This window comes from Pseudomonas sp. CFBP 13710 (assembly GCF_014842235.1).
GTDB classification, from domain to species: domain Bacteria; phylum Pseudomonadota; class Gammaproteobacteria; order Pseudomonadales; family Pseudomonadaceae; genus Aquipseudomonas; species Aquipseudomonas baltica.
The window spans coordinates 915,859-1,028,800 of sequence record NZ_JACYVJ010000001.1; the positions used below are offsets into that span (position 1 = coordinate 915,859).

At 62.1% G+C, this 112,942-nt stretch carries 103 protein-coding genes, 3 tRNA genes and 1 pseudogene (2 of these 107 running past the window's edge); 59 read left to right on the top strand and 48 right to left on the bottom strand.

The window, feature by feature from the left end:
- From IFT44_RS03930 to IFT44_RS03940, 3 genes are all read left to right on the top strand, one after another.
- On the top strand, positions 1-246 hold the final stretch of the coding sequence (locus IFT44_RS03930; protein ID WP_192175441.1) for a pirin family protein. 621 nt of this gene lie to the left of the window's left edge; 246 of the gene's 867 nt are visible here — the last part of the coding sequence; its start codon lies beyond the left edge, outside the window; its stop codon occupies positions 244-246.
- 111 nt (positions 247-357) lie between these two features.
- The gene (locus tag IFT44_RS03935) at positions 358-825 is read left to right on the top strand and encodes an Lrp/AsnC family transcriptional regulator (RefSeq protein ID WP_122477453.1); all 468 of its coding nucleotides are present in this window, start codon (positions 358-360) and stop codon (positions 823-825) included.
- Positions 826-1,191: 366 nt separating this feature from the next.
- Entirely contained in the window at positions 1,192-1,710 is a 519-nt protein-coding gene (locus IFT44_RS03940) for a sigma factor-like helix-turn-helix DNA-binding protein (protein ID WP_192137399.1), read from the top strand.
- A gap of 2 nt (positions 1,711-1,712) precedes the next feature.
- Here the strand turns inward: IFT44_RS03940 and IFT44_RS03945 are convergent, their stop codons facing one another.
- The gene (locus tag IFT44_RS03945; RefSeq protein WP_192175442.1) at positions 1,713-4,079 is read right to left on the bottom strand and encodes a DNA polymerase II; all 2,367 of its coding nucleotides are present in this window, start codon (positions 4,077-4,079) and stop codon (positions 1,713-1,715) included.
- A gap of 156 nt (positions 4,080-4,235) precedes the next feature.
- Between IFT44_RS03945 and IFT44_RS03950 the strand changes: the two genes are divergently transcribed.
- Positions 4,236-6,137 carry a DNA topoisomerase III gene (locus IFT44_RS03950; RefSeq protein ID WP_192175443.1) on the top strand — a complete coding sequence of 634 codons (1,902 nt, stop codon included), beginning with the start codon at positions 4,236-4,238 and terminating at the stop codon, positions 6,135-6,137.
- Positions 6,138-6,247: 110 nt separating this feature from the next.
- A complete protein-coding gene (locus tag IFT44_RS03955; RefSeq protein ID WP_185794146.1) occupies positions 6,248-6,538 on the top strand; it encodes a YkgJ family cysteine cluster protein in 291 nt (96 codons plus the stop codon).
- A gap of 16 nt (positions 6,539-6,554) precedes the next feature.
- Here IFT44_RS03955 and IFT44_RS03960 read toward each other — a convergent pair whose 3' ends face one another.
- The 3 genes from IFT44_RS03960 to IFT44_RS03970 all read right to left on the bottom strand — a co-directional run bounded on the left by IFT44_RS03960 (position 6,555) and on the right by IFT44_RS03970 (position 8,428).
- Positions 6,555-7,232: an anti-sigma factor gene (locus tag IFT44_RS03960; protein WP_192175444.1), complete on the bottom strand. Its 678-nt coding sequence runs from the start codon at positions 7,230-7,232 to the stop codon at positions 6,555-6,557.
- A 26-nt stretch (positions 7,233-7,258) separates the two neighbouring features.
- A complete protein-coding gene (locus IFT44_RS03965; protein WP_192103313.1) occupies positions 7,259-7,795 on the bottom strand; it encodes a sigma-70 family RNA polymerase sigma factor in 537 nt (178 codons plus the stop codon).
- A 96-nt stretch (positions 7,796-7,891) separates the two neighbouring features.
- A complete protein-coding gene (locus tag IFT44_RS03970) occupies positions 7,892-8,428 on the bottom strand; it encodes a DUF3455 domain-containing protein (protein ID WP_192175445.1) in 537 nt (178 codons plus the stop codon).
- Positions 8,429-8,616: 188 nt separating this feature from the next.
- Here IFT44_RS03970 and IFT44_RS03975 point away from each other — a divergent pair, with 188 nt between their 5' ends.
- Positions 8,617-9,534 carry a ZIP family metal transporter gene (locus tag IFT44_RS03975; protein ID WP_185793125.1) on the top strand — a complete coding sequence of 306 codons (918 nt, stop codon included), beginning with the start codon at positions 8,617-8,619 and terminating at the stop codon, positions 9,532-9,534.
- Here the strand turns inward: IFT44_RS03975 and IFT44_RS03980 are convergent.
- Together IFT44_RS03980 and IFT44_RS03985 are read right to left on the bottom strand one after the other, a co-directional pair.
- On the bottom strand, positions 9,526-10,371 hold the full coding sequence (locus IFT44_RS03980) for an NAD-dependent protein deacetylase (RefSeq protein ID WP_192175446.1): 846 nt from the start codon (positions 10,369-10,371) through the stop codon (positions 9,526-9,528). The two genes, IFT44_RS03975 and IFT44_RS03980, sit on opposite strands and share 9 nt — an antisense overlap.
- A gap of 55 nt (positions 10,372-10,426) precedes the next feature.
- Positions 10,427-10,648 (bottom strand): hypothetical protein, encoded by a 222-nt coding sequence (locus tag IFT44_RS03985; RefSeq protein WP_122477437.1) that lies wholly within the window; start codon positions 10,646-10,648, stop codon positions 10,427-10,429.
- A 196-nt stretch (positions 10,649-10,844) separates the two neighbouring features.
- Between IFT44_RS03985 and IFT44_RS03990 the strand changes: the two genes are divergently transcribed.
- Positions 10,845-11,705 carry a DHH family phosphoesterase gene (locus IFT44_RS03990; protein WP_122477435.1) on the top strand — a complete coding sequence of 287 codons (861 nt, stop codon included), beginning with the start codon at positions 10,845-10,847 and terminating at the stop codon, positions 11,703-11,705.
- A gap of 50 nt (positions 11,706-11,755) precedes the next feature.
- Positions 11,756-11,998, top strand: coding sequence for a hypothetical protein (locus tag IFT44_RS03995; protein ID WP_192175447.1), 243 nt, complete (start codon positions 11,756-11,758; stop codon positions 11,996-11,998).
- A 16-nt stretch (positions 11,999-12,014) separates the two neighbouring features.
- Here IFT44_RS03995 and IFT44_RS04000 read toward each other — a convergent pair whose 3' ends face one another.
- Entirely contained in the window at positions 12,015-13,235 is a 1,221-nt protein-coding gene (locus IFT44_RS04000) for a GGDEF domain-containing protein (RefSeq protein ID WP_122477432.1), read from the bottom strand.
- A gap of 282 nt (positions 13,236-13,517) precedes the next feature.
- Here IFT44_RS04000 and IFT44_RS04005 point away from each other — a divergent pair, with 282 nt between their 5' ends.
- The 3 genes from IFT44_RS04005 (at position 13,518) to IFT44_RS04015 (ending at position 17,501) form a co-directional block, all read left to right on the top strand.
- Positions 13,518-14,033 carry a sigma-70 family RNA polymerase sigma factor gene (locus IFT44_RS04005; protein ID WP_185793121.1) on the top strand — a complete coding sequence of 172 codons (516 nt, stop codon included), beginning with the start codon at positions 13,518-13,520 and terminating at the stop codon, positions 14,031-14,033.
- Complete coding sequence (locus tag IFT44_RS04010) at positions 14,030-14,986, top strand: FecR domain-containing protein (protein ID WP_192175448.1); 957 nt, start codon at positions 14,030-14,032, stop codon at positions 14,984-14,986. Before IFT44_RS04005 ends, IFT44_RS04010 begins: the two co-directional genes overlap by 4 nt.
- Positions 14,987-15,071: 85 nt before the next feature.
- The gene (locus IFT44_RS04015; RefSeq protein WP_446730939.1) at positions 15,072-17,501 is read left to right on the top strand and encodes a TonB-dependent siderophore receptor; all 2,430 of its coding nucleotides are present in this window, start codon (positions 15,072-15,074) and stop codon (positions 17,499-17,501) included.
- 45 nt (positions 17,502-17,546) lie between these two features.
- Here IFT44_RS04015 and IFT44_RS04020 read toward each other — a convergent pair whose 3' ends face one another.
- From IFT44_RS04020 to IFT44_RS04055, 8 genes are all read right to left on the bottom strand, one after another.
- A complete protein-coding gene (locus tag IFT44_RS04020; protein ID WP_122477426.1) occupies positions 17,547-17,729 on the bottom strand; it encodes a hypothetical protein in 183 nt (60 codons plus the stop codon).
- An 83-nt stretch (positions 17,730-17,812) separates the two neighbouring features.
- Positions 17,813-18,652 carry an undecaprenyl-diphosphate phosphatase gene (locus IFT44_RS04025; RefSeq protein ID WP_342214254.1) on the bottom strand — a complete coding sequence of 280 codons (840 nt, stop codon included), beginning with the start codon at positions 18,650-18,652 and terminating at the stop codon, positions 17,813-17,815.
- 307 nt (positions 18,653-18,959) lie between these two features.
- Positions 18,960-19,033: transfer RNA gene (locus IFT44_RS04030), tRNA-Cys, on the bottom strand.
- Positions 19,034-19,071: 38 nt separating this feature from the next.
- Positions 19,072-19,147, bottom strand: a tRNA-Gly gene (locus IFT44_RS04035).
- A 67-nt stretch (positions 19,148-19,214) separates the two neighbouring features.
- Positions 19,215-19,775: a CDP-diacylglycerol--glycerol-3-phosphate 3-phosphatidyltransferase gene (gene pgsA / locus IFT44_RS04040; protein ID WP_122477422.1), complete on the bottom strand. Its 561-nt coding sequence runs from the start codon at positions 19,773-19,775 to the stop codon at positions 19,215-19,217.
- 32 nt (positions 19,776-19,807) lie between these two features.
- A complete protein-coding gene (gene uvrC / locus IFT44_RS04045) occupies positions 19,808-21,631 on the bottom strand; it encodes an excinuclease ABC subunit UvrC (protein WP_122477420.1) in 1,824 nt (607 codons plus the stop codon).
- A gap of 2 nt (positions 21,632-21,633) precedes the next feature.
- Positions 21,634-22,278 (bottom strand): response regulator transcription factor GacA, encoded by a 645-nt coding sequence (gacA, locus tag IFT44_RS04050; RefSeq protein ID WP_122477418.1) that lies wholly within the window; start codon positions 22,276-22,278, stop codon positions 21,634-21,636.
- Positions 22,279-22,390: 112 nt separating this feature from the next.
- On the bottom strand, positions 22,391-22,774 hold the full coding sequence (locus tag IFT44_RS04055; RefSeq protein ID WP_192055541.1) for a helix-turn-helix domain-containing protein: 384 nt from the start codon (positions 22,772-22,774) through the stop codon (positions 22,391-22,393).
- Between the two features lie 81 nt (positions 22,775-22,855).
- Here IFT44_RS04055 and IFT44_RS04060 point away from each other — a divergent pair, with 81 nt between their 5' ends.
- The gene (locus tag IFT44_RS04060; RefSeq protein ID WP_192175450.1) at positions 22,856-23,077 is read left to right on the top strand and encodes a DNA-binding protein; all 222 of its coding nucleotides are present in this window, start codon (positions 22,856-22,858) and stop codon (positions 23,075-23,077) included.
- A 10-nt stretch (positions 23,078-23,087) separates the two neighbouring features.
- On the opposite strand, the gene IFT44_RS04065 is transcribed toward IFT44_RS04060, so the two are convergent.
- On the bottom strand, positions 23,088-23,531 hold the full coding sequence (locus tag IFT44_RS04065; RefSeq protein WP_185793062.1) for a GNAT family N-acetyltransferase: 444 nt from the start codon (positions 23,529-23,531) through the stop codon (positions 23,088-23,090).
- Positions 23,532-23,869: 338 nt separating this feature from the next.
- Between IFT44_RS04065 and IFT44_RS04070 the strand changes: the two genes are divergently transcribed.
- The 5 genes from IFT44_RS04070 to rarD all read left to right on the top strand — a co-directional run bounded on the left by IFT44_RS04070 (position 23,870) and on the right by rarD (position 28,024).
- A complete protein-coding gene (locus IFT44_RS04070; RefSeq protein WP_185793061.1) occupies positions 23,870-24,019 on the top strand; it encodes a hypothetical protein in 150 nt (49 codons plus the stop codon).
- Positions 24,020-24,069: 50 nt separating this feature from the next.
- Positions 24,070-25,185: a 3-deoxy-7-phosphoheptulonate synthase gene (locus tag IFT44_RS04075; protein WP_192175451.1), complete on the top strand. Its 1,116-nt coding sequence runs from the start codon at positions 24,070-24,072 to the stop codon at positions 25,183-25,185.
- Between the two features lie 102 nt (positions 25,186-25,287).
- Positions 25,288-25,440 (top strand): hypothetical protein, encoded by a 153-nt coding sequence (locus IFT44_RS04080; RefSeq protein WP_192175452.1) that lies wholly within the window; start codon positions 25,288-25,290, stop codon positions 25,438-25,440.
- 87 nt (positions 25,441-25,527) lie between these two features.
- Complete coding sequence (locus tag IFT44_RS04085; protein WP_192175453.1) at positions 25,528-27,063, top strand: EAL domain-containing protein; 1,536 nt, start codon at positions 25,528-25,530, stop codon at positions 27,061-27,063.
- Between the two features lie 76 nt (positions 27,064-27,139).
- Positions 27,140-28,024, top strand: coding sequence for an EamA family transporter RarD (gene rarD, locus IFT44_RS04090; protein ID WP_192175454.1), 885 nt, complete (start codon positions 27,140-27,142; stop codon positions 28,022-28,024).
- Positions 28,025-28,039: 15 nt separating this feature from the next.
- On the opposite strand, the gene IFT44_RS04095 is transcribed toward rarD, so the two are convergent.
- Complete coding sequence (locus IFT44_RS04095; protein WP_185793058.1) at positions 28,040-29,596, bottom strand: TerC family protein; 1,557 nt, start codon at positions 29,594-29,596, stop codon at positions 28,040-28,042.
- 371 nt (positions 29,597-29,967) lie between these two features.
- Here IFT44_RS04095 and mexE point away from each other — a divergent pair, with 371 nt between their 5' ends.
- From mexE to IFT44_RS04115, 4 genes are all read left to right on the top strand, one after another.
- Entirely contained in the window at positions 29,968-31,197 is a 1,230-nt protein-coding gene (gene mexE, locus IFT44_RS04100; RefSeq protein ID WP_122478236.1) for a multidrug efflux RND transporter periplasmic adaptor subunit MexE, read from the top strand.
- A 12-nt stretch (positions 31,198-31,209) separates the two neighbouring features.
- Positions 31,210-34,389 carry an efflux RND transporter permease subunit gene (locus tag IFT44_RS04105; protein ID WP_122477407.1) on the top strand — a complete coding sequence of 1,060 codons (3,180 nt, stop codon included), beginning with the start codon at positions 31,210-31,212 and terminating at the stop codon, positions 34,387-34,389.
- Positions 34,386-35,798 carry an efflux transporter outer membrane subunit gene (locus IFT44_RS04110; protein ID WP_192175455.1) on the top strand — a complete coding sequence of 471 codons (1,413 nt, stop codon included), beginning with the start codon at positions 34,386-34,388 and terminating at the stop codon, positions 35,796-35,798. Before IFT44_RS04105 ends, IFT44_RS04110 begins: the two co-directional genes overlap by 4 nt.
- A 146-nt stretch (positions 35,799-35,944) precedes the next feature.
- The gene (locus tag IFT44_RS04115; protein ID WP_192055554.1) at positions 35,945-36,514 is read left to right on the top strand and encodes a GNAT family N-acetyltransferase; all 570 of its coding nucleotides are present in this window, start codon (positions 35,945-35,947) and stop codon (positions 36,512-36,514) included.
- 206 nt (positions 36,515-36,720) lie between these two features.
- On the opposite strand, the gene IFT44_RS04120 is transcribed toward IFT44_RS04115, so the two are convergent.
- On the bottom strand, positions 36,721-37,605 hold the full coding sequence (locus IFT44_RS04120; RefSeq protein WP_192175456.1) for a LysR family transcriptional regulator: 885 nt from the start codon (positions 37,603-37,605) through the stop codon (positions 36,721-36,723).
- A gap of 516 nt (positions 37,606-38,121) precedes the next feature.
- Here IFT44_RS04120 and egtB point away from each other — a divergent pair.
- Positions 38,122-40,269, top strand: coding sequence for an ergothioneine biosynthesis protein EgtB (egtB, locus tag IFT44_RS04125; protein ID WP_192103294.1), 2,148 nt, complete (start codon positions 38,122-38,124; stop codon positions 40,267-40,269).
- 33 nt (positions 40,270-40,302) lie between these two features.
- Positions 40,303-42,891: a DNA ligase D gene (ligD, locus tag IFT44_RS04130; RefSeq protein ID WP_192175457.1), complete on the top strand. Its 2,589-nt coding sequence runs from the start codon at positions 40,303-40,305 to the stop codon at positions 42,889-42,891.
- Positions 42,892-42,919: 28 nt separating this feature from the next.
- Here the strand turns inward: ligD and uraH are convergent, their stop codons facing one another.
- On the bottom strand, positions 42,920-43,273 hold the full coding sequence (uraH, locus tag IFT44_RS04135) for a hydroxyisourate hydrolase (protein WP_122477396.1): 354 nt from the start codon (positions 43,271-43,273) through the stop codon (positions 42,920-42,922).
- 328 nt (positions 43,274-43,601) lie between these two features.
- On the opposite strand from uraH, the gene puuE reads away from it, so the two are divergent.
- From puuE to IFT44_RS04155, 4 genes are all read left to right on the top strand, one after another.
- Positions 43,602-44,531 (top strand): allantoinase PuuE, encoded by a 930-nt coding sequence (gene puuE / locus IFT44_RS04140; RefSeq protein ID WP_192055561.1) that lies wholly within the window; start codon positions 43,602-43,604, stop codon positions 44,529-44,531.
- Positions 44,528-45,043: a 2-oxo-4-hydroxy-4-carboxy-5-ureidoimidazoline decarboxylase gene (gene uraD, locus IFT44_RS04145; RefSeq protein WP_192103290.1), complete on the top strand. Its 516-nt coding sequence runs from the start codon at positions 44,528-44,530 to the stop codon at positions 45,041-45,043. Before puuE ends, uraD begins: the two co-directional genes overlap by 4 nt.
- A 69-nt stretch (positions 45,044-45,112) precedes the next feature.
- On the top strand, positions 45,113-46,108 hold the full coding sequence (gene alc / locus IFT44_RS04150; RefSeq protein ID WP_122477391.1) for an allantoicase: 996 nt from the start codon (positions 45,113-45,115) through the stop codon (positions 46,106-46,108).
- 73 nt (positions 46,109-46,181) lie between these two features.
- Positions 46,182-46,685, top strand: coding sequence for an ureidoglycolate lyase (locus IFT44_RS04155; protein ID WP_192175458.1), 504 nt, complete (start codon positions 46,182-46,184; stop codon positions 46,683-46,685).
- Positions 46,686-46,795: 110 nt separating this feature from the next.
- Here the strand turns inward: IFT44_RS04155 and IFT44_RS04160 are convergent, their stop codons facing one another.
- Positions 46,796-47,992, bottom strand: coding sequence for an aminotransferase-like domain-containing protein (locus IFT44_RS04160; RefSeq protein ID WP_192175459.1), 1,197 nt, complete (start codon positions 47,990-47,992; stop codon positions 46,796-46,798).
- Positions 47,993-48,274: 282 nt separating this feature from the next.
- Between IFT44_RS04160 and IFT44_RS04165 the strand changes: the two genes are divergently transcribed.
- The 4 genes from IFT44_RS04165 to IFT44_RS04180 are packed head-to-tail and all read left to right on the top strand — an operon-like array spanning position 48,275 to position 51,771.
- The gene (locus IFT44_RS04165; protein WP_185794136.1) at positions 48,275-48,886 is read left to right on the top strand and encodes a paraquat-inducible protein A; all 612 of its coding nucleotides are present in this window, start codon (positions 48,275-48,277) and stop codon (positions 48,884-48,886) included.
- Positions 48,883-49,497 (top strand): paraquat-inducible protein A, encoded by a 615-nt coding sequence (locus IFT44_RS04170; RefSeq protein WP_192059842.1) that lies wholly within the window; start codon positions 48,883-48,885, stop codon positions 49,495-49,497. Before IFT44_RS04165 ends, IFT44_RS04170 begins: the two co-directional genes overlap by 4 nt.
- Positions 49,490-51,172 (top strand): PqiB family protein, encoded by a 1,683-nt coding sequence (locus IFT44_RS04175; protein ID WP_192175460.1) that lies wholly within the window; start codon positions 49,490-49,492, stop codon positions 51,170-51,172. The genes IFT44_RS04170 and IFT44_RS04175 overlap by 8 nt, the downstream gene beginning before the upstream one ends.
- On the top strand, positions 51,169-51,771 hold the full coding sequence (locus tag IFT44_RS04180; RefSeq protein ID WP_185793046.1) for a PqiC family protein: 603 nt from the start codon (positions 51,169-51,171) through the stop codon (positions 51,769-51,771). Before IFT44_RS04175 ends, IFT44_RS04180 begins: the two co-directional genes overlap by 4 nt.
- Here IFT44_RS04180 and IFT44_RS04185 read toward each other — a convergent pair.
- A complete protein-coding gene (locus IFT44_RS04185) occupies positions 51,764-52,180 on the bottom strand; it encodes a response regulator (RefSeq protein ID WP_122477379.1) in 417 nt (138 codons plus the stop codon). The two genes, IFT44_RS04180 and IFT44_RS04185, sit on opposite strands and share 8 nt — an antisense overlap.
- 163 nt (positions 52,181-52,343) lie before the next feature.
- Positions 52,344-54,137 (bottom strand): phosphonate metabolism protein/1,5-bisphosphokinase (PRPP-forming) PhnN, encoded by a 1,794-nt coding sequence (gene phnN, locus IFT44_RS04190; protein WP_192175461.1) that lies wholly within the window; start codon positions 54,135-54,137, stop codon positions 52,344-52,346.
- Positions 54,138-54,398: 261 nt separating this feature from the next.
- Here phnN and IFT44_RS04195 point away from each other — a divergent pair, with 261 nt between their 5' ends.
- The 4 genes from IFT44_RS04195 (at position 54,399) to IFT44_RS04210 (ending at position 58,360) form a co-directional block, all read left to right on the top strand.
- Positions 54,399-55,694: an MFS transporter gene (locus tag IFT44_RS04195; RefSeq protein ID WP_192175462.1), complete on the top strand. Its 1,296-nt coding sequence runs from the start codon at positions 54,399-54,401 to the stop codon at positions 55,692-55,694.
- A gap of 134 nt (positions 55,695-55,828) precedes the next feature.
- Positions 55,829-56,806 (top strand): aliphatic sulfonate ABC transporter substrate-binding protein, encoded by a 978-nt coding sequence (locus IFT44_RS04200; RefSeq protein WP_192175463.1) that lies wholly within the window; start codon positions 55,829-55,831, stop codon positions 56,804-56,806.
- Positions 56,807-56,810: 4 nt separating this feature from the next.
- A complete protein-coding gene (locus tag IFT44_RS04205) occupies positions 56,811-57,650 on the top strand; it encodes an ABC transporter permease (protein ID WP_192175464.1) in 840 nt (279 codons plus the stop codon).
- A complete protein-coding gene (locus IFT44_RS04210) occupies positions 57,647-58,360 on the top strand; it encodes an ABC transporter ATP-binding protein (RefSeq protein WP_192175465.1) in 714 nt (237 codons plus the stop codon). Before IFT44_RS04205 ends, IFT44_RS04210 begins: the two co-directional genes overlap by 4 nt.
- 158 nt (positions 58,361-58,518) lie before the next feature.
- Here IFT44_RS04210 and IFT44_RS04215 read toward each other — a convergent pair whose 3' ends face one another.
- The gene (locus IFT44_RS04215) at positions 58,519-59,376 is read right to left on the bottom strand and encodes an SDR family oxidoreductase (protein ID WP_122477369.1); all 858 of its coding nucleotides are present in this window, start codon (positions 59,374-59,376) and stop codon (positions 58,519-58,521) included.
- A 227-nt stretch (positions 59,377-59,603) separates the two neighbouring features.
- Between IFT44_RS04215 and IFT44_RS04220 the strand changes: the two genes are divergently transcribed.
- Positions 59,604-59,876, top strand: coding sequence for a hypothetical protein (locus tag IFT44_RS04220; RefSeq protein WP_192175466.1), 273 nt, complete (start codon positions 59,604-59,606; stop codon positions 59,874-59,876).
- Between the two features lie 117 nt (positions 59,877-59,993).
- On the opposite strand, the gene IFT44_RS04225 is transcribed toward IFT44_RS04220, so the two are convergent.
- Positions 59,994-60,899, bottom strand: a complete 906-nt coding sequence (locus IFT44_RS04225) for a polyprenyl synthetase family protein (protein WP_185793039.1) — start codon at positions 60,897-60,899, stop codon at positions 59,994-59,996.
- A gap of 223 nt (positions 60,900-61,122) precedes the next feature.
- On the opposite strand from IFT44_RS04225, the gene fni reads away from it, so the two are divergent.
- Genes fni through IFT44_RS04250 form a run of 5 tightly spaced genes read left to right on the top strand, consistent with a single transcriptional unit; the run spans position 61,123 to position 67,084 of the window.
- Complete coding sequence (gene fni / locus IFT44_RS04230) at positions 61,123-62,169, top strand: type 2 isopentenyl-diphosphate Delta-isomerase (protein WP_192175467.1); 1,047 nt, start codon at positions 61,123-61,125, stop codon at positions 62,167-62,169.
- Positions 62,166-63,440: a glycosyltransferase gene (locus IFT44_RS04235; RefSeq protein WP_192175468.1), complete on the top strand. Its 1,275-nt coding sequence runs from the start codon at positions 62,166-62,168 to the stop codon at positions 63,438-63,440. The genes fni and IFT44_RS04235 overlap by 4 nt, the downstream gene beginning before the upstream one ends.
- Positions 63,437-64,612 carry a lycopene beta-cyclase CrtY gene (gene crtY / locus IFT44_RS04240; RefSeq protein ID WP_192137439.1) on the top strand — a complete coding sequence of 392 codons (1,176 nt, stop codon included), beginning with the start codon at positions 63,437-63,439 and terminating at the stop codon, positions 64,610-64,612. Before IFT44_RS04235 ends, crtY begins: the two co-directional genes overlap by 4 nt.
- Complete coding sequence (locus IFT44_RS04245) at positions 64,599-66,089, top strand: phytoene desaturase (RefSeq protein WP_192175469.1); 1,491 nt, start codon at positions 64,599-64,601, stop codon at positions 66,087-66,089. Before crtY ends, IFT44_RS04245 begins: the two co-directional genes overlap by 14 nt.
- Positions 66,086-67,084, top strand: coding sequence for a phytoene/squalene synthase family protein (locus IFT44_RS04250; RefSeq protein ID WP_185793034.1), 999 nt, complete (start codon positions 66,086-66,088; stop codon positions 67,082-67,084). Before IFT44_RS04245 ends, IFT44_RS04250 begins: the two co-directional genes overlap by 4 nt.
- Here IFT44_RS04250 and IFT44_RS04255 read toward each other — a convergent pair.
- The 3 genes from IFT44_RS04255 to IFT44_RS04265 all read right to left on the bottom strand — a co-directional run bounded on the left by IFT44_RS04255 (position 66,966) and on the right by IFT44_RS04265 (position 70,127).
- Positions 66,966-67,502, bottom strand: coding sequence for a sterol desaturase family protein (locus IFT44_RS04255; RefSeq protein ID WP_122477356.1), 537 nt, complete (start codon positions 67,500-67,502; stop codon positions 66,966-66,968). The genes IFT44_RS04250 and IFT44_RS04255 overlap by 119 nt on opposite strands.
- 77 nt (positions 67,503-67,579) lie before the next feature.
- Positions 67,580-69,775: a TonB-dependent receptor family protein gene (locus tag IFT44_RS04260; protein ID WP_244652077.1), complete on the bottom strand. Its 2,196-nt coding sequence runs from the start codon at positions 69,773-69,775 to the stop codon at positions 67,580-67,582.
- A 142-nt stretch (positions 69,776-69,917) separates the two neighbouring features.
- Positions 69,918-70,127: a hypothetical protein gene (locus IFT44_RS04265; protein WP_122477353.1), complete on the bottom strand. Its 210-nt coding sequence runs from the start codon at positions 70,125-70,127 to the stop codon at positions 69,918-69,920.
- A gap of 248 nt (positions 70,128-70,375) precedes the next feature.
- On the opposite strand from IFT44_RS04265, the gene IFT44_RS04270 reads away from it, so the two are divergent.
- From IFT44_RS04270 to IFT44_RS21300, 4 genes are all read left to right on the top strand, one after another.
- Positions 70,376-70,636, top strand: coding sequence for a hypothetical protein (locus IFT44_RS04270; RefSeq protein ID WP_163007545.1), 261 nt, complete (start codon positions 70,376-70,378; stop codon positions 70,634-70,636).
- Positions 70,637-70,742: 106 nt separating this feature from the next.
- The gene (locus IFT44_RS04275) at positions 70,743-71,009 is read left to right on the top strand and encodes a DUF6555 family protein (protein WP_122477350.1); all 267 of its coding nucleotides are present in this window, start codon (positions 70,743-70,745) and stop codon (positions 71,007-71,009) included.
- A gap of 231 nt (positions 71,010-71,240) precedes the next feature.
- Positions 71,241-72,467 (top strand): zinc-dependent alcohol dehydrogenase, encoded by a 1,227-nt coding sequence (locus IFT44_RS04280; protein ID WP_192175470.1) that lies wholly within the window; start codon positions 71,241-71,243, stop codon positions 72,465-72,467.
- Between the two features lie 128 nt (positions 72,468-72,595).
- The gene (locus IFT44_RS21300) at positions 72,596-72,694 is read left to right on the top strand and encodes a hypothetical protein (protein WP_446730936.1); all 99 of its coding nucleotides are present in this window, start codon (positions 72,596-72,598) and stop codon (positions 72,692-72,694) included.
- Between the two features lie 99 nt (positions 72,695-72,793).
- Here the strand turns inward: IFT44_RS21300 and IFT44_RS04285 are convergent, their stop codons facing one another.
- From IFT44_RS04285 to IFT44_RS04295, 3 genes are all read right to left on the bottom strand, one after another.
- Positions 72,794-74,374, bottom strand: coding sequence for a GGDEF domain-containing protein (locus IFT44_RS04285; protein ID WP_192059863.1), 1,581 nt, complete (start codon positions 74,372-74,374; stop codon positions 72,794-72,796).
- Between the two features lie 518 nt (positions 74,375-74,892).
- Positions 74,893-75,684 (bottom strand): hypothetical protein, encoded by a 792-nt coding sequence (locus IFT44_RS04290; protein ID WP_199861458.1) that lies wholly within the window; start codon positions 75,682-75,684, stop codon positions 74,893-74,895.
- A 194-nt stretch (positions 75,685-75,878) separates the two neighbouring features.
- Positions 75,879-76,781 (bottom strand): LysR family transcriptional regulator, encoded by a 903-nt coding sequence (locus IFT44_RS04295; protein WP_192175471.1) that lies wholly within the window; start codon positions 76,779-76,781, stop codon positions 75,879-75,881.
- 100 nt (positions 76,782-76,881) lie between these two features.
- On the opposite strand from IFT44_RS04295, the gene IFT44_RS04300 reads away from it, so the two are divergent.
- Positions 76,882-77,406 carry a DMT family transporter gene (locus IFT44_RS04300; protein WP_199861459.1) on the top strand — a complete coding sequence of 175 codons (525 nt, stop codon included), beginning with the start codon at positions 76,882-76,884 and terminating at the stop codon, positions 77,404-77,406.
- 134 nt (positions 77,407-77,540) lie between these two features.
- Here the strand turns inward: IFT44_RS04300 and glgX are convergent, their stop codons facing one another.
- Positions 77,541-79,715 carry a glycogen debranching protein GlgX gene (gene glgX, locus IFT44_RS04305; protein ID WP_240998755.1) on the bottom strand — a complete coding sequence of 725 codons (2,175 nt, stop codon included), beginning with the start codon at positions 79,713-79,715 and terminating at the stop codon, positions 77,541-77,543.
- Positions 79,716-79,942: 227 nt separating this feature from the next.
- Here glgX and IFT44_RS04310 point away from each other — a divergent pair, with 227 nt between their 5' ends.
- Entirely contained in the window at positions 79,943-80,383 is a 441-nt protein-coding gene (locus tag IFT44_RS04310) for a response regulator (protein ID WP_122477343.1), read from the top strand.
- Positions 80,376-81,383, top strand: coding sequence for a sensor histidine kinase (locus IFT44_RS04315; protein WP_192175473.1), 1,008 nt, complete (start codon positions 80,376-80,378; stop codon positions 81,381-81,383). The genes IFT44_RS04310 and IFT44_RS04315 overlap by 8 nt, the downstream gene beginning before the upstream one ends.
- Positions 81,384-81,399: 16 nt before the next feature.
- On the opposite strand, the gene hpxO is transcribed toward IFT44_RS04315, so the two are convergent.
- The 3 genes from hpxO to IFT44_RS04330 all read right to left on the bottom strand — a co-directional run bounded on the left by hpxO (position 81,400) and on the right by IFT44_RS04330 (position 85,063).
- Positions 81,400-82,557: an FAD-dependent urate hydroxylase HpxO gene (gene hpxO / locus IFT44_RS04320; RefSeq protein WP_192175474.1), complete on the bottom strand. Its 1,158-nt coding sequence runs from the start codon at positions 82,555-82,557 to the stop codon at positions 81,400-81,402.
- Positions 82,558-82,725: 168 nt separating this feature from the next.
- Positions 82,726-84,444, bottom strand: a complete 1,719-nt coding sequence (gene poxB, locus IFT44_RS04325; protein WP_185793029.1) for a ubiquinone-dependent pyruvate dehydrogenase — start codon at positions 84,442-84,444, stop codon at positions 82,726-82,728.
- A gap of 208 nt (positions 84,445-84,652) precedes the next feature.
- Positions 84,653-85,063, bottom strand: a complete 411-nt coding sequence (locus IFT44_RS04330; RefSeq protein ID WP_122477338.1) for a DUF3597 domain-containing protein — start codon at positions 85,061-85,063, stop codon at positions 84,653-84,655.
- 239 nt (positions 85,064-85,302) lie between these two features.
- On the opposite strand from IFT44_RS04330, the gene IFT44_RS04335 reads away from it, so the two are divergent.
- Entirely contained in the window at positions 85,303-85,671 is a 369-nt protein-coding gene (locus tag IFT44_RS04335; RefSeq protein ID WP_122477336.1) for a histone-like nucleoid-structuring protein, MvaT/MvaU family, read from the top strand.
- Positions 85,672-85,759: 88 nt separating this feature from the next.
- Positions 85,760-86,086, top strand: a complete 327-nt coding sequence (locus IFT44_RS04340) for a hypothetical protein (RefSeq protein ID WP_192055591.1) — start codon at positions 85,760-85,762, stop codon at positions 86,084-86,086.
- A 55-nt stretch (positions 86,087-86,141) separates the two neighbouring features.
- Here IFT44_RS04340 and IFT44_RS04345 read toward each other — a convergent pair whose 3' ends face one another.
- From IFT44_RS04345 to IFT44_RS04360, 4 genes are all read right to left on the bottom strand, one after another.
- Positions 86,142-88,373, bottom strand: coding sequence for a xanthine dehydrogenase family protein molybdopterin-binding subunit (locus IFT44_RS04345; protein WP_192175475.1), 2,232 nt, complete (start codon positions 88,371-88,373; stop codon positions 86,142-86,144).
- Entirely contained in the window at positions 88,370-89,365 is a 996-nt protein-coding gene (locus IFT44_RS04350; RefSeq protein ID WP_122477326.1) for an FAD binding domain-containing protein, read from the bottom strand. The genes IFT44_RS04345 and IFT44_RS04350 overlap by 4 nt, the downstream gene beginning before the upstream one ends.
- Positions 89,365-89,940, bottom strand: coding sequence for a (2Fe-2S)-binding protein (locus IFT44_RS04355; protein WP_240998780.1), 576 nt, complete (start codon positions 89,938-89,940; stop codon positions 89,365-89,367). Before IFT44_RS04355 ends, IFT44_RS04350 begins: the two co-directional genes overlap by 1 nt.
- Positions 89,941-90,407: 467 nt before the next feature.
- Complete coding sequence (locus IFT44_RS04360) at positions 90,408-91,265, bottom strand: AraC family transcriptional regulator (RefSeq protein WP_425311950.1); 858 nt, start codon at positions 91,263-91,265, stop codon at positions 90,408-90,410.
- A 227-nt stretch (positions 91,266-91,492) separates the two neighbouring features.
- Here IFT44_RS04360 and IFT44_RS04365 point away from each other — a divergent pair, with 227 nt between their 5' ends.
- On the top strand, positions 91,493-92,725 hold the full coding sequence (locus IFT44_RS04365; protein WP_244652078.1) for an MFS transporter: 1,233 nt from the start codon (positions 91,493-91,495) through the stop codon (positions 92,723-92,725).
- A 37-nt stretch (positions 92,726-92,762) separates the two neighbouring features.
- On the opposite strand, the gene IFT44_RS04370 is transcribed toward IFT44_RS04365, so the two are convergent.
- Positions 92,763-93,656, bottom strand: coding sequence for a LysR family transcriptional regulator (locus IFT44_RS04370; protein ID WP_192175478.1), 894 nt, complete (start codon positions 93,654-93,656; stop codon positions 92,763-92,765).
- 100 nt (positions 93,657-93,756) lie between these two features.
- Between IFT44_RS04370 and IFT44_RS04375 the strand changes: the two genes are divergently transcribed.
- The 3 genes and pseudogenes from IFT44_RS04375 to IFT44_RS04385 form a co-directional block, all read left to right on the top strand.
- Positions 93,757-94,926: a mandelate racemase/muconate lactonizing enzyme family protein gene (locus tag IFT44_RS04375; RefSeq protein WP_192059880.1), complete on the top strand. Its 1,170-nt coding sequence runs from the start codon at positions 93,757-93,759 to the stop codon at positions 94,924-94,926.
- 101 nt (positions 94,927-95,027) lie between these two features.
- Complete coding sequence (gene dctA, locus IFT44_RS04380; RefSeq protein WP_192175479.1) at positions 95,028-96,335, top strand: C4-dicarboxylate transporter DctA; 1,308 nt, start codon at positions 95,028-95,030, stop codon at positions 96,333-96,335.
- A 229-nt stretch (positions 96,336-96,564) separates the two neighbouring features.
- A pseudogene (locus IFT44_RS04385) lies at positions 96,565-96,834 on the top strand (NAD(P)-binding domain-containing protein); the annotation flags it as partial.
- Positions 96,835-97,057: 223 nt separating this feature from the next.
- Here IFT44_RS04385 and IFT44_RS04390 read toward each other — a convergent pair.
- On the bottom strand, positions 97,058-97,990 hold the full coding sequence (locus IFT44_RS04390; RefSeq protein ID WP_192175480.1) for a LysR family transcriptional regulator: 933 nt from the start codon (positions 97,988-97,990) through the stop codon (positions 97,058-97,060).
- A gap of 121 nt (positions 97,991-98,111) precedes the next feature.
- Here IFT44_RS04390 and IFT44_RS04395 point away from each other — a divergent pair, with 121 nt between their 5' ends.
- On the top strand, positions 98,112-99,038 hold the full coding sequence (locus IFT44_RS04395; RefSeq protein ID WP_192059884.1) for an alpha/beta hydrolase: 927 nt from the start codon (positions 98,112-98,114) through the stop codon (positions 99,036-99,038).
- A 209-nt stretch (positions 99,039-99,247) separates the two neighbouring features.
- Here the strand turns inward: IFT44_RS04395 and IFT44_RS04400 are convergent.
- Positions 99,248-99,324, bottom strand: a tRNA-Arg gene (locus IFT44_RS04400).
- 299 nt (positions 99,325-99,623) lie between these two features.
- On the opposite strand from IFT44_RS04400, the gene IFT44_RS04405 reads away from it, so the two are divergent.
- The 3 genes from IFT44_RS04405 (at position 99,624) to IFT44_RS04415 (ending at position 100,756) form a co-directional block, all read left to right on the top strand.
- Positions 99,624-99,851 (top strand): hypothetical protein, encoded by a 228-nt coding sequence (locus IFT44_RS04405; RefSeq protein ID WP_192175481.1) that lies wholly within the window; start codon positions 99,624-99,626, stop codon positions 99,849-99,851.
- Positions 99,852-99,861: 10 nt separating this feature from the next.
- Positions 99,862-100,047 (top strand): PA3371 family protein, encoded by a 186-nt coding sequence (locus tag IFT44_RS04410; RefSeq protein ID WP_185793019.1) that lies wholly within the window; start codon positions 99,862-99,864, stop codon positions 100,045-100,047.
- Positions 100,048-100,429: 382 nt separating this feature from the next.
- Positions 100,430-100,756: an Arc family DNA-binding protein gene (locus IFT44_RS04415; RefSeq protein ID WP_043190613.1), complete on the top strand. Its 327-nt coding sequence runs from the start codon at positions 100,430-100,432 to the stop codon at positions 100,754-100,756.
- Positions 100,757-100,814: 58 nt separating this feature from the next.
- Here the strand turns inward: IFT44_RS04415 and brnQ are convergent, their stop codons facing one another.
- A complete protein-coding gene (brnQ, locus tag IFT44_RS04420) occupies positions 100,815-102,128 on the bottom strand; it encodes a branched-chain amino acid transport system II carrier protein (RefSeq protein WP_192059886.1) in 1,314 nt (437 codons plus the stop codon).
- Between the two features lie 273 nt (positions 102,129-102,401).
- Positions 102,402-104,054, bottom strand: coding sequence for a malate dehydrogenase (quinone) (mqo, locus tag IFT44_RS04425; protein WP_192103251.1), 1,653 nt, complete (start codon positions 104,052-104,054; stop codon positions 102,402-102,404).
- A gap of 471 nt (positions 104,055-104,525) precedes the next feature.
- On the opposite strand from mqo, the gene IFT44_RS04430 reads away from it, so the two are divergent.
- Complete coding sequence (locus IFT44_RS04430) at positions 104,526-105,089, top strand: GNAT family N-acetyltransferase (RefSeq protein WP_192175482.1); 564 nt, start codon at positions 104,526-104,528, stop codon at positions 105,087-105,089.
- A gap of 80 nt (positions 105,090-105,169) precedes the next feature.
- Here the strand turns inward: IFT44_RS04430 and sucD are convergent, their stop codons facing one another.
- From sucD to IFT44_RS04455, 5 genes are all read right to left on the bottom strand, one after another.
- Positions 105,170-106,051, bottom strand: coding sequence for a succinate--CoA ligase subunit alpha (sucD, locus tag IFT44_RS04435; protein WP_122477308.1), 882 nt, complete (start codon positions 106,049-106,051; stop codon positions 105,170-105,172).
- On the bottom strand, positions 106,051-107,217 hold the full coding sequence (gene sucC, locus IFT44_RS04440; protein ID WP_122477306.1) for an ADP-forming succinate--CoA ligase subunit beta: 1,167 nt from the start codon (positions 107,215-107,217) through the stop codon (positions 106,051-106,053). The genes sucD and sucC overlap by 1 nt, the downstream gene beginning before the upstream one ends.
- Positions 107,218-107,395: 178 nt before the next feature.
- Positions 107,396-108,829: a dihydrolipoyl dehydrogenase gene (gene lpdA / locus IFT44_RS04445; protein ID WP_122715781.1), complete on the bottom strand. Its 1,434-nt coding sequence runs from the start codon at positions 108,827-108,829 to the stop codon at positions 107,396-107,398.
- Positions 108,830-108,929: 100 nt separating this feature from the next.
- Positions 108,930-110,162 (bottom strand): 2-oxoglutarate dehydrogenase complex dihydrolipoyllysine-residue succinyltransferase, encoded by a 1,233-nt coding sequence (gene odhB / locus IFT44_RS04450; protein ID WP_122715782.1) that lies wholly within the window; start codon positions 110,160-110,162, stop codon positions 108,930-108,932.
- 42 nt (positions 110,163-110,204) lie between these two features.
- A protein-coding gene (locus IFT44_RS04455) for a 2-oxoglutarate dehydrogenase E1 component (protein ID WP_122477300.1) crosses the window boundary here: on the bottom strand, positions 110,205-112,942 show its 3' portion. The gene runs 94 nt beyond the window's last position; 2,738 of the gene's 2,832 nt are visible here — the last part of the coding sequence; the start codon falls outside the window, past its right edge — the gene reads right to left on this strand; the stop codon is at positions 110,205-110,207.

The window sequence follows — 112,942 nt, forward strand, 5'->3', positions numbered from 1 at the left end:
GTGGTCGACGGCGAGGCCGAGATCGCCGGGACCCCGCTGCAATGCCATCACCTGGTCGAACTTGACGAGACGCACGACAGGGTAACGGTCGAAGCCACCGGCCCAGCCACGCTGCTCTATGGCCACGGCGCGCCACTGGGCGAACCAGTGGCCAGCTACGGTCCGTTCGTGATGAACACTCGCGAGGAAATCCAGCAGGCGTTTGCCGACTACCAGGCGGGTAAGTTCGGTCATATTGCAAGCTGAGCGCGCCGCGTTGCCTTGGGCCAATCGGCGCTGGTGACTGGAGCAAATCGTCAGAAACGAGCCATACTCTGCATGAAGTCGACCCGATAACCACAAGAACCGGACTCATTCATGCAAACCAGCCTCAGCCCGATCGATCGGCGCATCCTGCGCCTGCTCCAGCACGACGCGGACCTCTCGGCGGCCCAGGTCGCCGAACGTGTGGAGCTGTCCCAGTCACCGTGCTGGCGACGCATCCACCGCATGCAGGAAGAAGGGCTGATCGAACGCAAGGTTGCCCTGCTCAACCCGAAAAAACTTGGCCTGAGCATGACCATTTTCGTCAGCATCAAGCTGTCGGGGCACGGCAGACGGCACCTGACCGAATTCGAGGAAGCCATCATCGGCTACCCGCAGGTGCTCGAGTGCTACACGATGGCGGGCGGCATGGATTTCATGCTCAAGGTGGTGGCCAAGGACATTGCCAGTTACGAGCGGTTTTTACGCGACCATCTGCTGCAGAAGCCCCATGTGCAGGAAGCCTACTCGAATATCGCCATGAGCGAAGTCAAGCGCACCACCGAGCTGCCGCTGGAGTGAGGGATGGGCGCACAAGAAAAACAGGAAACCACAGACAAATCATTTGACATGCAAATGATAACGATTATTATTGAGCTCAACCGGTCGAGAGATCGGTTGGATAATCCGAAGGGCCTTAGGTCGGACCTTCAGATTATCTCCTCATCAGGCTAATCACGGTTTTTGACCCGGCTTTTTGCCGGGTCTTTTTTTTGGATCTTCAGGCTAATGAAGAGCGTTGCACGCCGTCGGTTTCTAACTTCACCGACTTGAAGGCGCCACTGCAAAGATGGCGCGCATGATATCAAAAGAACATCGGAAAACGGAAGTCCGAACTCGCTTTCTCTCTACAGATGACCAGGTTTCGCGCAAATGGAGGTGTCACCGATGACCCCGCTGCTCACGCCCTCGCATGATCTGTCAGACCTCATTCACGACCAGCCACACCCGGACCGTCTTCATCGACAATTGCTGGATCTGCCAAGGCGGACTCGACAAGTCCTGCTCTACAGCCGCCTCGACGAACTTCCCTACCTGGACATCGCCCAGCGCTTGCATACGACAGTCGGCGACGTCGAAGCCAGGATGCAGGCCGCGCTGCGTGCCTGCTGTACACCTCTCCTTGCTGGCCAGAACATGGCCATCCACTGGTACGTCAAGCTGCAAAGCCCATTGACCACCGCCAGCGAGCGCATCGACTTCCGCCGCTGGCTGGACAGCGACGGCGCTCATCTGTCCGCTTTCCATGCCACCGAGCTGCAATGGCGCCAGCTGCTCGCGCCAGCCACGCAGCTGGGCCACGACCGCTGGCACCACAAGGCACGCCAGGGGCTGGGGCTGCGCGGCTGGGTGACAGCAGGCCTGGCCATGGCGCTGGCGATGGAGCTCATCAGCCAGAGCCTCTGAGCCTACTGAAACAGACCGAGCTGGCCACCGATCAGCGTGTTGAAGTCGTCGTCGACGAACGGCAGGATCGCATCGGCAATGGGTTGCAGCTGCCGGGTCAGGTAATGGTCGTAGTCAATGGCTGAATCTCGTACTTCCAGAGGTTCGGGCCCCGCCACCGTCATGACGTAGCTGATCCAGCCGCCGCGCTGATACTGCAGGGGCCGCCCCGTAGAGCGGTTGTGTTCATCGGCGATGCGCGCCGCTCGAACGTGAGGCGGCACGTTACGCTGATAGTCGCGCAAGGGCCTGCGCAGTCGCTTGCGGTAGACCAGCAAGTCGTCCAGCTCACCCGCCACGGTTCGTTTCACGTAATCGCGGACGTACGCCTGATAGCCCTGATACTGGAAGATTCTCGAGTAAAGCGCCTTCTGGAACTCACGGGCCAGCGGCGACCAGTCGGTACGGACGCTTTCCAGCCCCTTGTAGACCATCTCGTCCTGACCGTCGGCGCGCCTGACCAATCCCGCGTAGCGCTTCTTGCTGCCCTCTTCCGCGCCACGAATGGTCGGCATCAGGAAACGCCGGAAATGGGTCTCGAACTGCAGTTCCAAAGCGCTGCTGAGTCCATATTCACGCTGAAGGTGCTGACCCCACCAAAGGTTGACCTCGGCCACCAGTTCCTTGCCGACGCGGCTGGCCTCGGCTTCGTCGTGGGCGCTGTTGAGCCAGACGAACGTTGAGTCGGTGTCGCCGTAGATCACCTGGTAACCGCGCGCCTCGATGAGCTCGCGGGTACGGCGCATGATCTCGTGGCCGCGCAGAGTGATCGACGACGCCAGGCGTGTGTCGAAAAAGCGACAGCCACTGGACCCCAGAACACCGTAGAACGCGTTCATGATGATCTTCAGCGCCTGCGACAGCGGCGCGTTGCCCTGCGCCTTGGCCGTCTCCCGCCCCTTCCAGACGCTGGCGACAATGGCGGGCAGGCAATGCCGCGTACGTGAAAAGCGCGCGCCGCGAAAGCCTGGAACCGAGTGTTGATCGTCTGGGTTGGCCAGACCTTCCGCCAGCCCTACCGGGTCGATCAGGAACGTGCGAATGATCGATGGATACAGGCTCTTGTAGTCCAGCACCAGCACCGACTCGTACAGGCCGGGCCGTGACTCCATGACGAAACCGCCTGGGCTGGCCTCGGGTGGGCGTTGGCCGATATTGGGCGCTACGAACCCCTGGCGATGCATCGCCGGCAGATACAGATGGGTGAAGGCGGCGATCGAGCCACCGCTGCGGTCCGCTGGCAAGCCGGTGACGCTGGCGCGTTCGAGCAGGAAGGTGAGCAGTTGCGTCTTGGCGAAGATCCGCGTGACCAGCACGCAATCCTTGATGTTGTAGCGCGCCAGGGCCGGTTTGTCCTCGGCGAACATGCGGTTTATTTCGTCCATGCGCTGGTACGGCGTGGAAATGTCCTTGCCCTCGCCCAACAGCGTCCGCGATACGTTTTCGAGACTGAACGAGGGAAAGGTCCAGGTCGCCGAACGCAGCGCTTCGACCCCGTCGATGATCAGCCGGCCCGGCGCGCCGGCGAAATAGTGGTCGCCGCCACTGCCGTGTTCGCGCCAGGTCATCTCTGCGCCACCGCGGCCCAGCAACAGGGGTACATTGAGGCGTCTGGCGTGTTCGTGCAGGACGCGCAAGTCGAACTGCACGACGTTCCAGCCGATGATCACGTCCGGGTCGTGTTCGGCGAACCAGGCATTCAGGCTTTGCAGCAGTTCCACCCGGCTCTGCCGGTAATGCAGGGCAAAATCCAGCGTGCGCGCATCGCCATTGGGCGGTCCCAACATGAACACATCACGTTGGCCACAGCCTTCGATGCCGATGCAGTACAACTCACCCTGGGCGGTGGTTTCTATGTCCAGCGACGCCAGCCGTAGCTGTGGACGGTAGGCCGATGCCGGCTTGAGCCTGGCCTCGTGGTATTGGCCATCGGCCCGCAAGTGGCCATCGAAGACCACGGCTGCCGTAATGAAGCGCTCCATCAGGTAGCGCTCCGGCGGACGAATGTCAGCCTCGTACACTGCTATGCCGGCTTGCCTGAGCATGGTTTCCAGACGTTGCAACTGGCCGTACTGCCGGCAATACAGGCCTGAGACAGGTTGCTGGTCGAAATCGCGCAGCGCCAGCGGTTTGAGCTCCACACCGGCCTCGCCTTCGAGCAGACGCCGCGCGTGTTCCTGCTGCAGTGTGGGCAGGAAGGCGACCGAAGGCTGGAGCGGCAGACGTACCAGCCGCGGCCCGGCATCGGTCGCCAGCCACAGTTCGACCTGGGTGCCTTCGGCGGTGTCGCGCCAATGTCGCGTCAGGATGAAACCCTGTTGTGGGGTCACGGCGGCGGGCCTTTAACGAGGAAATTAGGCGCGGCGACTGCAGGCCGAGCTCATATGAGGCAACATCATAAACTGTACATCCATACACATAAAGCTTGCCTGTCTTGATACGTCTGGCATGCTACGGCTCTGCACGGCTTCTTCATCAAGGTACCTATGCGGCTGTTTCTCTGCGAAAAACCTTCCCAGGCAAAAGACATCGCCAAGGTGCTGGGCGCCACGCGCCGCGGTGATGGCTGCTGGATCGGCAATGCCGTCACGGTGACCTGGTGCATCGGGCACCTGCTGGAAACCGCGCCGCCCGACGCCTACGACGCGCGCTACAAGCGCTGGGTGCTGGCCGATCTGCCGATCATTCCGCAGCAATGGAAAATGCAGGTGAAACGCAAGACGGCCAGCCAGTTCAAGGCGGTCAAACGCTTGTTGAGTGAAGCCCAGGCGCTGGTGATCGCAACGGACGCCGACCGCGAAGGCGAAATGATCGCCCGCGAGCTCGTCGATCACTGTCGCTACCGCGGTCCGGTGCAGCGGCTGTGGCTGTCGGCCCTGGACGACGCCTCGATTCGCAAGGCGCTGGCGGCTCTCAAGCCGGGCGCCGAGACGTTCTCCCTGTATCACAGCGCCCTGGGGCGCTCGCGGGCCGACTGGTTGATCGGCATGAACATGAGCCGGCTGTTCACCCTGCTCGGCCGTCAGGCGGGGTACCAAGGCGTGTTGCCCGTGGGGCGGGTACAAACCCCGACCCTGCGCCTGGTGGTGGACCGCGACCGAAGCATCGTCGATTTCGTCCCCGCCGCCTATTGGGCCATCGATGTGCAACTGCTCGGCGAACAGACCGAGTTCACGGCGCAGTGGATACCGCCTGCAGACAGTTGCGACGATCAAGGACGCTGCCTCAACCAGGCGCTGGCGCAGCAGGCCGCTGCAGCGCTCAGCCAGGCAAGCCACGCAACGCTGCGCAAACTGCGTACCGAGCGCGTCAAGGAGGCCGCCCCCCTGCCCTTCGACCTGGGCACCTTGCAGGAGGTCTGCTCGAAGAAGCTCGGGCTGGGGGCACAGGAAACCCTGGACGTGGCGCAGGCACTGTATGAAACCCACAAGGTCATCACCTATCCACGCAGCGACTGCGGCTACCTGCCGGTCAGCCAGCACGGTGATGCCAGAGCGATCATTGCAGCCCTGGGCCGCGCCGACCCAGGGCTGGCAGTGTTGCTCCCCCACCTCGATGCGCAGCGGCGCTCACGCGCCTGGAACGACGCCAAGGTCGGCGCCCACCACGGCATCATTCCCACCGCGGTCGCCGCAACGCCCGACAAACTGCAGGGCAAGTACCGCGCGGTGTATACCCTGATCCGCGCCCGCTACCTGGCGCAGTTTCTGCCCAATCACGAATACGACCGCACCCAGGCCGACTTCGACTGCAGCGGTCAGGCGTTGCGCGCGGTCGGCAAGCAGGTGGTCGAACCCGGCTGGAAGCGCGCCATACCGCAGGCGCTCGGCGCTGCCAAGGGTCGCGAAGCGCCGGCTCCGCAGCCATTGCCGCGGCTGATCGAGGGCCAGCGCTGCGTGGCACGCGACGTGAAGCTCAAGGACCTGTGGACCCAACCCCCGAAACCCTTCACGGAAGGTGATTTGATCAAGGCGATGAAAAACGTCGCCAAGCTGGTCGAAGACCCGCGCCTGAAGCAGAAACTCAAGGACACCACCGGGATCGGCACCGAGGCCACCCGCGCCGGCATCATCCAGGGCCTGCTGGATCGCGGCTACCTGACCAAGCAGGGCAAGGCACTGGCGGCGGCACCCGCCGCCTTCAGTCTGATCGACGCGGTACCTCGAGCCATCGCCGACCCGGGCACCACTGCCATCTGGGAGCAAGCGCTGGACATGGTGCAGAGCGGTGAGATGTCGCTGGAAACCTTCGTCGCCAAACAATCGGCCTGGATGAGCAAGCTGGTGGAGCGTTGCGCCGGGTTGCGCATGGTCATCAGCGGTCCTGCGCCAAAAGGCGCGACGCCGTGGAAAAACAAGCGCAAGCGCAAGTCTTCAAAGGCAGCCTGACCTGCAATCCGTCGCCTTAAGCCTGAAGGTGCACGGCTTGCTTTGTGAAACGGCGCAACTAACGGTACGCTGCGCCGATCATTTCCTGCCAGGCACTACCCTTGATTGCGCTGCATGACATCGCTGTAACCAGCGACATCGACTCCTCCATCAGCTGTGACCGCTGCGCCGCCAAGTGCTGTCGCCTGGAAGTCATGCTGATCACCGACACCGGCGTACCGGAGCGCTTCATTGAAGTGGACGAATGGGGTTCGGAAACCATGTCGCGCCTGGACGATGGATGGTGTGCCGCATTGGACCGACGCTCCATGAGCTGCAGTATCTACCTGAATCGCCCGTTGATCTGTCGCGAGTTCGACATGGGCGGGCCGGACTGCCAAGAAGAGCGCATGCGCCCTTAAGCAGCCCGGTTCCGGGTCATATCACCTTGACCGCACGACCGATGAACTGGATGGGGCCGGTTGGCTTGCCGGTCGTCGAGCCTGACTTGGGCTCCAGGGTCAGCTCGAACAACTGGTTGTTCTCCAGCGGCGGAAGCTTGTCCAGGGCTACGTGTACGCTCTGCCCCGGTTCCACCAGACCCAGCGAGACAGGACCTTGCCAGCTGTCGGCCTTGGTCCAGAACTGCAGGGCGCGGTCCGCCGGCACCGCCGTATCGTTCAACGGAATCAGCTGGACCTCCCTCGAGTCGCTGGCCTGCACCACCCAACCTGGCGCCTTGTCCTGAGGCGCGATGAGCACGACGACATAGGCTGGACCCGGCACCGGCGCGCGAACGTTGAACAACAACGCGCCCAGCACCAGCGTTGCCGCCAGCCCGGCGCCCGCCAACCCGCGCCAGACACCCAGGCGATTCCACCAGATCGGGATGGGCTGCGCGCCTGCGCTGTCGAGGCTGCGCTGGATCCGTGGCCACAGCGTCGCCGGCGTCTGCACAGGCGTGACGCGTTGAGCCAGGGGCAACAGGCGCGCTTCCCATGCATCAACCGCCGCGCGCAGTTCCAGGTCAGTGGGCAATCGCCGTTCGACTTCTGCCCGCCGCTCTGCATCGAGCGTTCCCAGCACATACTCGCTGGCCAGTTCTTCAGTATTCATGGGCTCTACCGTCTCGCTTCGTTCGCTCATCCCATGCACTCACGCAGTGATGCCAGGCTGCGCTTGATCCACGCCTTGACCGTGCCCAGCGGCGTTTCCAGCCGCTGGGCGATCTCGGCATGGGTGTAGCCATCCAGATAAGCGTGGTACAGGCACTGGCGTCGCTGCGGCTCCAGTTGCTCCAGGCACCCGTCGATTCGCGCACTGCCCAGTGCCGCATCTGCGGCTTCGTCGGTGAACAACGACTGCAGATCGTCCTCGTTCAGCCCGCGCAACCGCGCGTTGCTGCGAATGTGGTTGAGCGCAAGGTGCCGGGTGATGGTGAACATCCACCCCCGCGCCGAACCTCGCTGCGCGTCGAAACTGGCGGCTTGCGTCCAGATCCGCAGGAACGCATCGTGGACGATATCTTCGGCCAACGCTCGATCGCCGACAATGCGCAGAGCCACGGCCAACAGGCGCCCGCCTTCGCGCTGATACAAGCCGTGCAGTGCCTGGCGATCGCCACGGGCACAGTTCTGCAGGGCAACTTCGTAATCGAATGGATTTTCCGGCAAGGACAAGAAAGACCGCCATGGCAAGTGGGAGAATGAAGCTCGCTCGGCAGTGTAGACCAGGCGCGCGGACTTGCCGTTCCGCGCGCCGTGTCTATACGACTTTTACTTGGCGGACCAGAAAATGTAGTCGGCCCGGTATTTGACGATTTCTTTCTGACCCTTCTGCGCGGTGGTACACGCGCTGGTCGGGGCAACGCCGCCCTTGAGTGCGGTGCGCTGGATATAGGTCACGCCCTGCATGGCGCCCTTGCCTTCGACCGGATTGGCTTTGACCAACTGGTAAGGCAGATTGCCGTCGCCGGCCGGTGCGACAGCAACCTGAGTGCCGGTCACCTTGGAGCCGTCTGCCGACTGCCAGGTGGCGGGCGGGCCGAAATAGGTGCCTACTTGCTTGCCGGAGCGATCATTGAGAACGGCCTTGGGACCAACGAACGTCCACTCTGTCTGGCCAGCGGCATTGGCCTTGTCACGGCATTCATAAGTGATTTCGCCCATGCCGACGGTTTCCATCGCGACCTTGTTGCCAGCCGGAACCTGAACCGGAGCAGGCAGATCCATCTGCGCGTGGGCAGTGGTGGCCAGGGCGAAGGTGGCGGCAAAGAGGACGTTGGCCAGGCAGAAACGGTGTGTGCTGTTCATGTCGTAAGCTCCATAAGAGTGATCGAACCGGCAGCGCCTTGTGTAGCTGCTGTAGGTACTACTCATCAGCGGGGCATTTGGATGCAGTTAAAAAAAGATTTTTCCTACAACGCCCATTCATATGCAGCGCAACCCCTGTCGCTTATTCGGGTCCATGCTTAAGCCCGCAGCAATTTCCAGAGAGACCTATGCCTTCCAACACCGCCACCAACGACAGCTGGCCACAGCGTTTTCGCGACAAACCCTGGTTATGGACCCTCACCGGCCTGCTTCTGGCCGTCAGTGCGGTGGTGGTGGTATGGAGCATCGTCAATGCCCTGCTGCACGCCGACCGTCAACATGCCTGGTATGCACTGCTGGGCGGCACCGGTGGCTTTGCAGCGACTGCGCTGGGCGCATTGATCGCCCTGGCACTCAGGGAAATATCCTCCAAAGTACAGGATGTGATGCTCGGCTTTGCTGGCGGCATGATGCTGGCAGCGAGCACCTTCTCGCTGTTGCTGCCAGGCCTGGCAGCCGCCAATACCCACACCGACAGCTCTGCGGTCGCCGCCTTGGTGGTGATCCTCGGCCTGGGGCTTGGCGTGGGCTTGATGCTGGCACTGGACAAGGTCATTCCCCACGAACATGAAAACGCCGGCAGGCACGGCCCCAATTCCGAACGAATCCACCGGGTGTGGCTGTTCGTGTTGGCCATCACTCTGCACAACCTGCCTGAAGGCATGGCCATCGGTGTCAGCCTGTCCGACGGCAACCTTGCAGTCGGCATTCCGCTGACCAGCGCGATTCTGTTGCAGGACATTCCCGAAGGCCTGGCGGTGGCCATGTCATTGCGGGCGACGGGACTCAGCGCGGGCAAGGCTGCCTTGGTGGCGATGGGCTCCGGTCTGATGGAACCGCTGGGCGCGATGGTTGGCCTCGGACTGTCGAGCGGCTTCGCGCTGTCCTACCCGATCAGCATGGGACTGGCTGCAGGCGCCATGATTTTCGTGGTGTCTCACGAAGTGATTCCTGAGACCCACCGCAATGGTCACCAGACACCGGCAACGCTGGGCCTGATGCTGGGGTTTGCGGTCATGATGTTCATGGATACCGCATTAGGTTGACGACTGGCTACCCTGGACCAGCTTTCGCGCTATCTGGGGCAGAACCTGCTCGCACGGCTGCGTGACCTTGATGCTGAGCAGTCCATCGGCGCGGGTGCGGCCCATGTTGATCGCCAGCAGCCGTTTGCCTTGACGAGACATCTCCTGACACAGGCGAAAGCTCGAATAGGCCATCAGTGATGTGCCGACGATCAGCATGCCAGGCGCCGCTTCCACTGCCTTCCACGCGGCCCGAGCCTGCTCCGGTTCGACGCCTCCGCCAAAGAACACCACGTCAGGCTTGAGCAGATCGCTGCCACAGCAAGGACAATGGGGCATGCGGAATGCCTCGAGAAAGCGCGCTGCCAGTTGTGCATCACCATCAGGCGCGAGTACCGCATGCACATCCTGCAGGTAAGGATTCTGCTCTTCGAGCAGCAACTGCACGTCGTCGCGCCGCAGTCGCATGCCGCAATCCAGACAGACCACTCGGTGCAGGTTGCCATGGAGTTCGACCACGTTGCGGCTGCCAGCCACATCGTGCAGCCCGTCGACATTTTGGGTGATCACCCCGCTGATCAGGCCCTGCCCCTGCAGTGCTGCCAGCGCCTGGTGGGCCGGGTTGGGCGTGGCCTGGTGCACACCACGCCAGCCCACCATCGCCCGGGCCCAGTAGCGCTTGCGCGTGGCGGGGCTGGCGATGAAATCCTGATGCATGATCGGTGCGCTGCCCCGCCTGACCCCATCGCTATCGCGATAATCGGGAATGCCGGACGCGGTACTGATGCCTGCCCCGGTCAGTACCAGATAAGGCGCCTGCGCCATCTGCTGGTAAAGGTCATCGGCGAGTTCGACCATGGCTGCAATTACCTCGAGTTAGCGGGAGGCCACACGGCCGAGCAAAAGCGCAGGTTCAGGATTGCGAGGGGGTAGCCTGGTCCATCAGCTCGTCAACCGCCTTGGCGCACTGGACGCGATAGTCGGCAGGCAGCAGGCACAACTGCGGGCTGCCCAGCAGCCTGAGTTTCGCCGCTTCGGCAACCGCTTGCATGTCGACCCCTCGCAACGAAAATTCCTCGAGCAACGCCTGCATCGCATGGTGACGCTGATCCGGGCTGGACGTTGAAATCGACATATTTTTTTCCACGATAAAGTGCCTGTGTGAAATGCACTGCTTGAAATGACAATGACTGCCGGGGCCGGCGAAATACTTCGCTGTGGCGATGGACGGTCGCCGGACATTGAACGGTTCGGCGCTGGCAATCACGCGCAGGGCCCCGCAATCGCTTAGAATGCCCGCCTGCAATACCCGTCGATTTCCGGAGCCTTACATGATCGCAGCCCCTACAACCACGCTTTGCATCTACCACGGAAACTGTGCCGACGGCTTCGGCGCAGCCTGGGTAGTGCGCAAGGCGCTCGGGCCCGATGTCGAATTCCATGCCGCCGGACACGGCCAGCCGCCACCCGATGTCACCGGCAGGCATGTGTTCATCGTCGACTTCGCCTACGATTACCAGACGCTCATGGCGATGGCGGCCCAAGCCCTTTCGATCCTCGTGCTCGATCACCACAAGACCGCCCAGGCCGACCTGCTCCAGGTGCCGCCGGCCGCAGCCTTTGGTGAACAGGCAGAAGGCGGCAACGTGCACGCCCTGTTCGACATGAGCCGCTCGGGTGCCGGCCTGGCCTGGGACTACTTCTTCGCCGGCCAGCCGCGCCCTGCCCTGATCGATCACATCGAGGACCGCGACCTGTGGCGGTTCAACCTGCCGGGCACGCGCGAAGTGCTGTCCAATCTGTTCAGTTATCCGCAGGAGTTTGCCGTGTGGGATGCGCTGCTGGCTGCGCCCGTCGAGACGCTGTTGGCGGACGGCATTGCGATCGAACGGCAGCGACAGAAAACCGTGGCCGATCTGCTGCGCGCCACCGCGCGGCGAATGTCGATCGGCGGTCACGACGTGCCGGTGGCCAACATACCCTCATTATTCGCCAGCGATGCCGGCAACATCATGACCCAGGGCGAGCCGTTTGCCGCGTGCTACTCGGATGGCCCCAAGGGTCGCTCGTTTTCGTTGCGCAGCACCGATGAAGGCATGGACGTGTCGGAAGTCGCCAAACAGTTCGGCGGTGGCGGTCATCGCAATGCGTCGGGCTTCCGCGTACCGTACGGCCACGAATTGACGCGCTGAGCACAGGTGGAATGACCACCGACCACCCCTATTTTGCTGGAGAGCGTCACATGCCGCAGGAACGACTGGATCTACTGAAACTGCCCAAGGACGTACGAGGCTCGGTCAATGGCCTGGTCCGCGCGTTGAATGCCGCCAGCACCAAAGCGGATGTAGAGCGCGAAGGCGCGCTTGAAATTGCCCTGATCCTGGGACTCGAACAGTCGCGCAAACTCAAGCCGGCCGATATCGAGGCGCTGTACATGATTTTCGACGACGCCAAGGAGGCACGCCTGCAGGCGTTGCATAAGTGACCGTTCAGGTTGCCGTTCAAGCCGCCGCGCTGCCTTCGAAAGGAGCCTGCCGCAGGCAGTTGCGCCCGGCGTTCTTGGCGGCGTACAGGGCCTTGTCGGCAGCACCTATCAGGTTGTGCGCCGTGACGTAGGGCGCGATGCCCATCGCTATTCCCACACTGATGGTCACGCGTGCCCCGGCGCCCAGAGCGGGATGGGCAAGCCCCAGGTCCGCGACCGCCGTGCACAGGTCCTGCCCCAACTGCCTGGCCTGCTGGCTATCGGCCCCCACCAGCAACACCAGCATCTCCTCGCCACCGAAACGGAACGGCATGGCATTGGATTGCCGGGACAACTCCTTGATGGTTGCACTGACCTGCTTGAGACAGCTGTCCCCTTGCAGGTGGCCATAGCTGTCGTTGTAGAGCTTGAAGTGATCGATGTCGATGAGGATCGCCGTCACGCAGGTCGCTTCGGTCCCTGCTGCCTGCCACAGCTGGGCGGTGACATCGCCCTGGTGCCGACGGTTGAACAGTTGAGTCAGTGGGTCGGTGCGGGCCATTTCGGTCAGTTGCACTTCCAGCAGGCGCCCGCGCAAGGCAAACAGATAGCTGAGTCGGCTCGCACGCTCGAGGAAATACGAAGCCATCAGCAACAGCACCACCGTTGAGCCGTACAAGAAGGCATTGGCGCGCCACGTCACCGGGTCCATGAATCCCGCGATGTGAGTGGTCAGCAACTGGATGCCGAGCATGCTGGCCATGGCAGCCACCGCGAAGCGAAACGGTAACTGTTGAATCATCGTGCAATACACCATCAGCAACAGCATGCCTAACTGATAGTGCAGGCGATAGGGACTGTCGCTGTAGATCATCACCACCAGCGGCATCAACGAGGACAATACCGTGGCCAGCGCCGACACCGTCTCCAGCGCTCGACGTGAGGTGAGACGTTGGGCCAGCAGCAGGATGGCAATGATCATTGGGGTGATCAGCAGCAGGCGCCCTACAGCCACATAGGCGAACACATCTTCGAGGGCCAACCAGTCGCTGATCAGGAACAGGTTGTAGATCACTGCACCGCAGATACCGGTGGACGTCAGGAACTGCAGGCGCTGGCGTTGGGTATCGGCCTCGTAGCGACGCTCCAGTTCACGGTCGAACGTCAGACCACCCACGCCGCTTGCGATGGCCTGCTCGACCAGTGCCATGGTGTGCGGTTCGGGGGAATGAGCCGGTTGAGCTTGAACGGCTTGCATGGGGCACCGGAAAAATATGATTCAGAATTTTACTAGACTACCCCATGATATCTTAGTGCCATTATTGTGGGGCATTAGTTTGGCGCCAATGGAGTGAACGGTCGTCGGGCTGCACCAGCGGTCGGGCGCGTATTGTCTTCCACTGCGTCCGCTGTTCTGGTCAGGGATCAGTTTTCCTGGATCTGCCGGCGAAGAGCCGAAGATTCAAATCGCAGGTTTCAAACTGCGGGTCATCAGATGATAATGCGAGACTTTATCATCTGATGCTCCACGAGATCCTGCATGCACCTTTCGCACACCGGCCCAGGCTTGGAAAGACTCTATCAGGATCACCATTCCTGGCTCCGGGCGTGGTTGTATGGCCGATTGCGCAATACCGCCGACGCCGCCGATCTGGCGCAGGATACCTTCGTGCGCTTGCTGCAGCGTCGTAGCGTGCAAACCATGGAGCAGCCGCGTGCCTACCTGCGAACGGTGGCCCGGGGTCTGGTCATCGACCTGTGGCGGCGTCGGGATATCGAAAGGGCCTGGCTGGAAACGCTGGCGGAACTGCCCTGCGAACAGGCCCCCTCTCCTGAAACGGGACTTCTGGTGATCGAGGCGCTGGTGGCCATCGACTGCCTGCTGGACAGCCTGCGCCCCATCGTGCGCCGGGCTTTCCTGCTCGCCCAGCTCGAAGGATTGAAGTGTCCCGCCATCGCCAGGGAGCTTGGGGTATCCGTGCCAAGCGTGGAGCGTTACCTCGCCCAGGCACTGCGCGCTTGCTACACCGCAACCTTCGCGCAGGAAACGCAGTGAGCACGCCATGTACCCTGGTGTCGCCGCAGATACTCGACGCGGCCATCGACTGGTCGCTCAAGATCAGCTTCAACACAGCCGACGCGGCAACCTGCGACGCCTTCCAGCACTGGCTGGCGGCCGATGCCCGGCATGCCCTGGCCTGGCAACGCCTGCAAGGCCTGAATGAGCCCTTTGCGCGGCTGCCCGCCAGTGCCGCGATGAGCGCCCTGAACCGACTCCCCACCGGACGCCTGCAGCGGCGGCAACTGCTCAAGCTGCTGGTGCTGGGTTCAGGCACCGCCGCGATTGGCTGTGGCACCCAACGGTACGCGCCCTGGCAACGCCTGCTCGCCGACTACAGCACCCGCACGGGGGAATTCCGTCGCTGGACACTTCCCAGTGGCACCTTGCTCGAACTCAACACCGACAGCGCGGTGAAAGCCGACCTCGAAGGCGTGCAACGCGTCACCCTGTTGCGCGGCGAGCTGGGTGTGACAACAGCCGGCAGTGGTCTGCCCCTGCAGCTGACAACGCCGCACTGCCGGGTGGATGCGCTTCATGCACGCTTCGAAGCCAGGCTGTTCGGGGACCGCACGTGCCTGACAATCGCCGAGGGCACCGTCAAGCTGGAGGCGAGTGCCGGGCACGCAGCGCTCGAGATGCACGCAGGAGAGCAGTGGCTCGTCAGTCACTCAGCGCTGCGGCGCACACCCGGGCCTGCCCCCGACCACGGTGCCTGGCGCAACGGCATGCTGATCGTTCGAAACCTGCCATTGGCTCAGGTGCTCGGCGAGCTGTCACGCTACCGGGCCGGTTACCTGAACTGGGAACAACGCATTGCCGCGCTGCCGGTCAGCGGTAACTTCAGTACCTTGCACCCCGATCAGTCGGTGGCGCTGATCGCCCGCGCCCATGGCCTGCACGTACGAACGATTACTCGCTATTGGTCCCACGTCGGCTCGGCTGCGTGAAAAACCGTGGTGCAGTGATGGGATTTCGAGTCTGGGACGGCATAGCTCAGTGAATGCCTCACTCAATCCGTTCGAGATCCTCAAAGTGACCCAGCGCCCCTCGCCTCGCCTCCACCCTCACCTGTTAGGTCGAACCGTCTTCCCTGCCGTGATCTGCTGGAGCCTTGCCGGTATCGCCGCCTCTGCGGTGCAGGCAGCCGACCTGCAACAGATCGATATCCAGCCGGGCAGCCTGGACAGCGCCCTGACCGAGCTCAGCCGCAGCACCGGTGTGACCATCGTGTTCGATCCGCAACTGCTGGACAGCAAGCGCAGCCCAGGATTGCACGGTCGATTCAGTACCGACCAGGCCTTGGATGAGCTGCTGGGCGCCAGCGGAATCGGCGCCGTGAAACAGGGCGATGGTTTCGTCCTGATTGCCCTGACGACCGCCGGTGTCGGGCTCGACCTGGCGCCCACCCAGATCACCGGCAACCAACTGGGCAATATCACCGAAGGCACCGGCTCCTACACACCCGGCCTGATCGCCACGGCCACCCGGCTGGTACTGAGCCCCAGGCAGACACCGCAGTCGGTCACCGTCGTCACCCGTCAGCACATGGATGACTTCGCGCTGGACAATGTCGACGACGTGATGCGGCACACCCCAGGCATTACCGTCTCGGCCTATGACAGTGATCGCTCCAACTACTACGCTCGCGGTTTCTCGATCAACAACTTTCAGTACGATGGCATTCCATCTGCGGTACGCAATGTCGGCTATTCGGCCGGTAACTCGCTCAGCGACATGGCGGTCTACGACCGCATCGAAGTGCTCAAGGGGTCACCCGGCCTGCTTGTGGGTGCAGGCTCGCTGGGTGCCACGATCAACCTGATCCGCAAGAAGCCCACCACCGATTTCCAGGGGCATCTGAGCCTGGGCGCAGGCTCATGGGACAACTACCGCAGCGAAGTCGACGTCAGCGGATCGCTGACGTCGACCGGCAACGTACGCGGGCGTGCCGTGGCGGCCTATCAGGACAAGAATTCCTTCATGGACCGCTACGGCAGCCAGGCCGAGGTGTACTACGGCATTCTGGAGTTCGATCTTTCCCCGGACACGTTGCTGACCATGGGCGGCGACTACCAGAACAATGATCCGCGCGGCTCGACCTGGTCTGGCAGTTTTCCTTTGCTCAACGCCGCCGGCGAGCGCAACGACGTCAAGCGCTCCTTCAGCAACGCAGGCGACTGGAGCAGCTGGAAGCAATACACGCGCACGGTATTCGCGACGCTGGAGCACCAGTTCGGTGATGGTTGGGTAACCAAGTTGCAACTGGACCACAAGATCAACGGCTATGACGCACAACTGGGCTCGATCCAGGGCGATACCCCAGCCGTCGACGGCACGGCCCGGCTCAATGGCCAGCGCTACCGTGGCGAAACCAGCAGCGATTCAGCCGATGCCTATGTCAGCGGTCCTTTCCAGCTCCTGGGCCGCGAACACGAGGTGGTACTCGGCGGTTCGATCAGCAAGGCGCATTGGGATGGCAAGGGCTTCTGGGACGTGACCTATCCCAACGGCAACCAGCTCGACTTCTTCAACTGGCACGGCAACGTCGACAAACCGGCCTGGGGTACCGCGCAGCAGATCAGCGACGATGTCGTTCGGCAGACCGGCGTCTACCTGACCACGCGCTTGAACGCGACCGACGATCTGCATTTCATTCTCGGCGGGCGCCTGGTCAACTACACCGTGACAGGCAATACCGACACCTATCGCGAAAGCGGCCGGCTGATCCCCTATGCCGGCACGGTCTACGACCTGAACGAGCAGTTGTCGGTGTATGCCAGCTACACCGACATCTTCATTGCACAGGATTCCTACAACCTGGATCGAAACCGCAAGTTGCTCGAGCCCGATGAAGGCGAGAACTACGAAGTGGGCATCAAGGGCGAGTTTTTCGAAGGCCGGCTGAATGCCAGCCTGGCCTACTTTCAAGTCAAGGAAAGCAATCGGTCAGTGCCCGATGACGACTACAACGACCTCACCCCAACGCCTTCCAACTACGCGTTCAAGGGTACCGATGCGCAAACCAAGGGCTTTGAACTCGAAGTCTCCGGGGAGCTGGCGCAAGGTTGGCAGATGCAGGCCGGTTTTACCCATAAAGTGGTACGCGACGACAGCGGCGTGAAAATCTCGACGTTCGAGCCGGAAAACCAGTTCACCTTGTTCACTACCTACAATCTGCCCGGTACGCTCGACCAGTGGACAGTGGGCGGCGGTGGACGCTGGCAGAGCAAGGCGTGGCAAGAGATCTGGAATTCGCCGCGCGATACCTACGAAACCTTCGCCCAGAAGCAATACTGGGTGGTGGACCTCATGGCCAAGTACCAGATCACCCCGACGTTATCGACCACGGTCAACCTCAACAACCTGTTCGACAAGTACTACTACACCAACATCGGCTTCTATAACTCGGCCGTCTATGGCGAGCCCAGGAACGTGATGATCACCACCCGATGGGACTTCTGACGACAGCCCACGCCGTTCTGACTGCACGGGCTGTCCGATGAACTGTCAGGCAGCTCGACGCCTACGCATGGCGCCTGTGATCAGCATGACGATGCCGGGCACGAGCAGCCCGATTGCTGTCCATCCGAACGCTTCCTGACCCGATGCGCCAAGCGCGGCAAAGACGCAACCGACTGCAAGCAAAGGGACAGCGGCGATGTAGAAAGGCTTGTTGGCATTCTTGCCCATAACGGATCCTCCTGATTTCTTTCCATTGAAGCACATAGCTTTGCCAGCTTGAAGCGAGGGCGCATCCTGCGCGCCGCAACAAGTCACACAGCGCTGAGCGTGCCCACGCTCAGAAGCCCGATGACGCCCAGGCCAAGCGCGATGCGGTAGTACACAAATGGCATGTAGCTCTTGGTCGAAACCAATTTCAGGAAGACCACGATCACCCCGTAGCCGACGACGAACGCAATGATCGTTGCCAGCAATGTTGGGCCGCCGGAGAAAGTGCTGGATTCACCCCAGTTGCGGTACAGCTGGTAGAAGCCCGATGCGATCACCGCCGGCACCGCCAGCAGGAATGAATAACGCGCTGCAGCCTCACGCGTGTAGCCCATTATCAGCCCGGCGGTGATGGTGCCGCCTGAGCGTGATACGCCCGGAATCAGGGCCAGCGCCTGAGCAAAGCCGAAAACCAGGCCATGGGTCCAGGTCAGTTGATCGAGCTTGCGCTCCTTGCGCCCCATTTTATCCGCTGCGGCCAAGATCAGCGCGAACACGATGAGCATGGTTGCCGTGAGGTAAAGATTGCGCAGGCTTCCTTCGATATAGTCCTTGAACAGCAGTCCAAGGATCGAGATCGGCAAGGTGCCGATGATGATCAGCCAGCCCATTCTGGCGTCCGGATGGCTGCGGTAAGAGGCGTCAGCCAGCGACTTGATCCAAGCCATGGCAATGCGCAGGATATCCTTGCGAAAGTACAGCAGCACTGCTGCTTCGGTACCCAGCTGGGTAATGGCAGTGAACGCAGCGCCTGGGTCACCGCCAGAGGGTAACAATGGCCCGATGATGCGCAAGTGCGCGCTGGAGGATACCGGCAAGAATTCGGTCAGTCCCTGGACCAACCCCAGAATAATGGCTTCCAGCCAGATACTTAATTCACTCACGCCTCAGCAGCTCCCAATTAGTTTTATCAGTCGGGCTGCCGTAAATGGCAACACACAGGATACGTCGGGAGTAACTGACCGCTGGATCGGATAAAGATTCTTGAGCGCCAGCAATGATTTGAATTCGATGCTTGAGGCTATGTCTCAGCCGCGCGAAATCGCCAAGAAGATCTACCGACGAGTCAACGCAATCGTGGAGCTGTCGAAGAATGGTCCTTGAACACATCCCCAGAAGTTCTGGAACACATGCCTTTTCGACCGCCCAAAGAAAAACCCCGCAGACGTTAATCTGCGGGGTTCTCGATGATGGAGGCCGAGGTCGGAATCGAACCGGCGTAGGCGGATTTGCAATCCGCAGCATAACCACTTTGCTACTCGGCCCCAAACGTGAAGCAAGAAACTGCTGCACGCAAACAAACTGGAGCGGGAAACGAGACTCGAACTCGCGACCCCGACCTTGGCAAGGTCGTGCTCTACCAACTGAGCTATTCCCGCATCGTGTTGACGGGCGCCATTCTATCTAATCGGCGACACCCGTCAAGCCCTTGATTCAAAAATAGTTTTATTTCTTCTCGGCCGTGATGCGCAAGTGCGGCCAGGCGGCGCGCAGGTATTGCAGCATGGACCACAAGGTCAGTGCGGCAGCGACCAGCAAAAGGGCGTAGCCCAGGATGACCCAGAAGGTGGCCGCCTTGGGGTTGGCCAGCAGGATGACCAAAGCCAGCATCTGCGCGGCGGTCTTCCATTTGCCCATGTTGGACACTGCGACCTGGGCACGTGCGCCGATCTCGGCCATCCATTCGCGCAGCGCGGAGACGACGATTTCGCGACCGATGATGATCGCCGCCGGCAGGGTCAGCCAGAAGTTGGCATGTTCCTGCACCAGCAGCACCAGGGCCACCGCCACCATGAGCTTGTCGGCCACCGGATCGAGGAACGCACCGAATGGTGTGCTCTGCTCCCAACGGCGGGCCAGGTAGCCGTCCAGCCAGTCGGTTGCCGCCGCTATAGCGAACACGGTGCTGGCTGCCATGTAGCTCCAATGGTAGGGCAGATAGAACAGCAATATGAAGAACGGTATCAGCAGGACGCGCAGTACGGTAAGCAAGTTAGGGATATTCATCGGCACAACTGGCTGCAAGGTGAGATGGCATTCTACTCGCTGTGCAGGTTTGCATAAATCGACTCTGCCAGCTTTTTACTGATTCCCGGTGCCTTGGCGATTTCCTCGACGCTGGCGCGGGCGATTTCCTGCAGCCCGCCGAAATGCTTGAGCAACTCGCGGCGACGCTTGGGGCCCACGCCTGCAACCCCTTCCAGGGTCGAGGTGCGACGTGTCTTGCCACGTCGCGCGCGGTGACCGGTAATCGCAAAACGGTGGGCTTCGTCACGAATCTGCTGGATCAGGTGCAGCGCCGGCGAGTCGCCCTTGAGGGTGAATTCGTGGGCGACGTCGTTCAGATACAGCGTTTCGAAGCCGGCCTTGCGGGTCGTGCCCTTGGCCACGCCGAGCAGGATGAGGTCGGGAATGGCCAGTTCGTTCAGCACTTCACGGGCCATGTTCAACTGGCCCTTGCCGCCGTCCACCAGCAGCACGTCGGGCAGCTTGCCCTCGCCTGCCTTGATCTTGCTGAAGCGGCGCATCAGGGCCTGGTGCATGGCCGCATAGTCATCGCCTGCGGTGACGCCTTCGATGTTGTAGCGGCGGTAATCCGACTTGATCGGCCCTTCGGGCCCGAACACCACGCACGACGCCACGGTGGCTTCGCCGCTGGAGTGACTGATGTCGTAGCATTCCAGCCGCTGCGGTGGCTCGTCCAGGTTCAGCACCTCGGCCAGCGCGTCGAACCGCGCGGCCACGTGCTGGCGATTGGCGAGCCGTGCACCCAGCGCCTGCTCGGCGTTGGTCACGGCCAGCTGCTGCCAGCGTGCGCGGGTGCCGCGCACGCGATGGCTGAGGCTCAATTCACGGCCACGCAAAGTATCGAGGGCATCGAGCAACGCTTCGTGGTCTTCGGGAATGACGTTGACGATCAACTCGCTCGGCAAGTCGCGCTCGGAGCTGCCCAGGTAGTATTGCGAGAGAAACGCCGACATGACTTCGGCGACTTCTTCTTCGATACCCACCTGCGGGAAGAAATTCTTGCTGCCCAGCACCCGGCCGCTGCGCACGGTGATCAGGTGTACGCACGCGCCGCCCGGGTTGACGAAGGCAGCGATGACGTCGACGTCGCCGCTGCCGCCTTCCATGCTCTGCTGGTCCTGGACGCGCCGCAGCAGGCCGATCTGGTCGCGCAGTTGCGCGGCCTCTTCGAACTGCAGGTCCATCGCCGCCTTCTCCATGCTGGCAGAAAGCTCGTTGGTCAACTGGTTGCTGCGCCCTTCCAGGAACATCACCGAATGGCGCACGTCCTCGGCATATTCAGGCGCCTCCACGAGCCTCACGCACGGCGCCTTGCAGCGCTTGATCTGGTGTTGCAGGCACGGGCGCGTGCGGTTTCTGAAGTAGCTGTCCTCGCACTGGCGAACGAAGAAGGTCTTCTGCAACAGGCTCAAGCTCTCGCGAATGGCGCCTGCGCTCGGATAGGGACCAAAGTAGCGACCCTTGGCCTTCTTGGCGCCGCGATGGATGCTCAGTCGCGGAAACTCGCCGTCGGAAAGAAACACGTACGGATAGGATTTGTCATCGCGCAGCAGGATGTTATAGGGCGGCCGCCACTCCTTGATCAGGGTCTGCTCGAGCAGCAACGCCTCGGTTTCGTTGGCCGTGATGGTGGTTTCGATCTGCTGGATCTTGCCCACCAGGGCAGCGGTCTTGGGCGCCTGGCCGGTTTTTCGAAAATAGCTCGCCAGGCGTTTCTTGAGGTTCTTGGCCTTGCCCACGTAAAGCAGGCGCATGGCGTCGTCGAACATCCGGTACACGCCCGGACGTCCGCTGCAGGTGGCAAGAAAGGCACTGGGATCGAATGCAGCAGTCATGGTCAAAGGTTGGTGTCTACCATGCCATGCCGCACCGCCAGCAGGGTCAATTCCACATCGCTGGTCACGGAGAGCTTCTCGAAGATCCGGTAGCGGTAGGTGTTGACCGTTTTTGGAGACAGGCACAGCTTGTCTGAGATGATCTGGACTTTCTGGCAGCCGACGATCATCAGGGCAATCTGGATTTCCCGTTCGGACAGCAGATCGAACGGCGAATTACTGGTCTGCGGCTGGAACGACTTGAGGGCCAATTGCTGGGCAATCTGCGGACTGATGTAACGCTGGCCGGCGAACACCAGGCGAATCGCCTGGACCATTTCGGCCAGCCCTGCCCCCTTGGTCAGGTAACCGGCGGCACCGGCTTGCAGCAGGCGCGTCGGAAATGGGTCTTCCTCGCAGACAGTGACGGCCACCACCTTTATGTCGGGATGGCTGCGCAGCAATTTGCGAGTCGCCTCGAGACCACCGATACCGGGCATCTTGACGTCCATCAGCACCACGTCCGGCTTGAGATCGCGAGCATACTGCAACGCCCCCTCGCCCGACTCTGCCTGTCCCACGACCTGCAGGTCGTCGATATCGGCCAGCATGCGGGTAATACCGGTACGGACCAGGTCGTGATCGTCGACTACTAGAACCCGAATCAAACGGACACCTCGTAATAGTGGTCTCGGGGAATGCTGCCACATTACCAAACATTGCCGCCTCGGACCTAGCTCAAAGCGTCATGAATATGGCGTGGGGCGTCGGTGCGGAAGATCAGTCCGGGGTATTTCTCGCCCGTGTTTTTTTCTGGACCGTACTGCGCGTTGAATAGTTCGCCGCCATCTCGGCCAGGCTGCTGGCCAGATTGCTCAAGACGGCTTGGCCGGAAGTAGGAAGCGTCCGATATGTCTCTAGGACTTTTTCTTCTCGGCCGCTGAGAGCCTGCTCGGCCAATGGCGTCCGGCGGCCCAGCACGACGTAGAGAACGTCGACGCCTATCGTCGAAACGGCAGCCAAGTAATCGGCCCGTGGTGATCTTTCGCCGTTTTCGTATTTGCCCTGCGCATTGGGTTCGACACCACCCACCTGGCCAAACTCTCGTTGCGTGAGCTCCAAACGCTCGCGCTCTTCCCTTAGTCGGGGACCGATTCCAGTCATTTGAATGTATAATCCTTTATCGAAACACCCGAAACGGTGCGAAATAAAACTACTTTGAACCCTCTAAAACGGACTTGAACTATGCATGGTATACGGACTGCCGCACAAGCCAGAGCCTGGCTCGATCAGCAAGGGAAATCGGTACAAGAGTTTGCGCGCGAGCACGGCGTGGACCCTGCCACCACCTATCAGGTGTTGGCAGGACGCAAGAAGGGGCGGCGTGGCGAGGCGCACCGGGTCGCCGTATTGCTGGGCATGAAACTGGGCACCATCAGCGCAGCACTGGAGAACGTCCAGCGCTGACCGCACATGGTCAACGGGCGGGGCTGGGCAGCACGTACTCCATGCGCAGGAAGCTGTCCTGCTCCCCCACCACCTCGAAACCGTGGCGGCCATAGAGCCGCTGCGCGGGGTTGTCCTTGAACACCATCAGACGCACCCGCGGCAAGCGTTCGCAGCGCGCTTGCCGCACCACCTGCTCGAGCACCCAATGGCCTACGCCCTGGCCACGATGCACCGGCAGCAGATGCACCTCGCGGATGAACAGTGCATGGGCATCCCTGGACAGACTGATGTAGCCCAGCGGCACGGCGTCGCGACAGATCAATCGGTTGTCGCGCCAATGCCAGGCCTGGTCGAAACCCTCGTCCAGCCACAGCAGATCGTGACGGCCGTAGTAAGGCAGCATCGCTCGCCGAGTGAGGTCTCGGGCGAAACGCAGATCCTGATCGACAGCCGGCCGCAGGTACAAAGTCATTGCATCCTCCCCACGTCAAGAATGAGCTTGAATCCTTCGCCATGGCTGAAGTAAGCTCCAGCCATCCACCGGAGACTATCAATGTCGCACAACACCTTCAGCCCTGCATCCTTGCCTGCGACCTGCGCAGCGATGACGGCTGTCCGTGCACCGGCAAACGTTTATTTTGGGTATTGGTTTAGCCACTGGCGCGCCTGATACCCAATATCGGCGCCCATTTCACAGGGGTCGCCGACAGAGAATTCTCAACCCCCAGTCGGCCTCCCGACTGGGGGTTTTTGCTTTTCAGGGCTTCATGTTTTTTTCGGCACTTTCGCCACGAAATCGAGGAACGCTTCATGAACAACTTTACCTATTACCGTTTCGACATCCGCAACCTCTGGCGATTTAGCAACCTCCGTTCGGGCCAGCCTGCCGCCTCCGACCGGTCGTTGATGGGTGGCATGACCCGCAGTCCAGACTCTCCGGCACTTTGTCGAACACCTTGACAGGGCAGCGTATGCGGGCAATCCCCCCGCCGCTGTCCAGGACCCAGACCATGAACAACAGCCTGACCACTCTGCACCACACCCCTGCTGTCCAGACTCGCACAGCCGCAGCCTCATCCGCGGCAAAAGACGCCGCCAACACGCCGGCAACTCACCGTCTGCCTACGCATTTCGCGCTCAAGCAGCAGCTGCCCCTCGCCGATCACCTGGGCACTCAGGTCCAAGCCCATCGCCAAGCCATCCGCGCCATTCTCGAAGGCCGTGACCCACGCCTGCTGGTCGTAGTGGGCCCCTGCTCCCTGCACGATCCGAAGTCCGCGCTGGAGTACGCACGCAACCTGAGCCAGTTGGCGCAGGAGTTAGAGGGCGAGATGCTGCTGGTGATGCGCGCCTACGTGGAGAAACCACGCACTACCGTGGGCTGGAAAGGCCTGGCATACGATCCTTACCTGGACGGCACCGACGACATGGCGGGCGGCCTGACCCTGTGCCGCGACCTGATGCGGGAAATGCTGCGCCTGGGCCTGCCACTGGCGAGCGAAGTATTGCAACCCATGGCCTCAGGGTACTTCGACGACCTGTTGAGCTGGGTGGCGATCGGTGCACGCACCACGGAATCGCAGATCCACCGCGAACTGGCCAGCGGCCTGGGGATCCCGGTCGGCTTCAAGAATGGTACCGATGGCGGCGTTGCCGTCGCGTGTGATGCCATGCGCAGTGCGGCCCATGCCCATCGCCATTTCGGCATCGATCCGCAAGGGCACCCGGCCATGATCGACACCACTGGCAATCCCGACACTCACCTGGTGTTGCGCGGGGGGCACCGGGGGCCCAACCATGACCGGCAGAGCATTGCCCAGGTGCACAACGATCTGGCCAAAGCGGGTGTGAAGGCGCGCATCATGGTCGACTGCAGCCATGCCAACAGTGGCAAGGACCCATTGCGCCAGCCAGCGGTGTTCGACGACGTGCTGCAGCAGCGCCTGGACGGTGACCGGTCATTGGTGGCGGTCATGCTGGAAAGCCATCTGCAGGAAGGCAGCCAGCCGATCAGCGGGCACATGCGCTACGGCGTGTCGGTCACCGACGGTTGCCTGGGCTGGGCCGCCACCGAGCGACTGCTGCGCCAAGGTGCCGAGCGCCTGCGCGGCGCTGCCGAGGTTTGATTCCCCCACGCGCCCGTGCGCCGATCCGGATCCGGGTCGGCGCAGGCAACCAATTGGACAGGGTCGAGTCCAATCTGCACGTTCTGAACATCGGAGATCATCATGAAACTCATCCCGTGCGCCGGTCTGGTGCTGTGTCTGGCACTGCTGCAAGGCTGCTTCGACAGCGCCGACAAGAGCACCACCAAAAGCAACAACGACGGCACTCCTTCCTCGGTACAGATGCAGAAGCCCGATCAGTCCAAGGATAAATAAGCCCCGGCGCCTGCCCCCGCAGGCGCTTTCATGAAATGATGGCGGCTTTCCCGCTCGCATCTCCTGCGCACAAGGACTGTCGCCAGTATGCCGCTGACACTTGCCGCCTCCAAACGCAAATTTTCACGCCTGCTGTTGCCCTGGCTGGCGGCCGCAATACCACTGGCCAGTGGTGCGGTCATGCTGAACTGGGAAGCCGGTCGTTCGCTGCATCTGGCAGCGGCGCGCACCAGCCAGTTGGCGGTCGAGCAATTCGAACTCATCCTCGATAACGTCGCGGCAGCGGCGGATGCCGTTCTGCCCCTGTCCGGACAACCCTGCGCGCAGGTACAACCGGCGCTGCTGGACCAGGTGACCCGGCGGCCCTTCGTGCGCTCGGTGAATCTTATCCAGGGCGACACTCTTTACTGCAGCTCCCTGTCGGGCGCAGTGAGCGAAAACGTGAATCCGCTCGATTACGTCGATGGGCAGCTGTGGCTGCTGCCCGGCAATTCGGTGACGCCCGACCGCGGCTTGTTGATCTACCGCGCCGCCCGTGGCGAGGCCAGCGCGCTCAGCACCGTCGACGGTTACCACCTGGCCAATGCCTTGCGCATGATGGGCTCGACCCATTCGATCACCCTGCACGTCGGGCGCAGCTGGATCGAAGCCAGCGGCGAGGTCCATCAGGGCGCGCCGCTGCCTGCCACTGGCGCGCAAACACGGCTGCAGTCCGCACGCTACCCGTTCAGCGTGATCAGTGGTATCCCGCAAGAGGCGCGCTGGACGCTGATACGCGAACAATACGCCGGCATGTTCGGCCTGCTGCTGCTCATCTCGGCGGTGGTCGGCCTGCTCTGCCGATGGGTGATGAGTCGTTCCGGCTCGCGCTATCAGGAGCTGCAGCGTGCATTGGACGCCGAGGAGTTCGTGCCCTTCTTCCAGCCGGTGGTGTTCAGCGAGGACGGCCGCTGGGCGGGCGCCGAAGTGCTCATGCGCTGGCAACATCCTCGCGAAGGCCTGGTCCGCCCCGACCTGTTCATTCCCTACGCCGAGGACTGCGGGCTGATCGTACCGATGACCCGGTTGCTGATGAAGCGCACCGCACAGCAACTGGGGAGCTGCCTGGATCAGCTGCCGCACGGCTTTCATGTCGGCATCAATATCACCGCCCAGCATTGCCTGGATTCAGCGTTGTTCGATGACTGCAAGGCGTTCCTCGACGCGTTTCCGAAAGACCGGATCGCCTTGACCCTGGAATTGACCGAACGCGAGCTGATCCAGCCCTGCGCGCAGATTCACGCGCTGTTCGAACGGCTGCGCGGGTTGGGCGTGAGCATCGCCATCGACGACTTCGGCACCGGGCAGTCCAGCCTGAGCTACCTGCAGCAGTTCCAGGTCGACTTCCTCAAGATCGACCAGAGCTTCGTGGCCATGATCGGCGTCAATACGCTTTCGCGGCATGTGCTGGACAGCATCATCGAGCTGTCGGCCAAACTCGAACTGCAAGTGGTTGCCGAAGGCGTGGAAACCGACGAACAACGCGCTTACCTCGCCGCACGCCACGTGAAATATCTGCAGGGTTATCTGTTTGCCAAGCCAATGCCGCTGGCGGATTTCGCGCACGCCTTGCGCCGTCTCTGAAAGCAGTGGTTGTAGCTTGTCCGCCTGGCTGAGATCATTGTCGGCTCAGTCAGGTTTTTCGCGCTTCGAGGCTCCCGTGTCCAAAGGCATCATCACGTCCGTCACAGCGTCCATTCTGTTCGCCGTGATGTATTTCTATACTTCGCTGCTGGCCCCTCTGAGCGGCGAAGAGATGTTTGGCTGGCGCATGCTGCTGACCTTGCCATGCGTGACCCTGTTCATGTGGTTCAGTGCCGATCTGCATCTGGTCGCCAGGGTGTGGCGCAACATTGCCCAGCGCCCGGTGCTGCTGCTCGGCTCGATGGGCACCTCGGCGCTGATGGGTGTGCAGCTGTGGCTGTTCCTTTGGGCGCCGCTGCACGGGCGCAGCCTGGAAGTGTCGATGGGCTATTTCCTGCTGCCGCTGACCATGGTCCTGACCGGACGGCTGGTGTACGGCGAACAGCTCTCGCACCTGCAGAAGCTGGCGGTGCTCTGCGCCGGCTGCGGTGTAGGCCACGAGCTGTTCCAGCACGGCAGCTTCGCCTGGGAAACGTTGCTCGTGGCTGCCGGCTATCCGGTGTATTTCGTATTGCGTCGCGCGTGCGGCAATGATCACCTGGGCGGTTTGTGGACGGACATGTGCCTGATGCTGCCGGCCGCGCTGCTGTTCATCGTGCAAGGCCAGCTGTCGCCGGCAGACATGGAGGCGCGACCGCTGCTGTACGCACTGATACCGATTCTTGGCGTCATCAGTGCATCGGCATTGATCTGCTACGTAATGGCCAGCCGCCTGCTGCCGTTCAGCCTGTTCGGGTTGCTCAGTTACGTCGAGCCGGAGCTGTTGGTGGGTGTGGCCTTGTTGCTGGGCGAGAGCATCGCGCCAGACCAGTGGCTGACCTACTTGCCGATCTGGCTGGCGGTGCTGGTGCTGATGTTCGAGGGCGCCAAGCATCTGGCGCGCTCGCGTCGCGCAGTGTGATTGCGCGCGGTTTCGCTACACCTGCAGGGCTTGCTTGCGCAGGAGGACTTGCTTAACCCGGCGCTCCTCCACCGTCAGCACGGTCAGGCTCCACTGTTCCCATTGCAGCGTGTCGCCTTGCTTGGGCAAACGATCGAGCAGGCTCATGACCATGCCCGCCAGGGTCTGATAGTCATTGGTGGGCGCCGCATCGAAGCCGATGCGCGTCTGCAGCTGCTTGAGGTCCAACGCTGCACTCACGCGATAGCCCTCTTCCTGCTCGACGATATCGGGGGCCTGCACTTCGCTGGCGTCGGGCAGCTCGCCGGCAATCGACTCGAGAATGTCGGTCATGGTCAGAATGCCGATGAAGCCACCGAACTCGTTGACCACGAAGGCAATGTGCGTGGACTGCGCACGCATCTGCTCCAGGGCGTTGAGAATGCTGAAGGTTTCGAGCAGGTTGATCGGCTGGCGCGCCAGGCTGGCCAGGTCCGGTGCGTCGCCCGCCAGCAGTTGCTTGAGCAACTCCTTCTTGTGCACGAAACCCAGAGGCTCGTCCACCTGGCCTTGTGCAATCAATGGCAGGCGTGAGTAGGACGACTGCATCAAGGTCTGCTCGGTGACTTCGCGCGACGCACCCAAGTCCAGGCAATCGACCTGGGCACGCACGGTCATGATGCTGCGGATGGGTTTTTCAGCCAGGTTCAACACCCCGCTAATCATCACCCGCTCACGTCGATCGAACAGCGCTTCGCTCTGCTCCTGGCCCACCAGGTCTTCGATTTCCTCGTCCATGGCTTCGCTGGCCGGACGCCGGCCACCCAGCAGGCGCAGCACGGCGTGGGCGGTACGCTCGCGCATTGGCCGGTCCTGATGCTTGTGCTTGCGCCGTGCCCGAGCGATCTGGTTGAACACCTCGATGAGAATCGAGAAACCGATCGCGGCGTACAGATAACCCTTGGGGATGTGGAAGCCCAGGCCTTCGGCGGTCAGGGCGAAGCCGATCATCATCAGGAAGCCCAGGCACAGCATGATCACGGTCGGGTGGCTGTTGACGAAGCGCGTCAACGGCTTGCTGGCGATGATCATCAGGCCGATGGAGAAGATCACCGCGATCATCATGATCGACAATTCGTCCACCATGCCCACGGCGGTGATCACCGCATCCAGGGAGAACACAGCGTCCAGCACGACGATCTGCGCGACGATTGGCCAGAACAGGGCGTAGGTCTTGACGCCAGCCCGCTGCGCGACATGGCCTTCGAGCCTTTCATGCAACTCCATGGTCGCCTTGAACAGCAGGAAGATACCGCCGAACAGCATGATCAGGTCGCGCCCGGAGAACGATTTGCCGAACACCTCGAACAGCGGCTCGGTCAGCGTCACCATCCAGGAAATGCTGGCCAGCAGGCCCAGGCGCATGATCAACGCCAGCGACAGGCCGATCACCCGCGCGCGGTCACGCTGATGCGGGGGCAGCTTGTCGGCGAGAATCGCGATGAATACCAGGTTGTCGATGCCCAGTACCAGTTCCAGGACGATCAGGGTCGCCAGGCCTAGCCAGGCCGTGGGGTCGGCTAGCCATTCCATGGAAGGGTACTCATCAGGCAGAAGGAGGATGTTGCATGAAGCGCGGGACTGGGAGGTTCCGTGACGGGATTCATAGAGGTCTTGAGTAGTTTCGGAGTCTGATCCTACCGCCCGGCGTACTGATTCCTACAGCGGGAAAGTATTTCAAGGCTTGTACGACTGTGCCTTGGGGCTCTGTCCTGCCGTCAGGTGCTGGCCTGGAGAAATCGTTAGCTAGCTTTGTATTTTTTCGGAAAATCAAGCACTTCCAGTGATGTTCATCATTCGCAATGATAGTTACCTTCGAACCATTCGATTCGTCGATTGTCCCGTCTGCGCCGCATGATCCGCCCATCGTTGATGCTCCCTTACTTCACTTGGCGGATCTGCACATGCACCAGTCACTCACTCCGTTGCGTTTTCCGTTGGCGGCCCTTGCGCTGATGGTCATCGCCGCTTGCGGAAAAACACCCGATGTCGCTCAGGCGCCTGCTGCACCCAAGGTTACCGTGGCCCAGGTGCTGGAACAGCCGGTCAATGAATGGGACGAGTTCACCGGGCGCCTGGAAGCACCGGAAACCGTCGAGATTCGCCCACGCGTGTCGGGCCAGATTGACCAGGTAGCCTTCACCGAGGGCGCCCTGGTGAACAAGGGCGACCTGCTGTTCCAGATCGATCCGCGGCCTTTCCAGGCCGAAGTGCGGCGCCTGGAAGCGCAACTTCAACAGGCCCGTGCCAGCTCCGCACGCAGCGACAACGAAGCGCAGCGTGGACAGCGCCTGCAGGCGAGCAACGCCATTTCCGCCGAGCTGGCCGAGACCCGTGCCACCGCGGCGCAAGAGTCGCGCGCCGCGCTCGCCGGCATCCAGGCACAGCTTGACCTGGCCCGGCTGAACCTGAGCTTCACCCGCGTCACGGCGCCGATTTCCGGGCGCGTCAGCCGTGCCGAAATAACCGCAGGCAACATCGTCAGCGCCGACGTGACGCCGCTGACCAGCGTGGTCTCTACCGACAAGGTGTATGCCTACTTCGATGCCGACGAGCGCGTATACCTCAAGTACACCCAGCTCGCCCGCCAGGGCCAGCGCGGCCAGACCACCCCGGTGTATCTGGGGCTGTCCAACGAGGCGGGCAACCCGCACCTGGGGCACATGAATTTCGTCGACAACCAGGTCAATCCCAAGACCGGCACCATCCGCGGTCGCGCCGTGTTCGACAACAAGGACGGCAGCTTCACCCCCGGCCTGTACGCACGGCTGAAACTGGTGGGCAGCGCCACCTATTCGGCAGTGCTGATCAAGGACGAAGCGGTGGGCACCGACCTGGGCAAGAAGTTCGTGCTGGTGATGGACCAGGACAACAAGGCCGCCTACCGCAGCATCGAGTTGGGCCCCAAGCTGGAGGGCCTGCGCATCGTGCGCAGTGGCCTGAACAAGGATGAGCGCATCGTCATCAATGGCCTGCAGCGGGTTCGTCCCGGTTCCCAGGTCGATCCCGAAGTCGCCCAGATGGCCAGCCCTGCCACCCTCGCCGCCCTGGCCGAACAGCGCCATGCCCTGGAAGCCAGCAACACGCCCGCTGCTGCGGTCAAGGTTGCCAGCGTTTCGACTCCACGCGGTTAAGAGATCACTGCGATGAACTTCTCTCAATTCTTCATCAAGCGGCCGATCTTCGCCGCCGTGCTGTCGCTGATCATTCTGATCGCCGGCGCCATCTCGCTGTTCCAGCTGCCGATCAGCGAGTACCCCGAAGTGGTCCCGCCGACCGTGGTGGTGCGTGCCAGCTTCCCCGGCGCCAACCCCAAGGTCATCGGTGAAACCGTGGCCGCGCCGCTCGAGCAGGCCATCACCGGCGTGGAGAACATGCTGTACATGTCCTCGCAGTCTACCGCCGACGGCAAGCTGACCCTGACCCTGACCTTCGCTTTGGGCACCGATCTGGACAATGCCCAGGTGCAGGTGCAGAACCGAGTGACGCGCACCCAACCCAAGCTGCCCGAAGAAGTCACGCGGATCGGCATTACCGTGGACAAGGCCTCACCGGACTTGACCATGGTGGTCCACCTGACCTCCCCCGACCAGCGCTACGACATGCTCTACCTGTCCAACTACGCGACCTTGAACATCAAGGACGAACTGGCCAGGCTCAATGGCATTGGCGACGTGCAGTTGTTCGGCATGGGCGACTACTCGCTGCGGGTCTGGCTTGACCCGAACAAGACCGCTTCGCGCAACCTGACGGCCACCGACGTGGTCACCGCCATTCGTGAGCAGAACCGTCAGGTTGCCGCTGGCCAGCTGGGCGCGCCGCCTGCGCCCAACGCCACCAGTTTCCAGATGTCGGTCAACACCCAGGGCCGCCTGGTCACCGAGGAAGAATTCGAGAACATCGTCGTGCGCGCCGCCGACGACGGCGAAATCACCCGGCTCAAGGACATTGCCCGCGTGGAGCTGGGTTCCAGCCAATACGCGTTGCGCTCGCTGCTGAACAACCAACCGGCGGTGGCCCTGCCGATCTTCCAGCGCCCCGGTTCCAATGCCATCGACGTGTCCAATCAGGTTCGGGCGAAAATGGCCGAACTCAAGCAGTCGTTCCCTGAAGGCATGGACTACAGCATCGTCTACGACCCGACCATCTTCGTGCGCGGCTCGATCGAGGCGGTGGTACACACCTTGTTCGAAGCGCTGATCCTGGTCGTGCTGGTGGTGATCCTGTTCCTGCAGACCTGGCGCGCCTCGATCATTCCGCTGGTGGCCGTGCCGGTGTCGCTGATCGGCACCTTCGCCGTCATGCACATGTTCGGCTTTTCGCTCAACGCGTTGTCGCTGTTCGGACTGGTGCTGGCCATCGGTATCGTCGTGGACGACGCCATCGTGGTGGTAGAGAACGTCGAGCGCAACATCGAGCTGGGGCTGGAACCGGTGGCCGCCACCGAGCGGGCCATGCGCGAAGTGACCGGGCCGATCATCGCCACTGCGCTGGTGCTGTGTGCGGTGTTCGTGCCGGCAGCGTTCATCTCCGGGCTCACCGGGCAGTTCTACAAGCAGTTCGCCCTGACCATCGCCATTTCCACGGTCATTTCGGCGTTCAACTCGTTGACCCTGTCGCCGGCGCTGGCGGCCGTGCTGCTCAGGGCACACGACGCACCCAAGGACCGCTTCTCCCGGCTGCTCGACAAACTGCTCGGCGGCTGGCTGTTCCGGCCGTTCAACCGCTTCTTCGAAAAGGCCAGCCATGGCTATGTCGGCACCGTGGCGCGGGTGATCCGCAGCAGCGGTATCGCCATGCTGGTGTATGCAGGGTTCATGGTGCTGACCTGGTTCGGTTTCGCCAACACCCCAACCGGTTTCGTGCCTTCCCAGGACAAGCAGTACCTGGTGGCGTTCGCGCAGTTGCCGGACGCCGCCAGCCTGGACCGCACCGAAGATGTGATCAAGCGCATGTCGGACATCGCCTTGAAGCAGCCAGGCGTGGAGAACGCCATCGCCTTCCCCGGCCTGTCGATCAACGGCTTCACCAACAGCCCGAACAACGGCATCGTGTTCGTCGCGCTCAAGGACTTCGATCAGCGCAAGGACGCCAGCCTGTCGGCCAATGCCATCGCCGCCGAGCTCAACGGCAAGTTCGCCGGTATCCAGGACGCCTACATGGCGATCTTCCCACCACCGCCGGTGATGGGCCTGGGCACCATCGGTGGTTTCCGCCTGCAGGTTCAGGATCGCGGCAACCTGGGCTATGACGAGTTGTACAAGCAGACCCAGAACATCATCGCCAAGAGCCGCAGCGTGCCGGAACTGGCCGGGCTGTTCACCAGCTACACAGTGAACGTGCCGCAGGTGGATGCCTCGATCGATCGGGAAAAGGCAAAGACCCATGGCGTGGCCATCAGCGATATCTTCGACACCCTGCAGGTGTACCTGGGCTCGCTGTACGCCAACGACTTCAACCGCTTCGGGCGCACCTATCAGGTCAACGTCCAGGCCGAGCAGCAGTTCCGCCTGGAGGCCGAGCAGATCGGCCAGCTCAAGGTGCGCAACGATCGCGGCGAGATGATCCCGCTGGCCACGTTCATCAAGGTCAGCGATACCGCAGGGCCTGATCGCGTGATGCACTACAACGGCTTCGTCACGGCGGAAATCAACGGCGCGGCTGCACCCGGCTACAGTTCGGGCCAGGCCCAGGCGGCGGTGGAGAAGCTGCTCAAGGACGAACTGCCCAACGGCATGGCCTACGAATGGACCGAGCTGACCTACCAGCAGATTCTGGCAGGCAACACCGCCCTGTTCGTGTTCCCGCTGTGCGTGCTGCTGGCCTTCCTGGTGCTGGCGGCGCAGTACGAAAGCTGGAGCCTGCCGCTGGCGGTGATCCTGATCGTGCCCATGACCCTGCTCTCGGCGATTGCCGGGGTGATGATCGCGGGCAGCGACAACAATATCTTCACCCAGATCGGCCTGATCGTGCTGGTCGGACTGGCGTGCAAGAACGCGATCCTGATCGTCGAATTCGCCAAGGACAAGCAGGAGGAAGGCCTCGACCCGCTGGCCGCCGTGCTGGAGGCATGCCGCTTGCGGCTACGGCCGATCCTGATGACCTCGTTCGCTTTCATCATGGGCGTGGTGCCGTTGGTGCTGTCGTCCGGCGCCGGTGCCGAGATGCGCCATGCCATGGGCGTGGCGGTGTTCTCCGGCATGCTGGGGGTGACTTTCTTCGGCCTGCTGCTGACCCCGGTGTTCTTCGTGCTGATCCGTCGCCATGTCGAGCGTCGCCAGGCCCGCAAGGCGGACCGCGCGCTCAAGCTTGAGGTACAACCATGAACCGCTTGAAACCCCTTCTGCCCAGCCTGCTGGTGATGGCCCTGGCCGCGTGCGCGGTGGGCCCTGACTACCGCGCGCCGCAGGCGTTGGATGCGACCGTGGAGGCTGCGCAAGATGCTCGTTACTACCGCGCCGAGCAGTTCGATGCGGTGTGGTGGCAGCAATTCGACGACCCGACGCTCAATCGGCTGGTCAACGAATCGCTGCAGGGCAACCGCGAGCTGCGTGTGGCCTTCGCCCGCCTCAAGGCATCTCGGGCGATTCGCGACGACGTGGCCAACGACCGCTTCCCGGTGGTGACCAGCCGCGCCAGCAGCGAGATCGGCAAGAGCCAGATACCTGGCCAGACCAACGACCGGGTCAATACCGAGCGCTACGACCTGGGCCTGGACATGGCCTGGGAAGTCGATTTGTTCGGGCGCATCCAGCGTCAGTTGGAAGTCAGTGACGCCCAGCAGGGTGAAGCCGCGGCCAACCTGCAGCAGTTGCAGGTCACGTTGATCGCTGAACTGGTGGATGCCTACGGACAACTGCGTGGCGCGCAATTGCGCGAGAAGATCGCCCTGGCCAACCTGAAGAACCAGCAGGATTCGCGCGGCATCACCCGCAGCCTGGAGGAAGCCGGCGTCGGCAATCAACTGGACGTGGTGCGTGCCGATGCACGCCTGGCCGCGGTCGAAGCGACCGTGCCGCAGCTGCAGGCCGAGCAGGTGCGGGCACGCAACCGCATCGCCACCCTGCTCGGCCAGCGCCCCGATCAACTCAGCGTCGATCTGAGCCCGGCGCAGCTGCCGGCCATTGCCAAGGCGCTTCCGATCGGTGATCCGACCCAGTTGCTGCGCCGTCGTCCGGACATTCGCAGTGCCGAACGCCGACTGGCAGCCGCCACCGCACAGATCGGCGTGGCCACCGCCGATCTGTTCCCACGGGTCACCCTCACTGGTTTCCTCGGGTTCACCGCAGCGCGTGGTTCGCAGATCGGTTCGTCGGCAGCCAACGCCTGGGGCCTGGGGCCGAGCATCACCTGGGCGGCTTTCGACCTGGGCAGCGTGCGGGCGCAGATTCGTGCGGCCAACGCCGATGCCGAAGGTGCGCTGGCTAGCTACGAGCAGGATGTGTTGCTGGCGCTGGAGGAATCGGAAAACGCCTTCAGTGACTACGGCAAGCGCCAGCAGCGTCTGCAGGCCTTGATGCGCCAGAGCGATTCCAGCCGCGCCGCGGCGGCGCTGGCGTCGATCCAGTACCGCGAAGGCACGGCCGATTACCTGGTGCTGCTCGATGCCGAGCGCGAGCGCTTGAGCGCCGAAGACGCCCAGGCCCAGGGCGAAACCGAGCTGTATCGCGGCATCGTGGCGATCTACAAGGCACTGGGCGGTGGCTGGCAGCCGGACACGCTGGCACGCCGGTAGCCCGGGAACGGCCGCTGTCGCGCGGGAAAAACGACGACGGCCGATGGTAGGATAGGCGCCATCCAGGCACCTCGGGAGCCGCTGTCGGGCATGTCTGCCTGGCAACTGCCTCCGGTGGGCCGATCCCGATCCGCAGCGAGCGCCCCATGATCACCATCCGCCCCATGACCCCCTCTGATTTCGAACGTTTCTGGCCCACTTTCAACGCGGTGGTCCAGGGTCAGCAGACCTACGCCTACGATCCGGCCATGACCCGCGAGGCCGCCGAGCACACCTGGCTGCAACTGCCCCTGCATACCTTCGTTGCCGAGGATGAACAAGGCCAGCTGTTGGGCAGCTACTACCTCAAGGCCAATGCCGCAGGCCCCGGCAATCATGTGTGCAACTGCGGCTACATGGTCACCGAGGCGGCGCGCGGCCGTGGCGTGGCGCGAATGATGTGCGAGCACTCGCAGCAGGTGGCACGCGACAGTGGTTTCCTGGCCATGCAGTTCAACTCGGTGGTAGCCAGTAACGAAGTGGCAGTGGCCCTGTGGCACAAGCTGGGGTTCGAAACCGTCGGGCGCCTGCCGCGGGCTTATCGGCATGCGCAACAGGGGCTGGTGGATTGCCTGGTGATGTACAAGTGGCTGGCCGAGGAATCTACGCCGCCGACCCGGTTGATCGGTCGCAAGAACATCGAGTCGGTGGTGTCGCGGCCGCGGCGCACGCGTTGAACCGTTACCGGCATCACGGAAGTCGATGATGGCTATCGAAAAACGGAATTTTTCTTCAGGGCGCGGGATCAGCAGTATAGGTCCCCTTACCACGCCAAGGATTTCGTCCCGATGAATATCAACCTGACTCTGTGCTGCATGATCGTCGTTTCATTCGGTATCGCGTTGAGCCACGTCTGATTCTGCGCACAGGTGCAACGCGGGCCTCAGAGATTGCCCAGATGCTCGCGCAGGAACTCGATCAACACCTGCACCGGCCGCGATGTCTGTCGATGCTGCGGATACACCGCCGACAGCGCTAGCGGCTCGGTTACGAAGTCATCGAGTACGGTCTGCAATTGTCCTGATGTGATTGCCTGCTGGACGATGAACCGAGGCAGGTAGGCGATCCCCATGCCGGCCACGGCAGCCTCGCAGAGCAGTTCGCCGTTGTTGGCACGCAGACGCCCGCCCACCCCAATCACCAACGGTTTGCCGTCCACCTGGAAACGCCACTGTACTTGCCGCGCGTGACCGTAAGGCAAGCAGTCGTGGGCCGCCAGCTCTTGCGGGGTGGCCGGGATGCCGCGCTCAGCAAGGTAGCCAGGGCTGGCACAGTAGACGCGTGCGATGGAGGCAATGCGCCGCGCGATCAGCGATGAGTCTTCCAGCATGCCGATGCGCAGGACGAGGTCGTAGCCCTCGCCGAGCAGGTCGACCGGGCGGTCGCTGAGGTCCATTTCGACCTGCACCTGGGGGTAGCGCTGGAGGAATCGTGGCATCAGCACGCTGAGTTGCGCCATGGCGAACGACAGCGGCGCACTCACGCGCAAGACGCCACGGGGTTCGGCAGCCTGCCCGGCTATGCCCTGCTCGACCTGTTCCACTTCCGCCAGCAGGCGCACGGCCGAGTCGTAGTAGCTCTGGCCCAGGGCGGTCACGTCGAGGCGTCGGGTGGAGCGATTGAGCAAGCGCGCGCCGAGACGGTTTTCCAGCTGCATCAAGCGCCGACTGATGTACTGCTTGGAAATCCCCAACTGCTCGGCAGCGGCGGTGAAGCTGCGTGATTCCAGCACCTGAACGAACAGCCGCATGTCTTCGAAAGCGTTCATCGTCACTCCTTGGTTGACAATGCATTGTGCAACAGCCTTCCGGCCTGAACAACCGCAGTGCCCCCGGACGCGGCTCGCGCCGCTGCTACAGAGATCGCAAGCTGCATCCGGGAACACCGCACAGAGCCGGTCCGAGCATATGTAGCAGCGGCGCGAGCCGCGTCGACAGGCGCCGCACAGAGCCGGCCCGAGCATCTGTAGCAGCGGCGCGAGCCGCGTCGGCAGGCGCCGCACAGAGCCGGTCCGAGCACCTGTAGCAGCGGCGCGAGCCGCGTCGACAGGCGCCGCAATGCGTCAGGCCAAGGGTTTTCGATGAGCGGGCGAACCTGCCGGGGGTTGCACAGTCACACCCTTTAGCCCGTCGTTGAAGCTCAACGGCGCTCGTGCGGAAANCACAGTCACACCCTTTAGCCCGTCGTTGAAGCTCAACGGCGCTCGTGCGGAAAGCGATAGAAAAACGCTCCCGCGCCCGTTTCCCATCGTCGCCATCGACGGAGCCGTCGGAGCAGCCTCTTGATGAATAGTCTTTCCCAGCACGCCGTGCCCGTCATCCCCCTGCACGACCTGCTGCAACGCTTCAACCAGGTGCGTCGCCACAGCGAACACCTGGCCAGCCCGCTCAGCGCCGAAGACATGGGCGCACAATCGATGCCCGACGCGAGTCCGGCCAAATGGCACCTGGCGCATACCACCTGGTTTTTCGAAACGTTTCTGCTGGCCGAGCAACTGCCGCACTACACGCCCTTCGATCCCGATTTCTGCTACCTCTTCAACTCCTACTACGAAGCCGTCGGACCGCGCCAGCCGCGTCCACAACGTGGCCTGATGACCCGTCCGGGGCTCGACCGGGTACGCGCCTACCGCGCCCATGTCGACCAGCACATGCAAGACCTGTTGAGCGGCGACCTTGCGCCGGAAGTTCAGGCACTGATCGAACTGGGCCTGTCCCACGAGCAACAGCATCAAGAGCTGTTGCTGATGGACATCCTGCACTTGTTCAGCCTGTCGGCGCTCAAACCTGCCTACGACCCGGCATGGCCCGTCGACGCAACCGGCCAGCGTGGCCGGTTCATCGGGCATGCCGGCGGATTGGTGGAAATCGGTCACGCAGGCGATGGCTTCGCCTTCGACAACGAAGGCCCGCGGCACAAGGTATTCGCCCAGGCATTCGAAATCGCCGATCGCCTGGTCACCAACGGCGAGTGGCTGGAATTCGTCGAAGCCGGTGGCTACACCCAGGCGGGGCTGTGGCTGGCGGACGGCTGGGCGACGGTCCAGGGCGAAGGCTGGCATGCGCCGTTCTACTGGCAGCAGGACAACGCCGGCAACTGGCAGGAGATGAGCCTGCGCGGACTGCAACCCCTGCAACTCGACGCCCCGGTGGTGCACATCAGCTACTACGAGGCGGCAGCCTTCGCCCAATGGGCCGGCGCACGCCTGCCCACCGAAGCGGAATGGGAAATTGCCGCTGGCACCGGTCAGCTGCAACAGCTCGACGATGTGGCCTGGCAATGGACGCAGAGCGCCTACAGCGCCTACCCCGGTTTTCAGCCGGCAGTCAGCGCCGTGGGTGAATACAACGGCAAGTTCATGATCAACCAGATGGTGCTGCGCGGCGGCGCCAGCATTACCCCGGTCGGCCACAGTCGCCCCACCTATCGCAACTTTTTCGGCCCGGCCTGCCGCTGGATGTTCTCGAGCCTGCGCCTGGCGCGCGACGTGACACCGTACAGCGCCCGCAACGATGGCAGCGACGAGTTCGCTCGCGATGCAGTGACCGGGCTGTCAGCCCCACAGAAGTCGATTTCACCCAAGTATTTCTACGATACCCAAGGCTCGCAGCTGTTCGAAGCCATCTGCACCTTGCCCGAGTACTATCCAACGCGTGCGGAAACTGCCCTGCTGACCGAAATCGCGCCGCAGCTCGCTGCGCTGATCGCCGAAGATGCAGCGCTGGTCGAATTCGGCGCCGGTGCCTGCGACAAGGTACGTCTGTTGCTGGATGCCGTGCCGCAGATCGGCCTGTACGTACCGATCGATATCTGCAGCAACGCGCTGGAACGGGCCGGCGCCCAGCTGCGCCAGCGCTACCCTGCCCTGCGCATTGCCCCGCTGGTCGATGATTTCACCCGTGCCCTGCACCTGCCGGAGGAAACCCGTGGCCACCCGCGCGTCGGCTTCTTCCCGGGTTCGACGCTGGGCAACTTCACTCGCCCGCAAGCCGTGCGTTTTCTGCGTTCGGCCCGCGAGCTGCTGGGGCCCGACGCGCGTTTCGTCATCGGGGTCGACATGGTCAAGGACATCGCCACCCTGGAGGCTGCCTACGATGACGCTGCGGGGGTTACGGCACGCTTCAACAAAAACCTGCTGACGCGCATGAATCGCGAGCTCGACGCCGACTTCGACGAACAGGCCTTCGACCATTTGGCGGTATGGAACCCCGACTACGAACGGATCGAAATGCATCTGGTCAGCCGCAAGGCGCAACAGGTTCGTGTGGCGGGACGCACGTTCGCCTTCAAGGCGGGGGAACGGTTGCACACCGAGAACTCGCACAAGTTCACCGTGCAATCCTTTACCGAACTGGCCGCCGCGGCCGGCTGGGAAGTCAGCGACCAATGGGTCGGTGAGTCGCCGCAGGTGGCGCTGTTCTGTCTGCGCTGATCCTGCTGCAGCGCATCATGAGTGAGGAACGCCATGAGCAAGGCATTGGAGGAGTACAACCGCAAGCGTGACTTCGATGCCACCCCGGAGCCTTCGGGCGGCGCACGCAGCGGCAAGCGCGGCAAGGCCGCGCAGGCCCTGCAGTTCTGCATCCAGAAGCACGACGCCAGCCACTTGCATTATGACTTTCGCCTGGAACTCGATGGCACCCTGAAAAGCTGGGCGGTGCCCAAGGGTCCGTCGCTGGACCCGAAGGCTCGACGCCTGGCGGTTCATGTCGAAGACCACCCGCTGGATTACGCCGGCTTCGAAGGCAACATTCCCGAAGGGCACTACGGCGCCGGCGACGTGATCGTCTGGGACCGCGGCACCTGGATCCCCGAGGGCGACCCTCGCCAGGGCTATGAAAAGGGCAAGCTCAAGTTCGTGCTGCAGGGCGAGAAACTGGCTGGCGCGTGGAACCTGGTCAAGACCCACATGCCTGGCAAGCGTGAGCAGTGGTTCCTGATAAAGTCCAAGGACGAGGCCGCGCGTCCCTTGGCCGAATACGATGTGCTGGAGGCCCAGCCCGACAGCGTCCTCAGCGAGCGCACCCTCGTCCCGCGCAAGCGCAAAAGCAAAGTATCGACCAAGACGTCCGACAAATCCGTGGCCAAGCCGGCAGCCAAACCCCGGGCCACTGGCAAAGGTGTGCAGCTGCAAGGCGCACGCGCCGCTGCGCTGCCGGCCAGCCTCAAGCCCGAGCTGGCGACCTTGGTGGACACCGCCCCGGACGGTGACTGGCGCTACGAGATCAAGTTCGACGGTTACCGTATCGTTGCGCGCATCGAAGATGCCGAGGTCAGCCTGTTCACGCGCAACGGCCATGACTGGACCGCCAGGATGCCGCGCCAGGCCAAGGCACTTGCGGCCCTGGGCTTGCAGTCGGCCTGGCTGGACGGTGAAGTGGTCGTGACCAACGGACAAGGCGTGCCGGATTTCCAGGCTCTGCAGAATGCCTTCGAAGAGCAACACAGCGGCGACATCGTCTTCTACCTGTTCGACATGCCTTACCTCAACGGCATGGACCTGCGCGAAGTGCCTGTCGAGCAGCGCCGCAGTGCCTTGGCGAAGGTACTGGAAGCCAACGAGGACGATGCCCTGAAATTCTCGGACGACTTTGCCGACTCGGCCGAATCCCTGCTCGCCAGCGCGTGCCAGATGAACATGGAGGGGCTGATCGGCAAGCGTGTCGGCAGCCCTTATGTCTCGCGGCGCAGCAGTGACTGGATCAAGCTCAAGTGCAAGCGGCGCCAGGAGTTCGTCATCGTCGGTTACACCGAGCCCAAGGGCAGCCGCAGCGCATTCGGTGCCTTGCTGCTGGGCCTGCATGATGCCGACAGCGGCGAGTTGCGCTTTGCCGGCAAGGTCGGCACCGGCTTCAGTGAAGCCACGCTGCGAAGCCTGCACGCGCAGCTGCAGTCGCTGGAAACCGACGAGCCGGCGCTCGGCAACCCGCCCAAAGGCGCCGACGCGCGTGGCGTGCACTGGTTGCAGCCAACGCTTCTGGCGGAAGTGGCGTATGCCGAAATGACCCGTGACGGTGCCGTTCGCCATGCGGTTTTCCATGGTTTGCGCAGCGACAAGCCCGCCAGGAAAATCACTGCGGACAAGCCGGCTGCGAAAGCCAGCGACCCCCCTCGACTCGTGAAGCCGAAAAAGACACCTCGCAAGGCGGCTACCAAGGCAGACGACGCAGACTTGGTCGGTCAGGTGCGCATCACCCACCCGGAACGGGTGATCGATGCCGCCAGCGGTACCACCAAGATGCAACTGGCCGAATACTACGGGCGCATTTCACCCTGGTTGCTGCCGCACCTCAAGCAGCGTCCGGTGGCGCTGGTACGAGCGCCCGACGGGGTGGGCGGCGAACTGTTCTTCCAGAAGCACGCAGGCCACCTGGCGATCCCGCACATCGTCACCTTCGACAAGGAAGAGGCAGGCCAGGCCGCCATGGTCATCAACGACGGCCAGGCGCTGCTCGGCGCGGTGCAGATGGGCACGCTGGAGCTGCACACCTGGAACGCGACCACCAAGGATTTCGACCATCCGGACCGGTTCGTGCTCGACCTGGACCCCGATCCAGCCCTGCCCTGGAAAAGCATGGTCGAAGCCACCCAATTGACCCAGACCCTGCTCGACGAACTGGGCCTCGCATCGTTTCTCAAGACCAGCGGCGGCAAAGGCATGCACGTGGTGGTGCCGATCACCCGCAAGCTGGGTTGGGACGAGGTCAAGGCGTTCAGCCGCGCCGTGGTCGAGCACATGGCCAGGCTGATGCCGGAGCGCTTCAGCGCCGTGTCCGGCCCGAAAAATCGTGTCGGAAAGATCTTCATCGACTACCTGCGCAATGGCCTCGGCGCGACCACGGCCTGCGCCTACGCCGCACGGGCGCGTGACGGCTTGCCGGTTTCGGTTCCGGTCACCCGTGACGAAGTGGCACATATCAAGGGTGGCGACCATTGGAACATCGACAGCGTGCTCGAACGCCTGGCAGAAATGGATGACGATCCGTGGGCGGATTTTTTCACCACCCGCCAGAGCATCACCGTTGCGATGCGCAAGAAGCTCGGGCTCGATTGAGCACACGCTCACCCGGCAGCAACGCCGCTCAGCTGCCGCGGTAGGTGGAGTAGCTGTAGGGTGAAAGCAGCAGGGGCACATGGTAGTGCGCCTGGGTGGCGTCGATGCCGAAGCGCAGCACGATCTCGTCGAGAAAAGCCGGCGCAGCCATGAGCGTGCCACGGGCACGGTAGTAGTCGCCGCCGGCAAAATGCAGCTGATAGACGCCCGAACGGTAGTGCTCGCCTTCGAGCAACGGCACGTCGCAACGCCCGTCGGCATTGGTCACGGCCGTTGCCAGCAGCTGCAGCTGCTCGCCCTCGACCCGGTACAGGCGCACTTGGATGGCGTTACCAGGGCACCCATGTGCGGTGTCCAATACATGTGTGGTCAAGCGTCCCATGGTCGATGTTCACCTGATGAAGGGGTGCGTTCAACGCGCACCGTGGAAGAGCGGGAACGGACTATTCGCGCCGAAACGGGGCATGGCGCGTGGCACGTTGCAAAGGAGCCGAACCAAAAATGCCGGAAGATCCTTATTGCTGACCGACCGGGCAGGTTTTTTGCAAGACTCTGGGCAAGTGCTTCTGCAAGGATGAAGCCATCTATCCGCCAGTTACGCGAGCTTACAAATTGCCCATGCCGATGTATACAATCCATTCAAGCGCGAAGCGGGCCCTTCCCGGGTGCGTCGTCGAGCCCGTTCTGCCACGCACAGAAGGAAGCCTGCGGTGAGCCCCGACTACCCCCGCGACCTGATCGGCTACGGTGACACGCCCCCTCATCCGCAGTGGCCGGGCCACGCCCGCCTTGCAGTGTCGTTCGTGCTCAACTACGAAGAAGGCGGCGAACGCAACGTGCTGCATGGCGACAGCGAGTCCGAGGCGTTCCTGTCGGAAATGGTCGCGGCTCAGCCGTTGCAGGGCCAGCGCAACATGAGCATGGAATCGCTCTATGAGTACGGCAGCCGCGCCGGCGTCTGGCGCGTGCTCAAGCTGTTTCGCAACGCCGGCATTCCCTTGACGGTCTTTGCCGTGGCCATGGCCGCGCAGCGCCACCCCGAGGCCATCCGGGCCATGGTTGCCGATGGCCATGAAATCTGCAGCCACGGCTATCGCTGGATCGACTACCAGAACATTGATGAAGCGCAGGAGCGCGAGCACCTGCGCGAAGCCATCCGCATCCTCACCGACATTACCGGCCAGCGACCGCTGGGCTGGTATACCGGTCGCACCGGCCCCAATACCCGGCGCCTGGTCATGGAAGAAGGCGGTTTTCTCTACGACAGCGACGCCTACGACGACGACCTGCCCTACTGGCAACCGGGCAGCGATGCGCGCCATGGGCATCTGGTGATCCCCTACACGCTGGACACCAACGACATGCGTTTCACCCAGGTGCAGGGTTTCAACAAGGGCGACGACTTCTTCGAGTACCTCAAGGACGCCTTCGACGTGCTGTATGCCGAAGGCGCGGACGCGCCGAAGATGCTCTCGGTAGGCCTGCACTGCCGCCTGATCGGCCGCCCCGGACGCCTCGCATCGCTCAAGCGCTTCATTGACTATGTCCAAAGCCATGAGCAGGTGTGGTGCGCACGGCGCGTGGACATCGCCCGGCACTGGCAGACCGTTCACCCCTACCCAGGCAGCCTTCGCCCATGAGTCACTTCCGTACCCTGCAACCCTCACGGCTAAGCCGCGCCGGTTTCATCTCCGCGTTCGGGGATATCTACGAGCACTCGCCCTGGATCGCCGAGCAGGCTTTCGAGCGCCTGCCGGTGGACCGCCGCGACGACATCGAGGCAGTGCATGCCTGCATGAGCCAGGTGGTGGCCGACGCCGACCGTGCCAGGTTGATGGCATTGATCAATGCGCACCCCGATCTGGCCGGCAAGGCTGCGGTGCAGGGCCAGCTCACCGCCGCCAGCACCCAGGAGCAGGCCGGTGCCGGCATCAGCCAATGTACCCCCGAGGAGTTTCAGCGCTTCACCGAGCTGAACGATGCATATCGTGCCCGCTTCGGCTTCCCGTTCATCATGGCGGTCAAGGGCAGCGACCGGCAGCAGATCTTGGCGGCCTTCGAGACGCGTATCGGCCATTCTCCCGAAGACGAATTCAGCTGTGCATTGCGCGAAATCGACAAGATCGCCCTGTTTCGTCTGCAAGCGTTGTAACCGCTGCAGCCATGCCATCGCGCCCGCCGCGATTTTCCTCTCACCACCGTTCAAGGCAGACCCGCATTCATGAAAGCCTACGCCGCACCGTTCCAGAAATACGTCAACCTGGCGGATGCCCGCCTCGGTACCCGCGCCATTTCGGTGACCGATGATTGGTTCGCCGACGTCAACCGGCTGTTCCAGCCCACCCCGGCGGTGTGGAAGGAAGGCGTGTTCGACGACAACGGCAAGTGGATGGATGGCTGGGAATCGCGGCGCAAGCGCTTCGAAGGCCATGACACGGCGGTGATCCGCCTGGGCGCGCCGGGCTCGATCAAGGGTGTGGACATCGACACCTCGTTCTTCACCGGCAACTTCCCTCCCTCGGCGTCGCTGGAAGCGTGCTTCATCAGCGAAGGCGAGCCCGATGACCAGACGCAGTGGGTCGAGATCCTTGGCGCGGTGGAACTGCAGGGCAACAGTCATCACTACCACAGCATCGACAACGACAGCGCGTTCAGCCATCTGCGTTTCAACATTTACCCGGACGGCGGCGTCGCACGCCTGCGCGTATACGGCATCCCCTTTCGCAGTTGGTCGAGCGTCAGCGACGAAGAGCCGCTGGACCTTGCCAGCGCGCTCAACGGTGGACGCGCGCTGGCCTGTTCGGACGAGCACTACGGCAGCATGAGCAACCTGCTCAATCCCGGCCGCGGGGTCAACATGGGTGACGGCTGGGAAACCGCACGCCGACGCACGCCGGGCAATGACTGGGTCATCGTGGCCCTGGGTCACGCCGGGGTGGTGACGCAGGTGGTGGTCGACACCTTGCACTTCAAAGGCAACTACCCCGACAGCTGCTCGATCCAGGGCGCATTCGTCAAAGGTGGCACCGACAGCCAGATCGAGACCCAGAGCCTGTTCTGGCGCGAGCTGCTGCCCAGCCAGAAACTGCAGATGCACCAGGAACACAGCTTCGCCGAACAGATCAAGGCGCTGGGGCCGATCACCCATATCCGCCTGAACGTGTTCCCCGACGGGGGCGTGAGCCGCCTGCGCGTACTGGGTACCCTGGCCAGGTAGCCGGCTCGGCATCCGCTCGGCTGCCCAGGTGGATCGACCACCCAGGCAGCGTTAATCAACGACGAGGCCCTTCATGCGTACATTGACCATCGAACCCCTGAGCAAAGCCGCATTCGCCCCTTTCGGCGACGTCATCGAAACCCAGGGCAGCGCGCACTTCCTGATCAACAACGGCTCCACGCAACGCTTCGATCGCCTGGCCGACGTGCAGCTTGGCACTGCGCAGGATCAGGCCGTGATCAGCATCTTTCGCGCCCAGGCGCTGCCGATGCCGCTGACCGTGCGCATGCTGGAACGCCACCCGCTGGGCAGCCAGGCGTTCATCCCGTTGCAGGGCAAGGCGTTCCTCATCGTGGTGGCCCCGGCCGGTGAGGTGCCGCACAGTGAAGCAGTGCGAGCTTTTCGTAGCGACGGGCATCAGGGCATCAACTACCATCAGGGCGTCTGGCACCATCCGATATTGGCCTTGGCCGATGGCGATGACTTCCTGGTGGTGGACCGTAAAGGCCCTGGCAATAACTGCGACGAGTTCTTCTTCGAGGAGCGCAATTCATTGTCCCTGGATCCCTTACGGTAATTCTTGCCACGCATGGCTCGGCATGTCTGTAGCAGCGGCGCGAGCCGCGTCCGGCGTCAGCGTGTTTTTTCCGATACACCACGGCGCCAGTGACGCGGCTTGCGCCGCTGCTACAGGAAGGCGCGGCGCAGGCGCTCGAGGCCTTCGTCGATGTCGGCAAGCCCCGGCGCGGCGAACGACAGGCGAATGCTGCTTGGGTCGGGGTCGTGAGCATAGAACGCGCTGCCCGGCACGAACAGCACCTTCTGCTCGATCGCGCGCGGCAGCAGCGCCTTGGCGTCCAGCCCGTGGCGGCATCGGCCCCAGACGAACATTCCCCCAGCAGGCGGGCTGACCTCCAGGTATTCGGCCATCGGCTGCAGCCCTGCCAGCATCCGCTCGCATTTCTTCCGGTAGCCCTCGGCCAGGCTCGGCAAAGCCCGCTCCAATGCCCCCGCGGCAAGGTAGTTGGCCGCAATGCGCTGCGCCCAGGGCGAGGTGCACAGGTCCACGGTCTGCTTGGCCACCAGGCAGCGCTGGCGGATCGCCGCAGGTGCCACCATCCAGCCCACGCGCAGCCCTGGCGCCAGCACCTTGGACAGACTGGACAGATGGATCACCCGGCCCTCGGCGCCCTCGACCTGGCGACTCAGTGCCAGCAGCGACGGCACGTCCTCACCGGCGAAACGCAACGCACCGTAGGGATCGTCTTCGACCAGCAGAAAATCGTGCGCGACCGCCAACTTCAATAGCGCCAGGCGTCGCGCCAACGGCAGGCAGGCCCCGGTAGGGTTGGCGAAGGTCGGTACGCAATACAGCATGGCCACATCGCCGGGCGTACGCTGGGCGAGTTGTTGCGCCAACGCGTCGGTGTCCAAGCCGTCGGCATCGGTCGCCGCGCTGAGCACCTGCGCCCCGGCCAGGCGCAACGCCTGCAGCGCTGCTGGATAGGTCGGGCATTCCACCAGCACCGTGGCGCCGGGTACCAGCAGCACCTTGAGCAACAAGTCGAAGCCTTGCTGCGAGCCGGTCGTCACCACCATGTCGTCGGTCTTCACCGCGGCGCCGCGGCGCTGCATCAGCTCCGCCAGCTGTTCGAGCAGAGCGGGCAGGCCTTCGGTGGCGGCGTATTGCAGGCAGTCCAGGGGCGTTTCGCGCATGGCCTGCTCTGCGGCGTCACGCAGGCCGGACTGGTCGAAGAACGTCGAGGCCGGATAGCCGCCGGCGAAGGAAATCATGCCCGGCAGCGACAGGTACTTGAACAGCTCGCGTATGGCCGAGCCCGTGGGGTTTTCGAAGGCTGGGGTGAAACGGTAGTCCAGGGCCATGACAATGCTCGACGACGGATGTGCCGAAAGTATCGAGGCGGGCGAATACTCGTCACAAGCGAGGATATTTCCAGATGTCATGCCATTTGGTGCTGACAACGCGCAGGCGAGAAAAACACGGCTCGCCCCTGGTCCGCCGCGCATGGCTATCGCCAGACGGAACGCACACCACTATCATGACTCAGATACTCATGGCACCGCGCCACTGGACTAGACATGTCGCGTCGAATCTGGGGAAATGCGCGCCCTTGTCCGCAGGCCTTCACCCATGCCCATTGTCGAATGAATACGTCTTCGCGCCGCATCATCTGTGAACACTGCGATTCGCTGTTCGAATCGGTGACGTTGGCCCATGGCCAAAAAGCCGAATGCACGCGCTGTGGCGCGGTGCTCGAGCGTGGCCATCGCCTGAGCATCCAGGCGCTGTTCGCCCTCGCCTTGACTGCAGCCATGCTGTTCATGCTGGCCAATGCCTTCCCGGTGATCAGCATCAGCATGGAAGGCCTGAGCAACCAGGCCACCCTGCTCGCTTCGGTCGAGGCGTTGGCTCAAGGGCGCATCACGCCCATGGCCGCCGTCACCGGGCTGACCATCATCCTCGCCCCGCTGTTGCAGATCTGCCTGCTGTGCTGGTTGCTCGGGTTCGCCACTGCAGGGCGCGCCGCGCCCGGTTTTCGCACCTGCATGCGAGCCCTCGAACACCTGCGCCCATGGAGCATGCTCGAAGTCTGCCTGTTGGGCATTCTGGTCGCCATCATCAAGCTGGCCGGCATGCTCGACGTGCATCCTGGCGTCGGCCTGTGGGCGCTGGGCATGGTCACGGTGCTGCTGATCCTGATTTCGGGCAAGGGCATCCGCCGGCTCTGGGATGACCTGGAAGGACAGCTGCGATGAGCGAGCCGGTCTACGCCCGACAAGTCGGCCTGGTGCTGTGCCACACCTGTGGGCATATCTGCCAGACAGGTGAACATCACTGCCCACGCTGCCACTCCACAGTCCACGCACGCAAGCCCGACAGCATTGCCCGTACCTGGGCGCTGCTGATCGCGGCCCTGATCCTGTACATCCCCGCCAACCTGCTGCCGGTGATGCGCACCAACATGTTCGGCAATGCCAGCGAAAACACCATCATGAGTGGTGTCATCGAGTTCTGGCACGGCGGCTCGTGGGACATCGCCGTGCTGATCTTCTTCGCCAGCGTGGTGGTGCCCTGCATGAAGTTCATGATCCTGGGCACGCTGCTGATAACCTGTCAGCGCAAGAGCCACTGGGCCATGCGCGAGCGGGCCCGGCTGTATCGCTTCATCGAGTTGATCGGCTATTGGTCGATGCTCGACGTGCTGGTGGTGGCGCTGGTGGCCGCGCTGGTGCAGTTCCGTTCGCTGAGTTCCATCGACCCGTTGCTGGGTATCGTGTTTTTCGGTCTGGTGGTGGTACTCACCATGCTTGCCGCCATGAGTTTCGATCCCCGGCTCATCTGGGATGTAGAGGTTGAAGATGTCTGATCGTCCAGGTTCCACCCCCCCGTCCCCTGCCGCTGCGCCGGCGGTCAAGACGCGTCGTTTCAATGTCTCGCTGGTGTGGATCGTGCCGATCATCGCCGCCGTGGTGGGCGCCTCGATGCTGATCAGCAACGGCCTCAATGCCGGGCCGCAGATCGAGATCAGCTTTCAGACCGCCATGGGCCTGGAGGCCAACAAGACCCAGGTCAAATACAAGAACGTGGTGATCGGCCAGGTGACCGCCATCGCGCTCAGCGACGACCGCAGCCATGTGGTGGCCAAGGTTGACCTGAACAAGTCCGCCGAAGGCTTCACCGCCGAGGATTCGGTGTTCTGGGTGGTGCGCCCACGCATCGGCGCCAATGGCATTTCCGGCGTCGACACCCTGCTCTCCGGTGCCTTCATCGGCACCGACGCGGGCAGCGCCGAAGAGCGCAAGAAACAGTTCGTCGGCAAGGAAACACCACCGCCGATCACCTATGGCGAGCAAGGCAAGCGGTTCACCCTGCACACCGAGGACCTGGGTTCGCTGGACATCGGCTCGCCAGTCTACTATCGCCGCATCGAAGTCGGCCAGGTGGTGTCGTACCAACTGGCCGAGGACGGCAAGGGTGTCGACGTGGAGATCTTCGTGCATGCGCCCAACGACAAATTCGTTACCACCGACACGCGCTTCTGGAACGCCAGCGGCATCGACCTGACCGTGGGTGCCAGCGGCCTGAAGGTGAACACCGAATCGCTGTCGACCATCCTTGCCGGCGGTGTCGCTTTCGTCGAGCCCAAGTACAGCCCCAACGCGACGCCGGCCACCGAACGCTCACGCTTCGACCTGTTCGGGGATCAGGAAACCGCACTGGCACCGCCCGACGGTGATCCACGCTACATCAGCATGAACTTCAACCAGTCGCTGCGCGGCCTCACGGTCAACGCGCCGGTGGAGTTCATGGGCGTCAACATCGGTCGGGTGGTCTCGGTCAACCTGGACTACGATGCCAAGACCAAGAGTTTTCCCAGCGTGGTCGGCGCGGTGATCTACCCGGATCGCCTGGGCAAGGCGCACGAGAAGCTGCTCAAGCAGATGGGCACCGAGGACGACGAACGTTCGGCCCAGCTGATGTCGGCCTTCGTCAAGCAGGGCCTGCGCGCCCAGGCTCGCAGCGCCAACCTGATCACCGGCCAGTTGTATATCTCGCTGAGCTTCATACCCAATGCCACGCCCGTGGCCTTCGACATGGCCGCTCGCCCGCTGCGCATTCCCACGGTGCCGGGCAGCCTGGACAAGGTTCAGGAACAACTGCAGGGTGTAGTCGACAAGATCAGCAAGCTGCCACTCGACGAGATCGCCACCAACCTCAATGGCAGCCTGAGCGAGATGCAGAAGACCCTGCGTCAGGTCAATGCCGAGGTGCTGCCGCAGATGCGCGGCACCCTGCAACAGACGCAAAAGACGCTCGCCGCGGCGAATTCGACGTTTGCCGACGACTCGCCGGAGCGCCAGCAGCTGAGCCAGGCCATGGATGAAGTTCAGCGCACCGCGCGCTCGGTGCGCGTACTGACCGACTTCCTCAGCCGCAACCCGGAAGCGCTGATCCGTGGCCGCACCAAACAGGGCGAGCCGGACGCCTTCCGCAGCCCGAGCAATACTTCACGTGAAATCCAACCGGAAGCTCAACCATGATCAAACGCACCCTGATGCTGGCCGCAAGCCTGGGCCTGAGTGCCTGCAGCTCGCCGGTCACCCACTACTACACATTGCAGGACACCGCGCCAAGCACCCCGGCCCGCCTGGCCGCGCCGTCGTTCCAATTCGAGATGCTGGGCGTGCGGATGCCGGTGCAGGTCGATCAGCCACAACTGGTGGTGCGGCAGAACCAGGGCAACCTTGCCATTCTGGAAAACGATCGTTGGAGCGCGCCGTTGGCCGATGAGTTTCACGATGCCCTGACCGATCGCCTCGAACGCCAGCTGGGCACGCGAGACCTGGCCGGGCTACCCAAGGACGCGCAGCGCCCGGTGCTGTCGTTGCAGACCGACGTGCGGCGCTTCGACTCGCTGCCGGGGCAATATGCACTGGTCGACGTGGTGTGGAGCCTGGGCCTGCGCGGGGGTGCGCAGCCGCGCCGTAGCTTGACCTGTGCGAGTCAGATCCGCGAAACGGCGGGAGTGGAATTGAGCAGCCTGGTGGTGGCACACCAGCGCGTGATCGATCAATTGGCGAAGCAGATCGCGACGACTGCTCGCCAATGGGTGCAGGGCAGCGGCGCTTGTCCTAGCTGACAGCGCGCGGCACGGTGGCCAGGGCCTTCTCGACACCGTCGAGCAACTGGCCCAGGGTCCAAGGCTTGCGCACGAAGCTGACGGGAATGGTCACGCCGGAGCTTTCCGGTGTTTCGTGCCCCGACATGATCATGATCGGAATCTCGGGCCAGGTCTGTGCCGAATAGTTGGCCAGGCCTGCGCCGTTCATGCTGCCCGGCATCAGGATATCCGTCAGCAACAAACCCACTTCGTTGGAATGCTGGTTCAGAAACGCGAGGGCATGATCCGCAGATTCGACACCCTCGGTCTTCCAACCCTCGTCGGTCAGCAGCTCGCAGACGAATTCGCGAATCACGGCTTCGTCTTCCACCACCAGAACCAGGTTCGCTCCCTTGGAAGCGCCGTCGATGCGCGGCGAATCAGTCATTGCCAAATCCTTCTGTGTACTTGAATTGATTGAGGAAAGTAACCGCCGCGATGGCGACTCCCACACTCAGGTTAGGAGAGCGGAAAAGCCTGCGAATTCCATTTGTCGAGGTTGCGCCGACGAACGGTAACCCGCCCGCCTGGCGCGGCCGCCGCAACGGCGATCAGCGCGGGGTCGCAAGTTCGATTCCGCTGCAGGCATGGGCAAGCCGAGCCGCACATTCCAGACTGTCAGCGCTCGCGCCATGGATAACGTAGAGCACATCGCCCGGCGCCACTGGTGTGCCCTTGTCTACCTTCAGGTCGATGCCGGCGCCCTTGTGCCGGGGCGCTCCGGCGCACCGTGCGATTTCCGCCAGGCGCCAGCCGTCGAACCGGGCCACGTGGCCTGCGCAGGGTGCACGGACGGCGCAGGTCAGCGCGCTGGGCATCACCGGCACCCTGCGCCCCTGGGCGTCGATCATGCGCTCGAACGCAGCAAGGGCGCAGCCTTCGTCCAACAGCTGCTCGGCGCGTCGCCGACCCGCGGCGACGCTGCCGACCTGCGGGTCCCAGGCCAGAATCTGCGCGGCAAACACCAGGGCTTTCTCGCGCAGGTCGGCCGGTGCCTGCACAGCGCCTTCAAGCACCCAGCGTACATCGCGCACTTCGAGCGCCGGCCCGATACCGCGCCCCACCGGCCGCGATCCATCGGTGACGAGCGCCACCACGGTCAGGCCCAGCAACGCACCGACCTGCTCGAACAGCTCGCCCAGTGCCTGCGCCTGCTCGCGGCTTGCAAGCTTGGTACGCGGGCCAAATGGCAGATCGACGATGACATGGGTCGAGCCGGCAGTCAGTTTTTTGGACAGAATGGAGGCCACGGCCCAACGTGTGGAGTCGATGCGCAGCGGGCGTGTGATGGTATTCATCACCTCATCGAGATGTGAATGGTTGAGGCGACCGTTCCAGGCAATGCAGGCGCCGGTGTCGGCCACGCACTGACGCACTTGCGCAGGCGTCAGTTCCACTTCGGCGAGGACTTCCATGGCGTCGGCCGTGCCGGCCGCCGAAGTGATCGCCCGCGACGAGGTCTTGGGCATGGCCAGCCCATGCGCCGCAACGATCGGCACCACGATCAGAGTAATCCGGCTACCGGGGACGCCGCCCATCGAGTGCTTGTCGACCACCATGGGCCGGTCCCAGCGCATGATCGGTGAAAATCGCGTGCGCACCCTGGCCAAGGCCATCACTTCGGCATCCGACAGGTGCTGGCTGGTACTCACCAGGAAGGCGCCGATCTCACTGTCCGTATAGCGACCCTCGATGATGTCGCGCAACAACGATTCGTACTGCGTTTCGTCCAGCGCGTGACCCTGGACCTTGCGCGCCAGCAGTGGATGGCTGGTCGGCAGCCCGGCGTGACGTCGGGCGACGCTCTGCACGGCATCGATGAAACCTTCGATGCCAGCGGCCAGTGTGCCGTCGTTGTCGACGCGCAGGGTTTCGATGTCCGCCGGCAACGTGTCCACTTGACGCAGCACCCGCGCACTGGCCTGCTCGGCGGTCTCCCGCCCGCGTCCCAGAATGCGCGCGGCAAGCACCTCTGGCGCGGCAGTGACCTCGATCACCACCAGATGCGGCACACGCGCCGCGGCCTCGCGGATCATCCTGCGCGAGCCGTTGGCGATGACGTGGTCACCCGCCTCCAACACCTGCAGCAGATCGGCAGACAAGCCATAGCTCAGGCCGTGGGCATGCCAGCTGAGCAGGAACTCGCCGGCCGCGACGCTGGCCTGGAACTGCTCGGCAGTCACTCCCGTGTGGTCTTCGCCGGGTGCGCCGCTTGGGCGGGTGATGGTGCGCCGGGCGAACAGGTACCGACCGCTGCCGCCCAGTCGGGCGCGGGCACCTTCGATGAGCGAGTCCTTCCCCGCTCCGCTTGGGCCGACTACAAAGAAAAAAATGCCCTGCGCCATAGAAGAAGATGCTCCGCCTTGCCCGGACCGATGCCGTCCGGCGTATGGCCGGATCGAGCGTGTGGATGAAAGCGACGCGGCGCGAACCTGCTCGCCGACGCCGGCAGTCTACGCGATTATTTGCGCCCCAGGCTGGCACCCGTGCTGCATGCATCGAGCGCAACGATTATCATCGCCACGCACCGAGCAGTGCGGCGTTCGCGGCATGGACCGCTCCTACGGGATACATCCCGACTTTCTCAATGCTTCAGGAGTTCTTGCATGTCATCCATCTCCGGCCTGCCCGAGCACGCGAGCGCTGAAACGTACCGCAAGATCGTCTGGCGGTTGATCCCGTTCCTGTGCTTCTGCTACCTGGCCTCGTACCTCGACCGCATCAACGTGGGCTTCGCCAAACTGCAGATGCTCGACACCCTGCACATGAGCGAAACCGCCTACGGACTGGGCGCGGGCCTGTTCTTCGTCGGCTACATCCTGTTCGAGGTGCCGAGCAACCTGGTGCTGCAGAAGGTCGGCGCGCGCCTGTGGATCGCGCGCATCATGATCAGTTGGGGCGTGCTCTCCGGGCTGACCATGTTCGTCACCAGCCAATGGCATTTCTACCTTCTGCGGTTTCTGCTGGGTGCCGCCGAAGCCGGGTTTCTGCCGGGCGTGCTGTTCTACCTGAGCCAATGGTTCCCGTCGTACCGACGCAGCCGCATCATCGCCCTGTTCATGATCGGCCTGCCGTTGTCGAGCCTGATCGGCGGCCCCCTTTCCGGCTGGATCATGGGCAGCTTCGACAGTGTCGGCGGCCTGCATAACTGGCAGTGGCTGTTCCTCCTCGAAGCCATTCCCACTGTGATACTGGGCGTGCTCTGCCTGGCCATCCTGCCCAATGGCATTGGCGATGCAACATGGCTGAGCGAGCGCGAGAAACACCAACTGCAGGCGGTGCTGGCCAGGGACGAGAGCGAAAACCGCGGCGGCCACTCGTTTCGTGCAGGCTTTTTCGACATCAAGGTGTGGATGCTCGGCGGCATCGATTTCTCGATTCTGCTGAGCGCCTACGCTATGGGGTTCTGGCTGCCCACGTTCATTCGCAATGCCGGGGTGGCGAATGCCGGCGACATCGGCCTGCTGGTCGCCATTCCCAGCCTTGCCGGGCTGATCGGCATGCTGGCCATCGGCGCCAGTTCGGACCGATACCGCGAGCGGCGCTGGCACATCATCGTGCCTTTCATCGTCGGCGCCGCAGCGATGTTTCTCAGCACCTTCTTCACCCAGAACGTGGCGATCACGGTCCTGCTGTTCTCGGTGGCTTCGCTGGCCATCATTGGCGCAGTGCCGGTGTTCTTCAGCCTGCCGGCGACCTTTCTCAAGGGCACCGCAGCGGCCACCGGTTTCGCCCTGGCCTGTTCGCTGGCCAACATTGCCGGTCTGGTCAGCAATTCCCTGATGGGCGTGGTGATGGACCGTTTCCACAGCCCGCAGATTGCCCTGTGGATCTTCGCCGCCTGCCTGCTGCTCAGTTGCCTGCTGGTGCTGGCATTGCCGGCCAAGACCGTCAATCGCTGAGGGTGAGTGACCCGCGAGCGACTTGCCAGCAGTCTAAGCTAAGAGCCAAAAGGTATTTACAGTTGGTTTTTTAGATCATTTAGGCTTGGGGTCCGGCGTGCCAGCCGGCTCTCCCCTGCCAAGGAATGATCACCATGACCCTGTTCTCACGCCTGTCCAAACCCCTGCTGGCTGCCGCCGTGCTGCTGGCCGCCCTCGGCAGCACCGCCCAGGCCGCAGCGCCCGTCGAGGTTCGCCTGGACTACGCCTACTACTCGCCCACCAGCCTGGTGCTGCGACATTTCGGCTGGCTGGAGAAAGCCCTGCCCGGTACCAAGGTCGACTGGGTGCTCAGCCAAGGCAGCAATCGCTCCCTGGAATACCTCAACGGTGGCAGTATCGACTTTGCCTCGACCGCCGGCCTTGCGGCGGTGCTGAGCCGCGCCAATGGCAGCCCGATCAAGACCGTGTACATCGCCAGCCGCCCGGAATGGACGGCCTTGGCCGTGCGCAAGGACTCGACGATCAAGAGCGTGGCCGATCTCAAGGGCAAGAAGATCGCCGCCACCAAAGGCACCGACCCTTTTCTGTTCACCTTGCGCAGCCTGCAGCAGGCTGGGCTGAGCAAGGATGATGTGGAGCTGGTCCACCTGCAGCATGCCGACGGCCGCATTGCTCTGGAACGTGGCGATGTCGACGCCTGGGCCGGGCTCGACCCGTTGCTGGCGGCCAGCCAATTGCAGGCTGGCTCACAGTTGCTGTATCGCAACATCGAGTTCAACAGCTACGGGGTGATCAGCGTCACCGAAACATTCGCGGCAGAACACGCCGACACCGTCGAGCAGGTCATCAAGGCCTACGAGCAGGCACGTACCTGGGCGCGGGAGCATCCCGACGATCTGGCAGCACTGCTGGCCAAGGAATCCGGCTTGCCGCTGGATGTGGCCAAGCTGCAGCTGTCGCGTACCGACTTCAGCGATGCACAGCCAGGCCCCAAGCAGGTCGAAGCCCTTAAGGCTGCCGCACCGATCCTGACCGCCGAAGGCCTGGTGCGCAAAGGCGTGGACGTCAACGAGGTAGTCGATCGCCTGATCGAGCCGCGCTTCAGCGCTGACGTCATCGGGAAGCCATGAATTCATGAGCACTTCGGAAAAAGCCCTGCCCAGGGGCGCCGCATCGTCCCCTGGGCGTGTATCGACGGCCTGGCGACGCGGCGCCAAGGGCTGGCTGCTGCCCTGCATGATCGTCGCAGTGCTGGAAGTCGTGGTGCGGGCCGGCTGGATTCCCGCCTACCAGATGCCGGCGCCCAGCGATGTGGCACTGACGCTGGTCGAACTGGCGCAGGGCGCGCTGGGCAAGCACGTTCTCGCCAGCGTGGGCCGCGTGCTGGCAGGTTTCGTCATCGGTGCGTCGCTGGCCCTGGTATTTGCCGCCTGGGTGGGCCTGAGCCGGGAAGCCGAGGCCTATCTGGAGCCTACGTTCGCGGGTCTGCGCGCCATACCGAGCCTGGCCTGGGTGCCCTTGTTGCTGCTGTGGCTGGGCATCGACGAGACGTCCAAGATCGTGCTTATTGCCATCGGTGCGTTTTTTCCGGTGTACGTCAACGGCGTTGCCGCCATTCGCAACATCGACCGCAAGCTGGTCGAGGTCGGCCAGATGTATGGTTTCAACGCCCGCCGACTGACCGTGCGTATCCTGTTGCCGGCAGCCATGCCGGGATTGTTCACCGGCCTGCGCAGCGGCCTGAGCATGGCCTGGATGTTTCTGGTCGCCGCCGAATTGATTGCCGCGACCAAAGGCCTGGGTTACCTGCTCAGCGACGGACGCGAAACCTCGCGACCGGACATCGTTCTGGCAGCGATCCTCGCCCTGGCGGTGCTCGGCAAGCTCAGCGATGGCCTGCTTGCGGCCCTCGAGCGACGCTGCGTCAGCTGGCGCGATGCATTCACCGGCGAAGCCTCGGGGAACCGCTCATGAACGATGCCCTGTTGAGCCTCCGTGTCCGGCGCAAAGCATTTGGCGACACGGTGGTGCTCAAGGACCTGGAACTGCAGTTGCAACCCGGTGAGCGGGTCAGCCTGCTGGGGCCCAGTGGTTGCGGCAAAAGTACGCTGCTGCGCATCGCCGCAGGGCTCGATCGGGACTACACCGGTGAGCTCGACAGCGCGGGCGACTCGGTGGCGTTCGTGTTTCAGGAACCGCGGCTGATGCCTTGGCTGAATGTAGAGCGCAACATCGGCTTTCACGATGATGGGCATTATGACCAGGCCTGGGTGCGGCAGCTGATAGACGAAGTGGGACTGGGCGGGTTTGCCAAGGCGCTGCCCAAGGCATTGTCTGGCGGCATGGCGCAGCGGGTGGCGATCGCCCGTGGGCTTTATTCCAGGCCCAAGGTGTTGCTGCTGGACGAGCCGTTCAGTGCCGTGGATGCGTTCACCCGAATGAAGCTGCAGGATTTGTTGCTGGACTTGGCTGAGCGCCATGACATCGCGTTGTTGCTGGTGACTCATGACGTGGATGAGGCGCTATATCTGAGTGATCGGGTGTTGGTGATGGGGCATCGGGGCAGTGGTATAGGCGGTGGGATCGATGTGGATCTGGCGCAGCCGAGGGATCGGCGGGATCCGGTGTTGGCTGAGCTGAGAATACAGGCGCTGACTCAGCTGAAGTCAGCGCATGTGGTTTGATCTTTGTGTATGGCTTGAGGGCCCATTCGCGGGCAGAGCCCGCTCCCACAGGAATCCCGGGTGGACTTGGGAGTATGTGGGAGCGGGGCGGGCGGCGAGCCCTCTGCCCGCGAAGAGGCCCGAGCGGACAAAACAAGGACCGCCAACCGGGCGCAGCCTTACAGAATAGGCTTGCCCCCAGTCACTGCATAGCGCGAACCGGAGATATAGCTGCTCTCATCAGACCCGAGCAACACATAGATAGGCGACACTTCCACCGGCTGCCCCGGGCGACCCAGTGGGGTTTCTTCGCCAAAGGTCTTCACTGCGTCCGGCGGCATGGTCGCCGGAATCAATGGCGTCCAGATCGGGCCCGGTGCCACGCTGTTCACGCGAATGTTTTTCTTGCCTAGCAACTGCGCCAGGCCCGCGGTGAAGTTGGCAATCGCGCCCTTGGTGGTCGCGTAGGGCAGCAGGGTCGGCTTGGGCATGTCCGAGTTGACCGAGCTGGTGTTGATGATCGAACCGCCCGACGGCATGTGCGGCACTGCTGCCTTGCAGATACGAAACATCGCCGTGATGTTGATATCGAAGGTACGCACCCACTCCTCGTCAGGAATCTCGTCCAGGGTTTCGTGGCTCATCTGGAACGCGGCGTTGTTGACCAGAACGTCGATACGGCCGAAACGCTCGACCGTCTTCGCCACGATGGCCAGGCACTGCTCTTTCTCGGCCAGGTCGCCTGGCAAGAGCAGGCACTGACGCCCGGCTTCCTCGACGTAACGCGCGGTATCTTTGGCATCTTCATGCTCATCGAGGTAGGAAATCACCACGTCAGCGCCTTCGCGGGCATAGGCAATCGCCACAGCGCGGCCAATGCCGCTGTCGCCACCGGTGATCAGGGCGACCTTGTTGGCCATCCGTCCTGAGCCCTTGTAGCTGGTTTCGCCACAGTCGGGAACGGGATTCATCTTCGACTGCGTGCCAGGTACCGATTGCTGCTGCGGCTCGAACGGCGGAGTTGGATAGTTGGCCATGGGTATCTCCATAGGTTGGTAAAGAAAAGGTGCGCAAAAAATGCGTTGCGAAAACATCCCTCGAAATGGATACGCGTGCAAAGTCGACTTCCTTGTCGGCGCAAAAGTTTGTTTTTTTTGTGCGGCGCCTGTGCAGGCATGATTGCAGACGCAAGGAATCTCTCGCGCCTGACCGAGTCACAATGGCGTAACCGATGCATTTTCATTCAGCAGTCAGAGAGGCATTCATGAGCAACGTCGAACTTGAGCACGAAGTACTCACCCGTTTGCTGCACGCGCATCCCCACGGCCTGGGCAAGGAAATTCTCGACAATTACCGCGGCGAGAAGGCAGTGGCCGGAATGATCAAGACGCTGCAGGAAAAAGGCCTGATCCAGGGCAAGCCGGTCACGGTCGAAGACCACGAACCCGCGCTCGAATACCCGATAAAACTGAGCAGCGCCGGCGTCGACGCCGCGAAGAAACACGATGCGGAGAAAGGCACCAACCCGCACGCCTGACGATCAGGTAGCGCAGACCTTCAACCCGATCGAACAGCAAAGGGCATCGAGCGTACTCGATGCCCTTTGTCGTGAAGGGGCTTTATTCGGGAAGAAGTAGTACTGACAGGTGAACGGTCACGCGCAGGTAGCGGCCTTGACGAATATCAGCTGCAGGAAGCGGCTGATGTGATCATCCTGCGCATAGGCGTCGGCCAGGCAGGCGCGAGCCTTGTCCAGGTGTTCCTGCAGGCGCCGCTTCACTTCATCCTCACCGCACAGCGCCATGAAGGTCGACTTGCCGTCGTCCTTGCCCTGGTCCTTGGCTGTGGCTGGGCTGTGATCATGAAGATCGTCGTACAGTTGGAAGGCCTGCCCCAGTTCCAGGGCAAAGCACTGCAGCACGGCGCGTGTAGGCGGTGGTGCATCGCTGATCAGGTAGGCCATGTCCATGATTGCGCTGAACAGCACGCCGGTCTTGAGGTTGTTGGTGGCGGCAATTTCCTCTGCGGTGCGCGGGTGCAGGCCTTCGCGCAGGTCTTGCAGCTGACCCCGGGCCAGACCTTGAGCGCCGATGGCGTTGGCCAGTATTTCCACCAACTGGGTTCGAATCGAAGGCTTCAGCCCGTCGATGCCCGCCACCACGGCGAAGGCCCGCGACAACAGCGCCACTGCAGCCAGAATGGCAACGTCTTCGCCAAACGCCAGATGCGTGGTGACACGGCCCCGGCGCAGCCTGGCATCGTCCATGCAGGGCATGTCATCGAGCACCAGCGATGCGGCGTGGACCATTTCCACCGCGCAGCCCAAATCCAGGGCCGCCTGGTCGCTGGCCCCCAAGCCGTTCGACGCCAGGATCAACAGGATCGGACGCATGCGCTTGCCCGGCGCCAGGGCACCATCGCGCATCGCCGTGGCCACGAGGTCGCGCTCATTGCTCGCCGTGGGCAGCAAGGCGTCCAGGCGCGCTTCGATGGTCGTGCGCAACAAGGCCATGTGCTCGGTGAAACCGCTATCGCTGGTCGCAGACGTGTCAGCTGTCATCGTTCCCTCTGTTCTTGTTTCGAGTCCTGCGGCCGCCGGAGACGAGGTATCGGCATGGCCTGGCGCGGGCAGCTGCGCTCCTAAACAAGGAACGACTGCGCAGCGCCGATGCCTGAGCCTGTGAAGATGGACATACGTTATGCGAATATGAGCGCGCCGTACAACTCTCTACCATGGACAGACCGCAGGCGGCCGTAAATGATTCCTGGGCAATGGAGCTGACATGAAGCACGACGAGTTGAGTCGACGCAAGGATGACCACCTGGACATCGTTCTGGACCCGCTCAGGGCCGGTACACGCGTGGGCGCCGGCTGGGACGCGGTGCAGTTCGAACACTGCGCGTTGCCCGAGCTGGACCTGGCGGACATCGACCTGAGCAGCTCATTGCTCGGCATCGACCTGCGCGCGCCGCTGCTGATCAGTTCCATGACCGGTGGCGCCCTGCGCTCCGTGGCGATCAACCGTCACCTCGCCGAAGCGGCGCAGGCGCTGGGCATCGCCATGGGTGTCGGCTCGCAGCGGGTCAGCCTGCAGACCGGCAACGACCAAGGGCTCACCCGCGACCTGCGGCGCATCGCCCCGGACATCCCGCTACTGGCCAACATCGGTGCAGCGCAGTTGCTGGAGAAAGACGGCATGGACCTCGCTCATCGTGCGGTCGACACCCTCGAAGCCAACGGCCTGATCATTCATCTCAACCCGCTGCAAGAAGCGGTACAGCCCGAAGGCGACCGGCACTGGCGCGGCGTGCTGGCGCAGATCGCCCGTGCAGTGACTGTTCTGAAAGTACCGGTGGTGATCAAGGAAGTCGGCGCCGGGCTCTCGGCCAGCGTCGCGCAGACCTTGGTCGAGGCCGGCGTGCAGGTCATCGATGTAGCGGGCGCGGGCGGTACCAGCTGGGCCGCAGTGGAAGGTGAACGCGCCACCCGCGCGGCCGATCGCGCGGTGGCCATGGCATTCGCCGGCTGGGGCATTCCCACGGCGACCTGCATCCAGACCGTGCGCCAGGCCTTGCCGCAGGTACGCTTGATTGCCTCGGGCGGCGTTCGCGATGGCGTCGATGCAGCCAAGGCCATTCGCCTGGGCGCGGACATCGTTGGCCAGGCCGCTGCCGTGCTGCCAGGCGCAACGCTGTCCACCGAAGCGGTGATCGAACACTTCGAGGTGGTCATCCGCCAACTGCGCGTGGCCTGTTTCTGTACCGGCTCGGCCAATCTGTCAGGCCTGCGCCAGGCCCGCCTGCTGGGTCCGCAGGCCCTGCCTCGATGAGCCACTTCGGCGTCGTGGCGCCCGCCTACTACAGTCATTTTCACGCCCTGCAGGCTTTGGCTGAGGAATTGATGCGACGAGGCCACCGTGTCACGTTCTTCCACCAGGCGGACGCCGCGCGCTGGGTCACGGCTCCCGGTATCGGCTTCGCAGTGCTGGGCCAGGCCAGCCATCCGCCCGGCAGCCTGCAGCGCAGCCTGCGTCTGGCGGCAAACCCAGGCACACCGTGGGGCCTGCGGCAGATCATCGAGCAATTGGCAGCGACCACCCGCATGTTCTGTGACGAGCTGCCCGCAGCCTTGGCGCAACACGGCGTCGACGCTCTGCTGTGCGACCAGATGGAGGCTGCCGGCGGCCTGGTCGCGGAAAGCCTGGGGCTGCCCTTCGTGTCGATAGCCTGCGCGCTGCCGGTCAACCGTGAGCCGGGCCTGCCGTTGCCGGTCATGCCCTTCGCCTATGCCACGGACGAGCGCAGCCTGCACATGTACCGCGGCAGCACCCAGGTCTACGATTGGTTGATGAAGCCCCATGCGCGCGCCATCCAGAGCGCTGCGAAAACCCTCGGCCTGGCGCCACGCAGTGCGTTGCACGAATGTCTTTCGCCACTGGCGCAGATCAGCCAGACCCTGGCCGGCTTCGACTTTCCCCGCCAGCACGCCCCGCCCCACCTGCACGCCGTCGGCCCGCTGCGCAACGCTGCCATTCAGGCCCAGGGGCACTGGCCAATCGACCCGCAACGCCCGTTCGTCTTCGCCAGCCTGGGCACCCTGCAAGGCCAGCGCCTGGCCATGTTCGAGCAGATCGCCAAAGCCTGTCGACGACTCGACGGGCAATTGCTGATTGCTCACTGCGGCCTGCTCGACCCTGCTGCGGAGCAACGCCTGCACCGCTTGGGCGCAACATGGGTGACCGATTTCGCCCCGCAGCAGTGGGCCCTGGAGCAGGCCGATGCGGTGATCACCCACGGCGGGTTGAATACGGTCATGGATGCCATCGCCAGCTCGACGCCCATGCTGGTGATGCCCATCGCCTTCGACCAGCCAGGCGTGGCGGCGCGGGTGCGCCATCACGGCCTCGGCCGCCATTTGCAACGCCGCGCGCGGTCTTCGCGCATTGCCCAGGTGCTGCGCGAGGTACTCGACATGCCGACACCGGCCTTTGCCCGCTTGAAGGCAGAACTGGCCAGCGCGGGTGGCACGGCCAAGGCGGCGGCTGTCGTCGAAACCGCAGTGCGCACGCGGCAACCCGTAGTGGCCGGAGCCCCGTTATGACCTACGACCTGATCCTCGCCGGTGCCGGCCTGGCCAATGGCCTGATAGCCTGGCGACTGCGCCAGGTGCGCCCAGAACTGAAGGTACTGTGCATCGATTCGCAGCAGAGCCTGGGCGGCAACCATACCTGGTCGTTCCACGATGGCGACCTGAGCGCCGAGCAGCACCACTGGATCGAACCCCTGGTGGTCAAGCGCTGGCCTTGCTACCAGGTACATTTCGCCGAGGTCTCGCGGCGACTCGACAGCGGCTACGCCAGCATCACCAGCGAGCGCTTTGCCGAGGTCATCACCCAGGCCCTGAGCTCGAGCCTGCGCCTGGGCGAAACCATTGCCGAACTGGGCCCGCGACACGTGCGCCTGGCCAGTGGCGAGACGCTGCAGGCCCAGGCGGTGATCGACGGCCGCGGCGTGCAGCCCAGCCGCCACCTGGTGCTGGGCCAGCAGGCATTCGTCGGCCAGCTGCTGCGCCTGCAACAGCCCCACGGCCTGCTGGGGCCAATCATCATGGACGCGCGGGTCAGCCAGGGCGAAGGCTATCGCTTCGTCTACGTGCTGCCCTTTTCGGCCGATACGGTGCTGGTCGAAGACACCCATTACGTGGATCGCCACACCTTGAGCTGCGATCAGTTGCGCGAGCATATCGCCGACTACGTGCGCTGGCAGGGCTGGACAATCGCCGAGTGCCTGCGCGAAGAACAGGGCGTGCTGCCGATCACCCTGGCCGGCGATTTCGATGCGTTCTGGCAGCAAGCCGCCGGCCAACCCCTTTCCGGCCTGCGCGCCGGCCTGTTTCACTGCACCACAGGCTATTCGCTGCCCCATGCTGTGCGCCTGGCCCAGTGGCTGGCGGAGCAGACCGACCTGGACGCCGACCGCCTGTTCACGGGTATCCGCGAACATGCACGCCAGCAATGGCAGGCGCAGGGTTTCTATCGCCTGCTCAACCGCATGTTGTTCCTGGCCGGCAAGCCTCAGGATCGCTGGCGGGTGATGCAACGCTTCTACCGCTTGTCGCCCGCGCTGATCAGCCGATTCTATGCAGGCCAAAACCACTGGCGTGACCGCGCCCGGATTCTCGTCGGCAAGCCTCCCGTGCCCGTCGACGAGGCCGTGCGCGCCGCCCTCAGATCTTCTCCCCGGCAGTTCGAGAACCCCCATGAATCCAGCTAAAACCGCCATCGTCATCGGCGCAGGCTTCGGCGGCCTGGCCCTGGCGATCCGTCTGCAGGCCGCAGGCATCCACACCACCTTGCTGGAAAAGCGTGACCAGCCCGGAGGCCGAGCCTATGTCTACCGCGACCAGGGCTTCACCTTCGACGCCGGCCCGACCGTGATCACCGACCCTTCGGCCATCGAAGAGCTGTTCACCTTCAGTGGCAAGCGCATGGCCGACTACGTCGATCTGCTGCCGGTCAAGCCGTTCTACCGGCTGTGCTGGGAAGACGGCACGAAGTTCGACTACGCCAACGACCAGGCCGAACTGGACCGCCAGATCCATGCCCTGAACCCACCGGACGTCGCCGGCTACCAGCGCTTCCTGGCCTACTCCCAGGCGGTATTCAAGGAAGGCTACCTCAAGCTTGGCGCGGTGCCCTTCCTGTCGTTTCGCGACATGCTCCAGGCGGGTCCGCAACTGGCTCGGTTGCAGGCGTGGCGCAGCGTCTACTCGATGGTTTCAAGCTTCATCGAGCATGATCAGTTGCGCCAGGCATTCTCGTTCCACTCGCTGCTGGTGGGCGGCAACCCGTTCGCCACCTCGTCCATCTACACCCTGATCCATGCCCTGGAACGCGAATGGGGCGTGTGGTTTCCCAAGGGCGGCACCGGCGCGCTGGTGCAAGGCATGGTCAAGCTGTTTCAGGACCTGGGCGGTACCGTGGAGTTGAATGCCGAAGTGGCGAAGATCGACGTCGAGCACGATCGGGCCACGGCAGTGCATGCGCGCGACGGCCGCTGCTGGCGCGCCGACTGCCTGGCCTCGAACGCCGACGTGGTGCATACCTACGCCGACCTGCTGGGCGAGCACCCGCGCGGTCGACGCGAGGGCAAGCGCCTGAAGGGCAAGCGCTTCAGCAACTCGCTGTTCGTCATCCATTTCGGCCTGAAGCGCCCACAACCGCAGTTGCAACACCACACGGTGTGCTTCGGTGCGCGCTACCAGGCGTTGATCCACGAGATTTTCAACGGCGCCGAACTGGCGACGGATTTCTCTCTGTACCTGCATGCGCCCTGCGTCACCGACCCCAGCCTGGCGCCACCCGGCTGTTCGAGCCACTACGTATTGTCGCCGGTTCCGCACCTGGGCAATGCAGCCATCGACTGGTCGGTGCAGGGCCCGCTGTACCGCGACCGGATTTTCGAATACCTGGAAGAGCACTACATTCCCGGCTTGCGCGAAGATCTGGTCACCTGCCGCATCTTCACCCCGGATGATTTCCAGAGCGAACTCAACGCGCACCTGGGCTCGGCGTTTTCGCTCGAGCCGGTGCTGCAGCAGAGTGCCTGGTTCCGCCCGCACAACCGCGATGCGCAGTTGAACAACGTCTATCTGGTCGGTGCCGGCACCCATCCAGGCGCCGGGGTGCCGGGTGTGATCGGCTCGGCCAAGGCGACTGCCGGGCTGATGATCGCGGACCTGCATTCATGAGCACGCCGGCGCCGGATCCGGCGCTGCGCGAACATGCCGAGCAGAGCATCGCCGTGGGTTCGAAAAGCTTCGCTGCAGCCGCCAAACTGTTCGACGAACGCACGCGGCGCAGTGCGGTGATGCTGTATGCCTGGTGCCGCCATTGCGACGACGTGATCGACGGACAACAGGCCGGCCACGACGCGGTATCGATCAGCGCTGAGGAAGCGCAGCGGCGGCTGGCCCTGCTGCAGGCCCAGACCCGTGCGGTGTACGCCGGGGAGCCTGCCGGCGAACCAGCGTTTGCCGCGTTCGCCGAGGTCGTGCGCGAGCACGGCATTCCCGAACACAACGCAATGGAACACCTGGCCGGGTTTGAAATGGACGTGGTGGACCGCCGCTATCACACCCAGGACGACACGCTGCAGTACTGCTACCACGTGGCTGGCGTGGTCGGCCTGATGATGGCGCGGGTCATGGGCACTGACGATCCACGCACCCTGGATCGGGCCTGTGACCTGGGGCTGGCGTTCCAGCTGACCAATATTGCCCGAGACATCGTCGAAGACGCGCGTATCGGCCGCTGCTACCTGCCCGCGCAGTGGTTGGACGAGTTGAACATTCCGCTGCAGGCACTGGCCGCGCCTGAGCACCGACCGGCCGTGGCAGTGCTCGCCCAGCGCCTGGTCAACCTGGCCGAACCCTACTACGCCAGCGCCCAGGCCGGCCTGGCGGCCCTGCCCTGGCGCTCGGCCTGGGCCGTGGCGACCGCCGCCGCGGTGTACCGACAGATCGGCGTGAAGGTGGTTGCGGCGGGCAGCCATGCCTGGGATGCCCGCATTTCAACCTCGAAGGCGGAGAAGCTGGCAGCCGTGAGCCAGGGCGGATGGCGCGCCGTCAGCGCTCGCTGGCGGCAGTGGCCGCAGCGCCCTGCGCAGCTGTGGAGTCGGCCTCGTCCGCCTTGCGCAGCGGCCCCTGGTGCAGTGCGCGAAGCTGAGCACGCAAACGCGTCGTAGAAGGCGCGAACAGAAAGCCGAAGGAGACGCAGCGCTCCTTGCCCTCTACCGCGTGGTGCATCAAGTGCGCCTGGTAGAGGCGCTTGAGGTAACCACGCCGGGGCACCAGGTGGAACGGCCAGCGCCGGTGCACCAGCCCATCGTGAACCACGAAATACAGTGCGCCATAGGCAGTCATGCCCGCGCCGATCCACTCCAGCGGATGCAGGCCCTGGGTCCCCAGGGCAATCAGCACGATTGCCAGCCCTGCGAACACCACCGCGTACAGGTCGTTCTTCTCGAACCAGCCGGTGCGGGGCTCGTGATGGGAACGATGCCAGCCCCAGCCCCAACCATGCATGAGGTACTTGTGGGCCAGGTAGGCAACGCCTTCCATGGCCGCCAAGGTGATGAAAAAAACCAGGCTGTTGAGGATCACTGCTGCTCTCTGCCAAAGCGGGTAGGCCACTATCTTAACGCAACCGGCGCGACCCTGGCCGCCTGCTCATCGCTTGGTCAGCGCAAGGTCCAGGAAATGCCCGCGTAGACACCCAGGCCGTCGCCGGGGGTCGAGCGCGCCACGTCACGGCCCTGATCGTCATAGCCCGGAGTGACGGTGCTGGCATAGCGTTTGTTGGTCAGGTTGCGAACGTCCAGCCAGGTTTGCCAGGTGTCGCCCGGCGCGGCGTAGCCCAGGCTGGCACCGAACAGGGTATACGGCGCCGCGTAATAGGAATTGGCGTAGTCCACGGCAATGCGTGAGGCGTGTTGCACGTTGAGGCCGGTGTACACACCGCTGGGGTGGTCGTAGCGCAGTTCGGCCTGATAGTAATGCTCGGGCAGGCCGGGGAGACGGTTGTCACCGAACCGCGCATCGTTACGGTAGTGGAAGTCACTGTAGGTATAGGTTTGCCGCAGTGCCAGGCGGCCGGCCTGGTGGCCGTCCCACAAGGGGCTGTCCAGTGCCAGCTCGATACCTTGATGCACCGTCGGGCTGGCATTGGCCTCGCCAATCACTTGCGAGCGCGTGGCCGTGGCGGCCTGGGTCTCGACGCTGAGCAGTTCGTGACGCACCTGCGAGTAATACCAGGCCAGGTCCCATTGGCCGAACCAGGCCTCCCCTCGCCCGCCCAGTTCCAGGGTGGTCGCGCTCTGGTTGTCGAGTTCGACGCCGTTGCTCTGCAAACCCGTGGCCGCACCGCTGCCCACCGCGAAGTAGCGGTTGGAGCCCCAGATCATCGACCACGGGTGCGGCGGTTCCACCGAACGACTGAGGTTGCCGAACACCTGCAACTGCGGGCTGTAGTCGTAGCGCAGGCCCAGGCGTGGCGCGTAGTCCCAGGCATGCAGGCTGACGCGGTCGTTGGTCACCGGGTAACTGACTTCCGTCTCGCGACGCGTGTATAGGGCGGCCAGTCCACTGGTCAGCCAGAGGTCCGGCAGCAGCTCCAGTTCGTTGCTGACGTACAGCGTATGGTCGGAGCCTTGGTAGCTGTAATCGCGGGTCCGCGTGCCAGGTGTATACCCAGCCGTGTTGCCGACCGGCACGCGGACGAATTCCGACACTCCGGAATTGGGCAATGCCTTGGTGCTGCGCCACCCCACTGTGGTCTTGCTGACATGCCCGAGCAGGTCGTCCTGGCGCACATAGTTCAACGTGCCGCTGACATCGGTGTAGGCCACCTTCATCCGATTGGTGCCTTCGCGCAGGTCCATCGGGTAGTCGTGATAGACCACCCCGGCTTCCAGGCGGGCACCGTCATCCAGGTGCCAGGTGGTCTTGTTGGCCAGCCAGGTACTGCCCGGCTGGATGCGCTTGGAGTCGCGCGCCAGGTTCAAGCCATTGGCCGCGCGAGGGTCGTGGGCGATCTGCCCGCGGGTCAGTCTGCCGGGCGTGTCGTTGTCGGTCTCGCGATAGCGGAAGAAAAACCGGGTCTCCAACTGCGGGCTGAAGCGATAGCCGAAGTTGCCTGCAGCGCCACGGCTGCCGCCGGCGCTCTGGTCCTGGAAGCCGTCGTAGCTGGAATCGGTCACGCTGAAATAATAGTCGGCATCCCCCAGCACCTCGCCGGAACTGACCTGGCGCTTGCTGTAGCCATGGCTGCCCACTTCGTAGCGCAGCTGCAATCTGGCGGCGTCGTAGCCGGTACGCGTGACATAGTTGATGGCGCCGCCCAGGGCCAGCGCGCCACGGTCGAAGCCATTGGCTCCGCGCAGCACCTCGACACGGCTCAGCCACAGCGGTTCGAGCAACTCATAGGGCGTGCCACCAGGGCCGGTCAGCGGCAGGCCGTCGAACATCTGGTACAGCCCCGAAGAATGCGCGCCGGGACCGCGGTTGATGCCCGAACCACGTATGGAGATTTTCGCACCTTCGTTGTTGGCAGCGCGGGCATAGATGCCTGCCTGATTCCTGAACAAGTCTTCATTGCCCGCCAGCCGCCCGCGCTCACTCGCTTCGGCGTCGATCAGATTGGTACCGCCCGGGACCGAGTGCAATGCCAGACCTGCCTCGTCCAGCTCGCTCACGCGGGCCTCGCTGACCTCGACAGCCGGCAACTCCATGACCTGTGCCGCGAGGGCACACGAAGGTGCGCCGAACACGGCAGCCAAGCCCAAGGCAGGCCATCGGGGCGAGCGTGACAGGGCAATCGAAGACAGGCAGTGGGGACGGCCCCCGACATGAAGACGGGGCGCAGAGGGTTGCGGCATGGAACGGATCCTTGAAGAGCGGTATACCCGAGAAAGGTCCGGGTCTGGCAAGCGGCGCGGCCCCAGCCTCGGGCCCGTTGGGGAGGATTGACGCTCGTGATGGCCCAATGAGCACATTGGTGGGTGAAATGCCCCGCAGCGGTCAGACTTCGCTGCGCAGTTCCTCGAGATAGCGGGTGCCGCGCACGGTGAGGGCCAGCCGCGTCCGGCTATCTGGGGTGACCGTGGTAACCACGTAACCGACCAGCAGCAACGCGCGCAGGGCGAAACCGTCCTCGCTGCCGAATGCCTGCCATTGGGCGCTCTCTATCAGCGTCAGCAGCCGCTTGTAGTTAGCCTGGTCTTCCGTCATCGCTAGCCAGCCTCCGTTGCATCCATTGCACGTGCCGCCAGCTTACTCAAAAGCATCGACCAGGGCACAGGAAAAAGCATGCCGGAGGATCCCGAGCATGGAAGTGGCGGCTGCGGCCGAGCCGTGGAAAAACCAATGGCAGCAGGGAGGCGGTTTCGGCCAACATCAGCTATAGCTTTTACAGCCCCGGGCAATTTCAGCCGGTTTATTCCCCTGCCTTCTCATCATCGACCGTCAAGGGTGACTCCATGGCTTCCATCGAAGCGGTACTAGCAGGGCTCGACCCGCCCCTCAAACATGAAACCCACATGGAAGAAGGGCTGCTCAACCTGACCCTGATCGACCCCAATGTCCCCGCGCAAGTGATGCGCAGCCTGTCGCCCCATGAATACAAGGACAGCACCACGTTTCGCCTGCTGGTGCTGTATGCGGTCAACGAAATTCGTGGCAAGGGTTCCCATGCGCCACTGGAAGTGATGCCTGCCGTCGAGTGGGACTCGCACACCTGATTGCAGAGGGCTCGCCAGGCAAGCGACAGCTCGTCGCTGTGCCACACATTTTCTGAATCTTTCCTGCGTATCACAACTCAATGATGAGTCAACGCAGGAGATCACCATGCCGAACCCAACACTGTTCATCATTGACTACCGGCTCCATGGAGCGGAAAAGTCGTTCATCATCCGTCTACCGACCCTGAACAATGCCGATGCCTGGCATTGGGCAAGTTGTGATGCAGGGGTCGGGGTCATCCCCAAGTTCGGCCGCGAACGGGTGCAGAAAGTCAGCAAGCCCAAGGCCGAGCAGTATGGTATTACCGATGTGCGCTGGAGGCCGTCCGGCCAGCAGGCACGTGAAGAACTGGGAATCGAAACGGCTCATTGAGCCGTCCGATCTGTGCTTCGCTTCATCGCCTTGGTATCACCCGCTGTTGCAGGACCATGCCGGGGGTTGCCCACGCAACCCCCGCAGCCGATCCGCAGTCACCCTCGCCGCACCCTCGCTTTTTCATCGAACATCGGAATGATTCCTGATTCCGCTGAGCATATCCGCTTGAACTTCCCGGTTTTGGTATCCCTCTGCTGATAACCATCCCTGATCAAGAGGCTGAAGAACATGAGAGCACTTACCTACCACGGCGCTCACGACGTCAAGGTCGACACCGTTCCCGACCCCCAGCTGCAGGATGCCGACGACATCATTCTGCGCGTCACGGCCACCGCCATCTGCGGCTCGGACCTGCACCTGTATCGCGGCAAGATACCCACGGTCGAACACGGCGACATCTTCGGCCACGAGTTCATGGGTGTGGTCGAGGAAGTCGGGACCGGCGTCACTGCAGTCAGCCCCGGCGACCGGGTGGTCATCCCCTTCGTGATTGCCTGTGGCAGCTGTTTCTTCTGCAACCTGGACCAGTTCGCCGCGTGCGAGACGACCAATACCGGCCGCGGGGCAATTCTGAACAAGAAGTCGATTCCACCAGGCGCGGCGTTGTTCGGCTTCAGCCACCTTTACGGCGGCGTGCCCGGCGGGCAAGCCGAGTACGTCCGTGTGCCCAAGGCCAATACCGGGCCGTTCAAGGTGCCGGGCACTCTGGCCGACGAGAAGGTGCTGTTTCTTTCCGACATCCTGCCTACCGCTTTCCAGGCAGTGAAGAACACCGAGATCGGCCAGGGCTCAAGCATTGCCATCTACGGCGCCGGTCCCGTCGGGCTGCTGTGCGCTGCCGTAGCGCGAATGCTCGGCGCCGAGCGTATCTTCATGGTCGATCACCATCCCTACCGCCTGGCGTATGCGCAACAGGCCTACGGCGTGATTCCGATCAACTTCGATGAAGACGATGACCCTGCCGACACCATCATTCGCCAGACCCCCGGCTCACGAGGTGTCGACGGTGTGGTGGATGCAGTGGGTTTCGAAGCCAAGGGCAGCACCACCGAAACCGTGCTGGCGGCATTGAAGCTGGAAGGCAGCAGCGGCAAGGCACTGCGCCAGTGCATTGCCGCTGTGCGCCGTGGCGGCATCGTCAGCGTGCCGGGTGTGTACGCCGGGTTCATCCACGGCTTCCTGTTCGGCGACGCGTTCGACAAGGGCCTGACCTTCCGCATGGGCCAGACCCACGTGCAGCGCTATCTGCCGGAGCTGCTCGAGCACATCGAAGCGGGCCGCCTTACGCCTGAAACCATCATTACCCACCGCATGTCGCTGGAACAGGCTGCCGAAGGCTACAAGATCTTCGACAAGAAACAGGAGGACTGCCGCAAGGTCATTCTCACGCCTGGCGAGCCGACCATCGAAGCCCCGGTTGTCGAGCCTACCGCAGGCGTCATTCCGGCGCTTTGAGGTACCCCACAACAAGGCTGGGCAGTGCCCGGCCTTGGCCACTGCAAAGCAACGGACCGGGATCACCGATCGACATGGGATGAAACGAGCGCCGAGGGCCGTTGTCTAGAGCAGTAACACCCATTGATGTGAGTCATCCCATGTTGAAGTTTCTTGGCAGTACCGTCGGTATCATCTTCCTGATCGGCCTGGTCGTGGTCATCGGCCTGTTCAAGCTGGTCTTCTGAACCCTGTCGGGGCACTCATCGAGTGCCCCTGCCCTGCCTGGGCCGCTGTGCGCTCGCCGCTATCTCCAGAATATCAGCCGCCTTTCCCGCCACTGCCTGTCAAACGGCGCCCGCCATCGCCACTCCTTGCCGACCTTCCAGCTTGACCTGATACATTGCCTGATCGGCCGCCTTGAGCAAGGTGTCCAGATCTTCACCGTGTACGGGGCACAGCGAGATCCCGACGCTGCCCGACAGTGACAGCGCACCGACGCTGGTGCCGATTGGCAACTCGATCGCATCCAGCAGCTGCTGCGCCTTGAGGATCACGCTGTCCGGATTGGTCAGATCGGAGACCAGCGCGACGAATTCATCGCCACCGTAACGCGCGACCGTGTCGTAATGGCGCACCGTCTCGCGCATGCGTTTGGCGAGTGCCTGCAGCACCTGGTCGCCCACCGCGTGGCCGTGCTCATCGTTGATCTGCTTGAAATGGTCGAGGTCGATCAGCATGACCGCGAATGGGACGCCTTGCTCGGTCCAATGCTGAAGTGCCTGGGTGAAGCGGTCTGCCAGCAGGTAACGGTTGGGTAACTGGGTCAGGACGTCGTGGGTGGCCAGGAATGCCGAGCGCTCATGCTCCAGTTCGGCGGCCTCGATGGCCGAGAAATGCCTGACCAGCACCATCGGCACCACCACCAGGCTCGCCATCAATATTGCCAGAATCAACAGATTTCCCGGACCCAGCACGTCCATCAGGCGTAGTTGCCGTTGAAAGCTGAGGGAAACAGGTTGCGTAGGACTGTCCACGTACACACTGTCGGTCAGCCGCGGCAAGGCAAGTTCGTCCCACCAACGCCCCGCCACCGGCTCCATGGCGACCACCTGGCTGGGGCTGTCAGTGCTGTGCAACTGAGCACTCACTGCCACACGCGAGTCGCTGTTGTGGCGCACGATGGCACCGAGCAGTGCATCGGTCTTGATCAGCAGCATGGCCACCATGGTGCTGCCGAAGAAATTCGGCAAGGTGTGCTGGGTATCCTCATCGGGGCGCGACACCGACTTCATGAGAATGTAGGCGTTGCCGCCTTCGTGCAGGGCGAACACCGGCGACACCACTGGCAGCGGGTTCTGACGAATACGCGCCAGGGCGTTGGCCAGGTACGGCACGGTTTCCAGGCGCACGCCATAGATGACGCTGGCCTGCGGCAGCTGCGGCGACATGAACAGGATGGGCCAGGTCGCTTCCGCCATGGCTCGCGACCCGCCGACCCCAGGCTCGGCTGGCGCTACGCCCTTCATGTGCGCGTCTTTGACCTCGAAATTCTTCAACTCGAAATCGGGCAGCCAGGTGCGCCGCAGCAATGCCGTGAAATCGAATTGCTCGTCCACCGGGACGCTGCGCGCCACTTCCAGCATGTAGATGTGCGGGTACGCCGCCAGCACGGCCGCGCCGTAGCGGGCTGCCGCATCGGTATCGCTCTGCTTGACCGCCTGCAGGAATGCCGCAAAACCTGCCAGTACGGCATCGTTGGTGTCGAGCTGATTGCGTACGGTGCCGGCGATGCTCTGTACATACTCGGAGAAGCGGGTTTCCTGCCGCTGGATTTCGGACCGCAACAGCGAGAACGCCGAAAATACGATCAAGCCGAGCGCCAGGCCGATAAAACCTGCGAGCGATGGGCGGCGTCTGATCAACATCGTGGCAATATCCAACGCACGGGCGTGCACGGGCAGCAAGTTTCGGGGTCGTCGAAGGTCGTCATGTGTGGCTGCGTAAGGGCAGCAAAGAATGAGTTCGACGGTACACATGGCCGCCAGTCAAGGGATTGACCGGCGCCTGCAGAGCAAGCTAGCAAATTGCCATCTCAGCGTCTACAGCGTCTCGTCGCTATCGTGGAAGGACCCAAGCCTCGATCACGCGTATGCGGGTCGCGTCGAAGCAGCGCCAATGCGTCCAGCGCATTGAAAGTCTAGCAAGAAGCCTGTTTTTGCCGCTTCCACAGGCACCTCGAGGACCAACGCGAAACTGCCGTAGTTTGCTAAAACGGCGAATCGCAGAATCTGCGCACAGTAGCGACAGTGGCGTCTGTTGACGACAGGGCTGATGAGTACTTGGATAATCCCTACATGAACACAGTTGTGATGACGCCCTCCAGCCTTCTCGATAAAGCACATCACACAACCGCTTTGTGAGCTCAAGGTTGTTCAGAGCAGGGTTAAGACTTTACTTCATCCAGCACGACTGGCGTCTCGCCACTGAAGTCGATCCATGGATTGGTGCCCAGCAGATGGGCGTGGGGTACTTGCGCCTCATAACGCATGGTGAACTCTGCCGGACCATGACCGTAGGCCACTATCAAACCCTGCCTGGAATCCATAATGCCTGCGTGCATTCCCAGTCCGTGATAACTCACACGAACGGCCTTGTCGCCGAGGTCAAGCCTTTCGATCTGGAAACGCGCGATTGATCCATCCTTCAGCGTGAACCCCCAGCGGAAAGGGCCACCCGCGACGACCGTCATTACCTCGTCGACATCAGTACCATCATCGGCCGAGTTGACATGCATTCGGCCGTACTTTTCAAGCGCTGCCTTGTGAGCACGGGCATCCATGGCCTTCATATCGTAGACCTTTGGGTAGGGCCCCATGCCGTTTTCCTCGGTCAGGACACCACCACCAGTCACTGAGGGCAAACGACCTGCAAGTGTTACCTGTTCAAGAAGCTGGGGGGTGGTCAATTCGAAAGCTTTGATCAGGTCCTGCTTCTCAAGCTCGGTGAGCGCGCGCTCATATGACGCCGCCAGGATCGGGGCCGCTGATTTCGGCACTTCGACGGTCACAACGTGTACACCAATCTCTTCAAGTAACTCATTGACGTTTTTCAGCCCAATGACATCTTTTCGGTTGTCGCTGAACTTCAGTGAAACAACCTTGGTGGCCATTGCATTGTCAGACACCTTCATGGGCTCTGCCGCCGCTGCTGAGCACAACGTATCGTTCGCCTTCATCTCACTATCCTCTGTTGGAAGCAACAGCTCTGGTTTGAGATGAAAGTATCTGGCGGCGCTAGATTCATTGGAAATCGATGCTACGCACAATGCACATGCAGCCAATGAATAACGTGCCCGGATCCCACGGAACCGTTGTCGGTCGGTAGCCCAGGCAGCGCCGGCAACTGGTCACCTTTCGATTCTCACTTTGCCTATGGCTGGCTGCACATGAACAACACTTCTCGAAGCCAACGATGGGCCGGGTCGTGCTCCTTTCGAGAGTGCCACGCTTGCTGATAGTCCATCTGGGGAATTGTGAAGGGCGGTGCGAACCTCGCAAGCTGCCTGTGTCGATCAACCGAATCAGCGGCTCGACTCGCTACGGTCAGGACCAGGTCCGTACCGGGAAGAACATCGACTGCAGCGCCCCAATGCGGCAGGGCCAAGGCAATACGCCGTTCCAGTCCTCGCACGCCTAGAGCGCGTTCAATTTCATCATAGGCATCGGGACGCATCGCCACCATGACATGTGACCGAGCCAACCACGCGTTCAACGATAGGCAGCCTTCCTGTGGCAATGAATGCCTGTCCGCGACGCAGATGAAGTCCTCGACGAACAATGTCTGGACCGATATATCCGGCGCAACGTCAGTGAAGATACCAAGCGCCAGGTCCAGCTCTCCATCCTGCAACTGAGCCATCATGCCTTCCCGGCTTGACTGGCTTATTGCTAGATCAATACCTGGCGCAGTTTGCCGAAGGTGTTTGACCAGCGGTGGAAGGATGATTCTGGAGGCGTAATCCGACAGCGATAGCCGGAAACGTCGCTGCGCTGTCGCAGGATCGAAATCAGGAGAGGCAAGCAGTCCATTCAAACTGCCAAGTGCATCTTGCAAAGGGGTAACCAAGGACTGCGCCCGCGCCGTCAGAATCATCTTGCCGCCCTGTCTCACCAGAAGAGGGTCATCGAAATACTCCCGAAGTTGCGCCAATGCGTGGCTCACCGCTGGCTGACTTCTGTGCAAACGAACAGCAGCTCTGGTTACGTGCTTTTCGATGAGAAGCGCGTGCAAAGCAAGCAACAGGTTCAGGTCAATCTTTCTTAGTGCATCCATCAGAAGAATAATCCATGTGCATGCAAGTGATTTCCATCAGGTTAGCAGATGGATCAACCTTGGCTCTGCCCTTAATCGAGCCGTGCTTATGGAGAGCCTCATGCTGAATAGAACACTGCTGGTCGGATCACTTCCGCTTGCCATATCGGTGATGGCCGGGGTGCTGATTCCAGTTCAAGCAGCGAGCGGCGGCATGCTTGCGAGGCTGCTTGGCAACCCACTGTGGGGAGCGGCTGTGGCGCTTCTGATTGGATTCATCGTGCTCGCATCGACTGCGGTGACCATTCGCCTTCCCGCACCCGACTTCGTAGCAGCTTTTCAAGGCCCGTGGTGGATTTGGATAGGAGGGATCACTGGGGCGGTGTACGTGGCAACCTCGTTGTTCCTACTGCCGAAGGTCGGTGCTGCAAGCTTCATCCTGTGCGTGATTGCAGGCCAAATGGTCGCTGCGCTTTTGCTCGATCACTTTGGTCTGTTGGGTCTTGCGGTCAAGCCGGTGGGCTTTGGTCGGATTTCAGGCATTGCCATAATGCTGATCGGCCTTGCAATTGCTCAGTACAGCAGCGTGCAGACCAAACCGATGACGCAGACGGATGCTCAAAACACCGAGCACACATCGAATTGATGACCATACAACGACAAGCCGATGGCGATCGGCAACTGGACGAAAGAACTCTAAAAGCAGCTCATGGGCGCTCGCATCACGAACGCCCATGGCAACTTTGACGCTTCTACGGCGGCGTTACTCGCCTAAGACGATCAGCGACGCTTCTTGCTCACTGGCTTGGCCAGTTCGAACATCAGTACCGAACGTCCGGTGACGGCGTACTCGGTGCCGAAGTCGAACGACTCACCGGCTTCGAAGTCGGTCTGGTTGGTGTCCAGTTGCAGGATCCAGCGCTTGCCTTCCGGCACTTCCGGCAAGGTGAAGCCAACCACGTCATGGTGCGCGTTGACCACGATCAACAACGAATGGTCGACCCCGGCGCGGCGGATACCACTGGACTGGGTGCGGCCATCGAGCAGGATGCCCATGCAGCGGTTGCTGCCGTCCTGCCATTGCTCGACGCCCATCTCGCTGCCGTTGGGCTGGATCCAGCTGACATCCTTGATGCCCAGGCTTTCGTCGTAGGCACCGGTGAAGAAGCGATTACGGCGCAGCAGCGGGTAGCGATTGCGCAGCTCGATCAGGTACTTGACGAAGTCCTGCAGCTCGCTGCTCTGCTCGCTGATATTCCAGTCAACCCAGCCGATTTCGCTGTCCTGGCAGTAGGCGTTGTTGCTGCCACCCTGGGTACGAGCGAACTCATCGCCCGCCAGCAGCATCGGCGTGCCCTGGGCAAGAAACAGCGTCGCCAGCAGGTTGCGCATCTGCCGGTAGCGCAGCGCGACGATTTCCGGATCGTCGGTCGGACCTTCGACGCCGCAGTTCCACGAGCGGTTGTCGGAGTGGCCGTCGCGGTTGTCTTCACCGTTGGCTTCGTTGTGCTTCTCGTTGTACGACACCAGGTCGTTCAAGGTGAAGCCATCGTGCGCGGTGATGAAGTTGACCGACGACGCCGGCTTGCGACCACGACGGTTGAACTGGTCGCCCGAGCCCAGGAAGATTTTCGCGAAATCGCCGAGCATCTCGTCGTCGCCCTTCCAGAACGCACGGGAGATGTCGCGGAACTTGTCGTTCCATTCCATCCAGCCCGGCGGGAAGTTGCCCACCTGATAGCCGCCCGGGCCGCAGTCCCACGGCTCGGCGACCAGCTTGACCTTGGCCAGCACCGGATCCTGGCGGCAGGCGTCGAGGAAACCGCCGCCTTCGCTGAAGCCATGGGCTTCACGACCCAGAATCGTCGCGAGGTCGAAGCGGAAGCCGTCCACGCCCATTTCCGAACTCCAGTAACGCAGGGAGTCGGTGACCATCTGCAATACGCAGGGGTGGCTCATGTTCAGGGTGTTGCCGGTGCCGGTGTCATTGATGTAGTAACGCGCATCGTCTGGCATCAGGCGGTAGTAGTTGGCGTTGTCGATACCCTTGAGCGACAGGGTCGGGCCCATCTCGTTGCCTTCGGCAGTGTGGTTGTAGACCACGTCGAGAATCACTTCCAGGCCGGCCTTGTGGAAGCGCGAAACCATGACCTTGAATTCGGCGATCGACGAGCCGGCCATGAAGCGGGCATGCGGCGCGAAGAAGCCCAGGGTGTTGTAGCCCCAGAAGTTGTGCAGGCCTTTTTCCAGCAGATGGTTGTCATCAAGGAAATAGTGAACCGGCATCAGCTCTACCGACGTGACGCCGAGCGAACGGATGTATTCGACCACGTCGTTCTCGTGGAAGGCGGCGAAGGTACCGCGCTCGGACTCACGCACCGAAGGGTGGCGCATGGTGAAGCCGCGCACGTGGGTTTCGTAGAAAATGGTCTTTTCCCACGGCACGTTCGGCTTGGCTGTGTTGCCCCAGGTGAAGGCCGGATCGATCACACGGCAGCGTGGCATGAACGGTGCACTGTCACGCTCGTCGAACGACAAGTCGCCGTCTTCATGGCCCACGGTGTAGCCGAACAGCGCGTCGTCCCACTTCAATTCGCCCGAGATCTGCTTGGCGTAGGGGTCGATCAACAGTTTGTTGGCGTTGAAACGGTGGCCGTTGGCAGGGTCGTATGGACCGTGCACGCGGTAACCGTACAATGTGCCCGGGCGCGCATCGGGCAGGTAACCGTGCCAGATCTCGTTGGTGAATTCAGGCAGCGCGATGCGTTCGATCTCTTCGACGCCGTCGGCATCGAACAGGCACAACTCAACCTTGGTGGCGTTGGCGGAAAAGATTGCAAAATTGACGCCCGACCCATCCCAGGTCGCGCCCAATGGGTACGGCAAGCCCTCGCTGACACGGCTGGCGGGACGTTCCTGGCTTGACGCACTGTCATTCATTGATTGATCAGACATGATCAAACACTCCGGAAATAGGTTGAGCCTGAGCTCTGAGGTAGACGACCAAAACGGTCTACTGATAGAAGCGCGCGCAGCCGAACAGTTCAGGATATTTTTCAGCGTGGAATCAAGATGTGGTTAGCAGCCGACAACGCGAGATTGAACGCACTGGTTTATTGACGCTCTTAAAACAAGCTTTGCAAGAAGAGCGCAAGCGCCCTTGAAGAGAATGAGTTAACTCAATGCGTATCCTGCTGATAGAAGACGATCCAATCCTGGCGCTACTGGCCGAGATAGCTCTGGAGGAAGATGGCCATGAGATCATCGGTCCTGCGTATGACGTCGCCGGAGCGCTGTCACTTGCGCACGAGCATGTCATCGACGTTGCATTCGTCGACATCAATCTGGATGGACACGACGAAGGCGTAGGCCTGGCGCAGACGCTCTACGAGCAATTCAAGATCCATTCGCTGTTCGTCAGTGGCCAGATCGATGTGGCCAAGGCCAACAGCGGCTACGCGTTGGGTTTGCTGTCCAAGCCCTACAGCCCCAATGACCTGTCGCGCAGCGCACACATCGTGCATTCGCTGGTCAAAGGTGAACTACCCTTGAATCGACCGCTGCCAGTGCCCTTGAAGCTTTTCACAGAATCGCGCGGCCTATATGGAAAGAAGCATGAGTAAACCCACAGATCTCCCGGGCATGGGACCAGGACTTGGTGAAACCGAGTTTCGCGAGTTGGCTGACAACGCGCCGGTATTGATCTGGCGCGCGGGTACCGACAAACAGTGCGACTGGTTCAACAAGCCTTGGCTCGACTTCACCGGCAAGACTCAGGACCAGCTCTGCGGCTATGGCTGGGGCGACGACGTGCACCCCGATGACCTGGAGATGTGCACGCGCAATTACGAACAGGCCTTCGACGCCCGCGAGTCCTTCACTACCCCGTATCGCCTGCGTCGCCACGACGGCAGCTACCGATGGTTTCTCGACCACGGCGCGCCGTTCTATCGCCTGGGGGTGTTCGCCGGCTACTTCGGCAGCTGCACCGACATCACCGCCCAGAAAGAGCTCGAGGCACACCAGGACGTTCTGGTTTCCGAACTCAACCATCGGGTCAAGAACAACCTGCAGCTGATCATCGCTTTCCTGCAGATGTCCAAGCTGCGCGCCCAGGGCGACGAAGCGCGGCAGTTGCTCGAATCGGCCATCGCGCGTATCCAGGGCGTGGGCACGGTCCAGGCCGAGCTGTATCGCAGTGCGTCCGGCACCGTGGATCTGGCGCATTACCTTCCTCACTTGGTACGGGCATCGATCCAGGCCGAGCGCGACGACAGCATTCACCTCACCGTCGATACCGAAACTGCCCACGCCCCGTTCAAGCTGGCTTCGGACCTGGGCTTGATCGTCAACGAGCTGGTGGCCAACGCCATCCATCACGGCAACCAGCGCACCACCCATATCCACTTTGCACTCAAGCGTCTCGGTACAGGTGACCTGCAGTTGACGGTGAGCGATCGCGGACCAGGCTTCTCCCCGGCGCAATTGTCGAATGCAGGCGCGTCGGGGTCCAAGCTCAGTGGCCAGGGGTTGATCGGCGCGCTGGCCAGGCGTTGCGGTGCGGTTCTCAACCGCAGCAACGCAGAGGGCGCCGTGGTTACCTTGACCTTGCCGCACCCCTAGACAGTGCGGTTGCGCGCTACAGCGGGCTGCCCTCGTCGGTCTTGATCAAGCCACCCAGAATGTCGCTGCCATCGCTGCCCGCCAGCGCTGCGTACCATTGCCGGGTTTCTTCCGGCACTTCACCGTGGATGATCGCCGCCCGCTGGCGCGCCTTGACCACCAGACCGGCGACCCGCTCCGCGCGTGCAGCCTCATAGGCCGCCAACGCGGCTGCCGGAGTCAGCTCGCGTTCGATGCAGCGGGCCAGCACCCAGGCATCTTCCATGGCCTGGCAACCGCCCTGCCCTATGTTGGGGGTCATTGCATGGGCCGCGTCCCCCAGCAGCGCAACCCTCGTGCCGACCAAATGGGGGACTCGCTCGGTGTCATGGATTTCCACTCGCGCAACGCTGGCCGGATCCAGCCGTTGCAGAAGACGCTGCACCGGGTCGGGCCAGCCGGCGAATTGCTGCTCGAGTTCGGCGCGATAGCCTTCACGGACGTTGGCCGTTCCTGCCGGCAACGGTACGTCGAAGAAGAAATACAACTCACCGTTCCCCATGGGCATCAACGACACCCGCTTGTGGTCGCCCACGTACTGCACCCATTCATCGGCGGGTGCCAGGTCGGGAGCCGACTGGATGCGACCATTCCAATTGACGTAGCCGCAATAGCGCCGCGGAATCGAGCGCCCGGCAATCTTGTCGCGCAACAGCGAGTGTGTGCCGTTTGCCGCTATCAGCAGGTCGGCTGTCACCGTTTCACCCGTCGACAGCATGATTTGCACATGGGTCTGGCTTTCTTCGTAGTCCAGGCACGCAACCCCCAAGGTCACGTTCTGCATCCCGACCGCCTCCAGAAGGATGCCTTGCAGGCGTGCGCGTGCAATCGGAAACGCACGCCGCCGAGCATGGCTATACAAGGGTTGCAGGTCGAAACGGGTGAGCAGGCGGCCTTGGTGGTCGCTGTAACTCATGGTCTGCATATGGCCACCTGCACGCTCGATGGACTCACCCAGACCCAGTGCATCCAGCACCCGCACACCGTTGGGCCAGATGGAAATAGCCGCGCCGACCGGCGCCAGTTCGGCCGCACGTTCGTAGACGTGAACCCGGTGACCAGCCTGTTGCAGGGCCGCAGCGGCACTGAGGCCGCCCATGCCGGCACCGGCGATGACGATATTCAAGGATTCCATGGCTTCTCCACTGAGATCGGTTTGATCCGAGACCGTGCAAAAAGCTGTCCAAGTGATCAGGAACCGTTATCAGCCGAGATTACGCCGACAAGCCAGGTGTGCCCATTGAAAGCTGGCGTCAAACCGGTGCGTCGCTGCCGCGTGCGCACCGGTTTGCAGCGTCTGGACTCAGCGCAGGAGGTTGTTCTTGGCCAGACTGACCAGTTCCTTGGCTCGCCCGTCGAGTACCGCACGCATCATGAACAAGCCGAAGCCCTTGACGTTGGCTGCCGTGATTTCCGGCGGCATGATCAATTCCTGACGCTCGCTGACCACATCCACCAACACCGGCCCATCATGCTCGAACGCCTCGATCAGGGCGGCACGCAGATCCTGCGGTTTCTCCACACGGATGCCCTTGATACCCATGCCCTGAGCGAACGTGGCGAAGTTCGGATTCTTCAGCTCGCAGCCCACGTCCACCAGACCGCTGGCCTTCATTTCCATTTCGACGAAGCCCAGCGTGCCGTTGTTAAGCACGATGACCTTGACCGGTAGGTTGGCCTGGCTGAGGGTCAGGAAGTCACCCATCATCATGGCGAAGCCGCCGTCGCCGGACATCGACACCACCTGGCGGTCGGGGTAGGCCGCCTGTGCGCCGATGGCCTGGAGCATGGCGTTGGCCATAGAGCCATGGTTGAACGAGCCGATCAGGCGGCGCTTGCCGTTCATTTTCAGGTAGCGGGCGGCCCAGGCGGTGGGCGTGCCCACATCGCAGGTGAATACCGCATCGTCGGCGGCCAGCTCGCTGACCAATCGGCTGACGTATTGTGGGTGGATGATCGTGCTGTTCGGGCCGCTCTCGGCGAGGTCGTCGAGGCCCTTTCGCGCGCTGTCGTAGTCCGCCAGCGCCTTGTTCAAGTGCATGGTGTCGGTGCGTTCTTCAAGGCGTGGCAACAGTTGCTGCACGGTGTGCTTGATGTCGCCGATCAGACCGATAGCCAGTGGGCAGCGATTGCCCAATGCCTCAGGCTGCAAATCGATCTGGGCAATGCGCGAGTGCTCAGGAAAGAACTGCCGGTACGGAAAGTTGGTGCCGAGCATCAGCAGAGTGTCGCATTCCTTCATGGCATTGAAGCCGGAAGCGAAGCCGATCAGCCCAGTCATGCCCACGTCGTAGGGATTGTCGTATTCCAGGTGCTCCTTGCCACGCAGGGCGTGCACGATGGGCGCCTTGAGCTGCTTGGCCAGTGCCACGACTTCGCTGTGTGCACCTGCGCACCCGGCACCGCACAACAGGGTGACGCGCTTGCCACCGTTGAGAAACCGGGCGAGCTCGTCGAGTTGCCCCGGCGCCGGAACGACCACTGGCGCCTGTGGTGCAATCCACTGGCTGACCGGCGCGTCGAGCGAGCTCAGCGCCACATCGCCCGGAATCACTACCACGGCAACGCCGCGGCGACTGATGGCAACGCGCATGGCCCGCTCCAGAATCTGCGGCAATTGCTCGGGGCGCGAGACCAGTTCTACATAATGGCTGCAGTCTTTGAACAACGACTCGGGATGGGTCGCCTGGAAGTAGTCTATGCCGATCTCGCTGCTGGGAATGTGCGCTGCAATCGCCAGCACCGGCACGCCGCTGCGATGACAGTCGAACAAGCCGTTGATCAAATGCAGGTTGCCCGGTCCGCAGCTGCCGGCACAGACCGCCAGTTCACCGGTCAGGTGCGCCTCGCCGCCAGCGGCGAAGGCCCCGGCCTCTTCGTTGCGCATGTGTATCCAATCCAGCCCGCCCAACCGACGCATTGAATCGGTCAGGCCATTCAAGGAATCACCCACTACGCCATAGATGCGTTTGACACCTGCGTGCTTGAGGGTATTGACCATGAAATCGGCTGCAGTGGACATTTGGCGCTCCTTTGAAAATATAAGTTCAAGGGCTCTGAGTACCGCCACGCCGAGGGTGTTCCGCTCGATTTATTAACAAAAATTATAGAATTGGCCCACGGGTTCTATAAGGGCGCCTGCGGCTGCGCGCAAACCGGGTATTCAAATGCAAGAAAGCCCGACCGGGGTCGGGCTTTCTTATAAGCAGTGCAGCACGCTGAGGGATATATCAGTTCAGCAATTCCGCAGGCACGGTGCCGCCGTTTTCAGCGAGCTTCTTCATCACAGCAGAGTGCAGCCAGGTGTTCATGGCTGCCGAATCATCGGTCGAACCGGTGTAGTGCAACTCTTCGGCAAGTTCCTTGCGCGCGGTCAGGCTGCTGTCCAGGCCAAGCAATTTGAGCAAATCGACGATCGACGTACGCCAGTTCAAAGTTTCGCCGTGGCTGGCCGCCATAGCTTCGAGCTTTTGAGCCACATCCACCTGGGTGATCGGCGCAGCGGAGGGCTGGTTCGTGACGGTAGTGGTGGGCGATGCACCTGGCGCAGGAGCAACGGGAGTTTGTGTAGAAGCGTCTGCGTCCGGAACAGCGTGCTTGCCGATACCCAGTTTCTCGAGGATGCTGCTGAAAAAGCTCATTTCGTATCTCCAGATTTCTTGGCTGCTGCCGTGGATTCGACAGCCTACTTAAGACCTGACACCCCTGGTCGCCGAAAAGTTTAATCGAGCCTGCGACATTCCGTGTCCTCGACCGGATACGAAGCTGGCCACATATTGTAATAAACGTTATTTAGTTGTGGCATCGGTGCGCACACTGCGCCAGAATCACGCCTCGATACCTTTACCTTTTTATCCACGATCCATGCCTGGGGATACTCATGTCCAAACTTGCTGAATACCGTCAACTCGAACGTCATCTGGCCGAACAACTTGCAGCACTTGAGGCCATGAAAGGCGACAAGGGCCTGGAACAGGAAATCGAGTTCGAGACCAAGTTGCGTTCGCTGTTGGGCGAATACAATAAAAGCCTCAGGGACATCGTTTCCATTCTCGATCCACAGCAAGGCGGCAAACCAGTCAAGGCCAGCGCAGCGCCTGAAAAAGCCACGCGCAAGCCGCGCTCGCTGAAAACCTACAAGAACCCCCACTCGGGTGAAGTCGTCGAAACCAAAGGCGGCAACCACAAGACCTTGAAGGAATGGAAAGCCGAATACGGCTCCGACACTGTCGAAAGCTGGTTGAGCTAAGCCACGCCCACCGGCAAGCAGCGACATACGGCCCGCTTGCCGGATCGCATCCCCCTCCCCTCACACCGTCCTTGTCGATGATCCCGCGATGTATCCCACCACACCCGATGGACGCTATTTCGTCGTACGCGGCCGGCTCTGGCGATGCAGCAACCCTGCCCTGCCCGAAGCCGTGCGCGAACATTGGGTCAAGGTGCTCATGGATGCACGGCGAGCGGTCAAGGCCGCCAAGCACTCGGAAGATCCCGAGGCTCTCGTAAAAGCCCGCGCGCAGGTCGATGTCGCCAAGCAGGCCTTGGGCGAGCGCGGGGAAGTGTGGTGGGACGACGGCAGCGCCGACGTCAACCGACGCATGGCGCGCAATACCGACTACGCAGAGTGGTATGCGGGGCTGGATGAAGCGTCACTGAAGTAGCTGATACCTGCGTCGTTCAACCGCGCCGAGAGAACCCCGGCGCGGCAACGAGCGATCAAACGCTGACGGTCGGCACCTGATCCATCAGTTTTTCCAGGCTGATCGGCAGGTCACGCACACGCTTGCCGGTGGCATGGTAGACCGCGTTGGCCACAGCAGCCGCCAAACCGGTCACACCGATTTCACCCACACCACGCGCACCGTACTCGTTGAGGTTGTAGTCGGGGTAATCCAGCAGGATCACATCGATGTCCGGCTGATCGGCGTGCACCGGCACCACATACTCCGCGTAGTTGTTGTTCACCGGCATGCCATTGCGCTCGTCGTAGTCGGTCGACTCGAACAGCGCCATGCCGATGGCCATGACGATGGCACCTTCGACCTGATTGCGTGCGGTCTTGGCATTGATGATCTTGCCCACATCAATGGCGCTGACCACGCGCGACACGCGCAGGCGGGAGATACCCGGATCCCAGCGCACCTCGACGAAATGCGCGCCGAACGAGCTGAATGCATGCTTCTTGGTATCGGCCATACCGGTATGGGCCTCGCCTTCGGCGCTGGCGATCTTCAGCTTCTTGAGTACTTCGGCGAACTCCAGGCTGGTCGAACCGTCCTGCAGGCGCCCGTTGCTGACCGTGATCGCTTCTGGCTTGGCATTGGCCAGCCCGCCCTCTTCCGAGGCTGCGAAGCTCTTGAGCTGGGTGAGCGCGGCGCGCGTGGCCTCTGCCACGGCCGGCAAGGCACTGGCAGTCATCCACGAGCCGCCGGAAACAGGCGCGGGCGGATAGGACGAGTTGCCCAGCTCTACCGTGATCCGCTCCAGCGGCAGACCGGTGATGTCACTGACGCACTGGGCAAGCACCGTGTAGGTGCCGGTCCCAATGTCCTGAGCACCGCAGTACACCACGGCGCGACCGTCGGAGGTCAACGAGACCCGCGCTTCGCACGGCGTGCGGAAGGCATCCCAGTTGCACTGCGCCATGCCGTAGCCGACGATCTCGTGGCCATCGCGCATGCTGCCGATACCCGGCGTGCGCTTGGCCCAGCCGAAACGCTCGGCGCCTTGCGCCAGTGCTTCGCGCAGATGGTTGCCGGACCACGGCAGTTTCTCCTGCTCGTTCTGCCCGGCCCAGTTCAACTGGCGAAAGGCGAGCGGGTCCATCTTGCAGCGTTCGGCCAGTTCGTCGATAGCCGACTCCAGCGCAAACAGGCCAGGGGCTGCGCCTGGAGCACGCATCGAGGTCGGTGCGCCGCGGTTGACCTGCACCGTGCCATGGGTCACTTCGACGTTCGCACACGAGTACAGGCTGGCACTCATGCCCCCGCAGTTCTCGACATACTGGTCGCCGATCCCGGTGGTGTTGAGCGATTCATGACGCAGGGAAACCAGCTTGCCCTTGCCATCGGCCGCCAGGCGCATGCGCTGGCGGGTCTCCGGGCGATGCCCTACCGTGGTGAACATCTGCGCTCGCGGCAGCACCAGTTGCACCGGTCGGCCGACGATCTTGGCAGCCGCGCAGGCAGCTACCGAGTGCGGCCAGATCCACAGCTTGCCGCCGAAGCCCGAACCAATGAACGGCGCACGCACTTCCACGCGCTCGGTGGGCAGGCCGAAGATCTGCGCCAGGGTGTTGCGGTGAACCACGACCGACTGGGTGGATTCATACACCACCAGTCGACCGTTGTCCCACAGCGCAACGGTGGCGTGCATTTCCATGGGGTTGTGGGTTTCCACAGGCGTCGTATAAGTGGCGTCTACCGTCTGCGCACCGCCATCGAAGGCGCTGGCTGGATCGCCACGCTTGTGGCCCTGCCCGCCGTCGGCGGCTGCGCGCCGCTTCAGTCCCTGCTCCAGATTGGCGGCAGCCGCGCTTTCGCTGTAGCTGACTTTGACCTTGTAGGCCGCTTCGCGCGCATGCTCGAACGTGTCGGCAACCACCAGCGCCACGAACTGCCCGGCATAACGCACGACATTGTCCTCGAACGGCAGCCTTTTCTCATCGGTACGCGAGCCTGTCAGCACCCCTGCCAGGGAGAAAGGCACGGGCGAGGTGTGGAACGCCTGGGGAAAGTTGCCGTGGTGCAGAATTTCCAGCACGCCGGGCGAGCGGCGCGCCGCCTCGATGTCCAAAGATGTGATCGAGCCACTGGCCACCGTGCTGTAGACGCCGTAGGCGAAGACCATGCCCTTGGGCTGATGGTCGGCCGCATACTGCGCGCTGCCGGTGACCTTCAGGCGACCGTCGATGCGGCGTGGGGATGCCCCCATGATTGACTCGCTCATGCCATGGCTCCTGTGCTCAGGGTGGAAAGGTTGCGCACGATGGCCTGCTGCCCAAGGGGAATCTTGTAGGCGTTGTGTGCATACGGCTTGGACCCTTGCAGCGCGATGGCTGCGGCCTTGGCGAAGTTTTCCGGGGTAGCGGCCGCACCGCGCAGTGCGCGCTCGGCTTCCAGCGCACGCCACGGCTTGGTGCCGACGCCGCCCAGGGCAATACGGGCCTCGCGAATGACCTGCCCGTCCATGACCAGAATCACCGCGCTGGAAGCCAGCGCAAACTGGTAGGACGCGCGATCACGCAACTTCAGGTACGCGGACTTGCCGTTCGCCAATGGCGCATTCAGCGTTACATGGGTGATCAATTCGTCAGGCTGCAGCGCATGCTCTTTCCACGGCGTGGCGCCCGGCAGCAAGTGGAAATCCTGGAAGTCGATCTCGCGTTTGCCGTTGGGGCCTTGCACCTGCACGGTCGCACCAATCGCCGCCATGGCCACGCACATGTCCGAAGGATGGGTGGCAATGCACTGGTCGCTGGTGCCCAGTACCGCGTGCACGCTGCGGTTGTGCCCGCCGATGGCAGCACAGCCCGAGCCGGGCACCCGCTTGTTGCAGGCGGAAACGCCGTCGCGGAAATAATTGCAGCGCACCCGCTGCATGACATTGCCGCCGGTGGTCGCCTTGTTGCGCAGTTGCGTGGTCGCCCCGGACAGCAGCGCCTGGGACAGCACCGCGTAATCACTTTTGATGCGCGGATGATTGGCCAGCCGAGTGTTGCTGACCATGGCGCCGATACGGGTCCGGCCATCGCTCAAGGTTTCGACCTGATCCAGCGCCAAGGTATGCACGTCGATGACCCGATCAGGCTGCATGATGTCGATCTTGACCAGATCCAGCAGGGTCGTACCGCCGGCGAGAAACGCCGTGGCTTCATTGCGGGCATGGGTCGCAACGGCCTGTTCGGGGCTGGTTGCGCGGGTGTATTCCAAGGCTCTCATCAGCTGGCTCCCTGTACTTTGCCACGGGCATCCTGCACGGCGGCAAGGATGTTCTTGTACGCGCCACATCGGCAGATGTTGCCACTCATGGCCTCGCGCACGCTGGCGTCGTCGGCGCCGATGTCCGGGTCCTTGATGATGGCCGCAGCGGTCATCATCTGGCCCGAGGTGCAATAGCCGCACTGGAACGCGTCGTGGGCCCAGAACGCTTCCTGAATCGGGTGCAACTGACCATTGCGCTCCAGGCCTTCGATGGTGGTGATGTCATCGCCCTGGTGCATGGCCGCCAGGGACAGACAGCTGTTCACCGGCTGACCATTGATGTGCAGCGTGCAGGCCCCGCACTGACCGTGGTCGCAACCCTTCTTGGTGCCGGTGAGCATCAGGCGGTCGCGCAACACGTCCAGCAGCACGGCATTGCCGGGCACATTGAGCGTGTGCGGCTGGCCGTTGACCTTGAGCGTGATCCGCTGCTCGCCTTTGGCCAAGGGCTTGTCGCTGTCGTCGACAGGCGCCAGTTGGGCGGCCTGGGCCCACACCGGGGCGGTGGCAGCGGCCATGCCCGAGATGCCCATGGTGCGCAGGAAATTGCGCCGCGAGGGCGTGGTCAGTTCCTTGAACAACTCACCGGAACCCTCTGGATCGGGAGAAATTTTTTCGGTCGGATCGGTCATGTTGCGGTCCTCATCTATTTTTTTATGTCTTGAATCACGGTCTTGCTGCGTCTAGTGCAGACACCTGGATCACGCCATTGGTTGAGGTCGTACGTCAGGTGATAAGACACTATGGTTTCAAAGCGTGTCGCGGATCACGCCATTGACGACCCGCACGATGCCCGACATGGCAACGAGGGCAGTTTTTGCCGGTGTCTTGCAAAGCGGGTTCAAACCTGCGTGGGCGCTCATGCGCTGCGGGAAATGTCACTCCGTTCGCCGATCCGGCGACTCAGTATGCAGTCGGCTGCGGGACGCCACTTGCCCAATCGAGTGGCGTTCTTGCCTATTTCAGTGAAGGCGACGAGACATGCGATAACGCGGGCAGGCTAGCCGTTTCCGCGCAAGGCCGCGATGTCGCGCTTGGGTGGCGCGCCGAACAGACGACTGTACTCGCGACTGAACTGCGACGGACTTTCATACCCAACCTTGAAGGCTGCGCTGGACACGTCCTGATGTTCATTGAGCATCAACCGCTTTGCCTCGTTGAGCCGCAGCCACTTTTGATACTGCAGCGGGCTCATCCTGGTAAGTTGGCGGAAATGATGATGAAAGGTCGGTGTACTCATCTGCACCCTGGCTGCCAGTTCGTCGACGCGCAGCGCTGACGTGTAATTCAACTTCAGCCAATCGATCGCTCTGCCTATGCGATAACCCTGCCCGTCCACCGAGGTGATCTGCCGCAGCCGACCCGCCTGGTCGCCTTGCAGCAGGCGATAGTGGATTTCGCGCTGGATCAGTGGCGCCAGCACAGGAATGGACTGTGGCTCATCGAACAGCGCCAGCAGCCGTTCGAACGAGGCCAGCAACGGCAGCGTTACCGAACCGATACCTACGCCCTGGACGGCGGCACGATCGCGAATGGGCGGCAGATCACCCTGCGCTATCAGTTCGGCCAGCATGCGCATATCCAGCTTGAACGTCAGCCCCAGGCATGGCTGCTCGTGGCTGGCAACCAACACTTCGGAGTTGGCAGGCAGATCCAGTGACGTGATCAGAAACTTCGAGGTGCTGTACCGATAACCTTCGCCCCCCACCCACAGCTGCTTTTCGCCCTGAGCAACCAGAATGATGCTGGGCTCGACCATGCAGGTCATGGGCGGTGCCGGGCAGTCGCGTCGAAAAAAACCAAGACCTGCGATGTCCGTTCGGTAATCACCGGGCGCCTTGGTGTGCGAGGCGATCATCCGCGTCAGCGTTTCGTGCGTCGATGAGCCTGGACCAGTCGTGTCGAATTCGTTCGTCATATTCACCTTGCTCCCGTGTCACGAACTCTAACTCGCCTCTGCTCGTTCGTCCCCCCATCCAGTGCAGACTCATAGGATCAGGCAAGTAATCCAGTGCAATGCGCTACAGAGAAGCTCATCGGACCGAGACAATGGCCATCGATAAATCTCTGGAGAAGACCTCTCGAATGAACCGATCTTCGACCTCCGCCACCCACACCGGTGAATCATGGGGCGCCGTGTTCGCCATGTCGCTGGCCGCCTTCGTGCTGGTGGCCTCGGAATTCATGCCCATCAGCCTGCTCACACCCATCGCGGCGGACCTGCACATCACCGAGGGCCAGGCCGGCCAGGGCATCTCCGTATCAGGGCTGTTCGCGCTTTTCACCAGCCTGCTGATCGCATCGGTGGCCGCTCGGGTCGAGCGCAAACCGCTGCTCGTTGCACTTACCCTGCTGATGATCGTTTCCGCAGCCGTCGTTGCCTTTGCACCCAACTATTGGGTATTCATGGGCGCACGCGCCCTGATCGGCGTCGCCATCGGCGGGTTCTGGTCATTGTCGGCAGCGACCGCCATGCGCCTGGTGTCTGAAAGCCAAGTCACCCGGGCGATGGCTATCGTCAACGGCGGCAATGCTCTGGCAACGGTCGTGGCAGCGCCCCTGGGCAGTTTTCTCGGCGCGCTGATCGGCTGGCGCGGTGCCTTTCTGGCCCTTCTTCCCGTGGCCGTGATTGCCTGTGCATGGTTGTTGGTGAGCCTTCCAACCCTGAAAGCGCGCAGCGAGTCGGGCACCGGCAACGTTCTCACGCTGATGAAACGCACCCCGGTCGCCCTGGGCATGGTCGCGGTAAGCGTATTTTTCATGGGTCAGTTCATGCTCTTCACCTATCTGCGTCCGTTTCTGGAAACGGTCACACAGGTCAGTGTTTCCATGCTTTCGTTGATGCTGCTGGTGCTAGGCCTGGCCGGGCTTGCCGGCACGTTCCTGATCGAAGCCTTCCTGAAAAATGGCCTGCATCGAACGCTGACCGTTATCCCGATCCTGATGGCCGCCATCGCCATGGCACTGTTGTCATTCGGCAGCTCGACGGCCATCACTACGGTACTGCTGGGGCTTTGGGGAGCGGTTGCGACTGCCGCACCGGTGGGATGGTGGACGTGGCTGGCAAGAACCCTTCCGAACGATGCGGAGGCAGGCGGTGGCTTGATGGTGGCGATCATCCAACTGGCCATCGCGTCCGGGGCCATCGTCGGTGGGCTGGTATTCGACGCAAGCGGCTACCGGGCGACCTTTGAAACGAGCGCAGGGTTGCTCGGCTTGGCAGCGGTACTTGCCTTTCTGGCGGGACGCGCGGCAACCCGGGCAGCTGCAGGCGGCACGTCGGGGGCAGCGCGGCCCTGCACACCGGCTGCCAGGTAGGCGAAACGCCGACTCGGCGTATCGCACCCCCGATGCGTCAGGTGACAGCTGGCAGATCCATACCCGCTCTCGCCCAGAACGCTTCGGCGGACTGACCCAGGTTTGCTTTCGGCCGGGTCAGGTGCACCTCCAGCGGTATGTCCCAACTCTCATCGAGCGCCCTCACCAAGCGTCCCTCGTGAAGCTCCTGCTCGGTCAGGCTCTTGGGCAACCAGGCCACGCCTTTGCTTTCAAGGGCCATGGACATGAGCACCGCTGCCAGGTGGCTGCTGAACAGCGGCTGCAAGTGCAGATAGTCCTCTTTGCCGCGCAACCTGTGGGCGACGATCCGCCCCAGCCCCGACTCATGGGTATAGGCCAGGTAAGGCAGTGCAGCGGGCGAGGTATCGAAGTGTGAGGAGGCACTGGCGAGCGGTACCAGAACGTCCTCTGCGACCTTCTTGCTGATGAACTGATCGGGCGCCAGCAGCGGCGGAACATCGGGATGACGATGGCAGAGCAGAAACTGGACCTGGCCGTGTATCAGCATCTGCTCGCAGACAGCCATGCTGTCGGAGTGAAGCTGTACCGCTTCGATAGGCGCACCGGCTTCCGAGCTGCGCAGCCACCTGGGGAAAAACGTGAACGACAACGAGTGAGTGGCGGCGAACTTCAGTGAGCGTGCCGACACGCCCGCCACTTCCTGCGCCTCGTTGCGCAGCCGATACAGGTGGCGCGCCGCCTCCTGCGCACCGGGCAGAATCTGCCTCCCCGCCTCTGTCAGGGTCGCGCCATGGGGCGTACGGATGAACAATTCCACGCCCATCCAGTTTTCAAGCGAGCGGACCCTGCGGCTGAAGGCCGGCTGGGTGATGTGGCGAGCTTCGGCGGCGCGCACGAAGCTGCCGTATTCGGCAAGCGCCGAAAGGTCTTCGAGCCAGACGAGTTCCAAGGGCCATGCCTTCTGTGCATAGGGTTGGGCATTAATAGCATTGGGCGGGTGACTTCGCAAAGCCTAACGTGGGGGCCACAACCCATAAGAGGAACCCTCCATGCGCATCGTCGACATTCGTGAGAAGACCGTTTCCATCGCCTCCCCCATTGCCAACGCCTACATCGACTTTTCCAAAATGACCTGCTCGGTCGTGGCGGTGATCACCGACGTGATCCGCGATGGCAAACCGGTCATCGGCTACGGCTTCAACTCCAACGGTCGCTACGGCCAGGGTGCGCTGATGCGCGACCGCTTCCTTGCCCGTATCACCGAAGCCGACCCCGATACACTTGTCGATCATGAAAACGACAACCTCGACCCGTTCGCCATCTGGAAAGCCCTGATGACCAACGAAAAGCCTGGAGGCCACGGCGAGCGCTCGGTGGCGGTCGGTACCATCGACATGGCGGTGTGGGATGCGGTCGCCAAGATCGAAGGCAAGCCGCTGTATCGCCTGCTGGCTGACCGCTATCGCAACGGCGTGGCGGACGACAAGGTCTGGGTCTATGCCGCCGGTGGCTACTACTACCCCGGCAAGGACCAGACCAAGCTCAAGGCCGAAATGCAGAGCTATCTGGACCGTGGCTACGACGTGGTCAAGATGAAGATCGGTGCGGTGCCGCTCGATGAAGACATCCGGCGTATCGAAGCAGTGCTCGAAGTGGTCGGTGATGGCCGGCGCCTGGCGGTCGATGCCAATGGTCGCTTCGACCTGCAGACCGGTATCGCCTACGCGGAAGCCATCAAGAAGTACAATCTCTTCTGGTACGAGGAAGTCGGCGATCCGCTGGACTACGCCCTGCAGGCCGAACTCGCCAATCACTACGAATTGCCCATGGCCACCGGCGAAAACCTGTTCTCCCACCAGGACGCTCGCAACCTGCTGCGCCACGGTGGCATGCGCCCCGACCGTGATTTTCTCCAGTTCGACTGCGCACTGTCCTACGGCTTGGTCGAGTACATGCGCACTCTAAAAGTAATGGAAGACATGGGCTGGTCGTCGCGCCGCGTGGTCCCCCACGGCGGTCATCAAATGTCGTTGAACATCGCCGCGGGCCTGCACCTGGGTGGCAACGAATCCTACCCGGATGTATTCCAGCCGTTCGGTGGCTTCGCTGACGGTATCCAGGTCGAAAACGGCTATGTCGGCCTGCCGGACATTCCCGGTGTCGGTTTCGAAGCCAAGTCGGCCCTCTACGCCGTCATGCGCGAGCTCGGCGAAGGCTGATCGCTTCCCCCTGCGGCCTGTGCCAAACAGGCCGCAAACGCTGGCGTCAGGCACTGACGTCACGCCACACGCCCATCACAACAATAAAATGAGGTGTTCTCGTGGAAATGTCCAGAACCCGCTGGTATGGCCAGCTGTACGTGCAAGTGCTGATAGGTATCGTCATCGGTGCCGCCATCGGTTACTTCGCACCCAACATCGGCGCCAAGCTGCAGCCGTTTGCCGATGGCTTCATCAAACTGATCAAAATGCTGCTGGCACCGATCATCTTCGGCACGGTGGTGGTCGGTATCGCCAAGATGGGCAGCATCAAGGAAGTCGGGCGCATTGGTGTGAAAGCCCTGATCTACTTCGAGATTCTGTCGACGATTGCGCTGGTCGTCGGGTTGATCGTGGTCAACATCGTCAAGCCCGGTGTCGGCATGAACATCAATGTCAGCGCCCTGGATGCCAGCGCCATCAATAAATACAGCCAGGCCGCCAGCGAGCAAGGCGGCACCGTCGAATTCTTTCTCAACATCATCCCGCACACGTTCATCGGCGCCTTTTCCAACGGCGTGATGCTTCAGGTGATACTGCTCTCGGTGTTGATGGGCATTGCCCTGGTTCAGTTGGGCGAAACCAGCAAGCCTCTGATCAATACCATCGATCTGTTCCTGCAAGGCCTGTTCAAGATCGTCGCCATGGTCATGCGCCTGGCCCCGCTCGGCGCCGGTGCTGGCATGGCGTTCACCATCGGCAAGTACGGAATTGGCACGTTGCTCTCACTCGGGCAATTGCTGGTGGCGCTCTACATCACCACATTGATATTCATCGTCGTGATACTGGGCACGGTTGCCAGGTGGTCAGGCATGCCGTTGATGCAGTTCCTGCGCTACTTCAAGGATGAAATCCTCATCACCCTGGGCACCTGTTCGACCGAGGCCGTGTTGCCCCGCATGATGGTCAAGCTGGAAAAACTGGGCTGCAAGAAATCGGTCGTGGGGATGGTTCTGCCGACCGGATATACCTTCAATGCGGACGGTACCTGCATCTACCTGACCATGGCCGCGATTTTCATTGCCCAGGCAACCAATACGCCACTGACGTTCGCGGACCAGATGATTCTGCTGGCGGTATTCCTGCTGACGTCCAAAGGCTCCGCAGGCGTGGCAGGGGCCGGGTTCGTGACGCTGGCCGCAACGCTCACCACTATCCATTCCATTCCTCTGGTTGGCCTGGTCCTGCTGCTGGGCATCGACCGGTTCCTCAACGAGGCCCGGGCTGTCACCAACCTGATCGGCAATGGCATCGGCACCATCGCGATCGCCAAGTGGGACAACTCGTTCGATGTCGAGGTCTGTCAGCGTGAGCTAGCCGCCATGAAAGACGAAAAGGCTGCCAGGAAAACGCTGCTGGCGCAGAAATGACCCATTGCCGAGCCGGCGTTGGCGCGGGTTGCAAAGCACCGGTTGACAGCAATCACCTGCCGTTTACGAGCGACGTGTGGTCGTCAATCTGACTCGACAGACGAAACCTGGAAGCGGCCGTCCGAGCCTTCACTCGCCAGATCAAGTCAGCCTGCCACCTCGATGAGTGCGGCATGGACGCGCTTCATCACATGCTCGACACCCTTGGCCATGGAGCAAATGACTGAGGATTTTAACCCCCCCTCAACACAATCAGGAGAGACACAAATTGAACATCGGAATAATCGGCGCCGGCAATATTGGCGCGACCTTGGCGCGCAAACTTGCAGCGGTGGGTCATACCGTCAAACTGGCCAATTCCAAACGCTCCGACAGCATCCAGGCGCTCGCCCATGAGATAGGCGTACACGCAGTGACCAAGGAACAAGCGGTCTTGGAAGTGGGCGTGGTCATTCTTTCGATTCCTTTCGCCAGCTACCCCGATCTTAAGCAAACATTGGGCGGCGCGACCTGAGGCGATAGAGTCGCCGGGGGCTCAGGTAAAGCTACCCATGAACCCCTGTCGCAGCTCCTTCCCGAGGGGGATAGGCCCCAGCATCGATCCCGACCCTGCCCGAGTCCGATATCGCTGAAGGGCAGCGGCAAACCTAGGCGCCGCCGGGTACCTCTCGCAGAGCCTCCAACCCCTGAAAAGCAGGCCGAACCACGGAAGGCCTGTGTACTCAAGGTCGGGCAGCGCCAGCGCGTTGTTCCCAAGGTGGGCAGGGTGACCAAGCCTCTACAAGCTTATCGATGAAGAGTCGAATCTTTGGAGAGAGGTGTCGCTTGCTGGGGTAAATAACCCGAATGGGCTCTGCGGCCTCTGCATATACGGCGAGCAATTGAACGAGCTTGCCGTTTCTCAAATCCTCATTTATCACGTAAGACGGCAGCGTAGCGATGCCCAGCCCCGCGACAACAGACCGGTGCAACGACTCAGCGCTGTCCATTTGCAGCCTTCCACTACAAGTGAACGATACACAGCGCCTATTCACTCGAAAATTCCAGGGAAGCAATCTTCCACCACTCACGAAATGCAGGCACTGGTGCTGGGATAAATCCTCAGGCGTTTCAGGCTCTGCATGGTCAGCCAGATACTGGGGTGAGGCGCAGGTGATCATTTGTTGGTAGGCCACCGTGCGCGTCAGTAAACCAGAGTCTTCCTTGGGCGGACCGATGCGCATGGCCAAATCAAACCCCTCATCGATCAGATCGACCAGCCTGTCGGAAAAGCTGATGTCGACGCTCAGCGCAGGCCATTCTTCGAGACAGCGCTCGACGTGCTCAAGGATATGAAGCCTGCCTAGCGCGACAGGCAAGCTCATCCGCAGCCGTCCACTGGGTGTCGAACGGCGAAACGCAAGGGCATCCTCTACCTCGTCCAGGTCCTGCAAAACACCCACACAACGCTCATAAAGAACCTGGCCGTCATCCGTCATGCTCAAACTGCGCGTGGTGCGATTGAGTAGACGTACCTGTAGACGCGCCTCGAGCCTGACTATCGATTTGCCTACCGCTGAACGAGTGAGGCCAAGTTGCTTGGCCGCCGCAGTGAAGCTTCCAGCGTTGACCGAGCCTACAAAAGCGGCGATATCGTTTAGGTTGTGGAGTTCCATATGGCCTCTCTGTCCTCACCGCCAGGGCGGGCTGGCGCCTTCAATGGGGAACCCTATTCCCCAATACCAAGCATAGTATCTCGATTAGCTTATCCACACCCAAAGATCAATTGAGGTCATTATGAATATAGAAGTCCAAGCAGCCGTCCAAACCTGGGCCAACAGCCTTAGCGATCTGGTACCCGTTCTCAAGGGAATCGATACGACCACAAAGCTAAGCGACATCCGCGACGCCTACGCAAAAATGCTCGGACATAATCCAGCGCCCGATGGCGTCAGGTTCGAGGCAGTCGACATGGGTGGAGTGCCTGGCATCCTGGTGACTCCGCAGGAGATCAAAACCGACGCGGTAGTGATGTACATTCACGGCGGGGCTTACATCGTTGGCCGTCCAGACGGTTACCACGGGATCGGCGGCAATTACGCGAAAATGCTGGGCGCTCGTGTATACATGCCGGACTACCGCCTTGCCCCTGAGCATACATTTCCAGCGTCCATCGACGACACATTGCGCGCCTACGAGTGGTTGCTCGAGCAGAACATTCCGGCCAGCAAGATTGCCTTTTCCGGCGAGTCAGCGGGCGGCGCGATGGTTGTCAGCGTAATGGTGGCGGCAAAATCCAAAGGCTTGCCATTGCCTGCCGTTGGCTCCTCGATTTCGCCGTGGGCAAACCTTGAACATACCGGCGCGGCCATGAGTAATCGTGAAGGACTGGATCCGCTGAACTCCAAGCCCGTGCTGGATATTCTCGCCAGAGCGTTTCTGGGCGACACGCTGGCCAATCATCCTCTGGCCTCTCCGGTCTTCGCGGACGTCACAGGCCTTCCGCCGATTCTGGTGCAGATAGGCGAAAACGAGTTGATGTTGACTGACGCCATGCGTCTTGCAACTCACCTTGCCGATAACCGTGTTCGCGTCAACCTGGAAGTATGGCCTGCGATGTTTCACGCCTGGCACTTTTACGCCGCGATCTTGCCAGAGGGTCAGCAGGCCATGGAGAGTTCGGTGCGTTTCATCGAGAAAGGCCTGGCGGATGCCCACGGCTGAAATCCAGAACACTCACCGCAGAAGGATCATTGGATAAGTTGACACGGGCTCACGCCATTGCATCGGACGGGCGGGCCTCATCAGAACATCGTCTAACGGACTGCTCAGTACGTGAAGTCTGGGCTCCCTGTCGCTGAGACGGGAACACTCGCCTCCTCGCAGTGCATGTTCAAGGCACTTGCGCAGCTGAAACAGTTGACGCGCAAGAATGGTGTCCCAGGCGGGGTTCGAACCTGCAACCTTCCCCTTAGGAGGGGGATGCTCTATCCAATTGAGCTACTGAGACACACGGCGTCGTGCCAGGCGGCACGACGAACGGCGTGCATGTTACCCAGCCACGCGCGGTTTGTCATGCAACGTGGACAGTTTTATCCGTGGCAAATGCCGATCAAGGATGAACGCGACAGTCATGCATTTTGCAATACCTGCAGAGACCCAGGTATGCAGAATGCAATATCAATGTGCCTGCCTTCCTTGGTATGCCTCTGAATTACCTAGAAATTTCGCTAAATAAAAAGTTGGCACGCGCCCTGCTATGTTCCTGGCTGAACACTGATTTGCCACCACCAGCCATGGAGCGTCCCAATGAACAGCGTCCTCGTCATGCTCAATGTTATGGCATTGGTCACCTTCATTGGTTTTCAGTTCCACACTCAAGCCGACGACCCTGCACTTGTCCACATCGACTCTGCTCGACTAATCCCTGCGCCCGTTGCCCGCGTCGCGGCTTCGGGCCCTGAACGACCTGTCATGGCTGCACAGGGTGTCAACGAGACCGCGACGACGCAACGGTCTGAACGCTACATATTTTAAGGAGTTGTCGATGTCGAGATACGCCTTGGCGTTCATGTTTGTGGCTGCCGTGTGCTGGATCGGCGCACTTACCCTCGAGCAGAACGCCGTCGCTTTGGGGACAATGCTGCAAGTGCTGGGCAGCATCAGCGCTGTGGCATTTTTGCTGGCAATGGTCAAAGGCCGCAGGATCAAATTCGATCCATACCTGCATTGATTTCAAACCAATTGCCGCTTAGCGAAAATCAATACTAGCAAATGGCCCAAATGTCACTATGCTAGCCCAAGGGTAGCTCGCACGTGCTGTGCGCGGTGTGCACAAGACGGGTCAGAGCACCTCTCGAACGAATCTTCGACTTTTTTCGAACGGCGTGATCGCAAATTTCCACCGGCCTTGTAAAATACCTGCCGCTGGGGACTGGCCAAATGCCACGATTCGGATCATTATTTGTCACAGATTTGGCGTCAAGGTTATGTCGCAACTAAGGCATCATAGCGCGGCATCGGCAGGCTGGAACAATTTGCCGATCGGCGTGTCCTAACCGACATCCTGCGGCCTACTTCGAGAACCGCTCCCCCTGAACTTATCGGTCAACACTATGCGCCCACTCAAACAGGCTGTTTACTCCAGCCGCACGGCTGACAAATTTGTAGTACGTCTTCCCGACGGGATGCGTGAGCAGATCGCTGAGGTGGCTCGTAACCATCACCGAAGCATGAACTCCGAGATCATCGCACGCCTGGAACAGAGCCTGATCCAGGAAGGTGCCTTGGGCGAAGAGTTGAGCATGAAGATGGACAGTCCGGAGCTGTCTCTGCACGAGCGCGAGCTTTTGCAGCGTTTCCGCCAGTTGTCTCACCGACAGCAAAACGCACTGGTGTCCTTGATCGCCCATGACGTCGAGGCCGCAGCCGAAGCGTCATGAACACCGCTGCAAAGAAAAGCCAGCTCTAGAGCTGGCTTTTTTGTGGGCGACGCTCCGCTCAAGCCGCTGCTTGAACCCGTGCGCCCTTCACGCGATCGACCAACACTGCCACCAGCAGGGTTGCCACCGAAGGCACCAGCCAGGCCAGCCCCTGCTCGCTCAGGGGTAGATCGAGCAGGGATGTTGGCAGCCACTGCGAGAACCCTGCCCCCTTGATCGCATCGATCAGGCCGAACAGCAGCGAGACGAACATCACCGGCCCGAGAATGCGCGACTGCGAATGCCACAGCCCTGCGCAGAAGCTCAACGCCACCAGCACGATGCAGGGTGGGTAGATGGCTGTCAGCACTGGAATCGAAAACGCGATCAGCTTGGTCAGGCCCAGGTTCGATACCAGCAGCGAGAACAGTGCGAGCAACAGCACCAGCGTCTTATAGGACAGCGGCAGCACTCGGCTGAAGTACTCGGCACAGGCGCAGGTCAAACCCACTGCAGTCACCAGGCAGGCCAGCGAGATCAGTACGGCCAGGAAACCACTGCCAAGGGCTCCGAAGGTGTGCTGCACGTAGGCATGCAACACCGCTGCGCCATTGGTAGCGCCTGCAGCCACGGCGTGGCTGCCCGACCCGAGGCGGAACAGACTGATATACACCAGCGCCAGCCCTACCCCGGCAATCAGACCCGCAATGATCGCATAGCGCGTGATCAGCTGGGGTGACTCGACACCTCTGGAGCGGATGGCATTGACGATGACGATGCCGAACACCAAAGCGCCCAGCGTATCCATGGTCAGGTAGCCGTTGATGAAGCCCAGGGAAAACGGTGCTGCAACGTACTCGGGTACCGCGTCACCGCTGGGGCCTACCGGCAGGGCGAACGCGGCAATACCCAGCACCGCCAAAGCGATGATTTTCAGCGGCGCCAGAAAGCGTCCGACGGTATCGAGCAGGCGCCCCGGATAAAGCGAAACGAAAAACACCAGCAGGAAGTACACCGCGCTGTAGAGGAACAGTGCCAGGGGTGTCTCACCGGTCAGCGGCGCCAGACCCACGGCGAACGATACCGTGGCCGTGCGCGGCGTGGCGAACAGCGGCCCTACGGCCAGATAGCACACCGCTGCAAGCAACCCGCCCGCCACTTTGCCGATCGGGCTGCTCAACGCGTCCATCGAGCCGCCGACCCTGGCCAGCGCGACCACGGTTATCACCGGCAGACCCACTGCGGTCACCAGGAAGCCCAGCGCGGCCATCCAGACGTTCGGGCCAGCCTGCAGACCGACGAAGGGAGGGAAGATGATGTTGCCTGCGCCTACGAACAAGGCGAATGTCATGAATCCAAGCGCCAGAATATCCTGGCCTTTAAGCACTTTCATTGGAAGGAAACCACGTCAATAGATTGGAATTGAGAGAGGTTTTCCCCATGGATGAGGGAAACACGGTCGGCCGGATGAGGCCAGACCTGGTGCACGGACCTTAGCCTTGTGGGCAAGCCGGGCAAAACGGCGCGTAGAGTAGCGAAAATGCGCGCTCATCGCACTGTTGCAGTGCGAAGTGTCCGCTGAGCGCACCTGTGTGTCGCATCGGTGCAAGACTCAGCGGAAACGGTACAGCTAATCCTTCCGCCCCCAAAACCGAGGGCTTGGGGATTACAGGGCCATGTCGGCCGCTGGATTGCTTTCAGCCTTCGGTGCAGTCTGACCTTCGATCGGGTTGGCAGCAGCGGCGGCCTGGTCGATCACCGGCGGTGCAACAGCCAACTGCAGGATCTTGGCGGTGTAGTTCCACTCTTTCTGCACAGCCTCTGGCGAGTTGTTCAGTGCAGTCCCGTAGCTCGGCACGATCTGACGCAGCTTGGCTTGCCATTCAGGCGTGGCAACTTTGTCCTTGAACGCTTTTTCCAGCACGTTGATCATGATCGGTGCTGCAGTCGATGCGCCCGGCGAAGCACCCAGCAAACCGGCAATGCTGCTGTCCTTGGACACCACGATTTCGGTACCCAGTTTCAGCACGCCGCCCTTCTCTTCGTCGCGCTTGATGATCTGCACGCGCTGGCCGGCCTGCCACAGACGCCAGTCTTCTTTCTTGGCGTTGGGGAAGTACTGCTTCAGTGCCTGGTAGCGATCGTCGTCGGACAGCATGACCTGACCTGCCAGGTATTCGATCAGTGGGTACTGTTCGATACCGACCTTGGTCATCGGCCATACGTTGTGCAGGTTGGTGCTGGTCAGCAGGTCCAGGTACGAACCGTTCTTCAGGAACTTGGTCGAGAAGGTCGCGAATGGGCCAAACAAGACCACGCGCTTGCCGTCCAGCACGCGGGTGTCCAGGTGTGGAACGGACATGGGCGGCGCGCCAGTCGACGCGATACCGTAGGCCTTGGCCATATGCTGCATGGCCACGGTCGGGTTCTCGGTCACCAGGAACGACCCACCTACCGGGAAACCGCCGTATTCCTTGGCCTCGGGAATGCCCGAATCCTGCAGCAGATGCAGCGCGGCACCACCAGCACCGATGAATACGAACTTGGCGTCGGTTTCGGTCTTGGTACCGTCTTTCAGGTTCTTGTAGGTCACGCGCCACGAACCGTCGGCGTTGCGCTTGATGTCTTGCACTTCGCTGGACAGCTTCAGATCGAAGCCGTTCTGACCCTTCAGGTGGCCGACGTACTGGCGAGTGATCTCGCCGAAGTTCATGTCGGTACCCAGCGGACTCCAGGTGACGGCCAGTTTCTGATTGGGGTCGCGGCCCTCCATCATCAACGGCACCCACTTCTTGATCTGCTCGTGATCCTGGGAGAACTGCATGCCGGCAAACAGCGGGCTGGCCTTCAGCGCTTCGTAGCGCTTCTTGAGGAACTCGATGTTGTTGTCGCCCCACACGAAGCTCATGTGCGGCGTGGAGTTGATGAACGTGCGTGGGTTCTTCAGAACACCGGCAGTGACCTGGTGCGCCCAGAACTGACGGGAAATCTGGAAGGCTTCGTTGATCTCGATCGCCTTGGCGATCTGGACCTTGCCGTCCTTGTCTTCCGGGGTGTAGTTCAGCTCGGCCAGGGCAGAGTGACCGGTACCGGCGTTGTTCCAGCCATTGGAGCTTTCTTCGGCAACGGCGTCCAGGCGCTCGACCATTTCCATCGACCAGCTTGGCTCGAGCTCGTTGAGCAGCACGCCCAGCGTGGCGCTCATGACGCCACCGCCGATCAGCAGGACGTCGACTTTCTTCGCTTCGGCCGCTTGTGCCGACACCATCCCGATGGACAGAGCCAGACCCAGCAGCGCTGTGTTCGCTTTCTTCAACATACAGAAATTCCTAGGATTGAACGCCATTGGCTCGATCCGACCACGCTGACGTTTCAAGCTGCCCAGAGCGGGCCGCGAAACGAGTCGTCGGCAAACCGTGTAAATGGCATAGAAGGCCAAATTCGTTGCATCGGCCTCACATTCATGTCCTTAGCGTGCTGACTTTCTTGTTGAATATTGTCTTCAGCGACTTCAGTGACATCGACCTTGGCATGCCTTGCAGCACAAGGTCACTGCTGGCAGCCGGCCAGAATCCACAACCTGAACTTTCGTTCATGGGCTGCGACATTATGGCGGGTCGACATATTACATGAGAGTGGCTACCCGCAACCAGATCAATGTGGTCGATTGCGTCAATCGATATAAATGGTCATATCAATTAAGGAAAGCCCCTACATCGTTTAATGATACTTCTTACATGCGGGACTTGGTGAGTCCAGTAAAGTCCTCCGCTTTCATGAGTGTCATACGATGACCGACTGTACGGATCCATTCATACCTGCGCTCAGTACCCGCAGACTGCTGCTGCTGCCGCTCACCCTGGCCGACGCGCCGCGCTACCAGGAGTTGATCGCAGACTGGGACATGGTTCGCTACATCACTGCCAACATGCCGTGGCCCTACCCCGCCGGCGAGGGGCTGCGCTACATCCGGGAGGATGCGTTGCCTGCCATGGCCGACGCAGAAGAATGGCATTGGACACTCCGGCTGCATGACGCGCCCGAAACCATTATTGGCGTGATCAGCCTGATGGACGAATGCGACGACAACCGCAGTTTCTGGATTGCCAAGCCCTGGCAAAACCAGGGGCTGGTTGGCGAAGCATGCGAGGTGGTGACCCGTTTCTGGTTCCAGACCTTGGACAGACCCGTCTTGAGAGTCGCCAAGGCAGTGGCAAACGAGGCGTCCCGGCGGATCTCCATGCGCGAGGGCATGCAGGTGGTTCTTCGGCGAGACCAGGACTTCGTGTGCGGCCGCATGCAGGAAGAGGTCTGGGAATTGACGCGCGAGCAGTGGCTGGCACGGCAAACCTAGGCCTGCGGCAAAAACACAAAAGCCACCCGAAGGTGGCTTTTGTGACTACGCAAACAACCCAGCAAACAGGTAAGCGAAGCTTACTTGACTGCCCAGCCCGTCAGCTCGGCCAGGGCCTTGCCGATGTCGGCCAGCGAACGCACGGTTTTCACACCGGCGTCCTGCAGGGCAGCGAACTTCTCGTCTGCAGTACCCTTGCCGCCGGAGATGATTGCACCGGCATGGCCCATGCGCTTGCCCGGAGGAGCAGTCACACCAGCGATGTACGAAACAACCGGCTTGGTTACGTGAGCCTTGATGTAGGCTGCGGCCTCTTCTTCGGCAGAACCACCGATCTCGCCGATCATGACGATCGCTTCGGTCTGTGGGTCTTCCTGGAACAACTTCAGGATGTCGATGAAGTTCGACCCTGGAATCGGGTCACCGCCGATGCCGACGCAGGTCGACTGGCCGAAACCGGCGTCAGTGGTCTGCTTCACGGCTTCGTAGGTCAAGGTGCCGGAACGCGACACGATGCCAACCTTGCCTGGCAAGTGGATGTGGCCTGGCATGATGCCGATCTTGCACTCGCCCGGAGTGATGACGCCCGGGCAGTTAGGGCCGATCAGGACGACACCCAGCTCGTCGCACTTGACCTTGGCTTCCAGCATGTCGATGGTCGGAATGCCTTCGGTGATGCAGACGATCAGCTTGATGCCGCCGAACGCTGCTTCAAGGATGGAATCCTTGCAGAACGGAGCGGGTACGTAGATGACCGAAGCGGTGGCGCCGGTTTTCTCGACAGCTTCCTGAACGGTGTTGAATACCGGCAGGTTCAGGTGAGTGGTACCACCCTTGCCTGGGGTCACGCCGCCGACCATCTTGGTGCCGTAGGCGATGGCCTGTTCGGAGTGGAAAGTACCCTGCGAGCCGGTGAAGCCCTGGCAGATGACCTTGGTGTCTTTATTGATCAGGACGCTCATTACTTGCCCTCCGCAGCTTTGACAACTTGTTGAGCAGCGTCGGTCAGGCTGGTGGCTGCGATGATGTTCAGACCGCTTTCCGCCAGTACTTTAGCGCCCAGTTCAGCGTTGTTGCCTTCCAGGCGCACAACTACCGGGATTTTCACGCCGACTTCCTTCACCGCGCCAATGATGCCTTCGGCAATCATGTCGCAACGAACGATGCCGCCGAAGATGTTGACCAGTACGGCCGCGACATTGGTGTCGGACAGGATGATCTTGAACGCTTCGGTTACGCGTTCCTTGGTGGCACCACCGCCTACGTCGAGGAAGTTGGCTGGCTTGCCGCCATGCAGGTTGACGATGTCCATGGTACCCATGGCCAGGCCAGCACCGTTGACCATGCAGCCAATGTTGCCTTCCAGGGCCACGTAGTTCAGTTCGAACTTGGCGGCGTGCGCCTCACGCGGGTCATCCTGCGATGGGTCGTGGAAACCCTTCAGCTTCGGCTGACGGTACATGGCGTTGGCGTCGATGTTGATCTTGGCATCGAGGCAATGCAGATCGCCATCGGCCTTGATGACCAACGGGTTGACTTCCAGCAGGGCCAGATCGTGGTCCTGGAACAGCTTGGCCAGGCCAACGAAGATCTTGGCGAACTGAGCAACCTGCTTGCCTTCCAGACCCAGCTGGAATGCCAGCTCGCGGCCCTGGAACGGCTGCGCGCCGACCAGCGGATCGATGGTGGACTTGAGGATCTTCTCGGGAGTGTCGTGAGCGATCTTCTCGATGTCCACGCCACCTTCGGTGGAAGCCATGAACACGATGCGACGGCTGGAACGGTCCACTACGGCGCCCAGATACAGCTCTTTGGCGATATCGGTGCAGGACTCGACCAGGATCTTGGTGACGGGCTGACCGTTGGCGTCAGTCTGGTAGGTCACCAGACGCTTGCCCAGCCACTGCTGGGCGAAAGCCTTGGCGTCTTCCTTGCTGCGAACCAGTTTCACACCACCAGCCTTGCCGCGACCACCAGCGTGGACCTGGGCCTTGACGACCCACTCGCTGCCGCCGATCTTGTCGCAGGCTTCTGCGGCGTCTTCGGGGGTGTCTACCGCGTAACCTTTGGATACTGGCAGGCCGTATTCAGCGAACAGCTGCTTACCCTGATACTCGTGAAGATTCATGCTTATTACCGTCTTCGTTAGGTACTGCGCTTTTCGGCGCTGCGCTTCATGATTGAAGTGCCGCGCCACCTGTGACTGCTACTCGCCGGTTGACCGGCGAGGTGAGTCCGGCGGACATTCCGCGGCAGGCCCTGCGAACAGGGCATGCGACGGGCAGGCCACCGTGGTTTCTTATTGTTTAACGCTTCTTGCGGTTGGCGATGTGGATGGCGCCGCCATTCACTGCCAGGGCCGCTTCGTGCAGGGCTTCCGACAGGGTCGGATGCGAGAAGACCATCATGCCCAGGTCTTCGGCACTGGTACCGAATTCCATGGCGATGGCGCCCTGCTGAACCAATTCTGCCGCGCTCGGGCCAATCACATGCACACCCAGTACGCGGTCGGTCTTGGCATCGGCGATGACCTTGACGAAACCGCCGGTATCGTTGGCCGCCATGGCACGACCACTGGCCGCGAACGGGAAGCTGCCGACGTTGACTTCAACGCCTTCGGCCTTCAGCGTCTGTTCGGTCTTGCCGACCCATGCGATTTCCGGGTGGGTGTAGATGACCGACGGGATCAGGTCGTAGTTCATCACGGCCTTGTGGCCCTTGATGCGCTCGACGACCATGATGCCTTCCTCGGACGCCTTGTGCGCCAGCATCAGGCCACGCACCACGTCGCCGATGGCATAGACGCCAGGCACGCTGGTGGTGCAGTAGTCATCGACATAGATGAAGCCGCGCTCATCAATGTCCACGCCGCTGTCCGAAGCCAGCAGGTCGGTGGTGACCGGGCGACGGCCCACGGCGACGATCAGCTTGTCGAAGGTGATCGTCTGCTCGCCGTTGGCGTCGGTGTACTTGACCAGGACTTCTTCACCCTGCACTTCGGAACCGGTCACGCGCGCGCCGAGCTTGATGTCCAGGCCCTGCTTGGTGAAGGTCTTCAGGGCTTCCTTGGACACCGCGGTGTCGGCAGCCATGAGGAACGTGTCCAGTGCTTCGAGTACGGTGACTTCCGAACCCAGGCGCGACCATACCGAACCCAGCTCGAGGCCGATCACACCGGCGCCGATGACGCCTAGACGCTTGGGCACCTGCTGGAATTCCAGCGCGCCGGTGGAGTCGACGATGGTCTTCTGGTCGACAGGGGCCGGCGGGATGTCGATCGGACGCGAGCCGGACGCCAGGATGACGTTGTCGGCCTCGACGATTTCAACACCGTTGGGGCCGGTGACTTCGACTTTCTTGCCGGCCAGCAGTTTGCCGTGGCCTTGCAGCACGGTCACGCCGTTGGACTTGAACAGGCCGGCGACGCCGCCGGTCAGGTTCTTGACGATGTTGGACTTGCGACCAATCATCGCCGGTACGTCAATGGTCACGCCAGCGTGGTTGATACCGTGGATGGCAAAGCCATCCTGTGCTTCGTGGAATTTCCACGAGCTGTCCAGCAGTGCCTTGGAGGGAATGCAACCCACGTTCAGGCAGGTACCGCCGAGGGCCAGCTTGCCCTCGCCGTCTTGATACTTCTCGATACAGGCAGTCTTGAGGCCCAGTTGTGCGGCCTTGATGGCAGCGACGTAGCCACCGGGGCCTGCGCCAATCACTACCACGTCGAATTTCTGAGTCATAAAACGATTCCTATTAGCGGCATGCTTGAAGCCCAGATGCCGAGTTCCGGATCAAGCTGCGTGGGCTCGATGGCGGATCCCGGGACCTGTGGCTGCCTTATCAGATATCCAGCAGCAGACGCGCTGGATCTTCCAGCAGGTTCTTGATGGTCACCAGGAACGTCACGGCTTCCTTGCCATCGATCAGGCGATGGTCATACGACAGCGCCAGGTACATCATCGGACGGATGACCACCTGGCCGTTGATCGCCATCGGGCGCTGCAGAATGTTGTGCATGCCCAGGATAGCCGCCTGCGGCGGGTTGACGATCGGGGTCGACATCATCGAACCGAAGGTACCACCGTTGGTGATGGTAAAGGTACCCCCGGTCATTTCGTCCATCGACAGCTTGCCGTCGCGCGCCTTCTTGCCGAAGGTGGCGATGCCGCCTTCGATCTCGGCCAGGCTCATGGCCTCGGCATTGCGCAGGACGGGAACCACCAGACCGCGATCACTGGAAACTGCCACACCGACGTCGGCGTAGCCGTGATAGACGATGTCCGAGCCGTCGATCGAGGCGTTGACGGCCGGGAAGCGCTTCAGCGCCTCGGTGGCTGCCTTGACGAAGAACGACATGAAGCCCAGGCGCACGCCATTGTGCGACTTCTCGAAGAGGTCCTTGTACTTGGAGCGCAAGGCCATGACTTCGGTCATGTCGACTTCGTTGAACGTGGTCAGCATGGCCATGTTCGACTGGGCTTCCACCAGACGCTCGGCAACCTTGGCGCGCAGACGGGTCATCGGCACACGCTTTTCGGTACGGTCGCCGACGCTCTGCACGATGGCAGCAGCAGCGGCTGGCACGGCCGGCTTGGCGGCCGGTGCAGACTTCTTGGCTTCGATGGCGGCGACCAGGTCTTCCTTGGTGACGCGACCGTCTTTGCCGGTGCCCTTGACGCTGTTCAGGTTGATGCCGTTTTCTTCGGCCAGCTTGCGTGCAGCCGGGCCGCCAATGGCGTCATCGTCGCCAGCGGCAGGCGCCGAAGCCGCCTGTGGTGCGGCAGCCTGAGGCGCAGCAGCGGCCTGAGGTGCGGCAGCAGGTGCAGCGGCGGCGCCGCCTGCCTCGATGGAGCCCAGGACTTCGTCCGACAGAACGGTGTCGCCTTCGTTCTTGACGATCGCGCCGAGTACGCCGTCGGCGGTGGCCAGCACCTCCAGAACGACCTTGTCGGTCTCGATGTCAACGATCAGGTCATCGCGCTTGACCGCGTCGCCCGGCTGCTTGTGCCAGGTGGCAACGGTGCCGTCGGCGACCGATTCCGGGAAGGTAGGGGCTTTGATCTCGATAGCCATTATCAGTATTTCCTTAAATTCGGTTTCAGGTGCGCGTTGGCATTAAACGGTGAAAGCATCTTGCAGCAATTTGGCTTGCTGCTCGGCGTGCATCGAAGCGTAACCACAAGCCGGGGCAGCCGATGCGTCACGGCCGGCATACTCGAGGACCAGGGTCTTCTTGTGATTGCTCATGCTGCGGCGCAAGTGATGCTGACTGCTGTACCAGGCACCCTGGTTCATCGGCTCTTCCTGACACCAGGCCACATGTTCCAGATTGGTGTAGGCAGCAATCGCTTCCATCAGGTCGTCTTCAGGGAACGGATACAGCTGCTCGATGCGCACGATGGCCACATCTTCGCGACCTTCGGAACGGCGCTTCTCCAGCAGGTCGTAATAGACCTTGCCGCTGCACAGCACCAGACGCGTCACCTTCGCGGCGTCCAGGGTATCGATTTCCGGAATGACCGTCTGGAACGAGCCTTCGGCCAGGTCTTCCAGGGTCGACACGGCCAGCTTGTGACGCAACAGCGACTTGGGCGTGAGGACGATCAGCGGCTTGCGCAGCGGACGAATCACCTGGCGACGCAGCAGATGGTAGATCTGCGCCGGGGTGGTCGGCACACACACCTGGATGTTGTGCTCGGCGCACAACTGCAGGTAGCGCTCCAGACGCGCGGAAGAATGCTCCGGGCCCTGCCCTTCGTAGCCGTGCGGCAGCAGCATGGTCAGGCCGCACAGACGGCCCCACTTGTGCTCGCCACTGGTGATGAACTGATCGACCACCACCTGTGCACCGTTGGCGAAGTCGCCGAACTGGGCCTCCCAGATCACCAGCGCATTGGGCGAGGTGGTCGAGTAGCCGTATTCGAATGCCAGCACCGCTTCTTCGGAAAGGAAGGAGTCGTACAAGTCGAAACGCGGCTGGCCATTGTAGAGGTTCTGCAACGGGATATAGGTCGCCGCATCCTTCTGGTTGTGCAGCACCGCGTGCCGGTGCGAGAAGGTGCCGCGGCCGATGTCCTGGCCGGTCATGCGGATCGGATGGCCTTCGAACGCCAAGGTGGCGTAGGCCATGGTCTCGGCATAGCCCCAGTTGATCGGCAAGCCACCGGCCTGCATCTTCTGCCGGTCTTCGTAGATCTTCGCAACCTGACGCTGAACCACGAAGCCTTCCGGGATCTCCAGCAGCTTGGCGGACAGTTCCTGCAAGGTCTTGAGGTCGAAGCTGGTGTCGTGACGCGCCGTCCAGGCATGGCCCAGGTACGGACGCCAGTCGACGAACAATTCCTTGTTCGGCTCCTTGACCAGGCTCTTGACCACGTGCAGACCGTTGTCCAGTGCGTTGCGGTATTCGTCGATCTGACTCTGCACGCTGCCTTCGTCGAGCACGCCGGCCTTGATCAGGCTTTCGGCGTACAACTCGCGCGTGGTGCGCTGCTTGGCGATCTGCTGGTACATCAGTGGCTGGGTGCCGCTAGGCTCGTCAGCTTCGTTGTGACCGCGACGGCGGTAGCAGACCAGGTCGATGACCACGTCACGCTTGAACTGCATGCGGTAGTCGATCGCCAGCTGGGTGACGAACACCACGGCTTCCGGGTCATCGCCATTCACGTGCAGGATCGGCGCCTGGATCATCTTGGCCACGTCGGTCGCGTACTCGGTGGAGCGCGCGTCGTACGGGTTGCTGATGGTGAAACCAACCTGGTTGTTGATCACGATGTGCACGGTACCGCCGGTCTTGAAACCGCGGGTCTGCGACATCTGGAAGGTTTCCATGACCACGCCCTGGCCGGCGAATGCAGCATCGCCGTGCAGCGAGATCGGCAGCACCTTGTCGCCGACCGCGTCGTTGCGACGGTCCTGGCGGGCACGGACCGAGCCTTCGACCACTGGCGACACGATTTCCAGGTGGGACGGGTTGAACGCCATGGCCAGGTGAACTTCGCCACCTGCGGTCATCACGTTGGACGAGAAGCCCTGGTGATACTTGACGTCACCGGAACCCAGCTCGACCTTCTTCTTGCCTTCGAATTCGTCGAACAGGTCGCGGGGGTTCTTGCCGAAGGTGTTGACCAGCACGTTGAGACGGCCACGGTGGGCCATGCCGATCACGACTTCCTTGGTGCCATAGGAGCCCGAGCGCTGGATCATCTCGTCCAGCATCGGAATCAGGCTCTCGCCGCCTTCCAGACCGAAGCGCTTGGTGCCCGGGTACTTGGTGCCCAGGTACTTTTCCAGGCCCTCGGCTGCGGTGACGCGCTCGAGCACATGGCTGCGGCTCTCGGCCGAGAACGAGGGGCGACCGCGCACGCTTTCCAGGCGCTGCTGGAACCAGCTGCGCTGCTCGGAATCGGTGATGTGGGTGAACTCGGAGCCGATGGTGCGGCAATATGTCTGCTGCAAAGCCTCGAGAATTTCACGTAGGCTCGCCTCCTCTTTGCCGATGAACAGGTCGCCGGCACGGAAGGTCGTATCCAGATCGGCATTGGTCATGCCGTAATGGTTGATTGACAGGTCTGCCGGAGCAGGCCGTTGCCACAGCCCCAACGGGTCCAGTTGGGCTGCCTGGTGGCCGCGCATCCGGTAAGCCTGAATCAATCGCAGCACTTCCACCTGCTTCTTCTCGTGCTCGCTGCTCACGCTACCGGCGGAAACCGGTTGGGCACGGCGCTGGTTTTTGGCCAGCAGGACGAAATGATCGCGGATGGTGGAGTGTGCAACGTCGGTGGCAGTGCTGCCTTCGGCAGGCAACTTCTGAAAGTAGGTGCGCCATTCTTCTGGCACAGCGTTAGGGTCGT

What these genes read in the sequence shown, in the direction of transcription:
- IFT44_RS03935 (WP_122477453.1), top strand. Translation starts at nt 358, where the DNA reads ATGCAAACCAGCCTCAGCCCGATCGATCGGCGCATCCTGCGCCTGCTC.
- IFT44_RS03940 (WP_192137399.1), top strand. Translation starts at nt 1,192, where the DNA reads ATGACCCCGCTGCTCACGCCCTCGCATGATCTGTCAGACCTCATTCAC.
- IFT44_RS03950 (WP_192175443.1), top strand. Translation starts at nt 4,236, where the DNA reads ATGCGGCTGTTTCTCTGCGAAAAACCTTCCCAGGCAAAAGACATCGCC.
- IFT44_RS03960 (WP_192175444.1), bottom strand. Translation starts at nt 7,232, where the DNA reads ATGAATACTGAAGAACTGGCCAGCGAGTATGTGCTGGGAACGCTCGAT.
- IFT44_RS03970 (WP_192175445.1), bottom strand. Translation starts at nt 8,428, where the DNA reads ATGAACAGCACACACCGTTTCTGCCTGGCCAACGTCCTCTTTGCCGCC.
- IFT44_RS03975 (WP_185793125.1), top strand. Translation starts at nt 8,617, where the DNA reads ATGCCTTCCAACACCGCCACCAACGACAGCTGGCCACAGCGTTTTCGC.
- IFT44_RS03980 (WP_192175446.1), bottom strand. Translation starts at nt 10,371, where the DNA reads ATGGTCGAACTCGCCGATGACCTTTACCAGCAGATGGCGCAGGCGCCT.
- IFT44_RS03985 (WP_122477437.1), bottom strand. Translation starts at nt 10,648, where the DNA reads ATGTCGATTTCAACGTCCAGCCCGGATCAGCGTCACCATGCGATGCAG.
- IFT44_RS03990 (WP_122477435.1), top strand. Translation starts at nt 10,845, where the DNA reads ATGATCGCAGCCCCTACAACCACGCTTTGCATCTACCACGGAAACTGT.
- IFT44_RS03995 (WP_192175447.1), top strand. Translation starts at nt 11,756, where the DNA reads ATGCCGCAGGAACGACTGGATCTACTGAAACTGCCCAAGGACGTACGA.
- IFT44_RS04000 (WP_122477432.1), bottom strand. Translation starts at nt 13,235, where the DNA reads ATGCAAGCCGTTCAAGCTCAACCGGCTCATTCCCCCGAACCGCACACC.
- IFT44_RS04005 (WP_185793121.1), top strand. Translation starts at nt 13,518, where the DNA reads ATGCACCTTTCGCACACCGGCCCAGGCTTGGAAAGACTCTATCAGGAT.
- IFT44_RS04020 (WP_122477426.1), bottom strand. Translation starts at nt 17,729, where the DNA reads ATGGGCAAGAATGCCAACAAGCCTTTCTACATCGCCGCTGTCCCTTTG.
- pgsA (WP_122477422.1), bottom strand. Translation starts at nt 19,775, where the DNA reads ATGAATATCCCTAACTTGCTTACCGTACTGCGCGTCCTGCTGATACCG.
- uvrC (WP_122477420.1), bottom strand. Translation starts at nt 21,631, where the DNA reads ATGACTGCTGCATTCGATCCCAGTGCCTTTCTTGCCACCTGCAGCGGA.
- IFT44_RS04055 (WP_192055541.1), bottom strand. Translation starts at nt 22,774, where the DNA reads ATGACTGGAATCGGTCCCCGACTAAGGGAAGAGCGCGAGCGTTTGGAG.
- IFT44_RS04060 (WP_192175450.1), top strand. Translation starts at nt 22,856, where the DNA reads ATGCATGGTATACGGACTGCCGCACAAGCCAGAGCCTGGCTCGATCAG.
- IFT44_RS04065 (WP_185793062.1), bottom strand. Translation starts at nt 23,531, where the DNA reads ATGACTTTGTACCTGCGGCCGGCTGTCGATCAGGATCTGCGTTTCGCC.
- IFT44_RS04070 (WP_185793061.1), top strand. Translation starts at nt 23,870, where the DNA reads ATGAACAACTTTACCTATTACCGTTTCGACATCCGCAACCTCTGGCGA.
- IFT44_RS04075 (WP_192175451.1), top strand. Translation starts at nt 24,070, where the DNA reads ATGAACAACAGCCTGACCACTCTGCACCACACCCCTGCTGTCCAGACT.
- IFT44_RS04080 (WP_192175452.1), top strand. Translation starts at nt 25,288, where the DNA reads ATGAAACTCATCCCGTGCGCCGGTCTGGTGCTGTGTCTGGCACTGCTG.
- IFT44_RS04085 (WP_192175453.1), top strand. Translation starts at nt 25,528, where the DNA reads ATGCCGCTGACACTTGCCGCCTCCAAACGCAAATTTTCACGCCTGCTG.
- IFT44_RS04095 (WP_185793058.1), bottom strand. Translation starts at nt 29,596, where the DNA reads ATGGAATGGCTAGCCGACCCCACGGCCTGGCTAGGCCTGGCGACCCTG.
- mexE (WP_122478236.1), top strand. Translation starts at nt 29,968, where the DNA reads ATGCACCAGTCACTCACTCCGTTGCGTTTTCCGTTGGCGGCCCTTGCG.
- IFT44_RS04105 (WP_122477407.1), top strand. Translation starts at nt 31,210, where the DNA reads ATGAACTTCTCTCAATTCTTCATCAAGCGGCCGATCTTCGCCGCCGTG.
- IFT44_RS04110 (WP_192175455.1), top strand. Translation starts at nt 34,386, where the DNA reads ATGAACCGCTTGAAACCCCTTCTGCCCAGCCTGCTGGTGATGGCCCTG.
- IFT44_RS04115 (WP_192055554.1), top strand. Translation starts at nt 35,945, where the DNA reads ATGATCACCATCCGCCCCATGACCCCCTCTGATTTCGAACGTTTCTGG.
- IFT44_RS04120 (WP_192175456.1), bottom strand. Translation starts at nt 37,605, where the DNA reads ATGAACGCTTTCGAAGACATGCGGCTGTTCGTTCAGGTGCTGGAATCA.
- egtB (WP_192103294.1), top strand. Translation starts at nt 38,122, where the DNA reads ATGAATAGTCTTTCCCAGCACGCCGTGCCCGTCATCCCCCTGCACGAC.
- ligD (WP_192175457.1), top strand. Translation starts at nt 40,303, where the DNA reads ATGAGCAAGGCATTGGAGGAGTACAACCGCAAGCGTGACTTCGATGCC.
- uraH (WP_122477396.1), bottom strand. Translation starts at nt 43,273, where the DNA reads ATGGGACGCTTGACCACACATGTATTGGACACCGCACATGGGTGCCCT.
- uraD (WP_192103290.1), top strand. Translation starts at nt 44,528, where the DNA reads ATGAGTCACTTCCGTACCCTGCAACCCTCACGGCTAAGCCGCGCCGGT.
- alc (WP_122477391.1), top strand. Translation starts at nt 45,113, where the DNA reads ATGAAAGCCTACGCCGCACCGTTCCAGAAATACGTCAACCTGGCGGAT.
- IFT44_RS04155 (WP_192175458.1), top strand. Translation starts at nt 46,182, where the DNA reads ATGCGTACATTGACCATCGAACCCCTGAGCAAAGCCGCATTCGCCCCT.
- IFT44_RS04160 (WP_192175459.1), bottom strand. Translation starts at nt 47,992, where the DNA reads ATGGCCCTGGACTACCGTTTCACCCCAGCCTTCGAAAACCCCACGGGC.
- IFT44_RS04165 (WP_185794136.1), top strand. Translation starts at nt 48,275, where the DNA reads ATGAATACGTCTTCGCGCCGCATCATCTGTGAACACTGCGATTCGCTG.
- IFT44_RS04170 (WP_192059842.1), top strand. Translation starts at nt 48,883, where the DNA reads ATGAGCGAGCCGGTCTACGCCCGACAAGTCGGCCTGGTGCTGTGCCAC.
- IFT44_RS04175 (WP_192175460.1), top strand. Translation starts at nt 49,490, where the DNA reads ATGTCTGATCGTCCAGGTTCCACCCCCCCGTCCCCTGCCGCTGCGCCG.
- IFT44_RS04180 (WP_185793046.1), top strand. Translation starts at nt 51,169, where the DNA reads ATGATCAAACGCACCCTGATGCTGGCCGCAAGCCTGGGCCTGAGTGCC.
- IFT44_RS04185 (WP_122477379.1), bottom strand. Translation starts at nt 52,180, where the DNA reads ATGACTGATTCGCCGCGCATCGACGGCGCTTCCAAGGGAGCGAACCTG.
- phnN (WP_192175461.1), bottom strand. Translation starts at nt 54,137, where the DNA reads ATGGCGCAGGGCATTTTTTTCTTTGTAGTCGGCCCAAGCGGAGCGGGG.
- IFT44_RS04195 (WP_192175462.1), top strand. Translation starts at nt 54,399, where the DNA reads ATGTCATCCATCTCCGGCCTGCCCGAGCACGCGAGCGCTGAAACGTAC.
- IFT44_RS04200 (WP_192175463.1), top strand. Translation starts at nt 55,829, where the DNA reads ATGACCCTGTTCTCACGCCTGTCCAAACCCCTGCTGGCTGCCGCCGTG.
- IFT44_RS04205 (WP_192175464.1), top strand. Translation starts at nt 56,811, where the DNA reads ATGAGCACTTCGGAAAAAGCCCTGCCCAGGGGCGCCGCATCGTCCCCT.
- IFT44_RS04210 (WP_192175465.1), top strand. Translation starts at nt 57,647, where the DNA reads ATGAACGATGCCCTGTTGAGCCTCCGTGTCCGGCGCAAAGCATTTGGC.
- IFT44_RS04215 (WP_122477369.1), bottom strand. Translation starts at nt 59,376, where the DNA reads ATGGCCAACTATCCAACTCCGCCGTTCGAGCCGCAGCAGCAATCGGTA.
- IFT44_RS04220 (WP_192175466.1), top strand. Translation starts at nt 59,604, where the DNA reads ATGAGCAACGTCGAACTTGAGCACGAAGTACTCACCCGTTTGCTGCAC.
- IFT44_RS04225 (WP_185793039.1), bottom strand. Translation starts at nt 60,899, where the DNA reads ATGACAGCTGACACGTCTGCGACCAGCGATAGCGGTTTCACCGAGCAC.
- fni (WP_192175467.1), top strand. Translation starts at nt 61,123, where the DNA reads ATGAAGCACGACGAGTTGAGTCGACGCAAGGATGACCACCTGGACATC.
- IFT44_RS04235 (WP_192175468.1), top strand. Translation starts at nt 62,166, where the DNA reads ATGAGCCACTTCGGCGTCGTGGCGCCCGCCTACTACAGTCATTTTCAC.
- crtY (WP_192137439.1), top strand. Translation starts at nt 63,437, where the DNA reads ATGACCTACGACCTGATCCTCGCCGGTGCCGGCCTGGCCAATGGCCTG.
- IFT44_RS04245 (WP_192175469.1), top strand. Translation starts at nt 64,599, where the DNA reads ATGAATCCAGCTAAAACCGCCATCGTCATCGGCGCAGGCTTCGGCGGC.
- IFT44_RS04250 (WP_185793034.1), top strand. Translation starts at nt 66,086, where the DNA reads ATGAGCACGCCGGCGCCGGATCCGGCGCTGCGCGAACATGCCGAGCAG.
- IFT44_RS04260 (WP_244652077.1), bottom strand. Translation starts at nt 69,775, where the DNA reads ATGCCGCAACCCTCTGCGCCCCGTCTTCATGTCGGGGGCCGTCCCCAC.
- IFT44_RS04265 (WP_122477353.1), bottom strand. Translation starts at nt 70,127, where the DNA reads ATGACGGAAGACCAGGCTAACTACAAGCGGCTGCTGACGCTGATAGAG.
- IFT44_RS04270 (WP_163007545.1), top strand. Translation starts at nt 70,376, where the DNA reads ATGGCTTCCATCGAAGCGGTACTAGCAGGGCTCGACCCGCCCCTCAAA.
- IFT44_RS04275 (WP_122477350.1), top strand. Translation starts at nt 70,743, where the DNA reads ATGCCGAACCCAACACTGTTCATCATTGACTACCGGCTCCATGGAGCG.
- IFT44_RS04280 (WP_192175470.1), top strand. Translation starts at nt 71,241, where the DNA reads ATGAGAGCACTTACCTACCACGGCGCTCACGACGTCAAGGTCGACACC.
- IFT44_RS04285 (WP_192059863.1), bottom strand. Translation starts at nt 74,374, where the DNA reads ATGTTGATCAGACGCCGCCCATCGCTCGCAGGTTTTATCGGCCTGGCG.
- IFT44_RS04290 (WP_199861458.1), bottom strand. Translation starts at nt 75,684, where the DNA reads ATGAAGGCGAACGATACGTTGTGCTCAGCAGCGGCGGCAGAGCCCATG.
- IFT44_RS04295 (WP_192175471.1), bottom strand. Translation starts at nt 76,781, where the DNA reads ATGGATGCACTAAGAAAGATTGACCTGAACCTGTTGCTTGCTTTGCAC.
- IFT44_RS04300 (WP_199861459.1), top strand. Translation starts at nt 76,882, where the DNA reads ATGCTGAATAGAACACTGCTGGTCGGATCACTTCCGCTTGCCATATCG.
- glgX (WP_240998755.1), bottom strand. Translation starts at nt 79,715, where the DNA reads ATGTCTGATCAATCAATGAATGACAGTGCGTCAAGCCAGGAACGTCCC.
- IFT44_RS04310 (WP_122477343.1), top strand. Translation starts at nt 79,943, where the DNA reads ATGCGTATCCTGCTGATAGAAGACGATCCAATCCTGGCGCTACTGGCC.
- IFT44_RS04315 (WP_192175473.1), top strand. Translation starts at nt 80,376, where the DNA reads ATGAGTAAACCCACAGATCTCCCGGGCATGGGACCAGGACTTGGTGAA.
- hpxO (WP_192175474.1), bottom strand. Translation starts at nt 82,557, where the DNA reads ATGGAATCCTTGAATATCGTCATCGCCGGTGCCGGCATGGGCGGCCTC.
- poxB (WP_185793029.1), bottom strand. Translation starts at nt 84,444, where the DNA reads ATGTCCACTGCAGCCGATTTCATGGTCAATACCCTCAAGCACGCAGGT.
- IFT44_RS04330 (WP_122477338.1), bottom strand. Translation starts at nt 85,063, where the DNA reads ATGAGCTTTTTCAGCAGCATCCTCGAGAAACTGGGTATCGGCAAGCAC.
- IFT44_RS04335 (WP_122477336.1), top strand. Translation starts at nt 85,303, where the DNA reads ATGTCCAAACTTGCTGAATACCGTCAACTCGAACGTCATCTGGCCGAA.
- IFT44_RS04340 (WP_192055591.1), top strand. Translation starts at nt 85,760, where the DNA reads ATGTATCCCACCACACCCGATGGACGCTATTTCGTCGTACGCGGCCGG.
- IFT44_RS04345 (WP_192175475.1), bottom strand. Translation starts at nt 88,373, where the DNA reads ATGAGCGAGTCAATCATGGGGGCATCCCCACGCCGCATCGACGGTCGC.
- IFT44_RS04350 (WP_122477326.1), bottom strand. Translation starts at nt 89,365, where the DNA reads ATGAGAGCCTTGGAATACACCCGCGCAACCAGCCCCGAACAGGCCGTT.
- IFT44_RS04355 (WP_240998780.1), bottom strand. Translation starts at nt 89,940, where the DNA reads ATGGGCATCTCGGGCATGGCCGCTGCCACCGCCCCGGTGTGGGCCCAG.
- IFT44_RS04360 (WP_425311950.1), bottom strand. Translation starts at nt 91,265, where the DNA reads ATGATCGCCTCGCACACCAAGGCGCCCGGTGATTACCGAACGGACATC.
- IFT44_RS04365 (WP_244652078.1), top strand. Translation starts at nt 91,493, where the DNA reads ATGAACCGATCTTCGACCTCCGCCACCCACACCGGTGAATCATGGGGC.
- IFT44_RS04375 (WP_192059880.1), top strand. Translation starts at nt 93,757, where the DNA reads ATGCGCATCGTCGACATTCGTGAGAAGACCGTTTCCATCGCCTCCCCC.
- IFT44_RS04390 (WP_192175480.1), bottom strand. Translation starts at nt 97,990, where the DNA reads ATGGAACTCCACAACCTAAACGATATCGCCGCTTTTGTAGGCTCGGTC.
- IFT44_RS04395 (WP_192059884.1), top strand. Translation starts at nt 98,112, where the DNA reads ATGAATATAGAAGTCCAAGCAGCCGTCCAAACCTGGGCCAACAGCCTT.
- IFT44_RS04405 (WP_192175481.1), top strand. Translation starts at nt 99,624, where the DNA reads ATGAACAGCGTCCTCGTCATGCTCAATGTTATGGCATTGGTCACCTTC.
- IFT44_RS04410 (WP_185793019.1), top strand. Translation starts at nt 99,862, where the DNA reads ATGTCGAGATACGCCTTGGCGTTCATGTTTGTGGCTGCCGTGTGCTGG.
- IFT44_RS04415 (WP_043190613.1), top strand. Translation starts at nt 100,430, where the DNA reads ATGCGCCCACTCAAACAGGCTGTTTACTCCAGCCGCACGGCTGACAAA.
- brnQ (WP_192059886.1), bottom strand. Translation starts at nt 102,128, where the DNA reads ATGAAAGTGCTTAAAGGCCAGGATATTCTGGCGCTTGGATTCATGACA.
- mqo (WP_192103251.1), bottom strand. Translation starts at nt 104,054, where the DNA reads ATGTTGAAGAAAGCGAACACAGCGCTGCTGGGTCTGGCTCTGTCCATC.
- IFT44_RS04430 (WP_192175482.1), top strand. Translation starts at nt 104,526, where the DNA reads ATGACCGACTGTACGGATCCATTCATACCTGCGCTCAGTACCCGCAGA.
- sucD (WP_122477308.1), bottom strand. Translation starts at nt 106,051, where the DNA reads ATGAGCGTCCTGATCAATAAAGACACCAAGGTCATCTGCCAGGGCTTC.
- sucC (WP_122477306.1), bottom strand. Translation starts at nt 107,217, where the DNA reads ATGAATCTTCACGAGTATCAGGGTAAGCAGCTGTTCGCTGAATACGGC.
- lpdA (WP_122715781.1), bottom strand. Translation starts at nt 108,829, where the DNA reads ATGACTCAGAAATTCGACGTGGTAGTGATTGGCGCAGGCCCCGGTGGC.
- odhB (WP_122715782.1), bottom strand. Translation starts at nt 110,162, where the DNA reads ATGGCTATCGAGATCAAAGCCCCTACCTTCCCGGAATCGGTCGCCGAC.